This window comes from Spirochaeta cellobiosiphila DSM 17781, from assembly GCF_000426705.1.
In the GTDB taxonomy this organism is placed as follows: Bacteria; Spirochaetota; Spirochaetia; order DSM-17781; family DSM-17781; genus Spirochaeta_E; species Spirochaeta_E cellobiosiphila.
In genome coordinates this window covers 56,876-172,218 of the sequence record NZ_KE384556.1, presented here as the reverse complement: position 1 = coordinate 172,218, position 115,343 = coordinate 56,876, and the positions used below count along the sequence as shown (strand labels likewise).

Below are 115,343 nucleotides of genomic sequence, written 5' to 3'. Positions count from 1 at the left end.
CTTAAATTATAAAGACGCCCTATCCAATATTGGAAACAAAGGGGTTACCAGAAGTTATCCTCATACTCCGGGGATTGATGCTTCCGGGGTCGTTGTCTCTTCAAACAATAATGATGCTTTTAAATCAGGAGATCAGGTTATTGTTACAGGTTATGATTTGGGTATGAATTGTCCAGGAGGTTTTGGGGAATACATTCAAGTTCCCGCCCATTGGGCTGTGCCTTTACCTGAAGGTATGTCCTTAGAGGATGCTATGGCTTGGGGGACTGCTGGTTTAACAGCTGCTATGGCCGTGAATAAGGTTATCAGTGTTATTCCTCCTACTTTAGGTCCGGTTGTGGTAACAGGCTCTACAGGAGGCGTGGGATCCGTAGCCATCAGATTGCTAAAGAAATTGGGATATGAAGTACATGCTGTAACTGGTAAAACCGATCAAGATTCTTTTCTTCATAGTCTGGGTGCTACCTCTATAGTAAAACGCCAGGAATGGGAATCTTCTCCTTCAAGGGTGTTGAATAAAAGTATTTATGCAGGAGCTATTGATACGTTAGGTGGTCCTGTATTAGAGAATATCCTTACTTCCATCAAAGCACAGGGGGCTGTCTCCTTATGCGGTAATGCTTCCTCTGGTGACCTTCATACCAGTGTTTATCCCTTTATATTAAGGGGTGTGTCCTTATTCGGTATCGATTCACAAAATTGTCCTGATGAGCTTAGACGCTATCTTTGGACAAAAATGGCCGATGAATGGCGCCTTGAAGATAGGGATGGTTCTTATCGTATTATTGAGCCAACCCAATTAGGAGAGGAACTAGATCGTATGATCAAAGGAAATTCCTTGGGACGAAGTGTCCTTAAGTGGTAATTGATAAGCTGAGATTATGATCTCAGCTTTTTTTATTTGGAGGTGCTATGATTAAGTTTGCTGTAATTGGTGAGTATCAGGATGATAATCAGACCCATATCCTACTCGAAAAATCACTGGAAGAGATGTCTTCCTCTTTGGGAAAAACAGCCCAGATTGATTGGATTGATACAAAATTACTTGATGAAGAAGGTTCTTCCATACTTTTGCCCTACCATGGTATTTGGAGTGCTCCTGGTAGTCCCTTTCATAGTCTGGAAGGCGCTATCAGTGGTATTCGTTATGCCCGGGAAAACCTTATTCCTCATTTAGGTACCTGTGCTGGTTTCCAGCATTCTGTTATAGAGATAGCCAGGAACTTACTAGGTTATACTGAAGCTCAACACGAAGAATATGATCATGAATCCTCTGTGTTATTCATTAGCAAGTTACAATGTTCCTTAAAAGGTAAGACCATGACTGTCCATATTAAAAAAGGAAGTCAGGCTTTTGCTCTCTATGGGAAGGCCCTAGCCGATGAAGACTATTATTGTAACTTTGGAATAAACCCTGATTTCAGACCTCGGTTGAATCATCCTGATGTCTTAATAAGCGGTGTCGATGATGATAATGAGATCCGAATACTGGAATTGGGAGATCATCCTTTTTTTATATCCACTTTATTTGTCCCCCAATCGAGATGGACACTGGAACATCCCCATCCCCTAATAAAAGGTTTTGTCGAAGCAGCCAGTGTCATGGCAGAGTAAGGACTACTTACGATCAATCGCCTTTTGATTGAACCTTTCATCTTCCTTAAGGAGAGTCTGGTAATCAGACTCTCTCACTAGTCGTCCCTGATCAAACAATAGAATTTTATGAGTCTGAGCCAGGGTTTTGACATTATGGGCTATCATAATAATAGTCATACCTGTTTCTGATTGATATTCCAATAAACGGGACATGATTGATTCTTCTGTCTTGGCATCCAGGGCTGAGGTACATTCATCCATAAGAAGGATTTGGGGATTAAGGTAGATGGCCCGGGCTATGCCTATTCTCTGTCGTTCTCCTCCTGAAAGGGAGTAGCCTTTTTCTCCTAGTATGGTATCTCTGCCTCTTGGTAGTTTTTCTATAACAGGTGTTAGATTGGCTATATGGCAGGCTTTATCAAAGAGAAGGGGATCGAAATTCCTCCCCATGGTTACATTTTCCACTAAGGATATGGCAAACAATTCTGTTTCCTGTAGGACAATGGATATATTTTTGGTTAGTTCTTCCTGTTTTATCTGTGTTAGATCTAACGCATCATAATGGATCTGACCTTGATTAGGATGATATAAACCGAGTAGAAGCTTAAAGATGGTTGATTTTCCAGATCCTGATTCTCCAGCCATTCCAATAATCTGTCCTTGATTAATCCCGAAGGTGATATCCTTGAGGATTGTTTTGTCTTGATAGGCAAATTGGACTTTGTTGAATTGGATAGATTCAAGCTTAGGGGGGAAATGTTCCTCTCCTGTCTTTAAAGTGTTTTCCGTCCAGAAGATATTCATCATTCGTCCCAGGTTAGACTTTTGTTCTATCATCAGTTGAAATTGGTTGGTAAAGCGAGTGGCTCCTTCCCTCAGGCGGGCAAAATACATGGTGTAGGTCGTAACCAAGCCAATGGATAAACGCTGATTGATCACGAGATAACCTACGAAGAATAGGAACATTCCCCAACTAATGGCATTATGCCATTGAACGGCCTGCCATTTGATTACTCCTAATCGTACCCGATCCTGGGAAAACTTCTGAGTCAGCTGTTCTTTATCGTTGATTTGTTTTGATAATTCCTGTCCAGCCCCTAAAGCTTTTACTGAGGTTATATTACTGGCCCCTTCAACAAAACGGCCTGAGGCGTTTTCCATTGCTTTGTTAATGGTATCACTGAGTAAGGATATTTTTCGATCAAAATAGAGTTCTGTCATTACGAGGACAACAAAGTAGTAGATAAAGAATATTGCAAATATGGGGCTTAGTAAGACACAGGTGACCAGGACAATGAGGAATGAGCTGAATGTGGGGAATATCACATTCATGAGATCGATAACCCATTGCCGGATAGCTTCACTTCCTGTGATGAGACGCTGGGCTTTATTCCCTGTTGACTCCTGTTGATGCCAGGATAGGCTAAAGTCTACTAATTTTTGAAAGCCCCAGGTCTTGGCTCGATACCGGGCGTTGACACTAATGATTTCGATCTGCTTTTTACACTCTAATCTTATAAAGGCGAATATCCCCGTAGCAATAGCCAGGAATAGGGCATAGTATATTAAGGGATTCATGGAATCACCCTGGTGATAGTTTGTTAAGAAATTAACTACACGTCCAATAATGTAAGGGGGCAGGGATTCACTCAAGAGTACAATGTTGAGAATAATGGCAAAGGTTATGAACTTTTTCCTGTCTCCGTAGAAAAAATACCATATGGCTCTGGGCAAGTCTTTGAAGCGAAAATCCATGGCAGCTATCTCCTTAGCGGGCATTATAGCCTTTGCTTTTTAATTACGCAAATTTATAGAACAGTTGATTTTCTTTATTTGTGTATGTATTTTTTTTCCATAAAATAAACTTCTTACAGGGAGTAAGGATATGTTGCAAGATCAACTAACTATTAAAGCTCAAGAAGCCTTATCACAAGCAGGATCAATAGCTCAGGAAAATCATCAATCTTCTGTTGATCCTGAACACTTGTTATTAGCCTTATTAAAACAAAAGGAAGGGATCATTCCTCCTTTGATGGCCAAATTGGGAGCTAATAAAAGTCTTCTTGAGGAGGAAGTTCTTAAATCTATTCATCAGAAGCCTACCGTTCATGGTGACTCTATTAATATTCATACCTCAGAAGCTATTCATAAGGTTTTACGTTTAGCGGAAAAGGAATCTTCTTCTCTTAAGGATGAATACATATCTACAGAACATCTATTCATCGGCTTGATGGAAGTCTCTGAAGGCATTAAAAATCTCCTCAAACTCAATGGTATCACCAGAGATACGGTGATGCAGGGATTACAACAGGTGAGAGGTAATCAGCGGGTTGTGGATCAGAACCCTGAGAATAAATACCAGGTATTGGATAAGTACTGTCGGGACCTTACGGCTTTAGCCAGGAGGGAAAAGCTTGATCCGGTTATTGGTCGGGATGAAGAAATTCGTCGTGTCGTTCAAGTTCTGTCACGGAGAACCAAGAATAATCCTGTCCTTATTGGAGAGCCTGGTGTCGGAAAGACCGCCATTGTGGAAGGTCTAGCCCGAAGGATCGTCGCTGGTGATGTTCCAGAATCCTTGCGCAGTAAAAAAGTTCTCGCTCTGGATATGGGTGCTCTTATTGCAGGGGCCAAGTTCCGGGGGGAATTCGAAGAAAGGCTTAAGGCTGTCATTCATGAAGTGACAGAATCTGATGGATCCATCATTCTTTTCATTGATGAACTTCACACCATGGTGGGGGCAGGAGCTGCAGAAGGGTCAACTGATGCCTCTAACTTGCTAAAACCGGCTCTAGCCAGAGGGGAGATCCATACTATCGGGGCAACCACTCTTGATGAGTATCGTCAGTATATTGAAAAGGATCCTGCTTTAGAAAGGCGTTTTCAACAGGTCTATACACCTGAACCAAGCGTTGAAGATACGATTACCATCCTGAGAGGGTTAAGCGAACGTTATGAAGTTCACCACGGGGTTCGTATTAAAGATGAAGCTCTTGTTGCGGCAGCCACTTTATCTGACCGCTACATTACAAACAGGTTTTTGCCGGATAAGGCTATTGATTTAATGGATGAAGCAGCCAGTCGTATTAAAATGGAGATCGAAAGCCAGCCTGTGGCCCTGGATAAGCTGGAAAGAAAGATCCTTCAATTAGGAATTGAAAAACAGGCTTTATCCCGTGAGGACGATCCAGCTAGCAAGGAACGTTTGGAAAATGTGAATAAGGAACTATCTGAAATCAACCATGAAAGGGATGCCCTTCGTCTGAAATGGGACAATGAAAGAGGTGTTATTCAGGAGATTCAGAACCTAAAGCAAAACCTGGAAACCTTAAGAGCTGATGAGTCCAGATATGAAAGAGACGGGAATCTTCAAAAAGCAGCTGAGGTGAAACATGGTTTGCTTCCTCAAGCTATAAAGGCTTTGGAGGATAAGTCTGTCCAGCTGGAAAAACTTCAGAATGAAGGTTCTCTTCTACGGGAAGAAGTTGGGGAAGAGGATATAGCCAATGTGGTGAGTACCTGGACAGGTATCCCTGTTAATAAAATGATGTCCAGTGAAAAACAAAAACTCCTGGAACTGGAAGATATCTTATCCCGGAGAGTTGTGGGACAAGAAGAAGCCATTGTGGCTTTGTCCGATACTATTAGACGGAATAAAGCAGGTTTATCAGATATTGATAAGCCCTTAGGGTCTTTCCTTTTCCTCGGGCCGACAGGTGTGGGTAAAACAGAACTGGCCAAAACTTTGGCTGATTTTCTTTTTAACGATGAGAAATCCCTTACTAGAATCGATATGTCTGAATATATGGAGAAACATGCTGTGAGCCGCTTAATTGGTGCTCCTCCCGGATATGTGGGCTATGAACAGGGGGGCCAGTTAACAGAAGCGGTACGGCGAAGACCATACAGCGTTATTCTCTTTGATGAGGTTGAAAAAGCTCATCCGGAAGTCTTTAACACTTTGTTGCAGTTATTAGATGAAGGGCGCCTGACAGATGGTCAGGGCAGAAAGGTCGACTTTAGAAACACTATTGTCATCTTAACATCCAATATTGGTTCTGATTTGATTCTGGGCTCAGAAGATATGGATGCCATTCAAGGGGCTCTTGATGATAGACTGAGAGCTCACTTTAGACCTGAGTTTCTGAACCGTCTGGATGATGTTCTTACCTTTAAACGTTTAGATGAAAGCCATCTTGTAGGCATTGTTGATATTCAACTTGATCGCCTGAAGAAGCGCTTGATGGAAAGGCGTTTATCCTTACAGGTATCCAAGGCGGCTAAAGCGTATCTTGCTAAAGCTGGATATGATCCTGCCTTTGGGGCCAGACCCTTAAAAAGAACCATTCAGAATTATATTCAGAACCCTCTTGCCAAGAGAATCCTGGCTGGTGAGTTTGTTGAAGGGGACACCATTATTATTGATGTAAAGGGGGATGACCTGGACTTTAAAAAAAAAGGACTGACTTAAAAGAAATTGCATCCTTTAACGAGGCGTGATAGTATAATAGTAGTTTTTTCAGTTAGAATAACTACTATTAAATTTCATAAAATAATATATCAAGTATGTTTGAAATACTCTTTGAAGGATGTGTTATGTCAGTTAAAGCGAAGTTATACGCTTTGATCTCCAGTGTCTTGGTAACTCTTTTAATAACAGGACTTATTATATTCGCTTTGAGATCTCCTCTAACGGCTATTACTGAGGAGGAGGAAGTCATAAATGAATTACAGGATCAGCTTAATGAACTAGATTCTGTATTGATCAACTTTGCCTTTCAACCTTTCAGAAAGCAAACAGTCGTTTGGAACGAAACAAAAGACCAGGTTCGTGATGCCTTTGGTGGTTTAAAAACACTGAAGGTTCTCCCCTCATTAAATGATGAGATTGGTAATATTCTGAAGAACTCCCAGGCTCTTCTAATAATTATAGAAAGTAAAATTACAAGTATTGATAGAGATTTGGCTTCTGTCCAAACACAGACAGCTAAAGTCTTCTCCTCATCAACTGAGTTTTCGGTTATGGAGATGTTCTTACAGTCCACTAATCATAAAGATAATAGTGATTATGCTGTATTGATGTTTAATATCCGAACCTTAATGACGAATATTGAAATCGCTTCCGATGCTATAGATGCCTCTATTAATACCTTCGACAAGCAGCATATGATCATTATTGATAAGGTTAATAGTGTTGTAAACCGGGCTAATTGGATTGCCGTCATCATTGTTCTTATTGGTGCATTAGCCAGTCTCTTTATTTCCTCCTTGATGGCGAATCACCTGGTTAAGAGTATTCATACTCTTGGTTTCTCCCTCAATGAAATAGCCAAGGGGGATTTTACCCTCAATGTAAAGGTTAATGCCAAAGGGGAATTCCTGGAATTGGCTCAGAATATGAATGATCTTCAGGGAAAGTTCCGTACGTCTCTTGGGAAGATTAAGGATGTATCCACTTCCAATATTGAAGTAAAGACTGACCTTTTGACCTTGGCAGAAGAAACCTCAACCGCTTCTGTTCAGATCTCAGCTAATGCAGAATCTATTAAGAAGCAAGTGAGCAATTTGTCTCAGGAAATGTCTAATACCAAGGAATCTACTCATACCATCCAGAAAAGGGTTGGTGAACTAAATGATCAGATTCATGATCAGATTGCTATGGTTGAGGAATCCTCTTCCGCCATTAACCAAATGATTTCTTCTATTAAGACCGTATCCGAACAAACTGCTACCAATAGTAGTACCGCAGATGAACTGGTTAAGGTAACAACAGCAGGGGGGGAGAAGCTTCAGAATACCATGAATAATATTGGTCAAGTGGCTAATTTTGTTACAGAGATCAAGAAGATGGTTTCCATTATTAATGGAATATCTGCCCAGACGAATCTCTTAGCAATGAATGCGGCGATAGAAGCTGCTCATGCCGGGGATGCTGGACGGGGTTTTAGTGTTGTCGCTGATGAGATTCGTAAGTTGGCTGAGGCTGCTGGTAAAAACTCTAAAGAAATTGGTTCTTCCCTTAAGGGCATTACTGACGCCATCATGCAGGCTGAAGAAGCCGGTCATATTACGCAGGATTCTTTTAAGGAAATTGAAAGTAGAATTGGTCAAGTCACTGATTCCTTTAAGCAAATAGATTTAAGTATGAGTGAACTATCCTCTGGTAGTTCTGAAATCCTGGTCTCTATGAATAGCTTAAGTCAGATATCTCATTCTGTTCGACAGGGGGCTTCTGACATCAACGATAATACTGGTAATGTTAACTCAGTGATTGATAAGACGGCCTCTGTAACTATGGAAGTCGTCGGTGCCATACAGGAAATATCCGGTGGTATTGATGAGATCTCTTCTTCGGTTCAACACATTAATACTATTAGTCAGCGTATGGGTGATCTTAGTGATGAGTTGGATAGAGAAGTAAGGGTCTTTAAAACTGACATGGATGTTATAGAAGAAACTACTTCCGATGAGGATGTTCCGGTAGATACGGAAGTCGCGTTCGAAGAAGAGTAAAAAAAAAAGGATGGGCTGTTGCCATGGGCAACAGCCTTTTTTTATTTACAGTACATGAATCGCTTGTGCCATACTATGACTGAAATCACCAATTTGTTCCAGGTGACGGATGATCTCCATATAGAAGAGCTCTCCCTTGAGGCTGCCCCCTTGTTTGATCTTCTGTCTGGCTGTTTTTGTTAGTTTCTTTCTTGTCATATTAATACTTTCTTCAAGTTCTTCTGCTTTCGTCAGTTCTTGATGGGAGCCATTCTGCTTAAGTAGTTGTGTGTTGAGATCAAGAAAATCTTTAACCATCATACTGTAGTTTGTGATTTCTTTATCTGCTCCTTTATGAAAGTCCCAGTTCTTACGGGGTCTGTTCTGTAATATCTTATGGGATTGGGAACAGCCATGTGCAATACGATGTAATTCGTTGACAGAGGTGACTAAGGCACTTAACTGGAGTCCCTGGGCTTCGCTAAGATCACCAAGAGAACAATCAATAAGGTATTGGGTTAGTTCTTCCTGCATTTGAATTGTTAAGTTATCCAGTTCTTCCATCTTCGTAGCATTCTTAGTAATGAGTTTATCATCATTGCCTATGGAGTCTTGAAATAATCCCATCATATCACTGACAACTTGGGACATTTTTCCTACTTCTGACTGGGCATTAATAAGATTGGATGTGCTGTTTTCCATAATATTCTTGGGAATCGTAGGAATCTTGTAAGGTCCTGTGCTTTCCTTTTCTTCCATAGGAATTAAATAGGTAACTGCCTTTTCTATCTGAGGAATGAACCATACGAGTAAGAATGAGTTAGTGATATTGAACAGAGAATGGAAGGCTGATAAATGGAAAGGCATACTTGCCGTGTCGTTCGCAGCTCCGGGTATAAGGTAGTCCACTAAGGCCAAAGCCGGTTTCATTAATATGATCATCCAAATAACCCCGATTATGTTGAATATCAAGTGAGCACGAGCGGTCCGCTTGGCGTGAACATTCATCTCTAATGAGGCTAAATAGGCTGTAATGGTTGTTCCAATGTTTTCACCCAGGACAATAGACGCTGCAATGGGGAAGGGGATCCATCCATTAAAGGCAAAGGTTAAGGTAATGGTCATTGCCGCGGAAGAAGATTGTACGGCTATGGTCAATAATGTTCCTATAAAGATAAACAGTAAGGTTGAACCAAAACCAAATCCTGTTAAGTGCTGGACAAATTCAAAGGCTGCTGTGTTATCCTTAATACCGGATACAGCATCCTTCATTTCTTCCAATCCAAGGAAAAGCAGTCCAAAGCCGAGTAGTATTCCAGATATATCCTTTAATCGTTCCCTTTTACTGAAACGTAGGGGAAGACTAAACGCTATAGCTGGCAGGGCAAAGCTGGAAATCTTAATCTTGAATCCTAGAAAGGACACAATCCAGGATGTTAATGTGGTCCCTATATTGGCTCCCATTATAACCCCGATAGATTGCTTGAGGGATATTAATCCTGCATTAACCAAGCTAACGAGCATTACCGTTGTAGCTGATGAGGATTGAATAACGGCTGTGGTTAATAAACCGGTCAAGATAGCAAAGAAAGGATTGCCTGTCATGGCATTTAGGAGCTTGTGGAAACCATCTCCAGCGGATTTCTGGATACTGTCACTCATGATCTTCATTCCAATAAAGAAGATCCCTAAGCCTCCCACCATGTTAAGTAAGGCTGGTATCATGAATTAAACCTCTTCGTGTTTATTAGAAAATTAACAAAAACCTAACACAAAAAAAGGGGCCTTGAAAATCCTTAAGTGCCTATATTTGTGCATTATTGACAGCTTATTGAAGCAAAGGATACTCTAAGCCTCTAGATTAAACCCTAATGGGAGGAAAAAATGGCTAAGTTATGGGCTAAAAACTATCAAGTGAACTCTGTGTTAGAAGATTTTACAACAGGAAGAGACTATCTTTTAGACCGGCAGATGGTTAGTGCCGATTGCCTTGCCTCCATTGCTCATGGTGCTGGTCTTCATAAGATTGGTGTTTTGTCTGCAGAAGACTTTGGCAAATTGAAGACTGAGCTAATCCATATTATTCAACTGTGGCAGAAGGGAGAATTCTCTGTAGAAAAGCAACATGAAGATTGTCACACCTCTATTGAAAACTATTTAACAAAACAACTTGGGGACGCAGGTAAAAAAATCCATACCGGTCGATCCCGTAATGATCAGGTTGTGACAATGATGAGAGTCTATGGACGATCACAGATCCTTAATATAAGACAGATGTTGAATGACCTAACGACAAGTCTTTTAAGTTTTGCTCAATCACATAAGGATGTCCCCATGCCCGGTCGAACCCATATGCAGATTGCTATGCCCAGTTCTGTTGGTTTGTGGGCTGCTGCTTTTGCTGAGGAATTGGCTGATCTAAGTGACTTATTAAGTCATGCTTATAATATCTGGAATCAAAATCCTCTGGGGGCGGCCGCCAGTTATGGTGTTCCTTTAGATCTGGACCGTTATTTTACTGGATCTCTTTTGGGCTTTCCAAAAGTTCAAAACAATGTTCTTTATGTGATAAACTCACGGGGGAAGCTGGAAACAATGATTTTGGATATCCTTGATCAGATAGGCTTAACCCTTAGCAAAGTCGCTCAGGACCTCATTCTTTTTAGTCTTCCTGAATTTGGGTACTTCACTCTTCCTGATGAATTATGCACAGGATCCTCTATCATGCCTCAGAAAAAGAATCCCGATGGGCTTGAGTTAATGAGAGGTAAATCCGCATCCCTAGGGGGCTATTCTCAACAGGTTAAGAATGTGCTCCGCTCTCTTCCCTCTGGATATAATAGAGATTCCCAAGAAACGAAGGAACCTTTCCTTCTTGGACTGGACACTTCATATTCTATGCTTGCGATTACAAAATTAACTTTTGATAAGCTCGTAGTAAATGAGGAGGCTTTAAAAGCGGCTTTTTCACCAGAAATCTATGCTACTGATGCTGCTCTAAAGCTAGTAGCTCAAGGCGTTAGTTTTAGAGACGCTTATAAAGAGGTAGGGATGAATCTTGATAAATACAAGGAAGGTGATCCTATAGAGAGTCTAAATAATAGAACCTATGATGGGACTGCTGGCAAATTGAATCTGGATCCCTGTAGCAAACATGTAGAAGAAATGGATAAACTCATAGACCAGCAGATAAGGGATTTATCACAGGCCTATGAAGCTTTAACCAATCTTAGTGTTGATCCTTTGACTTTGACTTTGATTGAAGAATAGCAAAAAAAACCATCATCACTACTGTCAGGAGATAAGGGAGTGCCAGTAATAGTCCTGGACTAACTTTTACCTGCCCTTGAAGAAAATGGGATAGCAGCTCTGTGCTGGCAAAGACTACACCCCCTAGGAAGACGCCTAGGGGATTTTTGTATCCCAGATAGATAACGACTAAGGCAATCCAACCCCTTCCTGATACCATCCCAGGAACATAGGCGGATTGTCTGAGTGCCAGCAGAATACCTCCTCCTGCACTGAGAACTCCTGAGATAATCATGGCCCCCCGGATATAGACATTGGCTTTTACTTTACGGGATTGGAGTAGCTGTTCATTGATCCCGGCTCCTCTTAACCTAAGACCGGGTACTGTGTAATAGAGAAAATAGTGGGCAAGGGGTAGTGAAAGTATGGTAAGGAATTGTAAGACTAGGATAAGCATTGATAGTTCCCCTTCCACTCCTTCGAATCGTATGACTCCCTTAGTACTAAATACGAGGGAGGATATAAGGGCTGTGATACCCGGTATGATTAAGTTGAAGGCTAAGCCCACAACAAAGACATCCGCTTTTCCTTTGTAGCTAATGATATATTGTAAGTAGGCAATAAATGCTGCTGATACTAGGGCCAATGACAAAGACAGTACCAGAGAATGGGTAAAGTGAAAGATGATCACAGAGGCAAAAGCTCCCCAAACCATATAACCCTCGAGAGCAATGTTTAAACATCCTGCCAGTTCTGTGAATAAGCCCCCGATTGCGGCCAGTAAATAGGGGGATAATATATTGAGAATAGTTTTAAGCATGTTTCTTTCTTAATCCTTTAAGGTTAGGATAATATTGAAGCGTTACCAAAAGAAGTACTAAGCCTTGTAGAATAGAACCAAGTTCATAGGGGAAATCCGAATGGATTGTGGCTGCTTGGGACGCACTTTCCAGATAAGCCATGAGAAAAGCCGCTGGTAGTATGGCTATTGGATTTTTTCTTGCGATCAAGGCAACTGCTATCCCATTCCAGCCTACCCCTCCGGAGAAACTCTGTATCATCTTACCATGGTACCCTGCGACCCATATCCCACCGGCTAAGCTATGGAAGGCTCCGCTAATGGCCAAGGGCATAAAAGTGAATAGCTTTATTCTTATTCCCCCATAATAGGCAAAATTCCGATTAGCACCTGTTAAACGCAGACGATAGCCAGATAAGGTGGCGTAGAGAAAATAGGTCAATCCCGCTAATAGCAATAGACTCACAAAGATTGATGTATTCAGGCTGCTAGGGGGGAGTAATGCTGTGAAACGATGAGTATCGCTCACTGATTTAGAGGCAATCAAATAGCTGTCAGGATCCTTCAGGTAGGGGCTTCCCAGAAGAATGTCCACAATAGAAAAAACACTACTACTTATGAGGAACGTTGTGATTAACTCATCTACATCCCATTTGATTTTGAGGAATCCTGATAAACCAGCTAATAAGAAGCCAGACACAATGGTAAGAAATAAGCTTAAAGTAAATCCAATAAAACCATCAGGGAAGAAGAAGGAAGCGGCCACAAACACAAGGCCACCTAAATATACCTGACCTTCTCCTCCTAAGTTGAATACGCCTCCCTGGAAGGCTATAAAAGCTCCCATCCCTGTTAACAATAAAAGATTTGTCTTACCGAGAAGATTGCCAAAGGAGTAGGAAGATTGAAAAGGTCCTGTAAAAAAGTATTCCCATCCCTTAATCGGATCTGATGAAAATATAAGCAGGAGCAAGCCTGCACAGATCAGAGTGACCGAGATGGTTATGACTAAATTGCTGATTTTGCCAGTTGTGTTCATAACTACTCTCCCATACCCAAAAAGGCTTTCCCCAATGATTCAGGAGTCCATTCTCGGGGAGGGCGTGGTTCTGCCATCTGTCCATTAAAGAGGACCCCTACTTTATCACCCAGGGTCAGGGCCTCTTGGTAATCGGTTGTCAACAAAAGGATTGCTGTTCCCTTTTCCTGGATCTTACGTACTTCACTATAGACATCCTTTTTGCTTGCCAAATCTAATCCCCAGGTTGGTTCTGACAAGATGAGAAGTTTGGGGTTCCATTCTAGTTCCCGGCCTAAGATTACCTTTTGAAGATTGCCTCCTGATAATCTGCGCATTTTCTGACTGGCCTTCCCCTTAATGCTGAACTGTTCGATTATGTCTTTGACAAATTGAAAAGCGCGATGAAACTCAAACCATCCTTTTTTAAAAAAACGGGGGCTTCGTAGCAGGATTAGATTCTCTGCAATATTATTATCCAGACTGGCTCCTCTCATGAGGCGGTCAGAGGGAACATAAGAAACCCCCAACTGTCTTAGATCTGCCGGTTCTGCCTTTGTAATACTTTCATTTAGGAGGAGTATGTCCCCATTTAGTACTTCTGTCATGCCTGCTGCTGTATCCTCCAGACAGGATAACCCGTTCTCTCTTATTCCTGTTATAGCCAGAATTTCTCCGTTATGAATATTTAATTCGAAATCCTCAAGAACGTTTCGACCATCCCCTTTTACTTTGACATGATTCATTTTGTAGACAAGCCATTCCGGTTTGGGAGCCAGGGATTCTTCATAGATAAATTCATTAGAACCGAATAATTTACTACCTATATCATTGGGAGATATATCCTCTTTGTTATAGATACCTTCCAAACGTCCTCTGATTAAGAGGGCTATCCTATCACTAAGTTTATGTATTTCTTCCATTTTATGGGAAATAAACAGAAGCGTTTTTCCTTCACTTTGTAATTGCTTCATGAGAACAAAAAGTTGTTCCGATTCTATTTTACTCAACCCTGCTGTCGGTTCATCCAAAAACAATATATCTGCATCTCTATAAAGGGCAGATAATATGCCTAATAAGGGAAAAAGGTTTGAACTAAGATCTTTCCCTTTGGAGTGAAGATCAAAAGGGAGATGGTATGTCTCCATGAGGGCTTTTAGTTTAACCTCAGCCGTATGTCGGTTAAGAACCAGCTTTGTACCTTCGGTTCCTAACATAATATTATCCAGTAAACTGAATTGGGGAATGATAAGAGGCATTTGGGGAACGTAGTAGAGTCGGCTATCCTTAGCTATCTTTACATTCCCTTCGTCCGGGGCTATCCAACCAGCTCCTATCTTCATGAGAGTTGATTTTCCAGCACCATTTTCCCCGACTAATCCAAGGATCTCTCCCTTATTAAGGAAGAGATTAATATTTTGACAGGCTTTGACCCCTGTCTCTTGAAAGGATTTTGACACATTGTCAAATTGTAGAATCAAAGAATAACTCCTAAAGTTTTGGCATGGAAAGAGTTAATTCTCCCTTCTTTAGTCTGTCCATTAACTGACTCTGGGCTTGCTGGATCTCTGGTGATACTTGTTTTATGTAATTTTTATTATCACTGATAAAATCAATATAACCTTCTTTCACACCAACAGTTATGGCTTTATTGTATTCTAGAGTTCCTTCTAGCGCTTTTTTTGTCCATTCATAGGCTGCTTTATCCGCTAAAAGCAAACCTGATCCAACAATATGGGAATCAATACTATACCCATCTGTATTGTACCAAAGAACATATTTGCCCCTTTCTTTGGCTGCAGCTACAACTCCCTGATTGGCTCCTCCCGCAATGGTAAGGATCACATCCACCCCTGAGTCAAACATACTATTGGCTAATTCTGTCGCTTTGCCCGCATCATACCAGTTACCCACAACACGGATATCCACTTCAGTTCCTTCACCAAGGGCTAATACTCCCTGTTTAAATCCGGGAATGATCGCACCATTCATAACAGGATATTCTTGACCTACAATAAGTCCGATTTTCTGATCGGGATTAGCCAAAGGCATTTGACCCTGTGTGATCTGCCTGGCCAGGTGGCCTAAAAGGAAGGCTAATTCTCTGTCATTAAACCGCATGGTTGCCATATTAGGCTGATTCTCTCTATACCCATCCCAAATAACAAACTTTTGATCGGGATAACTCTTTTGGGCTTCCGCACACAGTTCGGGAAGGGAGGGATTGGAAGTGAAAATGATATCATACTCTTTGCTGGCAGCCAGAGCTGTTACCTGACTCAACCATTCTCCCTGGTTATAACCACCTTCAATAGTTTTGACACTAACATTATCAAATTCTGATGCGGCCTTCCTTACCCCTTTATCCATCATTTCATAGGTAGGGCTACCGGCTAAGACTCCCGGGACAAATACTGCTAGAGACAGCTTCCCATCTCCAGCTGCTTCCTGTTTATTCCCGCAGGACATAAATAGGAAAGTGCTTACTGCCATTAATATAAGTAAAGTGCTTTTTTTCACTTGAGAACTCCTTCTCTAAATATATTACTAATTTTCCTAATCTTTTAAAACATTTTTCCTATCCCTGTCAAAGACCGTCATTGACCCCCTTGTTGCCCTTATGATATGTTCTGCGATAGTTAAATCTTTATTAATTCATCTATTAAGGAAGGATAATGAGTATTTCCACATCCTCTTCTCTTGGGATTTTGCCCTGCCCAGGTGGTGAAAGATTTGCCGAGGAGATTATCGCTCATCTAAAAACCATATACTTAAGAAAATTTGATAAAAAGGCTACTTTACTTGCTAAACGTTATAGTGTTCCAAAAGAAGATATCATTAAGCAAACTAACTTACAGAATGATATAGCCACAACTAAAATGCATTTGCCTGGTCCGATTGATGAATATCGATCTCCTTCTTTTCGAATACCTGCTAACTTTACAAGATTTGCTAATGGAGAGTTTAAGGCTGAAATCCTATCAACTGTACGGGGGGTCGACCTTTTCATTGTTCAGGATATGGAAAATCATTATCCCTTGACCTTTCATGGTTCAGAGGATCAACAGCTTTTAAGCGTAAATGATCACTTTATGATTCTGCTGGTAACCATTGATGCGGCTCTTCAAGCCGGAGCTTCTTCTGTTACAGTGGTTATCCCCTCCTATCCTTATGCAAGACAACATAAGAAAAAAGGGCGGGAAGGATTAACCGCTAGTCGTTTAGGTAAGATTATTGAAAATTCTGGAGTAGAGAGAATTATTACTCTGGATATTCACTCAAAAGAGATAGACCATACTTTTGATCTTCTCCATCTGGAAAATCTTCATGCTTCCTATCAAATCCTTCGTAAACTTAGTCAAATGATTGATCTTAAAGAAGATGATCTGGTTATTGTATCACCAGATACTGGTGCTGTTGACCGTAATAAGTTTTATGCTGGAAGTCTAAAAAAGCCTATGGCTATGCTTTACAAAGAGAGAGATTATTCCAAACTAACAAGCTCTGCCCGGGATTCCAATATAACCACAACAAGGTTATTGGGTGAAGTCGACGGCAAAAACGTCTTTATGGCTGATGATATGCTAGGCACAGGGGGAACCTTGATTAAAGCTATGGAATATCTGAAATCCCATGGTGCCAAAGATATCATTTGCGGTATTTCTCTACCATTCTTTACCGGTAGTGCTATTGAGGTTTTTGATAAAGCCTATGAGCAGGGACTCTTTAAAGCCATCATTGGAACAAACGCTGTTTATCATGACGAGGTATTATTAAACCGACCCTGGTTTATTAGTGCTAATGTATCGAATTTGTTTGCCCGTGCTATTAGTAGAACACATCATAACAGGAGTCTGTCTCCCTTATTGGACAATCGTAGGATTATACGTAAGCTCTTAAGTAAAGAGGAATAGATGTCTCCAAAATTAGACCGGAAATTAGTTCTTTGTATCGATGTAGGTACATCAGCCCTCAAAGGAGGGCTGATTGATTCTCGTGGGGACTTATTTAGTAAAAACACCATATCCTACAAAGATTGGGGAACCCCTGATTATGATAATTGGAATCCTCAAATATGGATTGATGCTTTACGAGATGCTGTAGCTAGCCTGGGTGGTTATGATTCTATTGCTGCAGTGTCCATTAGTTCTCATGGCCCCAGCCTTGTCCCCATTGATAAGGACGGTCGCCCAACCTATAACGCTATGTTGTGGTTGGATCAACGTAATAGCTTTAGAGAAGGGGGTACGTCCTACTTTTTACCTAAAGCCGCGTGGTTAAGGGACAATCATCCAGAAGTCTATGATAAAACATCCAGTTTCCTATCTGTAGCAGAATATATCTCCTATTATCTAACTGGTGAAAAGACAACGATTACCAGTCATGATGAATTTACTCCCTATATATGGAAGGAAGAGGACATCTCTTTGTATGACCTTGATCCTCGGAAGTTTCCCCCTTTTGTGAAGATGGGGGATATCATAGGGACCGTACAAAAAGAACCGGGTTTTACAACCGGTTTACCCCAGGGGGTTCCTGTGGTCGCATCAGGTTCTGATTTTCTGGCCTCCCTTTTAGGTACAGGGGCCGTTAGTCCCGGACGTGTCTGTGATCGGGCCGGTTCCAGTGAAGGTATTAATCTATGTGCCGGGGAAAAACATGATCATCCTCATCTGAGACAGTTGCCCCATGTTATTGAAGGATATCAAAACCTATCTGGGATCTTAAGTTCTACAGGTCGCCTTTTTGAATGGTATCGACGTCTATCAGGTTTGGAAAACAGCTCCTACCGCCAAATGCTAATGGGGATCGAAAAAACAGAAGCCGCTACAGGGAAGCCCTTGTTTATTCCCACCCTTAACTGTAAAGGGGCCATGGACTTTCATGAAGGTGTTTTTTGGGGATTAGAGCCGGAACAGGATAAACATCATTTAGGTAGAGCCGTTGTTGAAGCTATTGGATATTCTATCAAGTCCGTTTTACATGATTTTGAATCCATTGGATACAAGGTAGAGGAATTGAGGGTCTCTGGCGGTCAGGCAAAGAATGTTATGTGGAATCAAATAAAATCTGATATTATTGGGAAAAGAATCCTTGTTCCTGAGATAGAAGACGCAGAACTATTAGGGAATGCCTGTTGTGCTATGGTAGCTCAGGGAGAATACCCTAATCTGAAAGAAGCTAGTGAGGCCTTAGTTAAAGTTAAGGCTGTATATACTCCTCGTTGGAACTACCATGATAGATATAAAGAGGGATATGAACATTACCTCCAGGTAAGCAAACAATTAAAACAGGACTTTGCTAGATCAAAGAAGTAGTTTTACCAGGTTCTACTCTGATTATCCGTCCTCCCTTATTTATCCATAAGTCGAGGGCATTAGGGTTCTCAACAAAGGAACCATCAACAGCAAAACGTAGATTGTCCAGAGCTTTTAAATAATCCACCACCATAATATTGGTGGCATACCAGATGTCTTTCTGATTATAAACAATCTCACAGAAATCTCTTAAAATGCCCCAGGCTTTGTCCTTCTCAAAATCTACACTATGTCCATAAACACTTAACATATAGAGGTACTGGGGTTTATTGAGTGCTATAAAGTCCTGTGCATGTTGTATGAGCCCATGTCTATGATCACAGGTAAACTGCCATTGATAATAGTCCTTGGGCATAAGGAAGTTTTCCGTACATCCTGTAACACGACCATAAGCTATCCCCAAATGGGGGAGTAGACTTTTTATCTGATCATTAAAACCATCCACATTGGGATAGGCCAAGCCTCTAACCGTCCTGCCCAAGATTTGTTCAATGTTTTCTCTATCATCCAGTATTTGACGGACGATCTGTTCCTTTGGTAAACGGGTCAATGTAGGATGGGTTAAGCTATGAACCGCTAATTCATGTCCTTCATAGGTAGATAGAATATCTTCCTTGGCAATTCTTAAGCCATAACCTTCATCTTGTCCCCACAATCCTGAATTGATGTTGAAGGTACACTTAATATTGTATTTGTTGATTATTTCCAGAAAAGGTTTGTCATAAATCTTTCCATCATCATAACTTAAAGTTAAAACCTTCGTTTTTCCATTAGGAAAACAATAAGTGATGTTCTGCATTGTAGCTTCCTTATTAAGTATTTTTCAGGCTCTCTACCGTTCTAAAAGTAGATGACAATGCCTAACATCCCTTGATTGCCTAAACCAAGATCCAGGAGCCAACCTTCGTCTTCCTTAGTTGTTTTGGTATTGTTATCGGTTGTTGTTTTTTTGGTTGGCCATTCAAATATCATAGCTAACTGATACTCTGCAAACAGAGATACATTATCCAGTACTGTAAGCTCTCCACCTAGAATAGGCCCAAAAGTCACCTTGTCCATAATGTCTTCTGTCCAGTTGGTACTATCTGTTTGGATCTTTTCACTACTGTGATCATAGCATAGACCAAATCCTGTGTAGGGAGAGACACGTCCTTCCTTGAAGTGCCATTCAAAAGTCGTTCCTAAGCCCCAACCTTGTTCACTGATTCCTGGATCATTGTCTGTTGAATAATCGAGGAGAAGATGAGCAGATGTCCTTAGGGCCATGTTTTCATATAGCCACTTGATTCCCAGACCACCTTCATAACCTTCCAGATCTAAGGATATGTCAGATGTGCTAAACAAAAAGCCTGTTTCAATTTTGCTTGTATCAATAGCGGCTAAGGGCCATATAAATAATAGACTAAGGGTTAACGTAACTAAATATTTTTTATTCATAGTTTTACCTCGAGTATTAATGTAGCACAGTCGATAGGGAAAATTAAACAAATTTATTAAAAACCAATACGTCTTGAGTCCTTCTATTTCCTATTCTAGAATAGCTTGGATAGTAATTAGTTTAAGGAGCTGAATGGATGAATAATTTTCAATACTACGCACCCACTGAAGTTGTGTTTGGCAAAGATACAGAAAAACATGTTGGGGAATCAATAAAAAAATATGGTGGAACAAAGGTGCTTGTTCTCTACGGCGGAGGAAGTGTTGTCCGTTCTGGTTTACTAGGGAAGATAAAAGCATCTCTTGACTCTTCGGACCTCTCTTATTGTGAGTTGGGTGGGGTTGTTCCTAATCCCGTTCTCTCAAAGGTTTATGAAGGCATTGAGCTCTGTAAAGATCAAGGTGTTGACTATCTCCTTGCCATAGGAGGAGGGAGTGTCTTTGATACGGCCAAAGCTATTGGGTATGGAGTGACTAACGAAGGTGATGTCTGGGATTTTTATGCTAAAAAGAGAACACCTCAAGGTTGCCTTCCTATTGGAGGAGTCTTAACCATTGCTGCAGCAGGAAGTGAGATGAGTAATTCTTCTGTTATTACCAAGGAAGAAGGACAATTAAAGAGAGGATGTAACTCCGATTATAGCCGTTGCCAATTTGTGATAATGAATCCTGAACTGACCTATACGGTCCCCCCTTATCAGACGTCAGCTGGAACTGTGGATATAATGATGCATACCTTGGAAAGGTATTTTTCCCCTGGTTTGTCCATGGATATTACGGATAGGATAGCAGAGGGTCTCTTAAAAACTGTTATTCATTATGGAAAAGCACTTATTGACAATCCCCAGGATTATAATGCCAGGGCAGAAATCTTATGGGCCTCCAGTTTATCCCATAACGGATTAACAGGATGTGGTGTCTCTGGAGACTGGGCCTGTCATCAACTGGAACATGAATTAAGTGGTATGTTCGGCGTGACCCATGGAGCTGGATTAGCTGCCATCTGGAGTAGTTGGGCCCGTTATGTTTATAAGGAAAACCCTCAACGTTTTGTTCAGTTAGGTACGAATGTATTTGGTTTGCCCCTTAATTTATCTAATCCTGAAGCTGGCGCTCTTGATGCAATAAAGGCTATGGAAGACTTTTTCCATTCCATTAATATGCCCATCAGTATAAAAGAAATGGATATAGAAATACGAGATGATCAAATCAAGGAACTAACTCAAAAATGCAGCTTTGATAAGACCCGAACAATTGGAACTTTTAAAGTATTGCAAACACAGGATATGGAAGCTATCTATAGATTGGCTTCCCAATAGTTAATGATAGACTCATATGAGGTCGTGGTGGACATAACATTTAAGTCAACAAATATGGAATCGCTAAATAGGGAGTATCAGCAATTAGCTGCTTTAATTCAAGAGCAATTTCTAGACCAGATAAAGGAAGCCCAACAGAAGAATGATAGCGCTCTTGTTGAAAGGCTTAGTCGTCAACTACAGGACAATATCGAAAAATTATCCACGACTTTTCAGTCAAAGCATAAAGCTCTTTATAGTGAAATCCTTATTTATCAAAAGGATTTATGTTCTCTGAATTTGGATCGAGTTGTGTATGAGGGGGATAGAGATTATTTGCTTGGTTTTGAACAAGATCCGGACTTGGGATTGGCCTTGCGCCAAAAGGAAGACGTAATTATCTCCTTACAACCAAATAAGAAGAGATTAGAAGTAAGTGTGAGATTAACTTCGGAATCCTCCCCGGATATATATAAAATAGGGGAGAAGTGTAGGGATATCCTCGGCTTTAAAAGGGATATAGAGTTATATGTCTACGAGGACGAAAAAATGCGAGCTTTTTCCTATCTTCTGAAGGACAATAATGTACATATCTTTCTCTCTTCTGGTCTATTGGAAAAGCTTAATCATGCGGAACTAACAAATGTTATAGGACATGAATTAGGACATGCCCTATTCTCCCACCATAATTATCCTACTGAATACTTGATGGAAATTGGTATTGATTATTTATCCTCTTTCCAAAGGATGAAGCTATATTCCTGGAGAAGAAGTGCAGAAATAAGTGCTGATCGTATAGGTTTGTTATGCTGCCAAAACTTGAAGGCCGCATTTAGTAGTTTTCAGAAACTGTACCCAGATGCTATAAGAGCTTCCAGGAGCTTTAACATAAGGGATATCTCTCCGCTGATAGGTGATAATACATCCAATGAAGAATATTGGTATTATACTCACCCCCTGATTCCCATAAGAATCAAAGCTCTGGATTTGTATGAAAAGAGTCAAGTATATAGGCAATTGTCAGGGCAGAAGGGCGGGAGCCTCTCTAGAGATGATATGGAGAAGGATATAAAACAAATGCTATCTCTAATGGATCCCCCCTTATTAGCTGATGAGTCTGAATTTCCCGATCTTATTCAAAAGTATACCTTTCTAGCAGGATATATCCTATTAAGAACTTCTCATAGAAGGGAAGACTTCAAGCTTCAGTCTCTAAAATCATTAACAAGCGAAGAAGTATTTACCTCCACCCTTAAAGCTTTTGGAGACAAAGATAAAGAAATCATCGAAGCAGAATTAAGAAGTTTGTCTTCCACTATGAATATTATATTGTCACCTGTACAAAAGAGAAACCTTCTTCTTGAATTGCTGCCTATTTGCTCCGTGGAGGATGAAATAGATAGAAAAGTCATAAAAATGTTATATGATTTATCCTATATGCTTCAGATAGACTCTGAGTTTATTGATCGGGTCTTAGCGGATGAGGCTAAGATTTAGTAAGTTTTCTTTGCCAAAGGAACTGTTAATGCTGTGCTATTTGCTTGTGTTAACAGTTCTTTTTTTATGAAAATCCTCTTGATTTACTGTGTTATGTGAACTTTAATGAATAATTCCAGATCATATTAAAGGACTGATATTCATGGCAACAATCAAAGACATAGCACAAAAGGCAGGAGTTTCTGTTAGCACCGTATCCTATGTTATCAGTGGTGCCAGACCTATATCTGATAAAGTAAAGATCAAAGTGAGAGCGGCCATGAAAGAGCTGGGTTACATGCCCAATCCTATGGCCAGAGGACTGGCAGGGAAGAAAACCAGAATATTAGCATTAATCATGAATCCTCCAGAACGGGGTATGGGGATGACTGAAATGGAATTGATTACCAAAGCTGCTGAGGCGGCTCGGGAGATGAATTACCACCTTGTTCTCTTATCTGAGAATTTTGAAGACATCAGTCAGCTTGAAGAAATCATTGATCAAAGGTTATTTGATGGTTTTATCCTTTTTGAAATCTACGAAAATGATAAAAGGGTGGAATTATTTCAACATAAGAGCATCCCCTACATTCTGATTGGGCAATGCGAAAAAGCCCAGCCAAAGAATGTTGTCGATATAGATTTTGAGAAAATGTCCATCGATTGTCTGGAGTATCTAGCTAAGGGTAAGTTCCACAATATACTCTTTATCAATCAGTCTCAGGCTGTGGCTGATATTGGATATGGACCGTCTGTCAAGGTTCCTTATTATCTAAAAAAATATGCTCAACCCAAAGGTATGAGTTTTAGTGAACGACATGCTCATTCAAACAAAAATGATGGATACCAGGTATTTAAAGAAGCCTATCAGTTGAATCCTCAAATAGATATCGTTCTTATTATGAATGACAAAGCCATTCCCGGGGTCATAAAAGCCATGAACGAACTGAGCTTACATATCCCCCATGATATATCCTTGATCACTCTTCTGAGTTCTCAACAAGTGACAGAATTATTTAATCCTTCCCTAACCTGTATGGAAATCCCCAGTAGGGCTCTAGGTTATATAGGCATTAAACATCTCATTCAAATGATTGAAGGAAAAGAAATTATAGATAAGCCTATCCTTGTCCCTTCCTCTATTAAGCTCCAAGAAAGCACTCCTGTTATCAATTAACATTAATTGTTGACAGATTTTGAAAGAGGGTTTTATTCTTAATTGAAACGTTTCGATGATTCGAGGCGAAATTAATACAGTGAGGGTATATGTATGGCTAAAACAAGATTCACTGTCCTAATGTTTCTCTGCATTTCTTTAGGTTTTTCCCTATACGCTAATGGTTCCCAGGAAAGCAGTAATAGCTTTCAGGTGTGGCACTATGAATCAGAAACAGGAGCTATGGGTAAAGCATGGGCAGAGGCGATGCGACAGTTCGAAGAAACACATCCTGGTGTAACGCTGGATTTTGAAGAAAAAGGTTTTGAACAAATCAGACAAACAGCAGGAATGGTTCTTAATTCAAAAGAAGCACCTACTATATTGGAATATAACAAAGGTAATGCCACCGCTGGACTTTTATCCAGTCAAGGATTGCTAACGGACTTGTCCTCTGTAGCCCAAGAAAGGGGATGGGATGATATTCTTGGCTCCAGTTTGGCATTAACTAGCCGTTATTCTGATGGGGTCATGGGTTCTGGTAATCTGTATGGCGTTACCAATTATGGGGAATATGTCATGGTCTACTACAACAAGGACATGTTCAAGAAACAAGGGGTGAAAGTTCCTAAGACTTTAGCTGAGTTTGAAGCAGTGATGGATAAGTTTGCCGCTTCCGGGATTACTCCTTTAGCCACTGCTGGTGCCGAATATCCTGCTCAACAAGTATTCTATGAATTGGTCCTGAGCCAAGCCAATACAAAATGGCTTCGTTCTTATCAGCTTTATGAAGGGGATGTTAATTTTAAAGGTAAAGAGTTCACCTATGGCGCTAATAAGATGGTGGAATGGATGGACAAGGGGTATATGAGTCCTGATGCTGTAAGTATGAAAGCAGAAGACATGGGCTTAGCTTTTGAAGGAGGAACCAATCCTATCATGATTAGTGGTAGTTGGTGGTTCGGTCGGTTTATGGAAGAAATCACCGACTTTGATTGGGGAGTCTTTATCTTTCCCGGTAATCAATTTCACCCAGGTTCCGGTGGTAATCTCTGGATTGTTCCCGAAGGAGCCAGTAACAAAGAACTAGCCTATGATTTTATTGACATTACCTTACAACAGGATGTTCAGACTCTATTAGGAAATGCTGGTGGTATTCCCATTAATGCAGATCTTACCCAAATCAAAGATCCTAAAATTAAGGAATTAATAGCAGGCTTTAACGCCATCATTGACAAAGATGGATTGGCTTTTTATCCCGATTGGCCTGTGCCAGGTTACTATGACACCCTTGTAGCGGAAGTTCAGAACTTGATGAGTCAAGACAAGTCTGTCGATGAAGTTCTCTCAAGCTTATCAGAAGCTTACTATAATCGTTAATTCATTTAATCCTTCCCTTTGAATGAAAGGGGAAGGATTCTGTACTAAGGAATATTATGCCAACAAAAGACATTAACCGTGGATATTATTATTTTCTCATACCTGGTCTTATCTTATTCCTTTTAATCATAGGAATTCCCTTTCTCATGAATATAGGAATAAGTCTAACCAAGTGGAATGGAATTGGAAAAATGGAGTGGGTCGGTTTAAGCAATTATAAAGCCGTCTTAACTGATAAAATATTTTGGGCTTCTTTTAGGAATAACGTGGCTATGATATTTTCTGTCGTTGTTGTTCCCACTTTGGGAGGCCTTATGTTAGCTGTACTCTTATTTGATTATGTGAGTGTCAAAATAAGCCATAGCTTAACAAGTGTACTAAGAGCAGGATACTATCTTCCCCAGATATTACCTGTAGCTATTGCCGGTGTGGTATGGGGATGGATCTTGAATCCAAATTATGGAGCCTTAAATTGGCTTCTCGATAATGGTGGTCTTTCTCAGTTTACTCACAATTGGTTAGGGGAGAAAGCAACCGCCCTTCCCAGTGTCATGATGATTATGATCTGGTTTCAATTGGGCTATCCTTTAGTTATCTTCATGTCTGCTATGCAGAGGGTAGATCCGCAAATCCTGGAAGCTGCCTTGATTGATGGAGCCAATTGGTTTCAGCGTTTTAAGATTATTATGGTTTTGATCTTTCCAGAGATAAGTGTGGTCGTCCTTACGACAACTATCCATGCTTTAAAGATTTTTGCTCAGATCTTCGTATTAACAAGAGGTGGTCCAGGACATGCCACCTTAGTTCCTTCTTATTTTGCTTATCAGAACTTCTTTGAAAAAGCCAAAGTTGGATATGGTTCAGCCATATCTACTGTTATGACTACTTTGATATTACTCCTGACTTTAGTGTTTATCAGAATACAGTTCAAGCAGGAAAAGGAGAGTGGAGTATGAACCAGGTCAGCTTAATGGGAACTATCTCTAAACTAACGAAGTTAGTGACTGTTCTCTTTTTACTTCTTCTCTTATTTGTGATGCTCTTTCCTTTTTTAATAGTGATCATTAATTCGATCAAAACACCCGCAGAATATGCCGCCAATGGTCCAATGGCTTTGCCTCACGAGATCTACTTTGGTAGTATAATTGCCTTTTGGCAGAGGGTTAGTTTTCATGAAAAGTTGTGGAATAGTTTGGTTATTAGCCTCTCGGTGGCTGTGTTTGCTGTGCTTATCTCCATGTTGAATGCCTTTGCTTTGGGAATTGGAAAAGTTAAAGGGCGATACTTTTTCTTAATCTTTTTTATCATAGCTAATACATTGCCCCATGAATCTTTGGTTTATCCTTTATATTATCTGACTAAGGGTATAGGACTCTATGATACCAAAACAGCTGTTATCATCATCTTTACGGCTATACAAGCTGCTTTTGGAACCTTCCTTTTGACCAATGTATTTCATTCTTTTCCCACTTCCTTAGTAGAAGCCGCATTGGTTGACGGGGCTAGCAAGCCTAAAATACTCTTCAGTATCGTGGCCCCTATCTCAGCACCCAGCTTGTCTGTGTTGTTCACTTTTTTCTTTATATGGACATGGAATGAGTTCTTTCTCCCCTTGATATTACTCATATCCAACAGCAATCAAACGGTCCCTATTGCTATATCACTTACCCAGGGCCAACACAATATGGATGTTACAACTGCCAGTGCTTCTGCCCTGTTGGGAATGTTACCCTGTCTCATTTTCTTTATTTTCTTTCAAAGGACATTGAGCCGTGGAATCACCGCAGGAAGCATCAAATAAAGCATTGCAAAAGGAGTATGTATGAAATTTACTGAGGGCCAATGGCTCATTAAAAGTGAGTACAACACATTACGGTTGGCTACTGTCTTTGATAGCCAATTTGATGGTTCTAAATATTCTCTTTATGTCTCATCAAAACCAATAGAGACAAGAGCTAATACCATAGATCAAGGATCATTAACCTTCGAAATAGAAGCTCCTATTCCTGAAGTGTTTAAGATACGTATATATCATCATAAAGGAACTAGTGATTCAAAGGTTCACTTCACCCTAAATACAGAAGAGAAGGGTTTATTGGAATGTCTGCCTGGTGAACATGTGGATGTTCTTAAAAACGGTAAGGCAGAAATCCATATTAATAAGGATGATGTGGACTTATCTTTTTATTACGATGGACAGTATCTCACTGGTTCGAAAAGTAATTATAGCTATTATCATGTGAATAGGGAAAACACACCCTTTATGGTTCATCAATTGGGTTTAACTGTCGGAGAATCCATATATGGTTTAGGTGAACGTTTCACTCCTTTTGTCAAGAATGGACAAGTGGTTGATATGTGGAATGAAGATGGGGGTACCAGTTCTCAAATATCTTACAAGAACATACCTTTCTATCTGTCCAGCCGTAAATATGGAATATTCGTGAATGAACCGGGCCTTGTCTCTTTTGAGGTCGGTTCCGAGAATGTACAACGAGTTCAATTTTCGAAGGAAGGGGAGAGCCTTGAATATTACTATATGCCTGGAAAGGATTTAAAAGCCGTACTTAGCCGTTATACCTCCTTAACCGGTAAACCTCCTGTGCCTCCTTTCTGGTCTTTTGGACTTTGGCTGTCCACTTCCTTCACTACTAACTATGATGAAGCTACGGTAATGGGCTATATCGATCGAATGGAAAAGGAAAATATCCCCTTATCTGTCTTTCACTTTGACTGTTACTGGATGCAGGAATTCCAGTGGACGGACTTCATCTGGGATAAAAGGACCTTTCCTGATCCAAAGGGTATGCTAGGTCGTATTCGAGATAGAGGTATACATACCTGTGTTTGGATCAATCCCTATATTGCTCAAAAGTCCCGACTCTTCGATGAAGCAGCCCAGTTAGGCTATCTTTTAAAAAAGCCTAAGGGAGATGTGTGGCAATGGGATCGTTGGCAAGCGGGTATGGGCATAGTAGATTTCACTAATCCTAAGGCCGTTGAATGGTATCAAAAGTATCTAGGGGAATTAATAGATATGGGTGTGGATACCTTTAAGACAGACTTTGGGGAACGTATCCCCACGGATGTGGAATACTTCAATGGGGCTGATCCTCAATTGATGCATAACTATTATCCCTACCTTTATAATAAAGCTGTTTATGATTTGATTGTGAGTAAGAAGGGCGCCGAGGAAGCGATGGTTTTTGCCCGCTCTGCCACAGTGGGAGGACAGAGCTTTCCTGTTCACTGGGGAGGTGATTGTTGGGCTACCTATGAATCCATGTCAGAAAGCTTGCGAGGAGGATTATCTCTTTGCCTAAGTGGCTTCGGCTATTGGAGCCATGATATTGGCGGATTTGAAGAAACAGCAACTCCTGATCTGTATAAGAGGTGGTGTGCCTTTGGTATGTTATCCTCCCATAGCCGTTTACATGGTAGTACTTCCGTAAGAGTTCCGTGGGCCTTTGATGAAGAAGCCTGTCGAGTTCTTAGCTTTTTTACCCATCTGAAGTTAGCTTTGATGCCCTATCTCTACGGCCAAGCCTGGAATACTTCCTTGCACGGTCATCCTATGATGAGAGCTATGGTCTTAGAATATCCTGATGATCCCTTATGTCATAATCTAGATAGGCAATACTTCCTTGGGGAAAATCTCCTTGTAGCTCCAATTTTTAATGCAGAAGGAAAGGGGTCTGTGTATCTACCACAAGGACGCTGGACGAATTACCTTACAGGTGAAGTTGTAGAAGGCCCTGTCTACAGACAGGAAGTTCATGACTACTTTAGCCTTCCCTTATATGTAAGAGAAAACAGCATCATTCCTACTTTCTCTTCTGATGACACAACTGAATATGATCCCAATGAAGCTATCACTTGGAATGTGTATGAATTGGAAACAGAGGGGGAAGCTCATATTAGGAGTACAGCAGGAGAGAGTCTTCTCAGTCTGTCTGTGAAAAAAGAAGGTTCAACCTTGGTCGTAAGTAGTCCAGGAAGCTTAAAGAAGGGAGATATTTTGCTTCACAATATCAAATCTGTGCACAATAAGGATTTGGATACGGAGCTAACGCCTAAAGGATTGCTTATTAAAAATGCCTTAGAGATTAAGGATTTCACTATAAAACTATAGTCATAATCAGTGTTTTGTACTGGTGAAATAGAAATTAGAAGGCCCTTCTAAACTAATTAGAAGGCTCTTCCAAAAAAGTTAGAAGGCCCTTCTAAAGTTGTTAGATGGGCTTTCTAATATGTTTTTCTAGTGTTAAGAATTGTTTAATGTGCCTACAAAATTAGGATTTTATACCATTTGAATGGGTAAGATTTTATTTAGCAGAAAGAAAAAGCCCAGAGTAAATGTATATGTCTAGACTTTTATTTTCTATAAGATTAGAAGCTATCCGTGGGATTACCATTATAGTTAATGGTTCCATTGGTATTTCGATTAGGAAATGTAGATCCATTTTGTATTTGTACTGCATTTAGCATTAATGCAGCATTTTGACTTGCTATAATTTCTTCTATAATCTTTGTACTTAATAGTAATAGGCTTATTAGGTTTGGCTCTGCATCAATATTTGTTTGAGTTGAATAGTTATTCGTTGTAACGTTATCAATTCCATTGGATAATACTTCTTTTGCAAATATTAATTCATCATTTTTATTAAATATATATTTTGTGTAACTTGTTACGTACTTACTCATTATACTAGCTTTTGTAACACCCGATACGTCTAAACTTAGGTTGGGATATTCAGCAATATTAACATCACAAATATACATAGGTAATATTCTACTATAAGATGATTTGTTTTCTTTTTTAATGGTAATCTTGGAGGTAATCCCTTCTGTTGATTTTATATTGATAATAATACTATTCCCTTCAATAGTAGGAATTAGTTTATATAGTTCTACTTGATCTGTTGAGTACAATAGTAACCCATTAAAATTGTTATTGGGGTTTTCGATAATGCTATAGTAACCAATTGTCGTACCTGAAGTTTCATATATCCTTAACAGATCATCCTTTTCAAAAGCAACTTTATCGATATCGATAGCAATAAGGTCATTGTATATATCATTAAGTCTTTTATTTGCCCATGTACTAGGTTTCGTTGTCGATATTGTTGAGTCCAATGTAATCGTAGTGATACTAAAACAACTTGATAATAGTAAAGCTGTTAAAGATATTAAAAAAAGTTTTATTTTCATTTATCTTTCCTAATTTTAATTTGAAGCAACGTTTTAATTAAATCTTTTTACACTATCAATATGCTTCTTATTGATTGGTATCTAAAAATTACTTTTAAAGAAATAGTGTTATAAAACCTTTTTTGAGTAAAAAGCCCAGAGTAAAAATATACTGTCTGGACTTTTGTTTAAATAAGTAGTTAATCAGAAGTTATCGAAGGGATTACCGTTATTATTTATAGACCCATCATTGTTGAATGCAGGATTTGAGGTATTGGGTGAGTTATATGGGGCTGAAACTCCTGACCCCATACCTGTCGTTATATCACTTATTAAATTAGTGCTGATTAAAAGTAAACTTACTATTTCTGGATCATTGGTAATATGGGATTGAATAGAATAGCTATTATTTACAATGTCATTAACACTTTTAAGCAATACCTCTTTAGCAAATAATAAGTCTCCTTCATTAGTAAACACATATTTCGTATTTCCTGTTACATCTAAAGATCCAAAGCTAGTATTTACCACATTCGATGCACTTAATTCTAAATTAGGATATCCCTCTAGGGAAACTTGGCATATATAGTTAATAATGACCTTTCCAAAGGATGGCTTAACATCACTTTTTACGGACATCTTTGATACAATTCCTTCTGATGAGCGAATATTAATAATTATACTAGTTCCTTGTATAGTAGGTATTAACTTGAAAATTTCTACTTGGTCTTTGTTGTAGAGGATAGCCCCATCGTAGTCATTATTAGGATTCTCAATTTTCTTGTAATATCCGAGAGTAGTCCCTAATTCGTCATAAATCCTTAATAACTCGTCCTCTTCAAAAGCAACATCATCCCATTTAATACTAATAAGATCACTGTAAGTGTCAGCTAATTCTTTGGTATTTACTACTTTACCATTGGCAGAAGAGGAAGAGATTCCTGTGGAAGGTATAAGTAGGCTCGCACAACTTGATAACAATATAACTGCCGTTATAGCTAGCATATAAAGTTTGAACTGCATTTTGTCTTTCCTTATGATATTTTGATGGCATATATTAGTTAAATACTTTTACATAATCAACATAGTTGCCTTGTCTATCTATAACAATTCCCTAAAGCTATTGATCCTCGGTTCCTCGTACTCTGTATAAATGTTTCTATAATCATAGAGGAGTGTGCCCATTTCTATGGCTTTGGTGCCTTCCTGGTATTTGTCCATTTTATCCCCAACCATAAGGCAATCCTTTGGTTCTAAAGGTTCCTCATATCCACGATTATCTCGGAAGGGGAGAGTCTGTTCCCATGGGGTGATAAGCTCTTGCACAAGGGAGGCCCGGGGGATTTTAAATCCTACCAGCTCTTTAAGAGCTGATAGCAGGTTATCTTATGATACGGTCCTTTTCTTCTTCAGGAGAACCTCCTAGGCAGTAGAGACTTGTATGGCCTCTATCAAAGAAAACAGCTTTGTAGTGGGAGACATTAATATCCAGGTTCCTAGCTAATTATTATCAAAGTGACTTAAATATTTACTCAGAGAACGGGACATTTCCTTGGCAAAGTCTGACATATATTTGCGCTTACAAAATGCTTTCATGTATTCATCAAAGTCACTTTCTTCTCCCTTCCACTGGGTAAACATTTGTCTTAACTTATCAGAGCTTAAGGGTTTATAGGTATTTTTCTGTACAATAAACTCCTTATCAACTCTTTTTGGTTTTTGTCTTTTTTTCTGTGTCTCTGTTGGTTCCCCATACACTAACATAGCAGCTGGGACCACAAAAGGATCCAGGTTAAGTAGTTCTACTAATTTTTCCTGTTGTTCATAGATATCTCCTATATAACAAGATCCTATACCAAGAGATTCTGCGGCAACGACTGTATTCTGTGCGGCAATGTTGGCATCGGAAAAGGCTAATAAGAGATCTCCATATCCGGGATTACGGCACTCCGCACCGGCTTCTTTGTAAGAATCAAGCCAGCGTCTACAGTCTGCAAGAAAGACTAAGACATATGGGGCTTTTGCAATAAAGGCCTGGTTGTCACAAAGGGTGGCTAATTCTTCCTTAATCGTTGGGTCTTCGATTTCTAATATGGTGTAGAGAAGCTGGTTCCCTGCAGTGGGAGCTTGAAGGGCGCTATTGATGATGGCGTCTTTTTCTTTTTCTTCTAACTGTCTATCTGTATAGACTCTTGTGGATTTTCTATTAAAAAGGGATTGGATAATGGGATTCAAACTTTACTCCTTGTTATGACCTTTAACAATAATTAGAAGGTATAAAATATACCTCAATTAAAGAGATGATGAGGTATATTGTAGGTTAATCGCATTGTTAAGGGAAGGTAATGAAACTAGTCTTTACTCCTCATGGTGTTAGCATTGAAGAGCAGCTCTTGGCTTTTAACAGTCCTATCAACGAATGGGAAATGGTCTTGGGACCTTGTGATCGATATTATTCTGAGGACCTTATCATGATTTGGGATCAATTAGGTATCTCCTGTCTGGTTCATGATGAAAATCCTTCCAAATGTTATCAGTTAAGTGTAAAACTATCAGAGGAACAAGTTGTTGATATTGATCCCATGTTCAGCTTTGATGGAATAGTCCAAATCCATGACCATATAATTGATTTCTTGGACAAAGACAGTTCCCTGGCTCTATTTGAGATTTTTGATAGTAAAGGGGGGCATTTTTATAATTCCATTGATTTAGGAGAGTATTCGTTAGTTCTTGTGGTGGATGAGTGGAAAATAGAGTCTTTAATCTATTACAAGAGAAAAAAAGATACCAACCAAGCATAGAAATGTATTCACTGATGAAATAAATATATCGCAAGGAAGCTTTATTAAGTTATCCATTCTGTGGTGCCTTTGTTTTTAGTTATGTAGTTTGGCAGTAACCTTTCTTGCTGTATTGATATTTCTAATGGTCATATATTTATACAGCTTATGGGATACCAGTTTATTCAGATGGCTTTTGTTATAGTTGTCCCTTTGGACATTCCAATAGAGGGCTCCCGGAGTGTATCTAAGGTTAATATAGTCCTTTTTAATGGGAAGTTGATTGAGAATCTCCTTGTCATCATATTCAGGGAAGAGATAGGCTATATCTGTTTTCTGGACTTTGTCATTAGTCCATTCTGTGGGAATAACATCTATGATTTGATCCATTTCTGTTGAAGATTTGATTAATGTTGGTATGGGGAAATTATAATGCAGAGCAAAAGCCTCAGTAAGGATTGCTTGTATCTGCCCTATTGATTCTGTTGGGGAAGTAAAAAGGATATTCCCTGAATTAATGTAACTACTAACTTCAGTGAAATGGAGAGAGGTGAAGAGTTCTTTTAACTCTTTCATATCCACTTTGTGATTTCCTCCCACATTTATTCCTCTTAGGAGGGCAATGTATCTCATGGCTTTATTATAATATAAGGATAGATAATATGTCACGTTCAGAAAGACTTATGCAAATATTAGAACAACTTAGATTACAGCCTTATGGTCTTAGAGCTCAGGATCTGGCTTCTTCTATGAATGTAAGTTTGCGTTCCATATATAGAGATGTGGCTACTCTTCAAGCACAGGGCGTTCCTATTGAAGGGGAAGCTGGTATTGGATATGTACTTAGAAGTGGTTACTTCCTTCCTCCTTTAACTTTTACCACAGATGAGATCGAATCCTTAGTCCTGGGAATTCGCTGGGTCCTGGAACATGGTGACAGTTCCCTTAAGGAAGGAGCGCAATCTTCTCTGGCTCGTATTAAATCTGTATTACCGGAACATTTACAGAAACAAATAGCCGCATCTACACTTTTGATTCCTTCTGAAGAAAAACCTCTTATCAATGACCATTTGATGTTAAGACTACGTCAAATCATTCAAAAGGAAAGGAAGCTTAATATCCTATATAGGGATTTGAAGGATCAAGAATCCCAACGTTGCATTTGGCCTTTCGCTATCGCTTATTTTCGGAATGCTTATATCCTCATGGCTTGGTGTGAAGAGCGTGCTGACTATAGGCACTTTCGTATTGATCGCATTCAATCTCTGGGGTACTTAGGAGAAAAATATCCTAAAACCAAAGCTGATCTTTTGAGAACTTGGCAAGAGAAGATAGGAATAGATGTAAATAAATACAAATTGTTTTAAGTCTACTGACAGAAACTGTCACTTCTTATTTGTAGGATATCCATAAATTCAGATTAAGGAGATCCTATGTTTACTGTTGAATCTATCGTCTTATATGTAAATGATATAAACGCATCAAAAAAGTTTTATGAACAAATTTTAGAAGGGGAAGGTCTTGTCCTGTCCCCAACCTTTGTTTCTTTTAACCTTAGTAATTTGAGCCTCGAATTAAAAGAGAAGGGTAGCAACATCCCTGAAGTGACTGTTACTGGCGGAGGTGCTGAAATCTGTATTAAGCTGGCTAATATTGAAGAATTAGAACAAGTCTATAAGAATTGGCTGGCCAGTGGTATTTCTATGCTTCAGAATATTACAGATGTTGTCTATGGCCTAACTTTTACGGCATCCGATCTTGACGAACATAGAATCCGTGTCTTTGTTGAAAAATGATATCAAAACATGGGGGAGGGGTAACTCTTCCCTTTAACATTCCAGTTTTGTTAGGAGGTTTCTATACTCCTGTTCATCTTTATCCTCCTTTAGAAAATGGCTGAACTTAATAAGTTTGTTAGCCCAATAGATGCCCACTTCTTTAGAGGATTTGATCAGATACTTTAGAATAGATTCTTCCACAGGTGGAAAAAAATCCCGATCTTGTTTGTATTTGTCTTCTAAGGCTGTTGAGAGATAAGGGGCTACTTGTTTTTCCACTTGAGTTATGAGGTCCTGAATCACTTGTTGTGCATTGGATCCATCTTTTTCTACCCACCATATATCTGTTCGCTTTCTCTCAGCTCTATTGGGGAGGGAAGCACGTTCGCCTGTTTGATCAATGCCGCAGGATAGGAACATTCCTCCCTCACTGGGCCATCTTCTGGGAAGCTTAATTCGGCCATCTCTATCGAGCTCATCACTATCATATAAAAAGCTATAGTAGGGCTCCACATGACAATAAAAGGAGGAAGAGGGCCATCCTGTTGATTGAGAAAAGGTCTTTCCCACGGTTTTGATTTGGAAACGGTAGATCAGTTTGTCATCCCATTTGTAGCTGTTTTTTACAGTTAATCTTTCAAAACCAAGGTTTTTTAGTACAGGATAAAGGTCTTTCTTAATTAATTTATTAAGTTCTTTCATCAGCTTTTACCTCGTAATTTTATTCTAGCATACAGTTCTTTCTTATCCTATAGTTGTAAAACCTTGTATAAAAGTTGGTGTTACTTAAATTTTTGAGGAGACAAAGTTGGAAGATAAACGTAATATTTTAAGAGAGGATAAACCATTTTCCTATAACATAATAAAGGATCAGAAAGCACAAGTCTTCTATAAGGGAAAGCTTGTGATGACCATCAAATCTGAAGAAGTGAACAAGTTGTTAGTTCTGAAAAATAAGGCTGATGAGTATCAGATTCAGCTCTTTCTTGCGAAAATTACCGGGCAATTTAAGCATGGAAACGAGAGATAAAGGAATCTAATGTTAATTATCTTGACAATGTTGATAAAGTAAATCATATTTCATGACATTATTAGGAGGTTGTTAGTGATATTTAATTATTCAATCACATGGGTAGTTCTGTTTGTCCTACTGCTTGTAGGGATATTCTTTACCAAAAAATCATTACATCTTAAGTTTTCTATACGAGTATTTGCGGCATTAATTCTTGGGGGAGCCTTAGGATTAGGTTTGTTTTTTTTCAGCAATGAAGCTGTAGTAGATAGTACGAGAAGATGGTTTTCTCTTGTTGGATATGGTTATGTTGACTTATTAAAGATGCTTATTGTTCCTCTTGTCCCAGCGAGCATTATTGGTGGGTTACTTAAGCTTAAGGACCAGCAAGAGCTCAAAAGTTTAGGTGGACGGACTATTGGATACTTCCTAACGACTGCGACCATTGCTAGTATTCTGGGTATTATAGTAGGAACTCTTTTTCATTTAGGTGTGGGGGTGTCTACAGATCAACTTCCATCACGGGAAAGTAATACTGTTGTGAACTTGTTCACACAATTTAGAGGATTTATTCCTGCCAGCCCTGTTAAAGCTGCTGCTGATTTGAATATGATACCACTTGTTGTTTTTGCATTGTTTATCGGTGTTGCAGGAGTTATTGAAAGTGGAAAGGATAAGGATAAAGTAGAGCCTTTTAGAAAGTTTTTAGAATCTTACTTGACCATTATTATCCGTGTCACAAAAATGGTTATTGCCTTGACTCCCTATGGAGTAATTGGTCTTATGGCTTATTGGATGTCCTATACTGGTTTAGGTGCTTTGGCAGACCTGGGCTTCTTTGTTATTGCTATAATTGTGGCTTGCGCCATCCATGTCTTTGTTGTGTATAGTTCCTTTCTTTTCTTTGGCGCTAAGGTTAATCCTTTGAAGTTCTTTAAGGCCGCAACTCCTGCCATGATGTTAGCCTTTACATCACGGTCTAGTTTAGGAACTCTGACATTAACTGTTGATACTATGAAGAATCGCTTAAAAGTGTCACCCGGTATTGCTAACTTTGTAGGTCCTATTGGTGCTGTTATGAATATGGATGCCTGTGGAGGTATCTTTCCTGCCATGGTGTCTATCTTTGCAGCCAATGCATTCAATATTGATTTGACTATTGTTCAATATGTTCTCATTGTTGTTGTCTCCATTATTGCCAGTGTGGGAAGTGCTGGTGTTCCTATGGGTGCTACTGCTTTTACCATTGTGACTTTGACCACTGTTGGCTTGCCTGTTGAAGCTATCGGCCTTGTTGCGGGTGTTGACTTCCTCGTTGATATGTTCCGAACGGCTACTAATGTCACAGGGGATATGGTTATTTCTGTATTAGTTGGTAACAAGTTGGGTGAGTTTGATAGGAAGAGTTTTAATGAACAGGAATTAGAATCAGCCTAATCCAGAAGAGGGAGAGCTTTTTATTAGCTCTCCTTTTTATTTAAAATATAAAAAGTTATCATGCAGCACAGGAACATCATTAAACTAGTTGTTTTAACAACCAGACTTCCTGTAATGCCAATATCCTGCCTATTTTGTATAGATTCCAGAATCCTTATCACCCAATTAAAGCTTTACAAACCATGCGTTTCATATTATATAAATAATTAGACGTGTCTAATTATTTTGAGGTTATTAGGAGAATGTATGTTTGAATCTATACTTGCTCTGGTTATATTTCTTCTTCTAGTCCTTCTGGGTGTTCTGTTTTTCAGACATGAGAAGGGTTGGTTCTGGCAATTAAGAAAGGGTTTAGCCTTGAATGATAGGGTTCGTATGGAAGATGCCCTTAAGTATTTTGCCAATTGTGAACTTGAAGGAGATATCTCCAGTATAAAAGGTACGGCTGCTGTTTTGAATGTTTCCGAGGCGGAAGCGGGACGTATTGTTACAAAGCTTATCAATCAACAGCTTTTGATGATGGATAATTCCCAATTTAAATTAAGTCCTGATGGTTTGTCCTACGGCTTGCGTATGATTCGAGCCCATCGTTTGTATGAAACATATATGGCTGAGTATTCGGGCTATAAGGAATCAGAATGGCATGAAAAGGCAGATTTTGCTGAGCATAAACTAACTGAAAAAGATATCGAAACTATAGAAAAGGAACTTAACTATCCTATACTGGACCCTCATGGTGATCCTATTCCGAATGCTCGGGGAACAATGAAGAGCTATGATAATGTTCTATCAATGAACGATTTATCTAATGGACAGGTCGGTGTAATTGTGCATTTGGAGGATGAACCAAAGGAAGTGTACAGCCAATTGACTGCTGAGGGCCTTTACCCTGGTTTAGAAGTTCATATCATCGATAAAGATAGTCGCAAGATCAAATTCTGGGCTGGTGATGATGAGCATATACTATCCCCTATATTGGCATCTAATGTTCATCTCAGTAATGTTTGTGATATCCAGGATAGGGAAAAAAAGAAGAAAATCCCTACAAAGGACTTAGCGTCCTATGCTCAGGGAGCATTCTGTAAAATCATAGGTATATCTCCTAAAATTAGTGGTACAGATAGAAGACGGTTGATGGATTTGGGTTTTTTGCCAGGTACAGTTGTTGAGAAAGAACTAGTTAGTTCCTCAGGAGATCCGATGGCTTTTCGGATAAGAGGAACACTGATTGCCATTCGGAAAAACCAGGCTGAACAGATTATGGCTAGTGATTATGAAGAAGAACCTAAAAAGGAGGTTATCCTATGAGTTCTAAAGAGAAAATTATCCCCGGGACACCCGATGCTTGTGCTTCTTGTCCAGCCTATTCCTCTGAAGGATTAAAACGTTTAGGCGTCAAGATGGATGAAAGTGATTATGTTGTCGCTTTAGCAGGGAATCCCAATACTGGAAAAAGTACTGTTTTTAATTCTCTAACCGGGTTACGCCAGCATACTGGTAACTGGCCTGGTAAGACTGTAAGTCGAGCTGAGGGGGCTTTTAGCCTTGATGGTGCTAAATATAAGATTGTAGATTTGCCTGGAACATACTCTTTATTGGCAACAAGTCTTGATGAGGAGATTGCTAGAGATTTTATCTTATTCGGGAAACCTGATGTAACTATAGTCGTAGTGGATGCAACAAGGTTGGAAAGAAATTTAAACCTTGTTCTTCAAGTTCAGGAGATTACCAATCATGTTATAGTCGCCTGTAACTTAATGGATGAAGCTAAGCGTCATGGTTTAGTTGTTGATACAAGAAGTTTGGCAAGAGATCTTGGTGTCCCGGTTATTCCCATGTCAGCTCGTAAAAATGAAGGTGTTCCCGAGTTATTGAGTACCATAGCACAAATGGCCAAAGGTCAAATAGAATCAAAACCTTTTAGAGTTAAATATGAGACGCCCCAGATCAAACATGCTATTGATGAGGTGACGGAACAAATACATAAGGATTATCCTGATATTCCCAATCCCCGTTGGGTTGCTGTTAGGGTATTAGATGGGGATGCCAAAATCATTGAAGCTCTCCGTTCCGGTGAGTTAGGTGATCTAAACAGGGGGGATACTTCAGACCGAAGTCACCAAATACAAGTGATAGGACATCAGTAATGAGTAGTGATAATTTTCAGGCTCTATTAGATAAAGCAGATAATCTTCGTTGGGAATTGGGTAATAATTTCCATGAGAAGGTAAGTGAAGAATTGTATCGTAATGCGACAAAAATTGCGGACAAAGCCGTAACTCGTCCTGATGAAAAACCTCGTTTTTACATTGATAGGACAGTCGATAAGATCATAACCAGCCGGGTTTGGGGTTTCCCCATTATGATATTAATGTTAGCGGCTGTCTTTTGGTTAACCATCAGCGGGGCCAATGTCCCTTCTGGTTTATTGGCGAATCTCTTTTTGGATAAAATCCATCCTGCATTAAAGAGTCTGGCACAGATAATAGGAATGCCCTGGTGGTTAAGTGGATTTTTGATTGATGGTGTGTATATGGCAACCGCTTGGGTCATAAGTGTCATGCTTCCCCCAATGGCTATATTTTTTCCTCTTTTTACTTTATTAGAGGATTTAGGCTATCTTCCCAGAGTGGCTTTTAATCTTGATTCCATGTTTAGTAAAGCTGGTGGACACGGTAAACAAGCTTTAAGTATGACCATGGGATTCGGTTGTAATGCTGCAGGTGTTGTCGCTACCAGAGTGATTGATAGCCCAAGAGAAAGGTTAATCGCTATTATTACTAATAACTTCGCACTTTGTAATGGTCGATGGCCCACACAAATATTAATCGCATCCTTATTTATCGGGGCTATGGTTCCTCCCTTATGGGCAGGGGTTGTGTCTGCTGGTGCTGTTGTTGCTGTAGCTCTTTTAGGGGTCTTCCTGACTTTTTTAGTTTCCCTGTTTCTCTCAAAAACAGTCTTAAGAGGTGAGAAATCGACTTTTAGTCTTGAGCTTCCACCTTATCGTCCACCACGGATTTGGCAAACCTTATATACTTCTATCATCGATAGAACCATTATTGTCCTTTGGAGGGCCATTGTTTTTGCCGCTCCTGCGGGTGCTGCTATTTGGCTGGTGTCTAATATTCATATTGGTGGAGAAAGCATTGCTTTACATTTGATTAATTTTCTTAATCCTCTGGGATTAGTTCTTGGACTTAATGGAGTGATTCTTCTCGCTTATATTGTGGCTATTCCGGCTAATGAAATTGTGATCCCAACGGTATTGATGTTAACAGTTCTTGTCACTGGCGTTAATGGGGTTGGTGCTGGTGCTGGTGTCATGTTTGAATTAGATTCTCAAAATACTATGATGAGTTTGTTCCAAGCAGGAGGATGGACATTGCTAACCGCTATAAACTTAATGTTGTTTAGTTTAATTCATAATCCCTGTAGTACAACGATCTACACAATATACAAGGAAACAAAGAGTAAGAAGTGGACTGCATTAGCAGCTTTATTGCCTTTAGCTATGGGTTTTGTTGTTACCTTTGTTGTCGCACAGGTATGGAGACTTATAGTTTAATGTGTTCTGAAATCCTTGATTTTTCTATATTAGAAGGGAGTGAGGACAGAGAGCCTCACTTCCGGGTTCGTGACCAGAAAAAAATTAGTTCTGCTATGGAAGAGTATCTTCTTTTGATTTTTGATCTCAGTGATCAAACCTCAGGACGTATCATGAGAGTGAGTACCAAGCATATTGCAGACAAGATGAATGTCAAACAATCCTCTGTCACCTCCATGTTAAAAAAGATGGCAGAAGTAGATCCTCCTTTGGTTGAGTATCAGAAACACCAAGGTGTGATATTAACGACAGCAGGAAGAAGGGAAGCTTTACAGGCTCTTAGGAATCATCGACTTTTAGAGTTATTCTTACATGACATCATGGGCTTTGCCTGGGATGAAGTTCATGATGAAGCTCTACGGCTTCAACATGCTATATCGCCTCACTTCACCAATAAGATGGCTGAGCTTCTCGATCATCCACAGTTTGATCCTCATGGGGCCCCTATTCCCGATGAAGATTTATATCTTCCTCCTCAACATAATATTCGTCTTCTCCAAATGAAGCCAAATCAATTATTACGGATAACAAGCGTTCCTGATGATAATCCTCTATTGCTACGTCATTTAGATGAGGCTGGTTTACGTCCCGGTTCTGTGTGTCAGATTGCTCAAATTAATGAAGACTCTAAAACTATAGAGTGCATTATCGGACAGGAACATGAGGCCAAACACGTTCTTCTTGATTGGAATCAAGGTTTGTCAATTACAGTTGAATTGGCTTTTACCTGATTGACTGATAATTCAGTTTTTTATGTAGTCCTTAGTATTTAATACTTGAGTGTGCTAAAGTTAAGTTCATTATGAAAGGGAAAAAATATAAAGTCCGATATGTTATTGTTCCTTTACTGCTAATAGGTGTTTTTTTTATCATCTATAAGGGGTTTATCTATTCTAATTATTATGTATCTACCTTAATCCCCATTGATAAAGAACGTTCCCTTGTCTTGGTAACCCAAGAATGGAGTAGAAGAACTGATAAAAAATTTATTGCTCTTAACCATATAGATAAGGGCATTATATGGAAATACAACGTTGATAGTTTCGGTTCTCTATTAGCCAATAGTTTTCTCTATGAAAAATCTTTTCGGCGAGATGTAATGATTAAGAACAATCAAATCAGTGTAATGCTTCCTAAGGACAAAATGGAAATCTTTAAGTTTGATTTATCTACTGGTGATTTGATTGATAAGATTTCCATTCCCTTACCGAGGAATAAGACAATGTCCTGGGTGTTTTTACATGATAAACAGAATATTTACGCCCGATCCAGGAATGAAGAGGGCCATCCTTGTATAACTGCCATTGATTTTGATACTTTACAAATCCTTTGGCAAGGCATTTTAATCTCTGATATTGATAGATCCCTTTATGAAAAGCAATTGCCCTTTCAAAACGATCATTGGATTGTTTTTCATAGCAGGGAGGATCAAAACATAGAACTAACTGCTATTAAGAAGGATGATGGCTCCTGCCTAAACTTCTCTATAGATGATGTTGGTGTTCTTAAGGATGATCTATACTATTATCCAAGAAATAATACTTCTGGAAATATTGTTCTTAATGCTCTTGATTTAAGAACTGGACAAATATCAACCAAATATGATCTACCTTTACTTGAGTCTCTACACAAGAAAGCGGTGACACCAGAATCATCAATATTCTTATATAAGGAAAGTTTACTATATCCTTGGGTAGATGATAGCCGCATGTATTTAAAAGCCCTGGATATAAACACAGGAGCAAAGAAATGGGAGCTTCCCTTACCTGCTCATTATTATTGGTTGACCCCCAGTATCTCTCGATACTATAAAAGTAGTCCTCTCGTCGGGGGCTCTCCTTATTTTAGAACACCTTACGTTCCTTTTGTTCTTAGGGAATCTTCTTCTCAAAGTTTTACAGAAGATAATGATAGGTTGAAACATCTTGTGATTAATTTGGATAAAGGTGAAATCGCGTGGCAAAGTAAGGGGGTTTATCTTCCCCGTAATGAAGTAATCAATGAAGTGAGTGAATTAAATCACTTTCGCTATCCCTATTATTATATGTACCTGTATGTTCCTGGTAATCGATATGAGGAGTCCCATTCTATTATGGGAATTGATGGGAATACTGGTGAAATACTTTCCTGGGTTCGGCTAGCTCGAGGACATGAGAATAGCAATGAATATCTATATTTTCCACAACAAATAAAAACCTATGCTCTTAGTTCGAAAGCTTCTTCTATTATCCCACTAAGTAGAAATGTTTTTTTTGATATTACAACAGGATATCTGGAAGGTAAGGATAAGAAAAGTTTTTCAGTGGAAGATATAAGGAAGGATATGTTTAATGATTTCGGTTTATAAAATCAAATTACACTTCTTAGGGTGTATCATTATTTTACTTCTTGCTCATCCTCTATATGGTGATGATACCTTCCGGGAAATAAAATTGGAAGATAATTCTATTATTCGCTGGATGACTAATCCCAATAGAGATCATAATAAAATAAGTGTCCAGCGGATTAATAATAATGAGATCCTTTGGCAGAATGTTCTTTTAGATTCAACACCTTATCTAGATAACGTGGCTGTTCCCATATCAGCTTATGAAGCAAAGAATGGAATAGTTTGTTTTCCCATTACGAATCCAGTAGACAGTCATGGAGAGTTAGCTAGACAGCAGGTTGCTTTAAATATTGAAGATGGAGTTTTATTATGGGAAACTTCTCTTCCTGTGGGGGTGACACAAGACTATTTCTATTCCATAAGTGATACTTCCCATATTTATATTCATAATAAACAGGCATATGATGAGACCGTTCCTTCTTTGTATTGTCTAGATAGAAAAGATGGCCGTATCCTATGGTCAGAATATAGTCCTCCTCAGGTTGCTTTAGTCTTACAAAATGACGAATACCTATTGTTACATAATGGACAGTTACAGTCTTTTTATGTTTATTCCAAGTCTGATGGAGCTATGTGGCAGGAGAATTGTTCTTCTCCAGTTTTTATCCATGATGATCATTTGATATGGCTCTACTTTAATAATGATCATATTGAGATTAACCAATCCTCTTGGGCAGGTGAAAAAAAGATTCTATTTCAATTATCTAACACAGTAAGTTATCATTTGAGTCCTTATATAAAGAGTTCAACCTTTTTTTTTACTGAAGAATACTACCAATCGCTTCTATATCCTACTTTGTTAACAAAGGATTCTATTGTTATTCCCATGGTTAATGAAAGAGATAAAAATTGTCTGAATGCCTATTCACTGGAAGGAGAATTACTTTGGACTTACACTTTAGGAGAAAAGGAAAGTTTTAACTGGTCGAGAATTTATAATCGTCCATTCCTTCCTTTTCCATATAATATACCCAATTCCCTTATTAAAGCTTATCCTTATGCTTCGACTTTCTATCAATCGATTTCCAGGTATCATCCCCTTCTATTGGGAGATCGATTAATTATGTTGGACCTAGGTTCTGGTAAAGCTTTGTGGAGTCAAGAATCCAAGAGGTCTTCTGACTATTATGTAGATACTATCAGCATGAAGGATAACTATTATATCTTAATTGAAAGAGGTCTATTGAATGAAAAGCAACCAAACTACCTTTTAAAAGTAGAATCTGGAATAGTTAAGGAATTTTATGAATACGGTGATCTTAATTCCACAGATATTGGAAGGGGGCGTACACCAATTCATTATTTAGTTGAAGGCCATGATGAGTTCATTAATTGGTCTACCATAGATCAAGCAATAGCTACTATGTTAATTTCAAATTATGGATTTCCGATTCAAGCCTTCCGTGCAGAGACAATGGATTAATATTGAGCATATAGGGATAGTTCTACTAGTCAGTTAATCCTATAAGGTTATATCATGAGTTATATTGTAATATAGGAGGTCATGTTAATGAGTGATAGGGATACTTATTTGCAATTATACAAAGAAGGACCTTTTCGCCTTAGACAGTTACTGGCGTCCATACCTGAAGAAGCTATGATATACCAGCCAGGACCGGATCGATGGAGTATTCAGGAGATTGCCATTCATGCTGTTGATGCAGATCTTAATGGATACCTTCGCTTTCGTAAAACAGTAGCAGAACCTGGTGCTACCATTCCTGTTTATGATGAAACTGTGTGGGGTCTGAGATTGGATTATATGAATACAGACTTAGATACAGCTCTTAATCTGATGGATACTTACCGCAAATATTTACTTGATTTCTTAAATAAAAGGAAAGAGGAAGATTGGGATAAATATGTCATCCATCCTGAAGTTGGCAAAATGACTCTTGATATTGTTCTTAAGACGTATGCCCTTCATTTGTTTGGTCATATAAAACATATTGAACGTACATTTAATGCATGGAAACGGTTTCAGATTGGTCAAACCATTGATATCTCTAAAAGCTTTTGGGAACCGATCACGGATAAAGACATCGTTATATAAAAAAACAGCCGGATACGTCCGGCTGTTCCTTACTGTTTAACCAATATTGATTAATATCTGTAGTTGTTGTTTCTTGGTCGATCGTTCTTTTCACGAGCAAGGTTAACAACCAATTTTCTGTCCATCCATTCTGCTTCATTAAGCTCTTGGATTGCTTTTTCAGCTTCTTCTTGCTGAGCCATTTCTACGAAACCAAAACCTTTTGATCGGTATGTTTCTCGGTCTGTGATAATCTTAACGTTTTCAACATCACCATATTGGGCAAATAATTCGCCTAAATCATCCTCAACTACTTTAAAATTCATGTTACCAACATATAACTTTGTAGACATTGCTACTCCTTCTTACCGGTATTCCCGGGATAAAATTTTTGTTTAATAAACAAAGTAATACCTTAGACCATATACGCTGATGATTAGTAATTGGGACAATTAAAAACGACAAGGATACTGGAAAAATAATACTTAACTCTATAAACACAATCCGAACTATATACTACTTGCGTATTAAGTTAAAGGGCTAATTACCCTATTAATAGATATTTAATAAAAAATATATGTTATACTTAGTGTCATGAAACAAATAGCATTATTGTTATTGGCTCCCTTTATTTTTGTGTTGACTACCTGTGGTGTTTGGATAAGTAGGCCAAGTATTTTTCATGAAGTCCTCTTTATTGGTACTGCGGAAGCGGGGTTTCGTGAGGTAGCGGATGTTAATATAAGTCCTGAAGAAGCATATGAATTGGCTAAACCTCATATAGGTTTAACTTATGATATACGCAACCAGGTGCGTCAATATCCCGCTGATAAAGGTATCTTTAGGGATTATCTTTTAAAAAGTGGTAGATACTACTATATTTGTCGCGATAACTATCCTTATAAAACTTATTATGCCTATTTGCGACATGCTATAGTGGTTGATAGCAAGACAGGGGATGTAACCCTGCCTTCTCAAAAGTAATTAGGAGTCTTCTTCTATAGCTAGACTGTTGAGCATGTCAAATACAAAGTCTACATCAAGAATATGATAACATTGACTTTCTCGTGGCTTGATAAGAGGGTAAGCCACGGTAATAATTAATTTTTCTGTATATTCTGAGAAATACAAGTCAGATACATATACTTTGTTTGTGTCTCTAACAGACTCAAACCACGGACGTTTATCAAAACTCTTAGACTTGAGAGGTTTGAATTTTAGTCTCTCTCCTTTATTGGTATAATAATCGGTGACACGTAATCCTTGATGATCAACTACTGTTGTCAATTGAATAGTTCCTTCAATTTTAATAAATTCTTCGATCAAATCATCCCAGTCGGTAATATCTGCTTGTTCTAGTACATGACAAAGATTAGCACTGATGTTACAAGCCACACTTTGAGCTGTGGCTATCTCCTTATTAAGATTAGATTGGTAATAGTTTGGCAAATAGCGTTTAACTTTTGTCTTTAGTTCTTTTGAAGAGATGCTCGTTGTTCTACCATTTTCAAATTGTTCTACCACCCAAGCATTAATAAGACGAACACAAGGATGATTCTTGGATATAGGCTTTAGTTCCCCTTTTAGAATGAGAGGACTATTTTCATTAATCCAACGAGCTATACCAGCAACCCCTGACTTATCTGTTACGACTGTCGTAATGGGGCGATTTAGAATGCTTTTTGTATCAAAAATGTTGTAGATTTGTTCATTCTTGATTAAGCCATCTGCATGAATACCTGCTCTTGTTGTATTAAAGTCTTTACCAACAAAGGGCATATTATCAGGGATAGGGTATTTGATTACATCTTGGTAATACTCGCTTAATTCCTTAAGGATATGCAAATCCATCCCATCTGAATTTCCTTTCAGTCCCCAATATTCGACCAAAGCAGCTTCCAAGGGGGGATTCCCTGTCCTTTCACCAATACCAAAAAGACTGGCATTGAGGGAGGATACTCCATATAACCAGGCAGAACTGGCATTGGCATGAACTTTGTGAAAATCATTATGTCCATGCCATTCCAAGGACGTAGAGGGAATACCAACTTCATGAGTTAATAAATGAATCATCTTGGGAATGGATCTAGGTAGTGCTACACCAGGCCAAGCTAATCCAAATCCCATTGTGTCGCAAAGGCGGATTTTGACAGGTCCTTTTACTTCTTCTGACAATTTCTTTAATTCTTCTGCAAAAGGTAATACAAAGCCATAAAAGTCCGCTCTTGTAATATCCTCAAAATGACAGCGAGGGGTAATCTCATTGTCTAAAGCGTTTTTGACAACTTTAAGATAACTTTCCATTGTTTTTTTGCGATTAGATTTGAGTTTCATATAAATGTGATAATCTGAAACGGAAGTAAGAATCCCTGTCTCTTTTAATTCAAATTGCTTTACAAGTTGGAGGTCTTCTTCGACGGCTCTGATCCAACCGGTTATCTCAGGAAAAGGAAGATCAAGGTTAAGACACTTTTCTACAGCTTTCTTATCTTTTTTGGAGTATAGAAAAAATTCAGTCTGGCGTATAATCCCCTGTGGCCCCCCTAAACGGCTCAACAATTTGAATATATGTTCAATTTGTGCAGGTGTATAAGGTTCTTTTGCCTGTTGGCCATCTCTAAAAGTTGTATCTGTAATCCATATCTCTTGAGGTAGATTCATGGGGACCATGATGTTATCAAAAACTATTTTGGGAACAGACGTATAAGAAAATTGGTCAGAGTAGTAATTCGGACTTAATGACTCATTAGTCCCTCTACTGTCTAATATCATAGGAATCATCCTCCTCTTGCAAACCATTAGATTATTAGTAAAAATTATTTATTCCTACTTAAAATCCTTAAATGAGTCAATGATTCCTTGTTAATAATGAGCATAAATATACACGTTAAGAGTAAGTATTTTACGGAATAGAGAAATAATATTCTATAATTACAATTATTGTGTAATATGTATGCAGATTATGATTGGTTGTAATAAAACCTGCTTATTGATATTAACATTGTCATATTTACTTATTTCCGATCTAAGATGTTATCAGAATGTAGAAATAAAATAAAAACCACCCTTTTTGGGTGATGTAAAATATCCATGATAAAGCAAAAATAAATCCATAGAGATACCAAAACATATTTTTATTAAGTAGGAGAGAAAGTAAATGAAAATGAAAGTATCATCTTTGATCTTATTTTTACTATTTGTAGTAGGATGTGATATGGGTTTGGAAGTCAAAGAAGATTCAACAGAATCTGATTATTCAAACTCAAGAGTATCAGATAACAGAGGATTATCTGATTATTATTTTAATTACTATGGAATTGTTGAAAAACAGAAGAACAGAGCCTTAGATAAGTCCAGTAGTCAAAATAATGTATATGGAAATAGTGATTATCATAAAGGTTCTAATCAACAATGGTTAATCATGCCAGTATCTATTGGTAGTAATTTAAATTATATAGTGTCAAGAAGTAACTCTGGTGTCCTAGATGTTCATCATAGTAACAACCTTTATGCTTATGACAATGTTACCTTGAATAATAATCAAGAATTTAGACTTATTAAAGGTTCTGGTAATCTGTATCATATTGAATCACCATGCCGCAATAATAAAGTATTTGATCTTTGTAATTCCAGTGGGAATAAGAATCCATTTAATAAACCGTCTAGGAAGAAAAATAACTTATATATGGGTAATTATTCAGGGAATGATAACCAGCAATTTAGAGTGGAAAAACTATATACTTTATCTGCGATGAACGGATTTAAGTTAGATGAAACTCATCCTGAATCTTTATTCAAAATTGAACAACCACCAGTCCGACTATCAAATATATCTGTTCATCTAGACCATTATTTAAATACTACCTTAGTGGGAGAAGGTTTAATACCTTATGTACTTATAGATGATCCTCTATATTCAAAAAATCAACAATTAAGAGAAACTCCTTACTATGTGTTAAAGAGAAAACAAGCCTGGTATAAACGTTTTGATTATACATTTAATCCTTACTCTTCCGTAGTTACACAAGAGTATAAAATAGAAAAAGGTGTACATAACTCTACTTCCATAACTACTCAGAAAACTATTTCAACCGGTTGGAGTGTTACAGGTGAAGCAGAATACACAAGTAATAATACTAAGAATACTTATGGTCAAAGTTTTAGTAGTAACACATCAACAGATATTACACTTGTAAATACATACTCTAAGGATCAAATCAGAACGTATACAAAAAAAGTCGATTTCACAGGAACTACAGAAGAGGTAAGACTTGTAATCTATCAACTTGTTGATATTTATTCCCTAGATCGATTAGATGGCTCGCATTTGATAGATGCATGGACGGTTAATTATGATGGTTATGTTAGCCAAAGCTATTTTGCACAAGATGCAATTGATCTAGATACCACAGCAAAAGGAATTAAAATTTCTAGTAAGTGAGTTTTAGAATTAGTTTTTGGTATCTCTTGTTTAAATGTATTACCATTTTTAATCTTAGTTTAGTCGTTGCCATTAAATAACAAAGCATAAGAACAAAAAATCTATTTGTATTTGACAATCAATATACCGAACGGTATATTGATTGTATGGATAATCGGGATAAGATAAAGCAGGTTGCCACAAAGCTATTCAGTCGACGAAGCTATGAGAATGTAGGTATTCAACAGATAGTTGATGAATGTGGCATCTCAAAGCCTACTCTATATTACTATTTTTCTAGTAAAAAGGGTCTTATGGAAGCCATTCTAAAAGAAGAGTTTACCCCGTTTTTAGAAGGTCTGGCTGATATCACACAGTATGCAGGTGATGTAATGGGTACCCTAAGAGCCACTGTGCTTAGTTATCAAAATTTCTCAACAAATGATCCTTATTTATATTATCTCTACAAAAGCATGTCAGCGATGCCTGAACAAAGTGACTCATATTTATTAGTAAAATCATTTTCTGATAGGGAATCAGATATCGCCAGGCAACTATTTGCTGATATTGCAAAAGATCATGGAAACATAGGTAATAGATCTGTTATTTATGGATCTACGTTCTTAGGAATGGTTGAAACTTATATTAAGTTGATACATTCATCATTTGAGTACACTGAGGAAGATTTACTTTATCGTGTTTTGCATCAATTTCTTCATGGTATATATTCTTAATTTTTTTAATTTATTTGTATACCTACCGGTAGGTATTAAGGAGGAGCATAATGGCAATTAATTGGAATAGTAAAACGTTTTATCACCTTTATCCTTTAGGTTTTTGTAGCAGTCTTAACAGGAACGCTTATTCTGAGCTAGAGGCAAAACCCTTGAAAAAAGTTGAATCGTGGCTTAGTCATCTGGAGAATATTGGTATTGAGGCCTTATACCTCGGTCCGGTTTTTCACTCTACCTATCATGGTTATGACACTATTGACTGGTATACAATCGATCCTCGTTTAGGTTCTAATGAGGAATTTAGAGAATTATGTCAGCATATAAAGGCTAAAGGAATAAATATCATATTGGATGGTGTCTTTAATCATGTAGGTAAAGAGTTCTGGGCCTTTAAAGATTTGATATCCAATGGAAAAGAGTCCCAATATGTTGATTGGTTCGCTGGTATTGATTTTAATAAAACAGGCCCAGATGGAGAACCTTTTGCTTATGAAGGTTGGGAAGGTCACCATAGTCTTGTTAAACTCAATTTAAACAACCAAGACTTGCGAAATCATATCTTTGGTGCAGTAAAACAATGGATAGAACTATTTGATATAGATGGGATTCGATTTGATGTTGCCTATTCTCTTGATAGAGCTTTTTTAAAGGATTTAAAAAGTTTTATCCGTGTAATGCGGGAGGATTTTTATTTTCTATATGAAGTGATTCATGGTGATTATGGGCAATATATTGACCAAAGTAATTATGAATCTGTTACTAACTACGAATGCTTTAAGGGTATATATTCCTCCCATAATGATCGCAATCTCTTTGAAATTGCCCATTCTTTAGGTCGCCAGTTTGGTTCAGAAGGTATTTATAAGGGGAAGACCTTGTATAATTTTGTGGATAATCATGATGTGAATCGCATCGCCAGTCTTGTTAAGAAGCCACAATGGATTCATACCTCTTATATCATTTTATTCACTATGCCAGGGGTCCCCTCTCTATATTACGGAAGTGAGTGGGGGATACCTGGAAAAAGAACAGACACCAGTGATATAGCACTACGTCCTACAAAGGAAGAAATTGAAAAGCAATTTAGGGATGAACATATACTAAATACAGTAAAAAGATTAATAACTATTAGAAAGCATCATCCCGCATTACAAATAGGTACGTACAAGTCTATTCATATTGAATCCACAGTTTTAGCTTTTACGAGAGTAACAAAAGAAGAACGCATTTTAGTATTGATCAATATAGATGACAACGTGAAGACTATCAACTTACCTGTCAAAGGTTCTAACTACTTCATAGATCTGTTAAATACAGGTGACAGCTTTCACTCTGATGGTTATAACGTAAGTGTCACACTATACCCAACATGGGGAAGGATTCTCAAATACTAATGATCATCCCTTTTGTCTACTTTTCAATAATGAAGTATTACTTGAAGTATCGCATTGACAACATTACTCATTAATTTGTTTAATGCTATCCAATTGTATCCCTTGTATATAGATGGCTACAAGAATATAATCTGTCAACTGATATAATCATGGAGTTTAATATGGCAACTATTCTACCAGATATATCCCGAACTTTTTCAGAATTTCTATTATTACCTAATTTGACGAAAAAGATACACGTTGGGGAAAATGTATCTTTGAAGACACCAATGGTAAAACACAAGAAAAATGAAGAGTCGGAGTTATATCTAAACATTCCCCTCACATCAGCTGTTATGCAATCTGTTTCAGATGACAGCATGGGTATTGCACTGGCAAAAGAAGGGGGAATCTCCTTTATATATAGCTCCCAAGCTGTAGAAACCCAAGCTGAAATGATTAGGAAAGTAAAGCAGTATAAAGCTGGTTTTGTTACATCTGATTCTAATCTTGGACCTGATAATTCTCTATCAGACATCATTGAATTAAGTCAAAGAACGGGACATCACACTGTGGTTATCACAGAAGACGGGACTTCTAAGGGTAAGTTATGTGGAATTGTTACTAGACGTGATTATAACATTCACAAAACCTCGATGGACACTAAAGCAAAAGATATCATGACTCCTTTCTCCAAATTAGTTGTAGGTAAGGTTGGTATAAGTTTAACTGATGCCAATACCATGATTTGGGACAATAAATTAAACTCTCTACCCATCGTTGATGAAGACGATCGTCTTGTGTTCTTAGTCTTCCGAAAGGATTACGAAGATCACCATAAGAACAAACTTGAAAACATTGATGATGATAAACGTTTACGTGTTGGAGCAGGGATCAACACTCATGATTATAAAGAACGTGTTCCCGCAGTTGTAGAAGCAGGCGCGGATATTCTTTGTATTGACTCTTCCGATGGATTTAGCGAATACCAAGGGGATACTATCCAATTCATTCGTGAAAAATATGGGGATTCTGTCAAAATTGGTGCTGGGAATGTTGTAGATGCTACTGGTTTCTATTACCTAGCGGAAGCTGGTGCTGATTTTGTTAAAGTTGGTGTAGGAGGAGGATCCATTTGTATCACCCGTGAGCAAAAGGGTATCGGTAGGGGACAAGCTTCTGCTTTGATCGACGTAGTAGCTGCTCGTGATGCGTATTGTGAACGAACTGGTATCTATATTCCTATCTGTTCTGATGGAGGGATCACCTACGATTATCAAATGACTATGGCCTTAGCTATGGGGGCCGATTTCTTAATGCTAGGTCGATATTTTGCCCGCTTTGATGAGAGTCCCACTGAGACTGTTAATATTAATGGACGTATTTATAAAGAATACTGGGGCGAAGGATCTTCTCGTGCTAGAAATTGGCAACGCTATGACCAATCAGTATCTTCACGATTAGTGTTTGAAGAAGGGGTAGACGCTTATGTCCCTTATGCTGGTAAGCTCGAAGATAATCTTATGATTACTTTAAAGAAGATAACATCAACCATGTGTAATTGTGGATCCTTAACACTTAAAGAATTCACACAAAACGCAAGATTGACTCTTGTTTCTTCTACTTCCATTATGGAAGGGGGCTCTCACGATGTAATCCCCAAGAATAATAAGGATTCTGCGAACTAATCTTATCCATAACCTAATGAAAGGCTTTTGCCTTCATTAGGGCTTATACAAAAAGTCTGTATAGTTAAGAGTGAACTGTTCATATAAACTATCCATAAGTTCTATTTCTACAGGGTCGACCACTATTATTATGGCCGTATCACCTCCTGTGGTTCCTTTGACTAGAAAACCTAGATCCTGATAGTAACTTCTAACTTGATTTATATAAGAAATGGATGTTTCAGTAATAGATTCATACCCGTCCTTGAAATGAATAAGGATAATGTGAAGAGCCTTGTCATTCTTAACAAATGACATATTCTGATAGGACGTATATTTGTTCTGTTTTAAACTTTTATCATTGGGTTCTTCTATCACTTCTGTTAATTGATAACCATAACTTGTCATTACTTTCTTAACGTTCTTAAGTGTATAATCACTATTTACTCTGTGACAGCTTCCTAGTAATCCTAGACTAATAAAGAGTAGGGATCTTAACATTTTCCTCATGGTTTTTATCCTTGGTTATTCTTTCTCTCTTGTGCTATCCTATAAAAGTATACTGACCTATTGGTTAAAAACAATACAGAGAGTGTGATATGGCTGATAAAAAGTTTAAATTAAAATATATCCTGCTTATTTTAACCCCTCTAGTTATCATAGGAGTTTTTCTGTTCTATAACTATGTTTACACTAGCTATGAATCTTATGTATACATCCCTTTAGACGAGAACCAATCCATAACAATAACTACCCTAAATTGGAAAAAAAGAGAGAGTAAAAAGTATATTACCCTAACAGATGTTCATAAGGGGATTCTATGGAAATACCAAATTGATAGAAGTTATGAATTTCCTAGTACAACATTTATATATGAGATGTCTTACAGACGTGATGTCATGGTAAAAGGTAATGAAATAAGCTTCATGATGGAACAGGATGATATGGTCCTGTATAAATTCAACCTGAGAACAGGTGAGTTGATAGATCAAATTGCCTTTCCCTCACCCCAGCGGTCTATAATACCATGGGCCTTTCTTCAAGATGATAATAACTTGTATTGTCGTACAGTAAATGAAAAGGGACAGCCCTGTGTTAAAGCTATTCGTTTTGATGATTTTGAAGTGCTATGGGAGGCTACCTTAGAAGATCTTCAAGATAAAATGTGGGTTGGTGACCAGATTCCTTATCAAAATGCTGAATGGATAATTCTTCATGGTGGTGACCCTAAGCATCCTAATATCCACGTTATTAGCAAATCTACAGGACAATACCATCACTATACGGAATTAGAAATTGGTGTATTAAAATCAGATTTCTATTATTATTGTTACTCCTTAGATGAGGCAACTGTAGGATTATTTGAGCTCAACCTTACCACTGGTGAGAGTCACAAACTATACACTTTAGGGGATAAGGACTCTGGAAAATCCCCCTTAACTAATGAAAGGTCCGAATCTAAATCCCTTATTTGGTTGTATCAGGATTCCCTTGTTTATCCTTATATAAAGGATGACCAAGCCCATGTTCGGTCCCTGGTTCTGGATTCAGGTGAAGAAAACTGGGACATTTCCTTTCCTCCCTTTTATTACCCATTGACTTTAGCTTCTTCACGCCATCATCGTAGTGCTCCAGAATACGCTTTTACTCCCTATATTCAGGTTCCTCATATGATTTTTATCCTTACGGAATACGGTCCTGATGCTCCGGAAAGCCAATATACCAATACCATACATACTATGGTGAATATGGATAAAGGACAAATAGAGTGGACCAGCAATCCTGTTTTAACATATCGTTATAATCTCGAAGATGAATTGGAAAAGTGGAATCATTTTCAATATCCTTATTATTATCTTTATCTAGATATTCCTAACAATAAATATGATTATTCTCCCTCCGTTCTTACCATTAATGGTCTCACAGGAGAAATCTTAACTTGGTCCCGTTTTGGTTATAAGGAAAAAGGACAGAAGAACTATCTCTACTATTTTAAAATAGCAGAGGATTATCCTTTACGCAGAGAATCTGCTTCCCTTATTCCTTTAGGACCAACCGCCTTTTATGATAGTAAGACGGGAAGGATCTATGGAAAAAATAAACGCAAATATTTCAGTGAAGATGTACGTGATAAACAAGGAGCTGTGTATGGCCTCTAAGATAATGATGTGCTTTGCCATACTTCTTATTAATCTCTTTCCTGTTTATGCTTCTGATGCCTTCTATCGAGTGACCACAGGAGATGATGAGTACGTTGAGTGGAGTGAACCCTATGATTATGATTCGAATGATAGATTTCTGAGAATAAGCTTATATCGTAATTCTCAAAAAGTCTGGAGCACTGATTTCATGGATTTAAAGGCGGATTTAGAAGCTGTATCTCTTCCTCTCACGGCCTATATTGTAACAGATCAGATAATCACTTTTCCTGTAACATTCCTAATGGATAAGGAAGGTGACCTAGCACGACAACAAATAAGTATAAAAAAAAGTGATGGATCTCTCCTTTGGTCAATGGATTTACCTGTCGGTATTGGACAGGAATATTATTATTCTAATTATGATGGGAAGCATCTATACATCCACAATCAGCATCCCTTTGAAAGAGACCTCTTCCCAGTAACCTGTATAGATATGGAGTCTGGGAATAAGTTATGGGATAGTATAGGGCCTTATGAAGCAGCTCTTCCTTTAGATACTGAGGACTATTTCATTTTACACAATAGTAAGTTACAGCGCTTTTATGTTTATGATAAATCAGATGGTGCTTACTGGACTCAAAGGTGTAATTCTCCTGTTTTTATCTATGAGGATAAAATGATTTGGTTAGAATTAGAGGGAGGCACTTTAAATATATGTAGGGCCAGTGAACCAGGGAAAAAAGAGGTCCTCTTTACTGTCACATCAACTTCAAAGGAACAGATAATACGCTATAACCCAGGAACCACTCATATTTCTATGACTCGTATTCCTTATGGTGATTCCCTCTTAGTTCCCTGTCTTATGTACAAAGATAAACTAATCATTCCCTTTAGAAACTCTCAAGGTCAGGAATCTTTAAAAGCTTTTAATCTAAAGGGCCAAGTTCAATGGTCTTTAGCCCTACCTACAGGATATAAACTGGACTACCACTCCTTTTATGGTAAGGATACTATCCTTGGACCCTATAATATTCCTAGGGATTTTCTTAAGGCCTATCCGAAGCATGCGCCCCAATATCAAAGCCATAATCCTATCCAGCCTTTCCTTATAACTGTTGGTTATCCCTATTATTCTGATGTGATGCTCACAGATTTGGATAAAGGTTCAATTCTCTGGTTTCAAAGAGGAGGAGACGAATCTCCCTATGTGGTCGGTGTCTTAAAAGATCTGGATAGGAATTACTATTTCTTAGAACAAACAAATCAAGAAGATGATGAATATAATTATGTGCTACGTGGATCAGAAGGATTCCTAACAGAATATGTTCGTTATGTGGCAGATACTTTTGACATGGATGACATCGGAGTCTCCCCCTATCATCGGGTTATACAAAGTCATACGGAGTTAATGAATTGGAAAGCTCTCGATGAGGATATTATACAATCCTTAATTGCAGAAGCTGGCCTGCCTCTAAAGGCGTTTACGGTTAACAATGGTACAGCGGAGTGAGAAAATACTTCCTTTATTCTATCCCCTTTATCCTTATTCTTGCTATCATTGGGGTTATCTATAGTCAGTATTTTTATGCTAGCTATTATTATAGTAATGTTATTCCTGTTGATGACAAACATTCCCTTGTCTTGATAGAGCAGTCTTGGCAACAAAGAGATTCACAAAACTTCCTAGCCTATAATGATATAGATAAAGGCATTATATGGAAGTTCAAAGTAGACTCCTTAAGTCTCATGTCTTCTTCTCAATGGATGTATGAAAAAAACATCCGTCGTGATGTTATGGTAAAAAATGGTCAAATAAGCATCCTACTACAGCAAGAAAAACAAGAATTATATAAGTTTGATATCAATACGGGACAGCTTTTGGGCCAAGTATCCTTAGATTCCCCAACAAATGAAGATGAGATATATTACTGGATGTGTCTCCACGATGGGCAGAATATCTATTGTAGAACTATTAATGCGGAAGGGGAGCCGAGCCTCGCTGCCATAGATTTTGATAGCTTTCAAATATTATGGTATGTCCCTCTAAAGGGGGGTAGCGCTCCTTATCAAAATGATAAATGGATCATATCCCATGAAAAATCGTATCCCCATAATTATCTTAGAGTGATATCCAAAGTTGAGGGGACTTCTCTCCTTATTCCTCATTCTGGAAGGGGATTTCTTAAGGATGACTACTATTACTATCCCGACTTTCTTCAGAATAACGAGATATGGTTATCCAGGATTGATTTGAATAATAGTCATAAGGAAAGTCTCATTGATATTAGTGACTTATCTATTCCTGATACGGATATATCTATGTCAGCGGTCATAGCCAATTATAAAGATAATCTTATTTACTACGCCTTACATGATGGTGTGCAAATTATTATCTCTTATAATTTGAAAGATAATCACTGGAATTGGTTTTCAGATCTACCTACTGGTTATAGAATATTCAATAATGATAAATCCGACTATTGGTTGAGTTCTCCTGAATTGACAGGATGGCCCATAATACAAACTCCTTTCTATATAATAGGCGTGGAAAATATAAATGATCAATCTTCCTACAAATATATTGCTGTGAATATGGATAGTAAGGGCAGTATTCATTGGGAAAGCACTTACCCTATAAATAGAATAAGTAGGACTAATAACTTTAAGTCTCCTAACTATTATCTTTATATTCCTATAGCAGGGGACTCTCGCTACGATAATCTATCTATTATGGCCGTTAATGGATTCAGTGGTGACATAAACTCATGGATTCGCCTAGGTAGATACTATAAAGGAAGACCTCAATATTTAGAGGATGTAATGCTGACTCATTACTATGCCCATCGTAAAGATAATCCTAAGGTAATCGTTCTTGATAAAGATGCTTTCTACAATATTGATAGAGGAAAGATCGACGGGCGCCATAAAAACTTATTCTTTGTGGAAGATATCAAATATTAAGAGAAGCGTTAACTAATGGGATGATCCTTCTTTAATTGCAGTAAGTCCCATAGATTACCATATAAATCTTTAAAAACTGCCACCAAACCATAATCGGCTTCCTTAGGTGGGCGAACAAATTCTATACCCCTTGTAAGCATTTCTTCATAATCTCTCCAGAAATCATCCGTATTGAGAAAGAGAAAGACTCTTCCCCCAGATTGGGCTCCAATGTAATCCTCTTGCTCTGGTTTGGAAGCCCGGGCTAGCAAAATGGTTGTTCCTGTTGATCCTGGGGGAGATATAATAACCCAACGCTTGTCTTGCTCAGGTTGGTAAGTATCTTCCAAAAGCGTAAAGTGGAGTTTTTGAGTGTAAAACTCAATAGCTTCATCGTAATCCCTAACAACGAGGGCTATGTGGACAATGTCTTGTTTCATATTTCTACTCTCATGTTATTCCTTTTAGGACAATTATGTCTATAATCTCACTAAATGAATAGATTGAGATTTTTTATTTAGGAATTGAGAATCCTATTTATTATGCTCACATAGGCAAAAGATATATTTTGATATAAATCACTGTTCTTTATAGAGATATTCTATTTTAGTAATCCGTATTAACGAAAGATACTACCCCTGAGAATAATATTATTTACTTAGTAATAATTACTAACTGAATTTGACGTATCTCATAAGTTTCTTATTTTGAATTCATCGAAGAATTAGGAGTGAATATGAAAATAAGGAATCAATTATCCATTGTAATCGCAGGTGAAGCCGGCCAAGGGATCCAATCCATTGAGAATATTCTTACTAAGATCTTCAAGCAAGCCGGTTTTCATATTTTTGCGACAAAAGAGTACATGTCACGTGTTCGAGGAGGTACTAACTCCATCCAAATACGTGTTTCTGAAAGTCCGGTTGATGCGCCAGTAGACCGCATCGATATTTGTATCCCCTTAAGTCGTGCTGCTTATGAGCATGTAGAGGATACATTAAGTCCAGATAGTATGGTAATCGGTAACGGGGAAGCCCTCGAGTTGCCCCATATTATATCTGTACCATTCGATGAGATCGCCCAAAAAGTGGGCAATCGCCTTTATACTAATACAGTAGCCGCAGGTGTCGTATCCGCCCTTATGGGGATAGACCAAAAACTATTGAATAATTACATAACAGAACGATTTGCCAAGCGCAGTGAGAAGATTGCTGATGGTAACCTAAAAGCTGCCACCGAGGGATATAAAGCCGGAGAAGCTATTCGTCAGGAAGGTAAGATGCCCTTCAAAATAGACCTTGCTCCTTCAGATCTATCAGGTCATATCATGATCAATGGATCCCAGGCTGTTGCCTTGGGTGCTATAGCTGGGGGTGTGAATAGTGCCTTCTCCTATCCCATGACACCCGGTACAGGAGCCTTTACCACCTTAGCGGGATTAGCGGAGAAAGCCAAGATTGCCGTTGAACAAGCAGAAGATGAAATCGCCGCCATCAACATGGCCATAGGTAATTGGTATGCAGGGGGACGTGCCTTTGTAAGCACCTCAGGAGGAGGATTTGCTCTTATGACAGAAGGCATCAGTCTGTCAGGAATCACAGAAGTTCCGGTGGTAGTTCACATAGCCCAACGTCCTGGTCCAGGAACAGGACTACCCACTAGAACAGAACAGGGTGATTTAAATCTCGCTCTTCATGCCGGGCATGGGTATTTCCCTAAAGCAATTTATGCTCCTGGTACATTAGAGCAAGCCTACGAGTTAAGTGCCAAAGCTTTCCATACAGCCGATAAATTTCAAAGTCCTGTTATTATCCTCACAGATCAATACTTAGTTGATGCGTATGGTAATGTGCCACGATTCAAAACTGATGAACTTCCTTATGCAGATAATATCATTGTCGAAGCAGATGAAGACTACAAAAGATACAAATTAACAGAGTCAGGAATCTCCCCGAGAAGTGTTCCGGGATATGGCCCAGGAAGGGTAACAGCAGACTCTGACGAACATGATGAGACCGGTCGAATCACGGAAGACTTAGATGGTATCAGTATGGAGATGAAGCATAAAAGGGCTAAAAAGATTGAAGCCCTTAAGAAAGATGCCCTGTCTCCTGATCTCTATGGATCGAAAGAGGCGAATACCCTGTTCCTCTGTTGGGGTTCTACAGTAGGACCTGTAAAAGAAGCTTGGGAAGAGTTGGATGATGATTCTGCTGCGGTTATGCATTTCTCTCAAGTCTATCCACTTCCTTCAAACTTGGGAGAACAACTTCAATCCTTTAGTAAGCTTGTCTTCGTTGAGAACAACCAAGAGGGAAGCTTTGCTAACTTGGTTCGATTAGAAACCGGTGCAGATAGCTCTCACAGAATTCAGAAGTACAACGGTCTGATGTTCACCACAGAAGAATTAGTTAAAAGCATGAAGGAGGAATTAGATGGATAAAAACTATTGGAATAGAGACGGAGAAACAGCTTGGTGCCCCGGATGTGGTAACTTTGGAATTAGAGATATGGTAATGGATGCCTATTCAGATCTGAACTTAAGTAAGGATAAGGTCATTATGGTATCCGGTGTAGGCCAAGCGGCTAAGGCCCCTCAATACTACGATGTGAATTATTTTAATGGTCTTCATGGTCGGGCATTACCTGCTGCTTTGGGTATCCATACGGCAAACCCTGAAATGAAAATCATTGTACAAAGTGGTGATGGTGACATTTATGGTGAGGGGGGGAATCACTTCCTTCATGCCATAAGACGTAATCCTGATATGACTCTCTTGGTCCATGACAACATGATCTATGGTTTGACCAAAGGACAAGCGGCTCCCACTACACAAAAGGGAATGGTAACTTCTGTTCAAACTCAAGGAGTCTTCCTTGAACCTATTAATCCGGTGGCCATGGCGATCACCATGGGTGCTACCTTTGTGGCTCGTGGATCTATTAGTGACAAGAAAGGCACAACAGAATTGATCAAAAGAGGGATAGAGCATAAAGGCCTAGCTATCATTGATATCTTTCAGAACTGTGTTTCCTTTAATAAACAAAATACCTTTGCTTGGTATAAAAACAATAGTGAAGCCATTCCTGTTAGTCATGATCCTAGTGATAAAATGAAGGCTCTGGAGTTGGCCATGAGAACGGAACCTTGGCTTTTAGGATTATTTTATCAGGAAGAAGGTTCCACCTTTGCAGAGCATTTAGCCACAAGAGATGAGATTCATCCTGCTTTGTATCAACAAAAGAGAAGTACAGAAACTTTAAATAAGATATTTGATGATTATAGGTAGTTTAATAGATAATAGAGAGGATGGTGTGAGCCATCCTCTTTTATAAGTCCGGAAGACTAATTTCATTTGTTTGGCAATCCTCGCACCCATGGACAATGGCATTGAAAACCCTTCTTTGGCTAATTGAATAGGGTAACTTTGAATTAAGTCATGACAAACTAATACTCTTAAGTAAATTGTTAAAATAATCATAATTATTGATGAACAAATCTTCAAAACTAAATAAATTTAGCTCTAATAATGTATTATTTTGAAGGAAGAACATATGGAATACCAGTGTATATCTACCTGTGTTACTATCATATATTTTATACTGCAGAACTGTCCTATCGTTATATTCTTGTAAGCTAATTGACTGTGGATGTATGTACTGTGATTGAGCAAACATTAGTTTGAGATAGGCTACCTGCAGACTAATATGATCTAAATCATTTGGTTTTCCATAGGACTGGACAGTAAGTGCTGCATCATGTTCTGTATTAATAGGTAAAAGGAAATAATCCCCTTGCTGTTTCCAGTTTTTATCAAGAATAACTTTAATACTTCCAAAGTCAACCTCAATCTCTTCCGCTTCCTCAATTACTGTTTTTGGTACTGAGGCGGTAGGTGGTAGTGTCGTAAAGGTTTCAAAGTCATCATATCCTGATTTACTTGGACTACTCATACCTATAAGTACCACTTTTGCTTCTTTTGGTAATGTCTGAGTAATTTCATGCAATTGAAAAACAGGGACCCAGTACTTATAACGAAGCTCTTGTTTGTATTCTACATCTTGGGCAGTACGAGTTTGTGTCAAAGTTAAATCTTGGGGGTAGGGGGATTTGTCTAAACGATCTGAATTGTTTAGTAGATTGGAAAATAATTCGGTTGCTTCCCCAGTTAAGTTTATAGAAGTATCCCCTTCAATAAAAATAAAGTTAGTAATGGAAACCTTTTTCTCTGTGATCTTAACGGTAACATTGATAAGATAGTTTTCTTCGGTTTCGTATTTATAATATCTAATAAGGTAATGAGTCTCGTCGAGATATTTAAATCCTACCAATCTAGGTTGATCACCTCTGGTATCGTAGTAGAGGACATAATCATCTTTGACAGGTTTAAATATATCACTTTCAAATACATTTTCTGAATTACTAGGCTCACTATAAGCTAAAGAACTTATAAGGCATAAGATTGTAACAATAATTAATTTCTTCATATATTTTTACTCCATGCGAATACTAATGTCTAATGTAGGATGAAAGCAAGTAGTTTTTCTCCTCAAATAACTTGCTTTGACTTTCCGGTCAATAGTACACTATTCCCATGATAAGCTATAAAGTGAAAGTAAAAAAAAGTGTTAGTGCTGTAGGAAGCTCCCTCTATTATGATAAAGAAGAGGAAGATCTTTATTTTTCAATAATGCTAGAACCTAATACGATTAGGCTGTGTCGTTACAATGTAATAAATGAAAATGCTACATTAATCAGTGGATTAAAAGGTGTTCTGTTATCAGCTATTCAAAATGAGAGCCGTCTTTATCTTTTGCACAGTTATGGGCTAGCTATCTTCAATAAAACAACAAATAAGATGGAAGCTAATATCAAAAAGAAGATTGGAAAAAATAACTATATGCTTCAACGGATTACTGATAATTATCTGGGTATAACCTCTATCTTTTCCCAGTCAATTAAGCTGTTTAATATAGTAAGTAAAGAAATCGATAGGTCAATTTATTTTCCACGGGTGGACCTTTGTAAGAAAATGGATACTCGTTATAGGTTCTATTCCTTTTGGTCTGGTAATGTGGGGCTTTATGATAGTAGCTTAAAAAAAATCGAATCTGATGAACTTCCTACTGCAAAAGATCCTTTCGTAAAGGATAGCATCATATATGTCTTGCTCGGGCGGCGTAGTAATGATAACTCATCAACACCTTCACAATGCTATAGGATTAAGAGTTTACATATTTTGTGTGCTTTAGACTCCTACACATTAAAGATTGTACAGCAAAAAGAGATCCCTTTTTTAGAAAGGCTTATCGATATAGATAAACTTCGAAATCAGATTATTGGCGTAACTCACAAGGGTATTGCTTATATTGATTTGGAGACCTTCGATGTTATTCAGGAAGTTCCTCTTGATTATATAGATTATGAATTGGATTCGATGGCTTATATGGGACAGGGTAAGGTCGCTATACTGCCTTTTAATATGAGTTTTGAGGATACCGCAATAGAGTTTCATGTTATAAGTGATGTCTGAGTCATATGTACTGTGGCTAATGGGATCATTTTAGTTCAGTCTCCCATTCTTTTAATAAACATAATCTTCCTTAAAGGAGTTTAAGGGGGGGGTATTTAATTGCCGTAATCCAAGCTCCTTTGTAAAACGAACAAGTACTTCTTCGTACCCTTTCATTTGCTTTTCCGTGGATAGGTAGGAAGGAGCTCTATTCTCATTAAGAGCTTGAATATATTTACCTATACGATTACTCGTACTATCCGCATTGTCCTTTGTGAGGTATATCTGAAATAACTGGCCCAATGCTTCTGACATCATATTTGATTCCCCATTTAGTTCCAGAAAGAAGAGTTTCATTACCAATATAGAATGCAAAAAATCTAAGTTCTGAGATATTTTTTGCTGGTAGCTTTTTACCTTTTCGGCCATCGAATGGGGCAATCGTATTCAAGGAAGCTCCTTTTGTTTTAGATGACAAGACATCTTGATCTAAGGTTATGCGTTTTTGATGACCAGCACAGTATCACATTCCCGACCTGAACAATCCGGTTCAAATAAAAACTCTTCTGAAGGAAAGACGATTTTAATCCATGGAGAATAGGTTCCTTGACGTGGATTATACCATGCATATTCCTTTTCTTCTTTTATAGAAGTTGTGTCCAATAAAAGAGGTGATCCTGTCGGTATATAAATTACAATTGTGGAAAAGTCTTGTAATTGACGACATAGGATGTAATCAGGTCCCGGTGGATTGTCACTTAGTATAAGAGATTGGTTTAATATTAATTCATTCCAGGGTAAGGACTCGAAGAAGCTCCTCAGATGCTTCATTTGAGTGGCTCCTGGTAATTGTAATGCTTTCTTCCAATGTGTTTTTGCTTTAATGACAGGTTCTTTCTCTTTATCATACATTTGCCATACATCATTGCATCCATAGGTATAACCAGCGCAGCCAGCCATGATTGACCACCAACCAGAGACTCTGGCATCATGTTCATCTAACCAAATACTTTGATCTTCCTTTGACTCCCAAAATTTATGAGGTATATTTTCATACCTGCCTTCTCCATTAATGATTGGCCTTGTTTCATCATTTTTTAGGGCACGATATACATAGTCAAATTCCTTAATATCCCTATCATGACCACTTTGAAACATATCAAAATCCAACCAGCTTTCATTAAAATGATCACTCGCTATATGAGTTCCTAAAGGATGAAAAGTCATCATATGTACTTTATCTACAGCTTTGATTCCTTTTGCCATAGAATCAAATATCGTATATTCGGTCTTGTTTGAAGGGATTCTGTCTCCTCCCATTATCCAGATGATATTATCCTGATCCTTGTATCTATTGCCTATCGTCATTCCATACTGATAAGCGTTATGAGTTGTAAACAGCAGTGGCCCTCGTCCCCATTCCAAGAGGATTACTTTGTCTCCCCATGTTGGTAGTAGGGCCACATACATATCTCTGGCTTCAGCTTCTTTCAATACAAAATCAACTAATTCAAAGTATTTTTCATTGAGTAGGGTAGGATCATTATTTTTTAGAGGATACTCTCCATAATGGTTCGGAACATTAATACCATCCTGTTCTGCCAATACAACAGTTTGAATCACATTGTATCCTTTCTCTTTACGATCATTGAGATACAATATGATTTCTTGTTTGCTGCCTCTATGTATTAGTTCCCAAGCAGTATCTCCTAGCCAAAAGAAAGGAGAGTCATCCTCTGTTATAAAATGTCCTTTTGTTTTGCGTAGTGGTAAAATATTAGGCTCCTTATTATAGGAACATTATATTCTGGTACCGTGAGAACGCAATCATTAAATCATTGAACTCCAATCCAAATACTATTGGAGCCAAAGTATTGATCCAAGTCATAACTAAACCATCTACCATTTAGTACATTATGAATAAGTCTTTGTTTGTTTTCTGATGAAACGGACTGGTCCTCTTCCATCTCTTTAATAATCTTGGTAATGGAATCTTTCTGAGCCTCCATCTTTATAATAGACTCTGTTGAATCAGCGTTAAGTAATAAAGAATATCCCTCATCAATGTCTTCCCATTTGTTCCATTGGACAAGGGTTGAGTTATTCGGATTTCCGTTTTTCATAAAATTAGATACATAATTTGTAAGTTTTTGACTGAGATCTTTGGCTCCAGGATTGTCAAACGCATCAGAATACATACCGGAGAATCCTGAAGCTTCTTGAGCTAGAAAGGGTATCCAAATACCGTGAAAAGATCCAAAGACTTTTGCCATTTCCTGACCAACTAGATTGGCATCTGTTCCATACTCTATAGTGGTTGTATAGATAGGTGCCTGATAATTATCAAACATTTTCTCTGCTGATGTTTGTGCATTGAATAGCTTATAGAGTTTTCCTCCATAGTTATTGACAAATAGGTATTCCAAGCCACTTTCTGTCCTGTTGATGATATCTTCTGTTGTTATTTTCTGATTAAAATAAGGATCAAATCTGGCAAATAGGGAAAACTCAGTCACTCCAGTTAACATTATGAGAGGAACAGAATTGTATTCCTCAGTATTAAATCCTTCTTTCGGGATTACATACCCATCATTATATAAATGAGGGAACACTGACATTCTGATACTGGCATTACTCATGAGTGGCGCGAGACGATCTGCCGATAGACTATACAAATATTCTGATACCTCAGGGGACTTTGATAATAGCCAGGAAGAAGCTTCTTCTGTGCTTTTTTTGACTCCATCTTCAAGCACCAAAGGAGCTAGGGCTTTTGCAATGACTTTACTGCTTTTCGTCGCATCAGCTATGGTCATACCCCCGCTTATAGATATGGCTTTTTGGAATTTACCCTTTGCCAAAGGACTGATTAATAAGGCCATCACGTCACGTCCACCAGCTGAAAACCCAGATAGGGTAATATTGTCAGGATTTCCACCAAAAAACTCAATATTGTTGTGCACCCAGTCAAGGGACCTGATCATATCTAATATGGCATAGTTTCCTGAATCTTCCCCAGGGTCACCAGTCTGTAGGGCTGGTAGATTATTGAAACCTAATAAACCCAAACGGTAGTTAATGGAGACAACAATGGAATGACTCTTGGTGGCAAAATACTGTCCATTGAACTCACCGCTTGTTCCTGTTTGATTATTGCCTCCGTGTATATAGAAAAAGACAGGGAGATTCTGTTCATCATTGTTTGGCCTATAAATATCAAGATTCAAGGCATCCTCTTGTCCTATAATTTGACCCCATAAATACTGTATTCCTACTGGTGCTTCTTCTGTTACCTCTAGAATTCCTTCCCATTTATCAGGAGATTGAGGTGCTTTCCATCTTGAAGCTTTTCCGTAGGGAATCCCTTTGTAGATTAGCGTCTGTCCATCCTCTGAGACGGTTCCTTTGACTTTCCCGTATATTGTGTTCTGTATAACCCCTTGTTGATAGGAATTCTTTTTCGCTGTGGGTATTGTTTGACAGGCAACCAAGAATACCATAGTTAGGAAAAATAACATTGAGAGTATAAGTTTATTTTTCATCTGCTGCTCCTAGCTTATGTTAATAAAAACCATGATAAAATGGTTTTTGGCTTAAGCCCATAAACTATTGGTTGATTTGGTACAACTATTAGTGGCTTGTTGCATCAGTGACCATAGTTTTGACAGTTTTATTCTTGGAAGTCTTCATCGATCCCTTTTATATCATAAGCATCAGCTTGATCTAGCCGACTATTAAAACCGTTACCTTCTATCTCACACTGAGCAGGCCATATATAAAATAGGTTTTTGAAGATAACAGGTTCTTTGTCTAAGTTTGGGTAGGTTGATTTACCTGTACTTTTATTTGATCATCACTTTCTTCTCTTATCCAAAGACATAAAAGATTTAACCTTTCATTATTCCACCACCTAAGGAGATCCATTGCGTGATACGATATTGATGCTATAAGAGTTTTGCTAGAGGAAGGTAAATAGTCTTATTCAACACTTACCTAGGTCAAATCCTCATTTGGTTAGGACGCTTGGCCTCATTTGCTTACAATGGTTTGACCCATTTGCTTACAATGATTTGACTCATTTGCTTACAATGATTTGACTCATTTGCTTACAATGATTTGACTCATTTGCTTACAATGATTTGACTCATTTGCTTACAATGATTTGACTCATTTGCTTACAATGATTTGACTCATTTGCTTACTGCGTTTCATTGGTTTGCCATAAGCAAAATCATCAAAAACAATACTTAGTTCTGGAAAGATGCCTATAAAAGCTTATTTCTCTAGATGCGTAAGTAGTATATAATAGCTTTATGAATCAATTTGATAGCAAATCCCATACATGGGATCAAGAACAGTATCATGTGAATCGGGCGCGTATCATTGCAGAAGATCTTAAGTCCCATGTACAATTGACTTATGGTTATACGGCTATGGACTTCGGATGTGGGACGGGGTTATTAGGATTTCACTTTCTAAAGGATGCTGGGAATTTTACTTTTGTTGATACTTCCCAAGGTATGATCGACAAGGTGAAGAATAAATTAGATTCCGAGTCAGCTCACAAAGTTCATTGCCATTGTGGTGATTTGGATGATGAAGAGAGGACGGATTATGATCTTATTATGTCGTTATTGGCTTTTCATCATGTTGAAGATTATAAGTCTGTAATTCACTCTTTGGTTCAGAAGTTACAATCCAAGGGCTATTTTTGTCTAGCAGATCTAGTTACGGAAGATGGTTCCTTCCATGGTGATGTTGTTGTTCCCCATTTGGGTTTTGATCCAGAAGTTATTGCTTCTCTCCTGGAACAGGAAGGATTAGAAAGGATCTCCTTAACCTATCCCTTTACGAATACGAAGGATAGTGGGGGACAGATCAAGGAATACCCTGTGTTTCTTCTTATTTATCAAAAGCCTTAGGCGCGGGCCATCATGTCGTGGAGTCCTCCTCCATTCTCTACCTGACTAAATCCCATTTGCATAAGGACTCTTTGCCCGTAGGAAGACCTCGCTCCGGAAGCACAGTAAAGGATAATATGTCTATCTTTATCCCCGAGTTCAGAAGCTCGGCTTTGTAGCTCATCAAGGGGAATGCTCACAGCTCCAGGGTAGGCTCCCATGGCATATTCACCTGGGGTTCGAACGTCTACTACTAAAGGTCCTTCCTGAGTAATTTCTTCTTTCTCAACTTCTGATTCTTCTGTTTGTTCAGAAGGGTTGATCTCTTTTTTAGGAAGAGAGAATAATCCTACCTGTAAGTGCTCAAAGGCTTTAACCCTTTGCTGTCTTTCCAGGGATAGGTATCCTCCTGATAAGTTCACTACCTTGCCATAACCTGCTCCGTGTAACATTCGTAGGGCTACATGTCCCTTTTGTCCATCCTCACTGATGAGGAGTATGGCTTGATCCTTAGGGATCTGATCCATATTCTGTCGGATCATGTTCTGACTAAGGTTATTACTTCCTTCTAAATGGGCTTTATTAAAACTAATAGGATCCCGTAAATCAATAACAGCAGCTTCCTGTCCTATAAGATAATCCTCCACATCTTTAGCTAATAAAGAAGGACTGAATCCTGTATTCTTATTAACCGCTGTGAAGGCTGCCATATTAACGGGTCCATTGGGACTGTTAAAGGGTGGGGCATACGCTAGGTCTAGTTCTTCTAAGTCCTCAATACTTAGGTTCCCGGCAATAGCTGTAGCAATAACATCCAACCGTTTATCAATTCCCACATAACCTGCACTCTGAGCTCCCAAAACTTTTCCTGTTTTCTTGTCATAGATCAACATGAGAGTGACTTTTTGGGATCCGGGATAGTAAGCTGTGTAACTTGCTTTGTGAACGACTACAGCATCCGCCTCGTAACCAGCGTCTTTGGCTTGAGTAAGGGACAATCCTGTGGATCCCGCTGACGCATCAAAGAGCTTAACAATAGAGGATCCCATGGCTCCCTTATAGCTTTTTTGCCTGCCAAGGGCATTCTCTGCGGCAATTCTTCCCTGTCTATTCGCGGGACCAGCCAAGGGAATCCTAATCTTTTTATCATGTAATCGATGGGATATTTCATTAATATCCCCTGCGGCATAGATATCAGAATCACTAGTTTGAAGATATTCGTTGACCCATAGTCCTCCTGATTCCCCAATGGTTAAGCCCGCTTCCTGGGCTAATCCTAAGGTAGGTCTCACACCTATAGAAAGGAGAACCATGTCAGCTTCGATCTTTGATTTATCATCCAAGATAACTTGATGATCTTTTATTTCGCTGAGGCCTTTATTTACATGAATATCTACACCATAACTTAACAGTTCCTCTGTAAGGAATCCTGATATTTCTGATTCTAGATTAATCATAATTTGAGGTGCCTTTTCCACAAGGCTGACCTTCATTCCCCTATTGCTTAAGGCTTCTACCATTTCCAGACCAATAAATCCCCCGCCAACAACAACTGCTGTCTGAGGATCTTTTTGGGCAATGAAGCTATCAATATGATCCATATCTTCAAGGGTCCATAGTTTAAATACATGGTCTTTTTCCACACCCGGTAGGGGAGGCGTTACAGGTTTTCCTCCTTGGGCCAAAATGAGCTTGTCATAGGAATAATCTGTTTGTTCGCCCTTCTTCTTATTAAATGTAGTTACTGTATGGGCTTCTTTGTTGATCTTGATTGCCTCAGTTCCTGTATGGACCTTGACTTGGTATTGATCATCAAAAGTCTCTGGACTGGCCAGGATGAGGGAAGATCTATTCGGGATTTCTCCCCCTAGATAATAAGGGAGTCCGCAGTTGGCGAAGGACACATCTTCTCCTGCTTCTAATATGGTAATATCCGCCTGATTATCCAAGCGTCGAGCTCTAGCGGCGGCCGTAGCTCCAGCAGCGACTCCACCAATGATTAATATGCGTTTCATACCCGCTTCTCCTAACAAAATTATATAATTACTATATTAATAAAAATATATATAGTCAAGAAAATGAGGGTAAAAAAAAAGACCAGCCTTTCTGTAAGACTGGTCTGACTAGGGAAGGTTATTTACGTCCATCCCCTTGTCCCGCTCCTACCTTTGTAGGAATTTCAATCCATGATCCGCATTTAGGACATCGCCCTTTGGTAAAATCCTTATCTGCTTTGATCCGTAAGGCCGTTCGGCACTTCTTACATTTAAAAGTCTTATACATATATTCCTCCTCGAAATTAATTCCAAATTGTTGTTACTATGAAGACAACACAAATAAACCCCTTAACCTTGTAGGTAAGCATGGGTCTGTGACAAAAACGATATGATAACGTTAAAACACATCAACAGTGATAAGTCGTTGCGGTGGGGGTTGTAGAATAGCCCTTAAGGCTCTTAAAAGATATCTAATCATAAGTAACATTTAGAACACTATATAATTAAGTGATAAAGTTCAAGGGAATTGTTACCATATTCCTTGATTTCTTTGATATATAAGTAAAATACCCCCTTTTTCTGTTATTTATATTGTTAGTCTACAAAATATTCCCCTTGTTTTAGAAAAAATGTTAGTGATAGGGAGAGCCTCATAGTCTAAAATGGGAATGTACAATTTAAATAACAGGATAAAGACGTGAATAAGATAAAAACACATACACTCATAAGCCTATTCTTTATTGTTCTTCTTAGTATGGGCTGTCAGAAAGAAACGGCACCAGTAGAAGAAATAACAACTCCTGTCGTGACAGAAGAAAAACCAGCACCAAAGCCAAAGGAGGAAGAAATTGTGAAAAAAGTTGAAACAAATAAAAAATTCAATCCCTTACCTTCCTCAGATTTCGACTGGAATATAATTGACACATCAGGAAGAATTAAAGCAGCAGAAGCTCATGCCCAGTATTTGGACGACGAGTTCAGCTTTCTCCCTTTGCCAGTAGGACCTGATAGTGAAGAAACTGCTGTAGTAGGTAGTCAATTGGGTCAATTCTATCCTCATGTGGACAGCTCAAATGGTGTTGATACGAGTAGTTTAAGAAAGGGAATACCTCTTCCCCTGGGAACAATAATTCCCATTTTAGGAAGGGTGAATAATCCTGACGACACTTATTATGGAATGTATGTTTATGAGGATGATTATAACTATTTTTATCTAACCAAATATGAAGATCAAGAAGGCATTATCTGGGGGGCGGATTTAGCAGGTCTTAACCAAAGTCCCCAGCACAATCAGATAACAGCCCAAATGTATCAGAATAAGAATCACTATGATCAGTTTCCCCAGTTTATAGGATCTTATCTTCTCAATGATGAAGAAAAATCCTATCTCCTCGAGAACAAGATGCTTATACAAAAGGTAAAAGACTCAGAGTACTCCCTTAGTCTACAAAGACCAGATGATATGCTTTCCTTATATATACAAGAGGCACGGGATAAACAAGCGCCTATCTTTATAAGTACGGATTTAATAGCTCAAGGACTTCATTTATTCTTTGATAAGTTCCTCCAATACACCGAGGAAAATCAAATGGCCCCTAGACTTACAGAATTAAATAAGGCCTATCTAAAGACTCTTGAAACAGACTATTCCTCTCCAACCCAGGAAGATAGTCTTTATGGGGACGCTTACCAGGGGGTGCTTACTTATTTTCAAGTGGCGGATTGTCTTATGGCCTTAGCTCCTAAAGTGGAAATCAGTGATGATTACCGACGGACCGTAACTTATGCGGAAGTAGATCAAGACGCCGTGATTAGCTCGTATCCCCAAGCCGTTAGGGAAGAAGTTAAGCTCATTATGGAAGCTAATCAGGCTGTGTTGTCACCCAACTTTAATTATGAAGAAGACTACACCCAATACAAACCTCGGGGACATTATACTAAGAATGGTATTCTTAGTGCTTACTTTAGATGCATGATGTGGTATGGCAGGTTACATTTCTATATGTCTGCAGGTAATCCTCCTGATTCTAGTCTTATTGAAATTAGTACTCAAAAACTCCCTATGGTAGCTTTGATCAATGATATGACTGTTAGTCGGCCTTCTTTATTTGAAGAATGGAAGGCTCTTTTTGATCCTATCACCGATTTGATTGGTGCTAGTGATGATCTATCCTTTTATGATGTATCACCTTTCTTTGAGGGATTGGCCATTGATAATCTTCAGACATGGATTGACTCTGTAGATCAGGTTCGATCTGCGGTTGATTTGGCAGGGACAACTTTACGTAAGCCTCTTATCTCAGGTAACAGTGTATTTGATGCTCCCTCGGATAACCTTAATCCGCCCCTGGGATGGCGTTTGTTTGGTCAACGTTTCACTTGGGATTCCTATGTCCATGAAAAGGTCTCCCCCCCTCGATTAATGAGTCGAGATATTGTCAGAGGATTGGATATTATGAAAGCCTTTGGATCTGATACGGCGGATCGTTTATTAATGGCCAGTGATTACCCAGAAATGGAGGGATTGGAGAACAAACTTGACGAATTAGAGGCTGAGTTTTATTCAAAATCGGATGACTTTTGGTCCTCTAACTACTATAACAGCACTTTAAATATGATACGAACTCAAGCACGTTTTGATTCTTCAATGGGATTTTATTTTACCCAAAGTCCCCTCTATGGGGTAAAGGCTATGTTATCTTCCCATGGTACATGGGCGGCTCTTCGTCACGATACGATTCTTTATGTGAAGCAAGTTTATGCCGAGCGTGCCGGTGATGGAGATTATGAACCTACCTTTAGGATTGAGAAGATTCCCCATCCTATTCATTATATTGAACCTAACATCCCTTTTTACAAGGGGGCTCTTGAAGCCATTAGAGGTATTTATGAATCGGGTAGTAAATATGGTTTTCTTGATGAGAACTATGTGAAGAAGATCAAAGACTGGAATACCTTGCTTACAAGAATCACTAAAATCGTTCAATTAGAGTATAAAGATGAGTCTGTTTCTGATGAAGATGTTCTTTGGATTAGAACGATTCCCCAACAACTAATGCCCTTAGTAACTCCTCCAGATTCGGGATATGCCTCCTATTTGGATGATCCAACTAAGCTTAGAGGGGCTATTATAGCGGATGTTTTCACCAACTCTGAGTTGGGAGTCGCGCTGGAAGTTGGTACGGGAATTCCCTATCGCCTTTTGGTTGCTCTTGATGATGGACAAGGAGGCATGAGAATTGCCACTGGATATACCTTTAGCTACTATGAATTCCTAGTTCCTCAAAATAAGAGAATGACCAATGAAGAATGGCGGGCTATTGTGTATCCCTTTGGAAATGATTTAAGTCAATATGAACCTTTCTGGATACAAGGTGTGCCAGAGGATCCTAGAAAGTAAAATGAAAAGTTTACTAGCTATATTACCTCTCCTTCTGCTTTTCATGGGATGTTATCCCGAAGGCGATCCCGTATGGGATGTAAAAGGGGAGGTTTATCCCGATGTGGGACCCCAATATCAGGAAGATGTCATGAATGAAGAAGACTTTCCCCTAGGTGGCACGGTCAGTCATCACTTGCTAGCGGGCCAATTAATCGAGGATTGGTTTGCAGAACTAAAACACCATAGGCAGGTGCGAACCTTTTTTATTCTTAGTCCTCGCCATTGGGATATGGGGACAGGCGACTATTCTATAAGCGATGGGAGTTGGCAAACTTTACTAGGTCGTGTGGATTCTGATCAGGATTTAGTCAGAGCCCTGTCAACGGAATTAGAGTGTGAAGTCGATAGAAGTGCCTTCGTTATAGAACATGGAATAAGGATCTTCATGCCTTTTATTAAGAAGTACTTCCCAAATGCTAGGGTGGTCGCTATCGATTATAAAGGTGAGCCCCCTGTTAATACACCTATTGCGGCCAAGTTATGGTCTAGCTTATCACCTTATTTTCAAGGTGTAGGTATTCAGGATAACTTCCTTCTTATATCCACAGACTACTCTCATCATGCTGATCCCGAATACACTGCCTTTAAAGATGGTCGATCCCGACGTTTTTTAAGTAATCCTGGTCTGAAGACTTGGAACTTTGTTGGTTGTGATAATCGACCAGGGATATATGTTCTAGCAGAGCTAGCAGAAAGCTTAAATAAACCGAACATATCTGTAATGTATCATAGTAATTCTTACCTATTATCTGGCCAGGACAGGGATGATATTACAAGTTACTTTTTTACTTACCTTCTGGAATCATCAACCGGTCTTCGCCCATAAACCGTAGAGGCTTTGGAAAATATAACTCCCTCATGCTTCCAGGTATGAGGGTCTCCTGTCGCCTTTCGACTCAATGTTTGTAGGAATTGCCGTCTTGAAAGATCTCTTTCAACGGCAAGGGATGCCTGTAATAGGGTTCTGTTCCCCTGGAAATCCATAAGTAAGGTATCAACACCAGGAATAAAGTCCATAGGATTGTCCATTTTGTTAAAATTAGAGAATAGGGATATTTCTATATCTATATCAGGCAGTTCGGATTTTGTAATAGGGGCATAGCGAGGATCTGTTAAAGCTGCTTCATAGGTGGCTGACCGAAGGGCTCCCTCTATATCTGTAATTCCTTGATAATACGATATACAACCTCTATCTTCTCTTCCTTTAATGAAACGGACTGCGAGGCCTTGACCGTTTGTCTTGTCAAAAGCGGGGGGAGGGGGCTTTTGATAGTATCCATCCTTTTGTTCTGTATATATTTCCTTTATATAGCTCTGAGATTTCCTTATCCATTTATGTAGTTTTGTATCTGATGGTTTAAGTGATAATTCTCTATAAAGGAGCTTGATAGTCTGATTTAGAGAAGGATCGTATGAGGTAATATCTAAATGAGCGAATTCTTCCCAGGTAGATTGAGGGGCTTCATTCCATAACTCCAACCCGGGAGCGAAGTAATAGCCATAATCAGTATTTAGAGAACGCTGATTCCATTGGTACCAGCTTGTGAGTTCTTCCTGACTTTCTGCTGTCCTCTGTTCATCTCCGCCATCAAGGATAATAGGATGTTTTTGCTGTCGAAAATGATGAAGACTTTGATTGAACCAATACCATCCCTTTTGGGGATTCCTCTGATAAGCGGCTGATAAGGATAGTGTCGTGTATTCCGGATCCATTTCCTCTATGAAGTCAAGCATTTCTGATAGAAACTTATCTGGATCATCACCGGGATCGATGGTCAATATATCGAGATCCAGGGTGATAACTATAGGTTTTTTAATAGAGGACTTGATCTCCATAAGTTGTGGCCAGTCGACTATATGAACCTTATTTTCTTTTGTTTGACTGATTCCTAAGGGATCAGGTGAAATTTTACGTAGTAGCCAGGCTTTACGAGCATTAAAGTTCGGCTTTTGGAGATTCCTCCCTGATACCCAATAGATCTCTTTAACGTAATCCTGTTCTACTAGCCCCCCCAGCCAGTTATAACTTGTGGGAGTCTCCTTACCAGGCCCGGGGCCCATATCATGGTGATAATCTAATTGAATGACAGTGATTGGATTACGATGGGAAAGGTTTTCCTTAAGATAAGTGTAGGAGTCTCCGTGTCTATCACTAATGAATACGGGGCTTTGATTCTGTCCACAGCACACTAAAAGAAATGTTGATATAAAGACACCCATTATTAACTTCATAATATCCTATAATGTAACAGCTTATATTGATTTCAGGAAGATTGCCTTAAAGGGTACATTAACTTATGCCATTCCAATGTTCATCTTTTCAACCCAATAAAGGTAAATACTTTACCTCCAGTACAGGTCTGATCTCCACTATATTAAAATTATAAAGGAGGCAGGGAGAATGAATGAATATATTGTCGAATTAGAATATAAGTCTTATAGGGGAAAGGCTAGTTGGGACCGTTATAGCAAGAAGTATCATGGAGACATTGTGGGTGTCCGTGAATTTATCCCTTTTGTCAGCTCTACAAGAGTTGATTTAGAATCGGTGTTTGAAATAACCATTGAGAACTATATTAATAGCAATTTATATTAATGCTTTGGATTAGTCTTTTCCATATAATTTAAATGCATCTCTCTATGCTGTCTATATTTCCATATATTCTTAACCTTGTATAAGCCAGTATTAAAAAGCAATAAATGTACACTCATCCTTCTTGACAGATTCGCCCCTCCTGACTATTGTAAGGCTTTACTGGCAATGGAATTAGAAAAAATTGTATGGAGGAACTTTAGTACAATGGTTAGTAAGCAGACTAAAATCGTCGCTACAGTCAGCGATCTTGATTGTGCTGTTGAACACGTTACAGCCCTATATGAAGCGGGAATGAACGTGGTACGTCTTAACACAGCACACCAGACTCATGAAGGATCACTTGAGGTTATAAATAATGTAAGGGCCGTATCAAAAAATATAGCTTTACTCCTCGACACAAAAGGCCCAGAGGTACGTACAGCGGGTTTTGAAGATCCTATTGAGGTCGCTGAAGGAGAAGAAATTCTCATCACTAAGGATGCTCCTCAAGGTAAAGGTTTTCAAACAAATTATGATGGATTTGTAGATGATGTAACTGTTGGTTGTCAGATATTAATTGACGATGGTGAAACAGCTCTTGAAGTAGTTGCCAAGAAACCAGGAGTATTAACTGCTAAGGTTCTTAACTCAGGTAAGATTAAGAAGAAGAAGAGTATCAACGTTCCTGACGTTCACCTTGAACTTCCTTCTATCACTGAAAAAGATAAGAATTATATCAAATTTGCAGCAGAACACGATCTAGATTTTATCGCACACTCTTTTGTTCGAAATGCTCAGGATGTAAAAGATGTTCAGTCTCTTCTTGATGAGTATGGTTCTAGTGCAAAAATCGTAGCTAAGATTGAAAACCGTGAAGGTGTTGAAAATCTTGATGAGATCCTGGATCACGCCTACGCTATTATGGTAGCCCGTGGTGACCTTGGTATTGAAATCCCAGCAGAGGAAGTACCTTTTATTCAGAAGCAAATGATCGCTAAATGTATTGAACGAGGTAAGCCCGTTATTACAGCAACTCAAATGCTTCACACTATGATCGAAAACCCAAGACCAACAAGAGCTGAAGTATCAGATGTAGCTAATGCTATTTTTGATGGAACTGATGCTATTATGTTATCTGGGGAAACAGCTTATGGTAAATATCCATTAGAAGCTGTCAAAACTATGACACGTATTGCTCAGATGGTAGAAAGCCAGAAGCCAAAGATGCGTGATAGAGACGTATTTACTGGTAAGAATCCTATTAGAAATTACATGACTGAGGCAGCTATCAAAGCTAGTCTTCATCTTCCTGTTAAGGCCATGGTTGTGGACACGCAAACAGGTCGAACAGCTAGAATTATAGCCACATACCGATCAAACATTCCTGCATTTGTTAAATGTCATGATGCAGAAGTTGTTAGATTGCTTAGTCTTTCTTATGGTATTTTCCCTGAATATATGCCTTTACCAAATAGTACTGATGAATTAGTTACAAAGGCTCTTAAATCTTCAGTAGAATCTGGTGATCTTAAGGACGACGATGTAGTTGTTGTTCTAGCTGGAACTCCTGGACGATCAGAAGCTTCTAACTTCCTTGAAATCAATACTGTAGAAATGGTACTTAAAGGACGAGCTTAATAATTTGACTTGAATCTTATTAAAAAACCGCTCTTAAGAGGGGCGGTTTTTTTTATTGTAACTTGACCCATCTGTTAGGCTTCTTAAAATATATAATATATGAAGGCATTATTTCTTTTTTTTATACTCCCCCTAACCCTGTTTGCAGAGGACATCTCTTTAAATAATGCCTATTTGGATTTATCCTCTTATGCGTGGGTAGAAGGAGATAAGGTTTCCTTGAGCGGGGATTGGCAGTTCTATCCTAGTCAATTTATTACCTCTCCCACTTATGGCATAAATGGATATATCCAAGAGCTTCCGGGACCGCTAAATATTATAGATAATGGTGTTTCTTCCCCTTTTGGGTATGGAACCTATATGAGTGTTATTGATATAGGGGATAAACCAAGAGATTTTTATCTCATAGTTCCTATGATTAAAACTGCAGCAAAGATCTATGTGAATGGTGTCTTAAAATTTTCCTCTGGTAATCCTGGTCCTTCTTCTGAGACTAGTTTAGCGCAATTGAATCAAGGAGTTATCGACTTAACCAATTTGTGGGGACCTATTAGAATAGCCATTCAAATATCGAACTATGATATCGATCCTGGTGGTCTTCATCATCCTATCAAGCTGATACTCAAAAATAATTATTTGAAGAAGGTAAGTTTGGATCAGCATCTTGATATGTTGATGATTGGAATATTCTTATCTTTACTAATACAACAGTTTATATCATTTTTTATCACAAGACAGGTGGCTAATATTCATACTGGATTGTTGGGCTTGGTTCTTATCTCAAGGACATATTTCTCTATTTTCATTGAGTTTATTAATCAGGTCACCTCTTTAAGTATAGGTCAGATAGAGCGCATCAATACTTTGATATTGATTTTGGGATCCAATTTGGGATACCGAATTACAAAGGATTGGTTCCCAAAAGAATCAAACAAGGTTATTCAATGGATAGTGGACATTTTATCTGTTATTCTCTCTTTGATTATCATCTTTGCTCCATTATCAATGGTTACAAAGTCTTTGTTAGTATTCCAGATATTCATTGTTTTTGTGGCTGTATTGGTTGCTGTAATTGCTTTTCTGGCCTTAAAACATAAAAGACGTAATTCTTATTGGTATTCCATTATATATTTTGCTCTTATTGCATTAGTGATTAATGATATATTATATAGTTATGAAATCATTCATACTGGCTATTATGTTGGTTATGGTTTGATTGTTTTGATCCTTGTTCAGTTTGTAATGGTAATTCATAAAGAGCGGCAGAACTTATTTAAGATAAGGTCTTATCGAGATCAATTGGAGGGAGCCAACCTTAAACTACGACATATGAATGACAATCTGGAACGCCTGGTTTTTGTTCGAACGAGATCTTTGGAAACGGAACTCAAAATCAGAGAAGAGGAAGCTTTTAAGGATTCTTTGACTGGTGTCTGGAATCGTAGAGGCTTTGAAAAACTGGCAACTCGTGCTGAGGATATATATGCTCATTCTCAGATATCTTATTCGATAGTACTAATTGATTTGGACTTTTTTAAGCAACTTAATGATACCTATGGTCATAAAGCTGGTGATGAAGCTCTGCAATTTATAACTAATCATTTTCTTAAGCATATCCGCCCTGATGATTTATTTGTACGTTGGGGGGGGGAAGAATTTTTGTTACTATATGATAGTTGTACCTTAAATAATGCCTATCAGGCGGTTGAATTGATTCGGAAGGATCTAGATAATTCCAAGTTCATTCATAACGGTAAGAGAATAATAATGAGCTTTACAGCAGGTATAGCTGAACGAAAAGAAGCCATGTCTTTAGAATCCTGTTTGCAATTAGCTGATGATAGGCTGTATAAAGGTAAGGGTTCTGGACGTAATAAAACAGTAATTGACTAAAGGAATATATATGGACTCAATGAATCAAAAACAAAATATAGCAATTTTATGGGATATTGAAAATGTAACACCTAGTGCGGACAGTTTGTTCGTTGAAGGTTTAATAGAATATGCCGAATCATTAGGTAAAATAGCCTATTGCCGAGCCTATGCGGATTGGACAAAAAAGACAATAGATAAGATTAGTATGGTTCTAGCAGAAAACTCTTTTGAGTTGATTCATGTGCCAAGATCCAGAAAGAACTCTTCAGATATAAGCCTTATCACTGGTGCCATTGAGCTTTTGTATCAGTACCCTCATATCACTAGGTATATTCTTATTACCGGTGATAGTGATTTCCGTTCTTTGCTTTTAACCTTTAGAAAGCAGGGTCGTGAGACTTTTATAATTTGTGATGCTAAGACTGCAAGTGAGGATTTGTTGTCATTAGCTGATGATTTTAAAGATTTTCGTGATCTGCTTCCTACAGAAAAGGAAGATCCACATCCTGTTGTTGAAGAGGATCCTGCTGATCCTGAGGCGGATCGCTTTTTTGCCTATGGTCTATTAATGGAAGCGGTAGACGACATGATTCGAAGAGGTAAGAAGACAGGGTTGGGTGCTGTAAAGGTGCGCATGAGAATTTTGAATAAAACCTTTGATGAAGGTTTATATGGGTTCGATAGTTGGAGCGAATTTATAGCGCAAGCTGTCGAGTCTGGTTATATTGAACTAGAGAGAGATGATAAGACGACATTGATTAAACCTGCAGGGGAAGGACTTCAGCAAAGTGACGAAGGTATTCATGTTGCTTTGCGCACTCTTATTGAAGTATTAAGTCATCTTGATGGTAAAATCCCCCACTCTTATCACTCTTTTGGCAAGGTAAATGATCGGCTAAAAGAGAAGAATATTATATATAATCAGATGGGTTTTAAGAAGCTGAAAGATTTTATTCAGGCTGCAGAGATGCGGGGCTTGGTAGAAACCAAGAATGATCATCTTAAGTATTATGTTAAAAGGCTATAAGAGAACGAATTAGTGGTGAAAGCTCTTTTATACTTTTTGCTCGTTTAGCTGCTAAAACTATTTCAGTATTGGCGGACCAATGGGGGCATAAGTAGTATAGGTGAGCTTTAACCATATTCACAGTCTTACCTGGATCTGGATAGAAATTTCTATAATTCTCCATAAGGTTCATGATAAACTCGTATAGCTTTTCCGGGGTCCTTGAATATTTATTATCCAGAATTTCTAGAGCCAGATCAGGATTCTTAAGGAGTCCTCTCCCTATCATCCAGGTATGGACCTTGGGAAACCTCTCTTTTAGATGGACATAATCATTTCGTGTATAGATATCACCGTTGTAACTAATATCTCCTTTATAGTTCTTGTACGCCCATTCAAAAAGTTCCAAGTGAGGAGATCCTGAATAGCGTTGGATACCAAAACGGGGATGGATAATCAATAATGTTATTGGATAATCGTTAAATACATTTATTAGAGGTTCTAGTTCTTCTTCTGACTCCCAACCTAATCTGATTTTTACCTCTAGATCTCCCCCTTTGTGTTTGTAAAAATCATCGAGTATGGTTCGTATTTCATCAGGGTAGGGTAGTAGTCCGCTCCCTCTATATTTGTTGGCTACTTTGGGAAAGGGACAGCCTAAGTTCCAATTAAGAAGGGGGAAACCTAAATCTTTAAGAATTTGGGATAGTTGGGCCATCATAGTCCCTTTTCGACTTAGAATCTGAGGACAGCTATCTGTAGGAGTTGCCTCTTGTCCTAAAGTTCTCTTGATTGTTCCTTCTTTAAAGCCGCCTTTGTCGCTTAGAACAAAGAATGGAGCAACTGCCCTAGTCACCCCTTTGTAGTGTTGATAATATGTCTTGCGATAGACGAGATCCGTTATTCCTTTTATAGGCGCTAGAAGGATTTTATCCATGTTTTTTCTTGGGCCTTAGAGCAATGTAGGCTGCACTTAATATGAAAGCTGCCGCCACATATAAGTTCCATGTGGGGATTTCATCAAAAAACAAAAAACCATATACACTGGCAAATACTACTTGGGATAGGTTGGCTAAGGTAACAATTTGGGGGCGAATCTTAGTCATTGAATAATTGAATATGGAATGTCCCATGACCGTTGGAATTAATCCTAACAGTAAAGCATTTAGCCAATTATAGTCATTCATCAAATCTAGTGGGGCTCTCTGTATTATTGCTCCTAACATGGCTATGATAGCAGCTGTAAAGTATAGAGGGACTAGGTATCCCCAAAGTGGAATTCCTTTTCCCCATTTATTAGCCAAGGCCAGGTATAGAGTAAATAAAAGCATTGATATAAGGCTTACAGCATCACCTTGAAGGTAGTCTTTTGATAGGCTAAAATCTTGACCAATAAGTATATAAACACCTATGAGTGCCCATATTGTAGCAATAAATTCCAATCTGGTTATTCTTTGTCTAGCTAGTATAAATATGATTGCTGGCATAGCCAGGGGGCTAAGATTAACGATTAGAGTAGAATTGGCTGCTGGAATTAAACGAGCTGAAAATATCCATGTCATAAAATGCAGACTTAGAAGTATACCTGGAATGATGGCCTTTTTTATCCAGCCAAATACTTCTTCCTTCTTGTGTTTTTTAACTTCATTTATAAAGAGGGGGCTTAATGCTAATACTGCTATAAAAAGTCTTAAACTACTTAGCCATAATGGTGACATAGTTGAGAACTTGATCATAATAATAGAACTTGAAGCAGCGGCTATTCCCAGGGTAAGTATTAAGTAAATCATGGCGACACTATGTCTGTTTTTTAGAGGCAGGTCAATAAAAGGAGTTAAAAAAAAACCGGCCATAATGACCGGTCTCTTTATTAATAAATGACAGGATTTAACCTATAGCGTCTTTACCTTTTTCTCCACTTCGGATTCGGATACATTCATCAAGAGTTGTTACAAAGATTTTTCCATCTCCGATTTCCCCAGTTCTGGCTCCTTTTATGATCGCTTCAATTGTTGTGTCAACAAATTCGTCGTTAACAGCAATTTCAATGCGGACTTTCTTTAGAAGGTTAACCTCAACGTCTACACCACGATAAGATTCTTGATAGCCTTTCTGTTGGCCAGCGCCCATGGCATTGGTAACGGAAATCTTGAAAATATCCTTGGCGTATAGTTCCTGCTTAACATCAGTTAGCTTGTGTGGTTGAATATAAGCCGTAATTAATTTCATTCGTTAACTCCTTCTTTTTATAGGTTCGTAAAGATCTGGAAACCATGGTATGCTTCTGATCCGTGTTCCTCAATATCAAGACCTTGAAGTTCTTCTTTTTCAGATACTCGAAGTCCGATAACCAATTTGATCACAAAGAATAGAGCCAGTGCTGATAAGAATACGAATACAAATACACTGACAACTCCAATTAGCTGTACTCCAAGCTGACCAACGCCTCCACCATAGAATAATCCAGTGATAGGGTTCTCTCCTCCTTTTGTACCATCAGCAAAAAGACCAACAGCTATTGTACCCCAAGCACCACATACACCGTGAACGGATACGGCACCAACGGGATCATCAATATGAAGGATTTTATCGAAGAACTCTACAGACAGAACAACTAACACACCAGCAATAGCACCTACAATAATAGCTCCAATAGGATTAATAACCCAAGTACCAGCTGTGATACCTACAAGACCAGCTAGGGCTCCGTTAAGCGTCATAGAAGGATCAGGCTTACCACCAATAATCCATATTGTAATCATAGCAAGAATGGCACCTGCAGAAGCGGCTAGAGTTGTTGTCATTGCTACATGTGCAATGTCAGTGTCAGTTCCGCTTAATGTAGATCCTGCGTTAAAACCATACCAACCAAACCAGAGTATGAATACACCGAGTGAAGCTAGAGGCAGGTTGTGACCCTGGATCGCTTTTACAGTGATTTTACCATCTACTTTTACATACTTACCAATTCTGGGCCCTAACATAATTGCACCAGCTAGAGCTGCCCAACCGCCAGTTGAGTGTACGATTGTAGATCCTGCAAAGTCATGGAAATCTAATCCATATAAGAACCCTTCTCCCCAAGTCCAATGTCCTACTACAGGATAAATAACAGCGGAGACTACAACAGAGTAGAGAAGATAGGAAGTGAATTTAGTTCTTTCAGCCATAGCACCAGAAACAATAGTAGCTGCTGTCGCTGCAAACACTACCTGGAACATCCAATCTCGGAATATAGCACTCATATCATATACTTCTGGATTGTAAGCCATAAAGAATCCTAGGAACCCATCTTCGCCAGCATAGGCATTTCCATACATAATCGCCCAACCGACTGCGAAATATGCTATAGCACCAACGCTGAAGTCCATAAGATTCTTCATAATAATATTACCAGCATTCTTAGCCCGTGTCAGACCTGTTTCAACCATGGCAAAACCAGCTTGCATTAAGAATACAAGGGCAGCAGCAATGATGAGCCAAATCATATCAAAGGCAGCAGAGAACGATGCCAGCTGATCAGCTACTGTCTCATCTGCAAATGCAACACCAGTTGCCATGCAAAGAGCCAGTAAGATGAAAATAATTTTTTTCATTGTAAAGCCTCCTAAGCTTATTATTGTATTTTTTCTTTGCTGTTCAATTGAATGCAGGTATCATGCCAAGTCTGCTTTATCCTTAGGGTATATCTGTATTGAAATATCTAAAGTGTTCTTTGATAAGGAAATATTGTTTTTATAGTTTTTATTAATTATGAAAATTTGCTTTTTTGTGAATATTCGTAATTGTTTACTTTTCTGTAGAAAAACATCCAAAAGGTTGGATACTATATAAATAGTACAAAAATGTAGTTAATTGTTAGACGTTGCATAGGGTAAAATTATAAAGAAGCCCTATCGCAACTAGTTTGATAGGGCCTGTTTTCAATACATATAATGGCAACTACTTATAGTAGGAGGGATCAATACCGTGTTTCTTAACTCGTAATCCCATGATTCTTTCTGTTATCCCTAAAGCACGAGCAGATTTTGCCATATTGCCTCGTGAGGTTTTTAAGCTATCCAGAATAATCTCCCTTTCCATATTGTCCAGGGTTTCCGCTAGCGTTCCTGAAAAACTTGTACCTGTGGATTCTGCAGATTGTAAACTAGGAGGTAAATGGTGAGCGTGAATGACTTCATCAGAACTCATGAGGACCGCTCTCTCTATACAATTTTCAAGTTCTCGAACATTTCCTGGCCAGTGGTAGCTGGTTAAAAGATCAATTGCAGAAGTAGATATTCTTCTTATCGCCTTATGATTTTTAGAAGCATATTTCTCAACAAAGTAATCCGTCAATAACATTATATCTGTTCTTCTGTCACGTAATGGTGGAATATGTATGGGGAAGACATTCAATCTGTAATATAAGTCTTCTCTGAAGTCATGGGTAATCATAGCTTCTTCCAAGTTTCGATTGGTAGCAGCAATAATGCGAACATTGGTTCTGATAGTTTTGTTACCACCTACACGTTCAAATTCCTGTTCTTGAAGAACGCGAAGTAGTTTTACTTGAGTCATTGGGGCAAGATCTCCGATTTCATCTAGGAAAATAGTACCGCCATCGGCCATTTCGAATCTACCTTTTCTTGTATTTATAGCTCCTGTGAAAGCCCCTTTTTCATGCCCGAACAACTCACTTTCAATAACTGTTTCCGGTAGTGCGGCACAGTTAACCTTTATGAAAGGTCCCTGAGCTCTATAACTATTATAATGTATGGCGTGGGCTACTAATTCTTTACCTGTTCCAGATTCCCCTCTGATTAATACCGTTGCTTCTGATTTGCATACTTGAGCTATGAGGTCAAAGACTGCCTGCATAGTTGGGCTTGAACCTATTATATTAGCTGGCCGAAACTTTTCCTGTAACTCATGTTTCAGTCTAGAATTTTCTTCCATTAGTTTTTGTCTTTCTTCTTGAAGGCTTTGCCTTATTTTAACAGCTTGAGCTATCATACTGGCTACAATAGAAAAAAGTTGTACGTATCTGTCAAGATGACCTTCTTCCTCATAAGGTCGATCAGCGCTGAAGGCTCCGATGGTCTCATTACCGATTTTTACGGGAACGCATATGAAAGAAATATCTCTTTTCCTCATTCCTTTGCGGGCTCCTGTTTTGTTGAGGAAAGCCGGTTCATCACTTATCCTGGGTACTACTACAGATTGGCCTGTCTGCACAACTTTACCTGTAATGCCTTCACCAAGTTGATAACGTCCTTTTTCTTGTTGACTATTACTCAGTCCGTAAGCTTCTTCAATAAAGATCTCACCTGTTTGTCTATTTAATAAGGTGATTGTGCCTCGTAGTATTTGTAGGTGTTCAGCAAGTGATTGAAGTATGGGATTTATACTTTGTTTTAAATCAATTGAACGATCGAGGATTTGGCTGATTTCAAAGAGTATTGATAGCTCTTGGACTCGTGAATCCAGTGATTGTCCCTGTGGCTTGTCATGCATGATTCACCTCATTTTAGTCAAAATTAGTGGTATCATACACAAATGTAGGACGTAGTGCAATAAAAAACGAAAAAAGACTAGTAATCTTCTGATGTTTTTCTTATTATAAGGTGATATTGGAATGGAATTCTCCTCGTATAATGCGATTGTATAATAATGCCCGATTTTTGGGAAAGTCTATTGACAAAAGAATGTGGCTTTGCTATTTTCATCGAGCAACTTTGATTAAGCCCTTGTAGCTCAGTTGGTAGAGCACCACCATGGTAAGGTGGGGGTCACCGGTTCAAATCCGGTCGAGGGCTCGTGATTTTTACCCTTATTGGCACAAATTGTAAGGCGCCACAAATTCGAGGGTGGAACTTCGTTTAGGGAGTATGAGAGATGGCAAAAGGAAAAAAAGGCGCAGTAGAGCTAATTTCTTTAACTTGTTCTGAGTGTGGAAGACGTAACTACACTACGAGTAAGAACAGACGAAACATTCAGGGTAAGATGGAATTTAACAAGTACTGCAAGTGGGATAAGAAGCACACTACCCACAAAGAATCTAAGATTAAGTAAATTACATACAGGCCAGTAGCTCCAATTGGCAGAGCGTCGGTCTCCAAAACCGAATGTTGTAGGTTCGAACCCTACCTGGCCTGTATTTTCTATTTATATCATGGGGAGCCGATAGGTCATGAAAAAGATTAAAGCCTTTATTGAAGAATCAATCAATGAAATGAAGAAGGTTGTTTGGCCTGGGAAAGAAAGTGTTATGTCATCAATACGCGTAGTATTTGTGTCAACTGTTCTTTTCGCCATTTTTTTTGGTGTAGTAGATTACCTCCTAATGAACGGTCTTTATTTGATATTCTAAGAAGGGGACATTATGGCCAAAGGTTGGTATGTTCTTCATACATATTCAGGGTATGAGAACAAGATAGAAAAGTACATTCGAATGCTCATGGAGGACGGGTCCCTAGGTGGGGCCGTTTTTGATATTAAGGTTCCTTCTGAGGAAGTTGTAGAAGTTAAAGATGGTAAGAAAAGAACAGTGAATCGTAAATTCTTACCTGGATACATTTTGTTAGAAATGGACCTTCCAAATCTTGGGTGGAAATCTGTTGTATCACACATCAGAAAGATTAATGGAGTTACTGGCTTCGTTGGTGCTACTGGTACTAATGTGAAGCCTCAACCCATAAGTCAAGATGAGGCTAGGACTATTTTGATGAAAACTGGTGAAATAAAAGCTGATAAAGCTTACCGTTCGACCCAGACCTATGCTATTGGTGAGCAAGTTCGGGTTGTTGACGGACCTTTTGAATCTTTCACTGGTTCTGTAGAAGAAGTTAATCTTGAGAAGGCTAAATTACGTGTGATGGTCGGTATATTTGGTCGATCAACACCTGTAGAAGTGGATTTTTCTCAGGTTGAAAAGATTTAATATTCCCACGGTAAGTGGGAGCCATTATTAGAGAATGGCGATATTACCACATTTTGGAGAATAGGGAATGGCTAAGAAAAAGGTTACTGCAATTATTAAATTGCAAGTTCCTGCAGGTAAAGCAACCCCAGCACCCCCAGTAGGTCCTGCTTTAGGTCCTCATGGTGTAAGTGCTCCTCAGTTTGTTCAACAGTTTAATGATGCAACAAAAAACTTTGAAGCTGGTTTGACTATACCTGTAGTAATCTCGGTTTATAGTGACCGAAGTTTTACTTTTATCACAAAAACTCCACCTGCTGCTGTACTTATTAAGAAAGCTTGTAAGATACAGTCTGGTTCTGCAGAACCTCATAAGGTGAAGGTTGCAACTCTTAAAAAGGATGATCTTAAGTCTATCGCAGAACTTAAGATGCCTGACTTAAATGCTAACGACATTGAAATGGCAATGAATATTATTGCTGGTACTGCTCGTAGTATGGGTGTAGAGGTGGAGAAGTAAGATGAAGCGTGGAAAGAAATATCAGGAAGCCCTGAAAAAGTACGATCGAGTTAAGTTGTACACTATGGATGAGGCTGTCAGCAAAGTAAAAGAAATGGCTTTTGCTAAGTTTGATGAAGCCGTTGAAGTAAGTGTTAACTTAAATCTTAAGAAATCTCACACCATTCGAGACACTTTAGTTCTTCCTAATCAGTTTGCTGAAGGAAAGAAAATTCTTGTCTTTGCAAAGGGTGATAAAGCTCAGGAAGCTAAAGATGCTGGTGCTGCCTTTGTTGGTGACAGTGATCTTATCGATAAGATTAAAGGTGGCTGGTTAGATTTTGATGTTGCAGTTGCAACACCCGATATGATGAAAGATGTAGGTCGATTAGGGCCGATTCTTGGTCGAAGAGGGTTAATGCCTAATCCCAAAACTCAAACAGTGACTACTGATGTTAAAGGGGCTATTGCTCAACTTCAACAAGGTCGAGTTGAGTTTCGAGCTGACAAGGGTGGGATTGTCCACTTATTAATTGGTAAAGTCTCAATGGATGCTGAAAAGATTGTTGAAAATGTTCGAACTTTTGTAACAGAGCTCGAAAAAAGACGTCCAACAGATCTTAAAGGTGATTACATTAAGACTATCGCTCTATCTTCCACTATGGGACCTGGTGTTAAGGTTCAAGTGAAGGATAACTAAGGCCTGGTGAGGAGAAAGAAATGAGTGAGAAGAAGATACAACCCAAAAAAGTTGAAGCTGTAGCAGCTTTAAAAGAAAGTTTTGGTAGAGTAAATGATTTTTTCTTTACAGATTATCGAGGCTTAACAGTAGAGCAAATAACTGAGTTAAGAACCAAGTTACGTGGTCTTAATGCGGAGTATAAGGTTGTAAAAAACAACTTTGCTAAAATTGCTTTTCGTGAAATGGAAGGTGAGGATGTTGATGAGTATTTAGTAGGACCAACAGCTGTTGCTCTTGCTTTAGATGAATCAGGACCTGTAGCTAAGGCTCTATTAGAGTTTGCTGAAGAAAATCCTATAGCTGTAAAAGGTGGTTTGATTGCTGGTGGTTCTTATGACCATAAGCAAGTTGAAGCTTATTCCAAGCTTCCAACAAGAATTGAACTTATCCAAAAACTTATGGGTACAATGAATGCTCCTGCACAAAACATGGTTTATGTGCTTAATGGGGTAACTACAAAGCTTGTTAGAACTTTACAAGCTGTGGCTGATCAAAAGGCTGCTAACTAAATTAAAATAAACAGCGTTAGTCTTCATTTTATGAGCCATGCTATCGCTGTATATATTATATTATATTAAGGAGAAGGTAATATGGCACTTTCAACTGATGAAATTTTAGAAGCAATCGCGGGAATGACTGTTCTCGAAGTATCTGAGCTTGTTAAAGCAATGGAAGAAAAATTTGGAGTAACTGCAGCTGCTCCTGTAGCTGTTGCAGCTGCTGGTGGTGCAGCTCCTGCTGCTGCTGCAGAAGAACAGACTGAGTTTGATGTTATTCTTAAGTCTGCTGATGCAAGTAAGAAAATTCCTGTAATCAAAGAAGTTCGAGCTATCACTGGTCTTGGACTAAAAGAAGCTAAAGAACTTGTTGAAGCAGGTGGAAAGGCTGTTAAAGAAGCCGTTTCTAAAGAAGAAGCAGAAGAGATTAAAGGAAAACTTGAAGCTGCAGGCGCTGCTGTTGAAGTTAAATAATCTCTTTATTAGAGAACTAATTTTATTTTCTCATTTTACCACCGGAAGCAATGAATTCCGGTGGTTATTCTTTGTCAGGGGGGTGTGGAATGTTTAAGCGGGACAAGGCAATAGAGCGTACATACATGGGTGTTGAGTACGAAGAAGTTATGGAATTGCCTAACCTGGTTGATATTCAGCTAGCTTCATACGAGAAGTTTTTGCAAAGGGAAGTTCTGTCTAAAGGGTTAACGCCTAATGAGCAGGGCCTAGAAGATGTGTTCCAATCTGTTTTCCCTATCGAAAGTCCAAGTGGAGACCTAGTTCTTGAATACGCAGGTTATACTTTGGATGAGGAAGCGAAAAAGCTTTCTGAAGCTGAGTGTAAACAGAAAGGACTTACTTATGCTGTGCCTATTAAGGCTCAAATTAATCTGATTTTTCAAAGTACAGGTGAGATACGTCAAAAGAGTATCTATATGGGAGATATCCCACTTATGACTGAAAGGGGTACCTTTATAATTAATGGTGCTGAACGTGTTGTTGTAAGTCAAATTCATAGATCACCTGGTGTCGTTTTCTCAGATGAAAAGGGTGTTTATTCCTCTCGAATAATACCTTATAGAGGTTCATGGTTAGAGTTCGAAATTGATCAGAAGAAAGAACTTGTTTATGCAAAAATTGATAGGAAAAAAAGAATCTTAGGTACTCTTTTCTTAAGAGCCTTAGGTTATGATTCCCGTGAAAAACTCATTGATGTTTTCTACAAGAAAGAAAAAGTTGTCATAGCTGGTGATAAGGCTAAAGACGAAGGCCTTGTAAACAAATATTTAGCAAGGGCTGTTTTCGTCGGCGAAGGTGAGGAATCTCGTAAGTTATACAAAGCTGGAGATAAAATTCATCCCCATGATCTAGATGAGCTTTTGCATAGTAATGTAAATGAAGTAGAAATAATTGATTTTAATCATCCTGAATCACTTCATTCTGCTATGATTCTCAATTGTTTTGAACGTGAAGAAACTAAATATACAAAAGATAGTTCTGAACAGGATGAACCAACTAAAGAAGATGCTCTTAGTGCGGTTTATGCAGTTCTAATGCCTGGTGAACCTATAACTGTAGAGAGTGCTGAGAAGGATTTGAATTCTATGTTCTTTACTTCTCGGCGTTACGATTTAGGTCGAGTTGGGCGATACAAATTAAATAAAAAATTCGGTTTTGATATCGATACAGATACTCATGTCCTCACAAAGGATGATGTGACTGCTACTATGGGATTCCTAATTAAAGTCTATAGTGGTGAAGCAAATGTTGATGATATTGATCACCTAGGAAATAGACGTGTTCGATCTGTAGGCGAGTTACTAGCAAACAGCTTGAAAACAGCCTTTTCCCGAATGGAGAGAATTTCCAAAGAAAGAATGTCTTTAAAAGAGGCAGAAACTCTTAAGCCTCAGGATTTGATCTCTATTAAACCAATTGTTGCTGCTATTAAAGAGTTTTTTGGGTCTTCTCAATTATCTCAGTTTATGGATCAGGTTAATCCCTTGTCTGAACTGACACACAAAAGACGTCTTAATGCGTTAGGACCTGGTGGTTTATCCAGAGATCGAGCAGGTTTTGAAGTTCGTGACGTCCACTATACCCATTATGGTCGTATGTGTCCTATTGAAACACCTGAAGGTCCAAACATCGGTTTGATTGTTTCTCTCGCAGGTTACACAAGAGTCAATGATTATGGTTTTCTTGAAACTCCTTATCGAAAGGTTGTCAATGGTAAAGCTACTAAGGAAGTCGAATACTTATCTGCTATGGATGAGGAAAAGTATTACATTGCCCAGGCTAATGCCAAAATCAATAAAGAAGGCGAGTTCTTAGAAAATCTTGTGTCAGTGCACAGGACTGGTGACTATACAACGAAACCGGCAGAAGATATTCAGTACATGGATGTAAGTCCTAAACAGATTATATCAGTATCTTCCTCATTGATTCCCTTTTTAGAGCATGATGATGCTAACCGGGCATTGATGGGATCAAATATGCAACGTCAGGCTGTTCCCTTGCTATTCCCTGAACCACCTCGAGTAGGGACAGGTATGGAAGCTAAAGCAGCCTATGATTCTGGAGTTCTTGTTAAGTCAAAGAGAGCCGGTGTTGTTGAATACGTATCTGCTACGAAATGTATAGTTAAGCCAGATGATGCAAAAGATGAATGGGATAGAGATGAGTATATTTTTCAAAAATTCCAACGAACTAACCAGGATACCTGTCTAAATCAGCGACCTGTTGTTAAGTTGGGTCAGAAAGTCGCTGCTAAACAAGTATTGGCAGATGGTCCAGCTACTTATGGTGGTGAGCTTGCTTTAGGGAGAAACTTACTTGTAGGTTTTGTTCCCTGGAATGGATATAATTATGAAGATGCCATATTAATCTCTGAAAATGTTGTAAAGAATGATGTTTTTACTTCAATTCATATAAAAGAGTATGTGACTGAAGTAAGAGAGACTAAATTAGGACCAGAGAAATTAACAAGAGATATTCCTAATACTGGTGAAAAAGCTCTTGATAACTTAGATGAAGAAGGAATTGTGAGGGTTGGGGCAAAAGTCAACTCTGGTGCAATTTTGGTGGGAAAAGTTACTCCCAAGTCTGAAACTGAGACTACGCCTGAGTTTAAACTACTTAACTCAATCTTTGGTGAAAAAGCCAAGGAAGTTAGAGATACTTCTTTAAGAGCTCCTCATGGTCTTGATGGTACTGTAATAGATATACAACGTTTAAGAAGAAGTGAAGGAGATGATTTATCTCCCGGTGTTGATGAACAGGTTAAAGTTCTTATTGCTACTAAGCGAAAGCTTAGAGAAGGGGACAAAATGGCCGGTCGGCATGGTAATAAAGGGGTTGTAGCCAGGGTTCTTCCTCAGGAAGATATGCCTTATATGGCAGATGGTACATCCTTGGATATATGTTTGAACCCTCTTGGTGTTCCTTCTCGTATGAACCTTGGTCAGATTATGGAATCAGAATTAGGTTTGGCAGGATGGGCACTGGATGAATGGTATTCAACACCCGTATTCCAGTCATCAACTAATGAAATGATTGAAAACAAGTTGGAATCAGCAGGATTTGATAAAACTTCCAAAGTTACTCTTTATGATGGAAAAACAGGTGTTTCTTTTGTTAATCCTGTAACCGTTGGTGTAATGTATGTTCTTAAGTTGCACCACTTAGTTGACGACAAAATGCATGCCAGATCTACTGGTCCTTATTCCCTGGTGACACAACAGCCCTTAGGTGGTAAGGCTCAATTTGGTGGTCAACGACTTGGAGAAATGGAAGTGTGGGCACTGGAAGCTTATGGTGCTGCAAATACCCTTCAGGAATTGTTGACAATTAAGTCAGATGATATGACTGGGCGTGCTAAGATTTATGAGGCCATTGTTAAGGGCGAAAATGCTGCAACAGTTGGTATTCCAGAATCTTTCAATGTTTTGGTACAAGAATTAAGAGGTTTGGCATTGGATGTTGCCATATATGACTCGAAAGACAGACAGATTCCTTTAACTGAAAGGGACGAGGAGCTGATAAGTCGTCAAGGAAGCCATTTCTAGGAGGCTGTATGAGAGATATTCAAGACTTTGATAGTATAATGATAAAACTAGCTTCCCCTGACCAGATAAGAGCTTGGTCATACGGGGAAGTTAAAAAGCCAGAGACCATCAATTATAGAACACTTCGGCCAGAAAAGGACGGATTATTCTGTGAGAGAATCTTTGGTACCACAAAAGAGTGGGAATGTTATTGTGGTAAGTTTAAGTCTATCCGATACAAAGGTGTTATTTGTGACCGTTGTGGTGTTGAAGTAACGCACTTTAAGGTAAGACGTGAACGAATGGGACACATCGAATTAGCATCCCCTGTATCACATATATGGTATTACCGTTCTGTTCCTTCTAGAATGGGGTTATTACTTGATCTTACAATTGCAGCTCTTCGATCGATACTGTATTACGAAAAGTATATTGTAATTGAGCCAGGTGATACTGATCTTAAAAAAATGGAATTACTCACAGAAGAGGAGTTCTGGGAAGCTAAAGAACGTTTTGGTATGTCTTTTACTGCAGGTATTGGTGCCGAAGCTGTTAGAACCCTTTTGGAAAACTTAGACCTTGATGCCTTAAGTGCAGAATTAAGAGCTAAGATGATAGAAAAAGGTGCAAAAGCTGACAAGAGACTCCTTAAACGAATAGAAATAGTTGAAAACTTTCGTGATTCTGGTAATCAACCAGAGTGGATGATATTGGATGTCATTCCCGTTATTCCACCAGATTTGCGACCTATGGTACAATTAGACGGTGGTAGATTTGCAACTTCTGACCTCAATGATCTATATAGAAGAGTAATAAACAGAAATAATCGTCTTAAAAGATTAATGGCTTTAAATGCACCTGATATCATTATCCGTAATGAAAAACGTATGCTCCAAGAAGCTGTTGATGCTCTTTTTGATAACTCAAAGAAGAAAAAAGTTGTTAAAGGTGCTTCTAATAGACCTCTTAAGTCACTATCTGACATGCTTAAAGGTAAGCAAGGACGATTTAGACAGAATTTATTAGGTAAGCGTGTAGATTATTCTGGACGTTCTGTAATTGTAGTAGGACCAGAGCTCAAGATACATCAATGTGGTTTACCTTCAAAAATGGCTTTAGAATTATACAAGCCTTTTATTATGAAGAAGCTCGTAGAGAAAGCTGTTGTTTATAATATCAAAAAAGCGAAAACTTTAGTCGAACATGAAACTGCAGAAGTATGGTCAGTCCTTGATGAAGTTGTAAAAGAACATCCTGTAATGTTAAACCGTGCACCTACATTGCATAGGCTGGGTATTCAGGCCTTTGAACCTGTCCTTGTTGAGGGTAAGGCTATCAAACTTCATCCCCTAGTTTGTCATGCTTATAATGCTGACTTTGATGGGGACCAGATGGCTGTTCACGTTCCTTTAACTCAGGGTGCACAAATTGAGTGTTGGACACTGATGTTGTCTGCAAATAACTTGTTAGACCCTGCCAATGGAAAGCCAATAGTATTCCCTTCTCAGGACATGGTTCTTGGTATCTACTATTTAACAAAAGACAAAAAGAACGGGAAAGGTGCTGGTAGATATTTTACTGGTGTCGATGAAATTCAAATGGCCATAGAAGCTGAATCTTTAGAGTATGCTTCTGTTATTAGGTATAAGTTAGGCTCAGAAGTTATTGAAACAACTCCTGGAAGAGTCATCCTAAATGAAGCAATGCCTAGTGAGATTGAGTATGTAAATTATACATTAGGTGATAAAGAACTGAAGAAGGTTATTGCCAAAGTCTATGCTCAACATGGTTCCTATGTGACTGTTGAAATGCTAGATGCTGTAAAAAATACAGGATTTAAGTATGCAACTGTTTTTGGTGCTACGATTTCCATGGGTGATATTGTTATTCCTGATGAAAAGAAAGACCTTATTGGAAGTGCAAATGCTGAAGTTGAGAGAATTCAGTATCAGTATCTACAAGGTCATATTACACAGGATGAAAGATATAACCGTGTTGTCGAAGTTTGGTCTAAGACAAATGAAGATTTAACGAATCAAATGATGGCTACTCTTGAAAAGGACAAAGACGGTTTTAATAACGTTTATATGATGGCTAATTCTGGAGCTCGTGGATCACGTAACCAGATAAGACAGCTAGCAGGAATGAGAGGTTTGATGGCTAAACCTTCAGGTGATATTATTGAACTTCCTATTCGGTCCAACTTTAAAGAAGGTCTATCTGTAATTGAATTCTTCATTTCGACCAATGGTGCACGTAAAGGTCTTGCTGATACAGCCCTTAAGACGGCGGATGCAGGTTATTTAACAAGGCGTCTTGTTGATATTGCGCAAGATGTTGTTGTTAATGAAGAAGATTGTGGGACTATTAATGGTATACAAACATCAGCTATCAAAGATGGTGAAGATATCGTTGAATCTTTAGCTGATAGAATCCAGGGCCGTTACACTCTGGAACGTGTTAAGCACCCTATAACAGACGAAGTGATTATTGATGTAAATGAACAGATCACAGATGAAATTGCTATTCAATTGGAAGAGATAGGTGTTGAATCTGTCCGTATAAGAACAGTGTTAACCTGTGAGTCCAAGCATGGTGTGTGTCAGAAGTGTTATGGTCGTAACCTAGCTTCTAATCGAACTGTTGATATTGGTGAAGCTGTAGGTATTATTGCTGCGCAATCTATTGGTCAACCAGGTACACAGTTAACTATGAGAACTTTCCATATTGGTGGTGTTGCAACAAAGGGGTCTGAAGAAAATAGAATCGCTTTGAAGTATTCTGTCTTGGTAAAGGAAATAATTGGTTCCATTGTTACTCAGGAGTCTGGTGATAGGATTTATACAAGAAAAGGTTTCGTTAATGTATCACGTATATTAAGAACTTTTGATCTAGAAGGTAAGGAAGAAGTCCTTGTAGAAGATGGTCAAAAGGTTATTCGTGGTGAAGCTTTATATAAAATAAACGGTGAAGAAGTATTAGCAGAAGATATCGGATTCGTTCATCTTCGTAAGAATCAGCTGTTAATGGTAGCCCAGGAGCAAAAGATTGAAGTACGTAATGGTTCTGTTATTCTTGTCGATGTAAATGATATATTAGAGCCTGGTGAGTCCATTGCAACTTTTGACCCATTCTCAGAACCAATCATTGCCGAGGTTTCTGGTATTACACGATATGAAGATATTATATTGGGTACTACCTTAAGAACAGAAGTAAATGAAGATACAGGACGTTCAGAGAAACGGATAACAGATTATACTTTAGAGTCTTTACAACCTCGAATTTTAATTGAAGATGCAGAGGGTAATGTTTTAACTTCCTACTATTTGCCTGGAGGCGCTTTTGTTCGGGTAGAAGACGGTGTCGAGATTAAGGCTGGTAAGGTTCTAGCTCGAATGTTAAAAGAATCAGTAAAAACTCAGGATATTACTGGTGGTCTTCCTCGTGTTGGTGAGCTATTTGAAGCACGTAAGCCAAAGAATCAAGCTGTTTTAGCACGTATAAGTGGTATCGTCAGATTTGAAGGAATTGTGAAGGCAAAGCGAGTTGTCATGGTAGAAGATCCTTATGGCAATAAGTTGAAACACCTTGTACCTATGGGTAAACATTTACTTGTTCGTGATGGAGACCCTGTTGAAGCTGGTGAGCCTTTATGTGATGGTAATACAGATCCCCACGATATTTTAGAGATATTAGGTGAAAATGCCCTACAAAAGTATTTAGTAAATGAAGTACAGGAAGTTTATCGACTTCAGGGTGTACAGATTAACGATAAACACATCGGTGTCATAATACGTCAGATGATGCGAAAAGTTGAGATCATCGAAGTTGGTGATACAAACTTTATCTATGGACAGCAAGTTGATAAATATCAGTTTAATTTCCAGAATGATAAGGTTAAGAAGAATGGTGGACAACCTGCTATGGCAAAACCATTACTTCTGGGAATAACTAGAGCTTCTCTGAATATTGATAGTTGGATATCAGCAGCTTCCTTTCAGGAAACTACAAGAGTTCTAACTAATGCTGCCATCGCAGGAGATATGGATGCTCTACGTGGGTTGAAAGAAAATGTTGTTATCGGACATCTGATTCCTGCTGGTACTGGTATGAAAAAATATCGTAAGATCAAACTGTTTGATGACCAAAGAGAAGATCTTGATGCTCACGTACAAGAGATTCTTCGAGCTAAGGCAGAAGCCGTTGCTAACGAAGAAGGTGAATATGATGATCATGATGACGTTGATGTGGAAGCATTACCTGAATCTGTAGAATAAAATAGTATCAAGCCCCGTCAAAAGGGGCTTGAATTTGTTTTTGTGCTATGTTAATTTTTATTTCGTTTGAATTTAATGATAATTAGGCCCTTAGGGAATCGCCTCGAGGTATTGAGGTATAACATGCTGGGTTCTCTACTGTGTCAGTAAATATAGGAGTGAGCAGATAATGCCAACTATTAACCAATTAGTTCGCCAAGGTAGAAAGCGAACTATTAAAAAGACAATGTCACGTGCACTTGATGCCTGTCCTCAGAAAAGAGGTGTATGTACACGTGTTATGACAGTAACTCCTAAGAAGCCTAACTCTGCTCTTCGAAAAGTAGCTCGTGTAAGGTTGACTAATGGAATCGAAGTTACTGCTTACATCCCAGGTATTGGGCACAATTTACAAGAACACTCAGTAGTAATTATTCGTGGTGGAAGAGTTAAAGATCTTCCTGGTGTGAGATATCACATCGTTCGTGGAGCAAAAGATACTTTTGGTGTTCAGGATCGAAAGCAAGGTCGATCTAAATATGGTGCTAAGAGACCTAAGGCGTAAGGAGATTTAGATGTCACGAAGAAGAGTTGCTGCTAAACGTCCAGTAAGCCCAGATCCTCAATTCGGATCTACGGTCCTTACAAAATTCGTAAGAAGAATGATGGTTGATGGTAAAAAATCAACAGCTGCAAAAATCGTATATAGTACAATTGATAGAATTGGCGCTAAGGCTGATACTCAAGGTATTGAGGTCTTTAATAAGGCTATTGAGAATGTTAAGCCTATGGTAGAAGTTAAGTCACGAAGAGTTGGCGGTTCTACTTATCAAGTTCCGGTAGAAGTAAGAGAAAGCAGAAGAGAAGCTTTGGCTATGAGATGGATTATTGCGGCTGCCAGAAGCAGAAGTGGTAAATCTATGGCTGAGAAGTTATCTGCTGAGCTTTTAGACGCTTTTAATTCTACTGGTGCAGCATTCAAGAAGAAAGAAGATACTCATAGAATGGCGGAAGCTAACAAAGCATTTAGTCATTATAGATGGTAATTTTTACAAATTATTTATAAGGGTATTGCTTAATTAGGAGGGAGTGTGATATATTCCCTCCGATCATCCCAGTCAAGCCTGAACTATTAGGCCGCTGAATTAGGGATTAGTGTTCTTTGTGTGAGTCGAATTATATAAGTATTTATTTTTTGACTAAAACTTGTCTCTTTAAATCCATTTACTTGGGTTTTATCCGCACATAAGAATCACTTAAAATTGGTAGGTAGGCATGGTGAGGTGTCCTGTATGGAAATAGCCATCACTCATGACCTAATAATATTGAGAAATCATATTTTAAATTAAGCCAAGGAGGAAGTGATGGCTAAGGAAAAATTCGCAAGAACGAAGCCACACATCAACGTAGGAACTATTGGTCACGTTGACCATGGTAAGACAACTCTTACTGCTGCCATTTCTGCATACTGTTCAGTTGCACAGGGTGGTAAAAAAGTTAACTACGATGATATCGACAATGCGCCAGAAGAGCGACAACGTGGTATCACCATTAATACTCGACATATTGAGTATGAAACAGAAACTAGACACTATGCTCACGTAGACTGCCCAGGACACGCGGACTATGTTAAGAACATGATTACTGGTGCTGCTCAGATGGATGGTGCTATTCTTTTAGTAGCAGCTGACTCTGGACCAGAACCACAAACAAGAGAGCACATCTTACTTGCAAATCAGGTTGGTGTACCTTCAATACTTGTTTTCTTAAACAAGATGGACTTAGCTGATCCTGAATTGGTTGAGCTTGTTGAAATGGAATTAAGAGATCTTCTTTCAAGCTACGGTTTTGATGGAGATAATATTCCAATGATCAAAGGTTCTGCTTTCCAAGCAATGGAAAATATTACTGATGCAGAAAAGACTGCACCTATCAAAGAACTTTTAGACACAATGGATACTTACTTTCCCATTCCTGAAAGAGCTGTAGATAAGCCTTTCTTGATGCCTATTGAAGACGTTTTCTCAATTCAAGGTCGAGGTACTGTTGTAACTGGACGTATTGAAGGCGGAATCGTTAAGGTTGGTGAAGAAGTAGAAATCGTTGGTATTAAAGATACTAAGAAGACTACTTGTACTGGTGTTGAAATGTTCAACAAACTTCTTGATGAAGGTCAAGCCGGTGATAACATTGGTGCGCTTCTTCGAGGTGTTGACAAGAAAGAAGTTGAAAGAGGACAGGTTCTTGCAAAACCAGGAACAATTACTCCTCATACTAAGTTCAAGGCAACAATTTATTGTTTGACCAAAGATGAAGGTGGACGACATAATCCATTCTTCTCTGGTTATAGACCTCAGTTCTACTTCAGAACAACAGATATTACTGGTACAGTAACTCTTCCTGAAGATAAACAAATGGTTATGCCTGGTGACAACACTGAGCTTACAGTAGAACTTATTCACCCAGTTGCGATGGATAAGGGTCTTCGATTTGCTATCCGAGAAGGTGGACGAACAGTCGCCTCTGGACAGGTAATCGAGATAATCGAGTAAGTATTGATAACAATGGGGCCTCGCTCCTAGGCGAGGCTTTTTTTTGGGAGTTATGATGAGTAGCGAAAGAATTCGAGTCAGACTCAGAGGTTTTGACGTAGAGTTAATCGATCAAAGTGCTAGAAGTATTGTTCAAACAGTACAGAAGGCAGGTACTAAGGTTAGTGGACCTATTCCATTGCCTACTAAGATTAACAAGTATACCGTACTGCGGTCTCCTCACGTTAACAAGAAGAGTAGGGAGCAGTTTGAGATGCGAACGCATAAAAGGCTCATCGACATTCTTGAACCGACCTCTGCGGTAATGGATGCATTGATGCAGTTAGAGTTACCTGCTGGTGTTGATGTAGAGATCAAGCAGTAGTTGGTTATTAGACTAAGAATTGGGGTATAAGATGATAGGGCTGATCGGCAAGAAAGTAGGAATGACTCAGGTGTTCGATGAGCAGGGCGTCCTAACGCCAGTAACAGTTATTAAGGTTGAACCTAATACAGTTATCGAAGAGCGGAACACCGAAAAGCACGGCTATAATTCTATAGTTCTTGGTACTGTTGATAAAAAAGAAAGCCGAATTACTAAGCCGTTCGCAGGACAATTTACTGAAGGTGTTAAACCTAAGAAATGTCTTGTAGAAATGAAGGATTTTGAAAAGGAATGCAAAGTGGGTGACATTTTTGGTGTCGAACTACTTGAAGACTTATCTTTTGTAGACATAACAGGTCAAAGTAAAGGTAAGGGTTTCCAGGGTGTTATGAAGAGACACGGATTTAGTGGTGGTAGAGCCACTCACGGTTCGAAGTTTCACAGAGCCAACGGTTCAACCGGTATGGCTGCAACCCCTTCAAAAACCATCAAAGGTCTGAAAATGGCCGGTAGAATGGGTGGTGACAAAAAGACAGTACAGAATTTGAGAGTCGTTGCTGTTGATACAGAAAGCCAGGTTCTCCTTGTAAAGGGAGCTGTTCCTGGAAATAAAGACGGATTTGTAGTCGTTAAAAAGGCTAAGAAGAAATAGAGGAATATTATGGACAAAGCAGTCTATTCAGTAGATGGAAAAGAACTCCGTAAGATTCAGTTAGATGACACTGTGTTCGCACGGGAAGTCTCTGAAGGTTCCATCTATCATGCAATTCGAAACGAACTAGCTAACCTTCGTGTTGGTACTGCTTCTACCAAAAACCGTAGTGAGGTTAATGGTAGTGGTGCAAAACCATGGAGACAAAAGGGTACTGGTCGTGCTCGAGCCGGACATAAAAGATCCCCTCTTTGGAGAGGTGGTGGTGTTGTGTTTGGACCTAAGCCACGGGATTATAGCTATAGCTTACCAAAAAAAGTCAAAAGATTGGCGTTGAAGTCAATATTGAGTTTAAAGGCAGCTGGTGAGGATTTTAAAGTAATAGAAGATTTTACTATTGAAAGTGGTAAAACAAAGGATCTTGTAAAGATTCTGACTAATTTAGCTCCTCAGGAAAAAGCTATTGTTATCCTTAAAGAGGATGACGCCATGATTAGAAGAGCTGGTAGAAACCTTCCTTGGGTGAAGTTCTTGTCATATAACAGATTGAGAGCACATGATTTGTTTTATTCAAAGAATGTAATTGTGCAAGAAGGTGCAGCCTTAAATCTCAATGAATTCTACGGTGAAGGTAAATAGGGGGGCGACATGAGAGCTGAACAAGTTATTATTGCACCGGTATTAACCGAAAAAACCAATTCATTGAGAGAAGGTGAAGCTAAGAAATATGTTTTCAAAGTAGATCCTAGGGCTAACAAGGTTGATGTTATCTCCGCTATCAGTGAAGTATTTAAAGTTACTGTAAAGTGCTGCAACATTATTAATGTAAAGGCAAAAGCAAAATCAGTAGCTTCAAAATCTGGTCATAGAAGAGGCACAGGTGCCGGAAAGTCTTGGAAAAAGGCTATCGTCACTATTAAAGCCGGTGACAAGATTGATATCTTTGAAGGCGCCTAGGAGCGAAGGGGTTATAGATGGGAATTAAATCATACAAACCAAATACACCTGGCCTTCGTTTCAAGACATCTCTTACTTTTGATGATATCACTAGACGTGGTTCTGAGAAGTCATTGACTTCTGGTAAGGGAAAGAACGCTGGAAGAGGCGCTGGTGGAAGAATCAGTGTACGTCGCCGAGGCGGTGGACACAAAAAGAAATATAGAGCAATTGACTTTAGAAGAAACAAGTTTTCTGTTCCTGGTAAAGTCGCTCATATTGAATACGATCCAAATAGAAGTGCAAATATTGCATTAATCCATTATCTTGATGGTGAAAAAAGATACATTATAGCTCCAAAAGGCTTAAATGTTGGTAGCACGATCCAAGCTGGTCCTGATGCACCTATTGAAATTGGAAACTCACTTCCTTTGGAGAATATTCCTGTTGGACGTGTTATTCACAATATTGAACTTCAACTTGGTAAGGGTGGACAGTTAGTTCGTTCTGCTGGAACTAGTGCTATGATAGCTGCTAAAGACGGTGACTATGTTACTGTTAAGTTGCCTTCTGGTGAAATGAGAATGGTTTTCAAAAAATGTTCCGCAACAATAGGTTCAATTGGAAATGAAGACCATATGAATGTTTCACTTGGTAAAGCAGGTAGAAGCCGATGGTTAGGTAAACGTCCTAAAGTTCGAGGGGTTGTAATGAACCCAGTTGATCACCCACATGGTGGTGGTGAAGGTAAAACTTCTGGTGGTCGACATCCGGTTACACCTTGGGGTATCTCAACCAAGGGTAAGAAGACAAGAAAGAAATTTAAACCTTCTAACAAGTTTATTGTTTCAAGAAGGAAATAGGAGTAGCGTGTGTCTAGATCTGTAAAGAAAGGTCCTTTTATCGCTAAGAGTCTCTACAAAAAAGTTGTAGAAATGACAAAGGCCGGCTCCAAAAAAATGATCAAGACATATTCCAGGACTTCAACAATCATCCCTGAAATGGTTGGTTTAACCATTTCTGTGTATAACGGAAAAACTTGGGTTCCTGTTTATGTTACTGAAAACCTCGTTGGTCACAAGTTAGGAGAATTTGCTCCAACTAGATTCTTCAGAGGGCACGCTGGTTCGGATAAAAAAGGCAAGAGATAGGTTAGGGTATGGAAGCTAATAAGGGATACAGAGCAGTTGCAAAGAGATTGCCAATGTCAGCATTTAAGGTAAGACCCATTGCTGATAATGTACGCACTAAGCCATATACAGAAGCTATCGCTTTGCTGGAAAGCATGCCAAACAAAAGTGCAAAGCTTTTAAGGAAGGTTATCCAGTCAGCGGCAGCCAACGCATTATATACAAATAAGCAACTTGATGAAGAGATGCTTATTGTAAAAGAGCTTATGGTTGATGAAGGGCCAAGTCAAAAAAGAATTTGGCCACGATCAAGAGGACGGGCAGACAGGCTTATTAAAAGAAGCTGTCATATCTCTGTTGTAGTAGAAGAAATTTCAAAGGCGGGAGAGTAAGATGGGTCAGAAAGTACATCCTTATGGTCTTAGATTAGGTATTAACAAAACCTGGAAATCCCGTTGGTATGTTTCTCCTCGTGAGTATGCAGATACTCTTCATGAAGATTTAAATCTTCGTAAAGCGTTGATGAACACTTCTGAGGCTCGAAGCGCAGAAATTGGTAATGTAGAAATTGTACGACAACCTCAAAGGGTAACTATTGTTGTACACACTGCAAGACCAGGTGTTATTATTGGAGCAAAAGGTGCTAATATTGAAAAAATTAGTACTAAGCTTCAGAAGTTAACTGATAAAAAAGTTCAACTTAAGATAAAAGAAATTAAGAAGCCTGAAGCTGATGCTCAAGTAATTGCATTAAATGTGGCAAGACAACTTAAGTCTAAAGGTTCTTTTAGAAGAGCTCTTAAGATGGCCACACAAAACGCAGTACGAGGTGGAGTTCAAGGTATCAAGATCAAAGTTTCTGGACGCTTAGGCGGAGCGGAAATGGCTCGAGAAATGGAAATGAAAGAAGGCCGAGTCCCTCTTCATACTTTTAGAGCTGATATTGATTATGGATTTGCTGAAGCTGATACAACATTTGGTAAGATCGGTTGTAAGGTATGGGTCTTTAAGGGAGAAATCCTATCTAAAGATACTAAAGAAGATGCCGGTCTATTGGTTAAGAAAACCAAAGAACGGTCTGCAAGGAGCTAGAGATGTTAAGTCCTAAAAAGATAAAATATCGAAAGCAACAACGTGGAGTCTTAGACGGTAACGCACAGAGAGGAAACAAAGTATCCTTTGGTGAGTTCGGTTTGATGAGTTTAGAGAACAAATGGATCACTAACCGTCAAATAGAGGCAGCCCGTATTGCTATGACAAGGCATATCAAAAGGGGTGGTAAGGTTTGGATTCGAATCTTCCCTGATGTTCCTTATACAAAGAAACCTGCTGAAACCCGAATGGGAAAAGGTAAGGGAAATCCAGAGAAGTGGGTTGCTGTAGTTAAACCAGGTACTATGATGTTTGAAATGTCAGGTGTTCCTGAGGAACTTGCAGCAGAAGCGATGAAATTGGCGAGTGCTAAGCTCCCCATTAAGACTAAATTCGTAACACGAAGAGAGTTGGGATAAGATTATGAAAAATTCTTACAAAGAATTAACCTTAGATGAAGCCAAAGCAAAGTATGAAGAAATAAATAAAAAATACTTTGACCTTCGTATGAACATGGTAGTAGGACACGTTGAGAATCCTTTAGAGAAAAGATCTCTACGTAGGAATCTAGCGCGATTGAATACCATAATTCGAGAATACGAACTTGGTCTTCGTAAGGCATAGGAGAAGACAGTGGCTATAAAAATTGAAAAAAAGCAATTTGTTGGTCAGGTTGTAAGTGATAAGATGGAGAAAACCATTACAGTTACGGTTACAACCAAAGCTCTTCATCCTCTTTACAAGAAATACGTGACTCGTAGCAAAAAATATAAGACTCATGATGAAAATAATGAGGCTCATATTGGTGATACTGTACGAATCATTGAGTCTCGTCCAATGAGTAAAGATAAGCGATGGCGACTTGTAGAAGTTGTTGAGCGAGCTAAGTAGTCGGGTAAAGGAGTTTAGATATGGTACAAATGCAAACCTACCTGAACGTCGCCGACAACAGTGGTGCAAAACGGGTACAGGTAATTAAAGTTCTTGGCGGTTCTCATAGAACATTTGCTTCAATAGGCGATATCGTCGTTGTTGCCGTAAAGGACGCCTTACCTAATGCACCTATTAAGAAAGGGGATGTTCAAAAAGCCGTAGTTGTACGGACGAGCAAAGAAATCAGAAGGCCTGACGGAACATATATACGTTTTGATGATAACGCTTGTGTTATTATTGATGCGCATAACGCACCACGTGGTAAGCGTATTTTTGGGCCGGTCGCCAGAGAGCTACGAGAAGTTGGATTCATGAAGATTGTATCCTTAGCTCCCGAGGTTCTCTAGGAGGAAGGAAAGATGGCTGTTAAGACCAAATTGAAAAAGAACGATATGGTTAAGGTTCTTTCCGGTAAAGACAAAGGTAAAACTGGAAAGATCTTAAAGATCGACAGAGAAAAAGAACGTGTTGTTGTCGAAGGCATTAATGTAGTCAAGAAGACAGTTAAGCCTAAATCTGCCCAAGAAAAGGGTGGTATAATCGAGATAGAAGCGGCGCTTCATATATCCAATGTTGCTTTAATGACTAAAAAGGGTGAACCCACTCGAATTGGTTTTAAAACAGAAAAGGGTAAGAAGGTTCGTTTTAGTAAGAAGACGGGGGATGTACTGTAATGGCAAGTGTTCCACGATTGAAAATGAAATATCAGGATTCAGTTGCTGGTGAGTTGAAAGAACAATTCAGCTACAAGTCTGTTATGCAGATTCCTCGAGTCGAGAAAGTTGTAGTTAGTGCTGGTGTTGGTGAAGCGATTCAGAATAAGAAGCTATTAGATTCAATTACTTCTGAAATCTCACTAATAACTGGTCAAAAGGCTATGAAAACTAAAGCTCGAAAATCTGTAGCGGCGTTTAAAGTAAGACAAGGTCAGGAAATTGGTGCAAAAGTAACTCTACGAGGTACTATCATGTGGGAATTCCTTGATCGTCTAATTAATGTAGCTCTACCTCGAGTTAAAGACTTTCGTGGTGTAAATAATAAAGCGTTTGATGGTCATGGAAATTACTCCTTGGGTATCACAGAACAAATTATTTTCCCAGAAATCGATTATGACAAGATTGAGAAGGTAAGCGGCTTAAATGTTGCTGTAATCACAACTGCTAAGACAGATCAAGAAGCTAAGGAATTATTAGCTAAACTTGGTATGCCTTTTAAGAAATAGGAGACGAAAATGGCAAAAACTTCCATGATCGTAAAGGCTTTACGAAAGCCTAAATACTCCACTCGAAAGGTCAATAGATGCCGCGTTTGTGGACGACCTCGAGGTTATATGAGAAAGTTTCAGATGTGCAGGATCTGTTTCAGAAAGCTTGCGAGCGAGGGGCTGATTCCTGGCGTAACAAAATCAAGCTGGTAGGAGTACGAAGATGGCAGTATCAGATCCAGTAGCGGATATGCTGACAAAAATTCGGAATGCGGTTTCTGCAACTCATGAGAAGGTTGATATTACTCCTTCCAAGATTAAGATGGAAATCGTAAAGATTCTGAAAAATGAAGGTTATGTAAAGAACTTCAAAAAAATCACTTCAGAAGACAAAGATGTTATTCGAGTGTTTTTGAAGTATGATGTAAAAGAAAATCCAGTGATCCACGGAATTGAAAGATTATCAACTCCAGGAAGACGGGTTTACTCAGGTTATAAAAAAATGCCTAGAGTATTAAACGGATTTGGAACTCTAATTATTTCCACATCGGAAGGGGTTACAACCGGTAAGAAAGCTGCAGAGAAGAAGATGGGCGGTGAGCTTATCTGTTCTGTATGGTAAGAGGGGACTAGAATGTCACGAATTGGTAAAAAACCTATTGAGCTACCTCAGGGTGTAAAGGTTACCTTCGGGGACAACCTTTTTACTGTAGAAGGTCCCAAAGGAAAGCTTTCCCAGGATTACAAACCACATGTTACTTTCGCTCAAGAAGGTAACGTTGTAACTGTAAATCGAGTTGATGATAGTAAACCTTCTCGAAGTTATCATGGTTTGTATAGAAACCTTTTGGCAAACATGGTCGAAGGTGTATCTAAAGGTTTTACTAAGAATTTAGTAATAAACGGAGTTGGATACAGAGCAGAGACTAAAGGTAATATTGTAACATTTAACCTTGGGTACTCTACTCAAATTGAATATGTTGTTCCTGAAGGTGTTGAGGTCAAGATCGACAGTAATACGAAAGTTGCTGTTCTCGGAATTGATAAACAGAAGGTTGGACAAGTTGCTGCTGAAATCAGAGGACTTAGACCACCAGAACCTTACAAAGGTAAGGGTATCAAGTACGAAGAAGAACACATTCGTAGAAAAGTCGGTAAGTCCGGTGTTAAGTAGGTAGAGTAGTATGAAGAAACTTGTTGAGAAAAATAAGCGAAGAGCGAAGCGAAAGCTTCGAATCAGAGGCAGACTCTCTGGAACTGCTGACAGACCAAGACTTAGTGTATTTAAGAGTAATAAACACATTAGTGCTCAGGTTATAAATGATATTGATGGTGTAACCATTGTATCTGCGTCCTCCTATGAAAAAGATGCAAAAATTGCTCATAACGTAGAAGGGGCGACAGCTTTAGGAGAGTTAATCGGAAAAAGACTCTTAGAGAAAAAAATATCTAATGTAGTCTTTGATCGAAATGGTTTTTTGTACCACGGTTTAGTTAAAGCCGTAGCCGATGGTGCTCGAAAAGCTGGGATCGAATTCTAGGAGGTTTTAGAGTGGATCAGAACAAAGATAATGAATTTGTTGAAAAATTGATTCGCCTAAACCGTGTAGCTAAGGTTGTGAAAGGTGGACGTAGGTTCAGCTTTTCAGCCTTAATGGTTGTAGGTGATGGTAACGGTAGAGTTGGTTATGGATTTGGTAAAGCTAATGACGTAACTGAAGCTATTCGAAAATCAGTAGATAAGGCAAAGTCAAGTATGATTAATGTTCCTATCTATAAGAATACAATTCCTCATATTGTTAATGGGGAGTTTAAGAGTGCTAACGTGCTTCTTAAACCTGCGGCACCTGGTACAGGAATTATCGCTGGTGGTGCCGTTCGTGCTGTTATGGAAGCTGCTGGTATCAATGATATCCTCAGTAAATCCCTTGGTTCTGGTAACAATATGAATATTATTAAGGCAACTTTTGATGGTCTTAGTAGTCTTCTTTTAGCTAGAAATGTTGCTTCCAATCGAGGAAGAAGCATTAAGGACATGTGGGGGTAACCAATGGCTAAAGCGAAAGTAAAGAAGGTACGAGTAAGATTGGTTCGTTCGATAATTGGTCGTATTAAAACTCAAAAGAGAACTGTAAAAGCTCTCGGATTGGGTAAGATTGGATCTGTTGTTGAAAAAGAAGTTAATCCTGCAATACAGGGTATGATAAATTCTATTTCTCACCTTGTAGAAGTCGAGGAGATCGTATAATATGGCACAATTCGAGATTCGAGCACCTAAGGGTGCTACGAAAAAGAAAAAAATCGTAGGTCGAGGTCGGGCAACAGGTGTTGGTAAGACTTCCGGTCGAGGTAGTAATGGCCAGAATGCAAGATCAGGTGGTAAAGTACGACCTGGTTTTGAGGGTGGTCAGATGCCTTTATATAGACGACTTGCTCGGAGAGGTTTCTCAAATGCGAGATTCAAGAAAGAGTATGTTGTTATAAATCTCATAGATCTGCAAAACAGATTTAAGAGTGGAGATAAAGTTAATCTTGATACACTTAAGAAGGTTGGACTAATTAAAAATAGTGTGACTGATGTTAAGTTGTTGGGTAACGGCGAAATCAAGAAAAAGCTAACTGTTGAATTGGATAGAATTTCAACTTCAGCAAAAGAAGCTATTCTTGCCGCAGGCGGAACTGTCTCCGAAAAAACAGAAAAGGAATAATGGATAGGTAAATGGCAAACAATCCTCTAGTCGACATCTTTAAGATTAAAGACCTCAGATCCAGAGTACTCTTTACACTTGGGGTCTTGATTGTTTTTAGAATTGGGGGGACACTTCCCATTCCCGGGATTAATCCCACAGCTCTGAAGAACTATTTTGATACGCACCAAGGGTCAGGGTTAGGAATTGCAGATTATATGGATTTCTTTGCTGGTGGAGCGTTTAAGAATTTTTCGATATTTATGCTGGGGATAATGCCATATATATCAACGTCTATTATTATGCAGCTTATGATGCTTGCTTTCCCCTCCTTGAGAAAAATCTCTGAAGAGGATGGGGGACGCAAGAAAGTCCAAAGATATACGCGGTACGGTACAATTGTAGTAGCTTTGATACAATCTTATGCCGCTGCCGTGTATGCTAATAGCATTCCTGATATATTAACAATAGGTAGAACGGAATACACAATAATAGCAATGTTGACAGTAACAACTGGAACAGTGTTCTTGATGTGGTTAGGGGAACAGATTAACCAACGCGGGATAGGTAATGGAATATCATTATTAATTTTCGCAGGTATAGTTGCTCGAATGCCAAATGGAATTTATGTTCTTATCAGAGCAATTCGAGAAAATCGTTTGAACCTTGTTTTTGTTCTACTAGTTTTTGTTATGTTTATCGGTGTTATAGCACTGGTAATATATGAGCAGCAGGGACAGAGAAAGATTCCTGTGAATTATGCTAAAAGGATAGTTGGTAGAAAGATGTATGGGGGACAAAACACCTATATACCTTTCAAAATAAATCCTTCTGGTGTAATTCCTGTTATTTTTGCTTCATCTGTAATGACATTTCCATTACAGATCGCTAATAACTTAGGAGTCCAGTATAAATGGTTAAGGACTGTTTACACTTGGTTACAACCTGGTGGAATTACGTATATGGTCATTTATACATTATTGATTATCTTTTTCGCTTATTTTTATACTCAGGTTAGTTTGAATCCATTAGAGATTGCTAAGCAAATTCGTGAGAATGGTGGAACAATACCAGGTATTAGAAGTGAAAAGATAGAGGAATACCTGACAAGAATCCTTAACAGGATAATTCTTCCTGGATCATTGTTTTTGGCTTTTATAGCAATTGTACCTTCTATCGTGCAAAGTGTATTTGGGTTTCCAACTCAAGTAGCCTATTTAATGGGTGGTACTTCGTTGTTGATTATGGTTGGCGTAGACCTAGATACAATGAGTCAAATAGAGGGACATTTACGAATGCATCATCATGATGGTTTGACAAAAAAAGGTAAGTTGAGATCCAGGAATCTCTAAGGGAGAAATAGTATGAAGGTACGTGTTAGTGTAAAGCCGATTTGTGATAAGTGTAAAATTATTCGTCGACGTGGAGTTGTTAGAATAATTTGCGAAAATCCAAAGCACAAACAAAGACAGAAGTAAGGGGGCATTCTAGATGGCTCGTATTGCTGGTATTGATTTACCAAACAAACCGCTGGAAATTGCGTTAACCTATATTTATGGTATAGGACGGACTTCAGCAAAGAAAATTTGTGAAGCAACAAAATTGGATCCTATGTCAAGAACAAAGGATCTTACTAATGATCAAGTCAATGATTTACGAAAGATCATTGAAAATGATTATACTGTAGAAGGTCGTCTTCGATCTGAAGTAGCACTAAATATTAAGAGATTAATGGATATTGGTTGCTATAGAGGACTACGACACAGAAGAGGATTACCATTACGAGGGCAGAGAACTAAAACTAATGCCAGAACTCGTAAGGGTAAAAAGAAAACTGTTGCTAACAAAAAGAAATAAGATGGAGGTTTTTTCCATTGGCTAAGGTTAAGAAGAAAAAAGACAAAAAGACGGTTGTTGAAGGACAAGTTTTTATTCAAGCTACCTTCAATAATACAATTGTTACCGTCGCTGATATGAAAGGAAATGCAATTTCCTGGGCAAGTGCTGGATCTTTAGGATTCAAGGGAGCTAAGAAGTCTACTCCTTATGCCGCACAGACTACAGCCGAAGCTGCAGCTACAAGAGCGAAAGATTTCGGTCTTAGAGACGTTCATGTTTATGTGAAAGGACCAGGTGTAGGACGAGAGTCTGCTATCCGATCATTAGGTGCTTTAGGTCTTAGAGTGAAAAGCATCAGGGATATAACACCTATTCCACATAATGGTTGTCGACCTCGTAAGAGTCGAAGAGTATAAAAGTAAGGCAGAGGAGTATAAATGGCGCGTAAAAACCTTTTAAAAGGATTCAAACGACCTAAAGGACTAACTTTCGAACATGGTGAGTTGAATTCCAATTATGGTAAGTTCATAGCTTATCCTTTCGAAAGGGGATACGGTACAACAATAGGGAATTCTTTAAGAAGAATTCTACTGTCTTCCATACAAGGGTATGCTGTTTCTGCAATTCATGTGACTAGTTACGATTCTGAAGGTACACCACATGTTATTTCATCTGAATTCGAAGCTATACCTGATGTTGTAGAGGATACACCTCAAATAATTTCAAACTTGAAGCATTTGCAGATTGCTCTTGGTGAAGATGAAGAGCAAAAGACAATTGTGATTGAAAAAAAAGGTGCTGGAGCTATTTTAGGTTCAGACTTAGAGAAAGATGGTGTTACTGTTGTATCTAAAGATTTAGTTATTGCAACACTTATGGAAGATGCTCATGTACAAATGGAGATTCAAGTTGATTTAGGACGTGGATATGTTCCTTCTGAATTGAACGAAAAGTACATAGATATTATTGGTACGATCCCGATGGACGCCATTTTCTCTCCTGTTAAACGGGTAAAATATCAAGTTGAGGATACTCGAGTTGGACAACGTGCTGACTACGATAAGTTAACTTTAGAGATCTTTACTGATGGAACTATTGCTCCTGAAGATGCTTTGGCTGAAGCAGCCAAAATTGCTAAGGAGCATTTTACAATCTTTATTAATTTTGATGAAGATGAAATCATGGGTGATGAAGAAGTTGATGAGGAACAGGAAGCTCTTGATGCCTTGTTAAGTACACCTGTTGAGGAATTGGAACTTACAGTTAGATCAAGTAATTGTCTTAAGAATGCTAAGATTGAAACTATTGGTGATCTGATCAAGAAAACTGAAGATGAGATCGCCAAAACAAGAAACTTCGGTAAAAAGTCTCTTGAAGAGATTAAAATGAAGTTAAAAGAAAGAGGTTTAAGTCTTGGTATAACTGACGAGAGCGTCCTCAAAAACTCATTGAAACTCGGAAAAAAGGAATAGATCAATGAATCACAGGAAAGGTTTTAACCGTCTTGGGAGAAAGGCAAGCCACAGGAAGGCATTAAAGCGAAATATGGTCATGTCTCTTTTTAAGAATGAAAGAATAAAGACTACTCAGGCGAAAGCTAAAGAAGTTAGACGTGACGCTGAAAAAATGATCACTAGAGCAAAAGTTGATAGTGTTCATAATAGAAGAATTGTAGCAAAAAGAATAACTGATAAAGCAATTCTTGCAAAATTATTTACAGATATTGCTCCTAGGTTTACAGAAAGACCAGGGGGTTATACTAGAATCCTTAAACTAGGACAACGTCAGGGAGATGCTGCAGAAGTGGTAATTCTTGAGCTTGTTGAACGAAAAGTTAAGGAAGAAGCATAAAGAGCTGCCTACGGGCAGCTTTTTTTTTGCTTATTTAGATTTTTTACCGATAATTATAATAATTATTGAGTAGGTGATAACTTGTCTTCAAGTCTTAAGATTTCAATATCTTTATTTAGTTCTATAATAATACTCTCTTTCGCAGCTCTATTTTTTAATGAGAGTATTTTCAACTATGTAGAATCACAATTCTATAATCAGAAGGTTATAAATGACTACAATAAAAGATTAGATCAGTTTGAAGTCATACTTGATCAGTATTTTTCAGAAAAGTCCAAATCTTTTCAGGAATATCTAAAAGACGATTGGGTTGTTAATACTTTTGATACTCAACAAAAAAGATTAGATATAAATAGATCTTTTACTTTAAGTCAATCATTCAAAGATCTAGTTGATGGTGTTTCTTATATAAGAATTATAGATAAAGATGGGGAATCTATACATTTTTCAACAGTCAATTCTGACTTACTTCGTGAAACAGCTTATGACCGCATATATAAAAAGTGGGAAGCTATCGAACCTAGTCTATCCAGTAAGGATGTGATGTCTGATCCAGAAGAAAGCTATCACATCAGCACTGATGAAAATAAGCAATTAATATTGTTCTGTTATCCAATAATCGATAGTTTGGATATTTATAAAGGTACTGCCGTATTGGGTGTCTCTATACGCGATCTACAAACATATATAGTTCAAAGTAATAGTGCTATAGGATCAATTTACCTCAAGTTGACAAATAATAATAAATTTATTCTGGGACTTACCAGGAAATATGATCATAAATTGGAAGAAACACTAAATACAGTGATGAATACCTCTACTGAAATAACCCCAATTGGTATTACTGATGAAGGTAATGAATTTTTAGCTGTATCAAGAAAAAATAGCATATATATATTTAATAGTGATAAGTTGTTATTACCTGAAATTGACAAAATCATATTAGTTCTATCCTCTTTTTTAGTATTAATAGTCTTATTTTTCTGGTTATTGAGTCTAATCCCAACCCCATTGAGTAAAGCTAGAAAACAGATAAAGATGTTTCAAATTAACGCTATTAAAGATTTTATTAATTCAAGAGAAGGTGACCCATTAGTTTGGAAGAAAAAATTTGCAAGAAAAGAAGTAGTTATAAAAAAGAATTTAAATAAAAGTCTTGGACATATAAAAAGAAAAGATAGAGAAGAGATAAATGAACTAATTGATAGTAGTATTACAGAGATTGTTGACGTATTAACACATAAATATAGTCAAGACTCAAACCTGGATTTAGTAAAGATTGAAGAACTACTAAAAAGCCTACTAAATCAAAATAATAAGAACAATGGAATTGTGTCCCCGGTTAATGCACAAACTGAAGAACTAGATGAAGTCGAAGAACTAGATGAAGTCGAAGAACTAGATGAAGTCGAAGAGTTAGATGAAGTCGAAGAGTTAGATGAAGTCAAAGAGTTAGATGAAGTCGAAGAGTTAGATGAAGTTGAAGAGTTAGATGAAGT

At 38.5% G+C, this 115,343-nt stretch carries 114 protein-coding genes and 2 tRNA genes (1 of these 116 cut by a window edge); 86 read left to right on the top strand and 30 right to left on the bottom strand.

Annotation, left to right across the window (positions count from 1 at the left end):
* Both K345_RS0113435 and K345_RS0113430 read left to right on the top strand, forming a co-directional pair.
* On the top strand, positions 1-865 hold the 3' portion of the coding sequence (locus K345_RS0113435) for a YhdH/YhfP family quinone oxidoreductase (protein WP_028974605.1). 128 nt of this gene lie to the left of the window's left edge; only the last 865 of its 993 coding nucleotides appear in the window; the start codon falls outside the window, past its left edge; the stop codon is at positions 863-865.
* Between the two features lie 47 nt (positions 866-912).
* Positions 913-1,614 (top strand): CTP synthase C-terminal region-related (seleno)protein, encoded by a 702-nt coding sequence (locus K345_RS0113430; protein ID WP_028974604.1) that lies wholly within the window; start codon positions 913-915, stop codon positions 1,612-1,614.
* Positions 1,615-1,617: 3 nt separating this feature from the next.
* Here the strand turns inward: K345_RS0113430 and K345_RS21085 are convergent, their stop codons facing one another.
* The gene (locus K345_RS21085; RefSeq protein WP_053228304.1) at positions 1,618-3,351 is read right to left on the bottom strand and encodes an ABC transporter ATP-binding protein; all 1,734 of its coding nucleotides are present in this window, start codon (positions 3,349-3,351) and stop codon (positions 1,618-1,620) included.
* A 130-nt stretch (positions 3,352-3,481) separates the two neighbouring features.
* Here K345_RS21085 and clpB point away from each other — a divergent pair, with 130 nt between their 5' ends.
* Together clpB and K345_RS0113415 are read left to right on the top strand one after the other, a co-directional pair.
* Positions 3,482-6,067, top strand: coding sequence for an ATP-dependent chaperone ClpB (gene clpB / locus K345_RS0113420; RefSeq protein ID WP_028974603.1), 2,586 nt, complete (start codon positions 3,482-3,484; stop codon positions 6,065-6,067).
* A 125-nt stretch (positions 6,068-6,192) separates the two neighbouring features.
* Positions 6,193-8,109, top strand: a complete 1,917-nt coding sequence (locus K345_RS0113415; protein WP_028974602.1) for a methyl-accepting chemotaxis protein — start codon at positions 6,193-6,195, stop codon at positions 8,107-8,109.
* Between the two features lie 45 nt (positions 8,110-8,154).
* Here K345_RS0113415 and K345_RS0113410 read toward each other — a convergent pair whose 3' ends face one another.
* Positions 8,155-9,813 carry a Na/Pi cotransporter family protein gene (locus K345_RS0113410; protein ID WP_028974601.1) on the bottom strand — a complete coding sequence of 553 codons (1,659 nt, stop codon included), beginning with the start codon at positions 9,811-9,813 and terminating at the stop codon, positions 8,155-8,157.
* Between the two features lie 159 nt (positions 9,814-9,972).
* Here K345_RS0113410 and argH point away from each other — a divergent pair, with 159 nt between their 5' ends.
* Positions 9,973-11,358 carry an argininosuccinate lyase gene (argH, locus tag K345_RS0113405; RefSeq protein ID WP_028974600.1) on the top strand — a complete coding sequence of 462 codons (1,386 nt, stop codon included), beginning with the start codon at positions 9,973-9,975 and terminating at the stop codon, positions 11,356-11,358.
* Here the strand turns inward: argH and K345_RS0113400 are convergent.
* From K345_RS0113400 to K345_RS0113385, 4 genes are read right to left on the bottom strand one after another with little or no spacing between them, the layout of a single operon-like run.
* Positions 11,318-12,157: an ABC transporter permease subunit gene (locus tag K345_RS0113400; RefSeq protein WP_028974599.1), complete on the bottom strand. Its 840-nt coding sequence runs from the start codon at positions 12,155-12,157 to the stop codon at positions 11,318-11,320. The two genes, argH and K345_RS0113400, sit on opposite strands and share 41 nt — an antisense overlap.
* Positions 12,150-13,175 carry an ABC transporter permease gene (locus tag K345_RS0113395; protein ID WP_028974598.1) on the bottom strand — a complete coding sequence of 342 codons (1,026 nt, stop codon included), beginning with the start codon at positions 13,173-13,175 and terminating at the stop codon, positions 12,150-12,152. Before K345_RS0113395 ends, K345_RS0113400 begins: the two co-directional genes overlap by 8 nt.
* 2 nt (positions 13,176-13,177) lie before the next feature.
* Positions 13,178-14,635, bottom strand: a complete 1,458-nt coding sequence (locus tag K345_RS0113390; RefSeq protein WP_028974597.1) for an ATP-binding cassette domain-containing protein — start codon at positions 14,633-14,635, stop codon at positions 13,178-13,180.
* A 10-nt stretch (positions 14,636-14,645) separates the two neighbouring features.
* Positions 14,646-15,674 (bottom strand): BMP family ABC transporter substrate-binding protein, encoded by a 1,029-nt coding sequence (locus tag K345_RS0113385; protein WP_028974596.1) that lies wholly within the window; start codon positions 15,672-15,674, stop codon positions 14,646-14,648.
* A gap of 155 nt (positions 15,675-15,829) precedes the next feature.
* Here K345_RS0113385 and prs point away from each other — a divergent pair, with 155 nt between their 5' ends.
* Entirely contained in the window at positions 15,830-17,068 is a 1,239-nt protein-coding gene (gene prs, locus K345_RS0113380) for a ribose-phosphate diphosphokinase (RefSeq protein WP_028974595.1), read from the top strand.
* Positions 17,069-18,472: a xylulokinase gene (locus K345_RS21080; protein WP_053228303.1), complete on the top strand. Its 1,404-nt coding sequence runs from the start codon at positions 17,069-17,071 to the stop codon at positions 18,470-18,472.
* Here K345_RS21080 and K345_RS0113370 read toward each other — a convergent pair.
* Positions 18,456-19,271, bottom strand: coding sequence for a polysaccharide deacetylase family protein (locus K345_RS0113370; protein WP_028974594.1), 816 nt, complete (start codon positions 19,269-19,271; stop codon positions 18,456-18,458). The genes K345_RS21080 and K345_RS0113370 overlap by 17 nt on opposite strands.
* 41 nt (positions 19,272-19,312) lie before the next feature.
* The gene (locus K345_RS0113365) at positions 19,313-19,909 is read right to left on the bottom strand and encodes an outer membrane beta-barrel protein (protein WP_028974593.1); all 597 of its coding nucleotides are present in this window, start codon (positions 19,907-19,909) and stop codon (positions 19,313-19,315) included.
* Between the two features lie 137 nt (positions 19,910-20,046).
* Between K345_RS0113365 and K345_RS0113360 the strand changes: the two genes are divergently transcribed.
* From K345_RS0113360 to yicI, 7 genes are all read left to right on the top strand, one after another.
* On the top strand, positions 20,047-21,228 hold the full coding sequence (locus tag K345_RS0113360; RefSeq protein ID WP_028974592.1) for an iron-containing alcohol dehydrogenase: 1,182 nt from the start codon (positions 20,047-20,049) through the stop codon (positions 21,226-21,228).
* Between the two features lie 27 nt (positions 21,229-21,255).
* On the top strand, positions 21,256-22,704 hold the full coding sequence (locus tag K345_RS0113355; protein ID WP_028974591.1) for a M48 family metallopeptidase: 1,449 nt from the start codon (positions 21,256-21,258) through the stop codon (positions 22,702-22,704).
* 142 nt (positions 22,705-22,846) lie between these two features.
* The gene (locus K345_RS0113350; RefSeq protein WP_028974590.1) at positions 22,847-23,860 is read left to right on the top strand and encodes a LacI family DNA-binding transcriptional regulator; all 1,014 of its coding nucleotides are present in this window, start codon (positions 22,847-22,849) and stop codon (positions 23,858-23,860) included.
* A gap of 93 nt (positions 23,861-23,953) precedes the next feature.
* Positions 23,954-25,219, top strand: a complete 1,266-nt coding sequence (locus K345_RS21075; RefSeq protein WP_037572443.1) for an ABC transporter substrate-binding protein — start codon at positions 23,954-23,956, stop codon at positions 25,217-25,219.
* A gap of 56 nt (positions 25,220-25,275) precedes the next feature.
* A complete protein-coding gene (locus K345_RS0113340; RefSeq protein ID WP_028974589.1) occupies positions 25,276-26,175 on the top strand; it encodes a carbohydrate ABC transporter permease in 900 nt (299 codons plus the stop codon).
* Entirely contained in the window at positions 26,172-27,020 is an 849-nt protein-coding gene (locus tag K345_RS0113335; protein WP_028974588.1) for a carbohydrate ABC transporter permease, read from the top strand. Before K345_RS0113340 ends, K345_RS0113335 begins: the two co-directional genes overlap by 4 nt.
* A 21-nt stretch (positions 27,021-27,041) precedes the next feature.
* Positions 27,042-29,351, top strand: coding sequence for an alpha-xylosidase (gene yicI / locus K345_RS0113330; protein WP_028974587.1), 2,310 nt, complete (start codon positions 27,042-27,044; stop codon positions 29,349-29,351).
* 257 nt (positions 29,352-29,608) lie between these two features.
* Here the strand turns inward: yicI and K345_RS0113325 are convergent, their stop codons facing one another.
* The 4 genes from K345_RS0113325 to K345_RS0113310 all read right to left on the bottom strand — a co-directional run bounded on the left by K345_RS0113325 (position 29,609) and on the right by K345_RS0113310 (position 32,644).
* Positions 29,609-30,430, bottom strand: coding sequence for a hypothetical protein (locus K345_RS0113325; RefSeq protein WP_028974586.1), 822 nt, complete (start codon positions 30,428-30,430; stop codon positions 29,609-29,611).
* A gap of 183 nt (positions 30,431-30,613) precedes the next feature.
* Entirely contained in the window at positions 30,614-31,432 is an 819-nt protein-coding gene (locus K345_RS0113320) for a hypothetical protein (protein WP_028974585.1), read from the bottom strand.
* Positions 31,433-31,510: 78 nt separating this feature from the next.
* The gene (locus K345_RS23675; RefSeq protein WP_281169326.1) at positions 31,511-31,645 is read right to left on the bottom strand and encodes a hypothetical protein; all 135 of its coding nucleotides are present in this window, start codon (positions 31,643-31,645) and stop codon (positions 31,511-31,513) included.
* Positions 31,646-31,909: 264 nt separating this feature from the next.
* Positions 31,910-32,644 carry a nitroreductase family protein gene (locus tag K345_RS0113310; protein WP_028974583.1) on the bottom strand — a complete coding sequence of 245 codons (735 nt, stop codon included), beginning with the start codon at positions 32,642-32,644 and terminating at the stop codon, positions 31,910-31,912.
* Between the two features lie 110 nt (positions 32,645-32,754).
* Here K345_RS0113310 and K345_RS0113305 point away from each other — a divergent pair, with 110 nt between their 5' ends.
* Positions 32,755-33,210, top strand: a complete 456-nt coding sequence (locus K345_RS0113305; protein ID WP_028974582.1) for a DUF7738 domain-containing protein — start codon at positions 32,755-32,757, stop codon at positions 33,208-33,210.
* A 75-nt stretch (positions 33,211-33,285) separates the two neighbouring features.
* Here K345_RS0113305 and K345_RS0113300 read toward each other — a convergent pair whose 3' ends face one another.
* Positions 33,286-33,822 carry a DUF1697 domain-containing protein gene (locus tag K345_RS0113300; RefSeq protein ID WP_028974581.1) on the bottom strand — a complete coding sequence of 179 codons (537 nt, stop codon included), beginning with the start codon at positions 33,820-33,822 and terminating at the stop codon, positions 33,286-33,288.
* A 29-nt stretch (positions 33,823-33,851) separates the two neighbouring features.
* On the opposite strand from K345_RS0113300, the gene K345_RS0113295 reads away from it, so the two are divergent.
* Positions 33,852-34,556 (top strand): helix-turn-helix transcriptional regulator, encoded by a 705-nt coding sequence (locus K345_RS0113295; protein ID WP_028974580.1) that lies wholly within the window; start codon positions 33,852-33,854, stop codon positions 34,554-34,556.
* Positions 34,557-34,622: 66 nt separating this feature from the next.
* A complete protein-coding gene (locus K345_RS0113290; RefSeq protein WP_028974579.1) occupies positions 34,623-34,985 on the top strand; it encodes a VOC family protein in 363 nt (120 codons plus the stop codon).
* A 33-nt stretch (positions 34,986-35,018) separates the two neighbouring features.
* Here the strand turns inward: K345_RS0113290 and K345_RS0113285 are convergent, their stop codons facing one another.
* Complete coding sequence (locus K345_RS0113285; RefSeq protein ID WP_028974578.1) at positions 35,019-35,669, bottom strand: hypothetical protein; 651 nt, start codon at positions 35,667-35,669, stop codon at positions 35,019-35,021.
* A 106-nt stretch (positions 35,670-35,775) separates the two neighbouring features.
* Here K345_RS0113285 and K345_RS0113280 point away from each other — a divergent pair, with 106 nt between their 5' ends.
* From K345_RS0113280 to K345_RS0113240, 9 genes are all read left to right on the top strand, one after another.
* Positions 35,776-35,997 (top strand): hypothetical protein, encoded by a 222-nt coding sequence (locus K345_RS0113280; RefSeq protein WP_037572440.1) that lies wholly within the window; start codon positions 35,776-35,778, stop codon positions 35,995-35,997.
* A gap of 75 nt (positions 35,998-36,072) precedes the next feature.
* Positions 36,073-37,416: a dicarboxylate/amino acid:cation symporter gene (locus tag K345_RS0113275; RefSeq protein ID WP_245584628.1), complete on the top strand. Its 1,344-nt coding sequence runs from the start codon at positions 36,073-36,075 to the stop codon at positions 37,414-37,416.
* A 246-nt stretch (positions 37,417-37,662) separates the two neighbouring features.
* Positions 37,663-38,724 carry a metal-dependent transcriptional regulator gene (locus K345_RS0113270; protein ID WP_028974575.1) on the top strand — a complete coding sequence of 354 codons (1,062 nt, stop codon included), beginning with the start codon at positions 37,663-37,665 and terminating at the stop codon, positions 38,722-38,724.
* The gene (locus K345_RS21070) at positions 38,721-39,563 is read left to right on the top strand and encodes a FeoB small GTPase domain-containing protein (RefSeq protein ID WP_053228302.1); all 843 of its coding nucleotides are present in this window, start codon (positions 38,721-38,723) and stop codon (positions 39,561-39,563) included. The genes K345_RS0113270 and K345_RS21070 overlap by 4 nt, the downstream gene beginning before the upstream one ends.
* Positions 39,563-40,984 carry a nucleoside recognition domain-containing protein gene (locus K345_RS0113260; protein WP_028974574.1) on the top strand — a complete coding sequence of 474 codons (1,422 nt, stop codon included), beginning with the start codon at positions 39,563-39,565 and terminating at the stop codon, positions 40,982-40,984. The genes K345_RS21070 and K345_RS0113260 overlap by 1 nt, the downstream gene beginning before the upstream one ends.
* Complete coding sequence (locus K345_RS21065; RefSeq protein WP_053228301.1) at positions 40,984-41,754, top strand: metal-dependent transcriptional regulator; 771 nt, start codon at positions 40,984-40,986, stop codon at positions 41,752-41,754. The genes K345_RS0113260 and K345_RS21065 overlap by 1 nt, the downstream gene beginning before the upstream one ends.
* 71 nt (positions 41,755-41,825) lie before the next feature.
* Positions 41,826-43,370 carry a PQQ-binding-like beta-propeller repeat protein gene (locus K345_RS0113250; RefSeq protein ID WP_028974573.1) on the top strand — a complete coding sequence of 515 codons (1,545 nt, stop codon included), beginning with the start codon at positions 41,826-41,828 and terminating at the stop codon, positions 43,368-43,370.
* Positions 43,354-44,835 (top strand): PQQ-binding-like beta-propeller repeat protein, encoded by a 1,482-nt coding sequence (locus tag K345_RS0113245; RefSeq protein WP_028974572.1) that lies wholly within the window; start codon positions 43,354-43,356, stop codon positions 44,833-44,835. The genes K345_RS0113250 and K345_RS0113245 overlap by 17 nt, the downstream gene beginning before the upstream one ends.
* Positions 44,836-44,922: 87 nt before the next feature.
* Positions 44,923-45,465, top strand: a complete 543-nt coding sequence (locus tag K345_RS0113240; protein ID WP_028974571.1) for a DinB family protein — start codon at positions 44,923-44,925, stop codon at positions 45,463-45,465.
* Positions 45,466-45,515: 50 nt separating this feature from the next.
* Here the strand turns inward: K345_RS0113240 and K345_RS0113235 are convergent, their stop codons facing one another.
* Positions 45,516-45,797, bottom strand: coding sequence for an RNA recognition motif domain-containing protein (locus K345_RS0113235; protein WP_028974570.1), 282 nt, complete (start codon positions 45,795-45,797; stop codon positions 45,516-45,518).
* Positions 45,798-46,038: 241 nt separating this feature from the next.
* On the opposite strand from K345_RS0113235, the gene K345_RS0113230 reads away from it, so the two are divergent.
* Entirely contained in the window at positions 46,039-46,428 is a 390-nt protein-coding gene (locus K345_RS0113230; RefSeq protein ID WP_028974569.1) for a hypothetical protein, read from the top strand.
* Here the strand turns inward: K345_RS0113230 and K345_RS21060 are convergent, their stop codons facing one another.
* Complete coding sequence (locus K345_RS21060) at positions 46,429-48,216, bottom strand: triose-phosphate isomerase (protein WP_169714818.1); 1,788 nt, start codon at positions 48,214-48,216, stop codon at positions 46,429-46,431.
* A 385-nt stretch (positions 48,217-48,601) separates the two neighbouring features.
* On the opposite strand from K345_RS21060, the gene K345_RS0113220 reads away from it, so the two are divergent.
* From K345_RS0113220 to K345_RS0113205, 4 genes are all read left to right on the top strand, one after another.
* Entirely contained in the window at positions 48,602-49,885 is a 1,284-nt protein-coding gene (locus K345_RS0113220; protein ID WP_028974568.1) for an RICIN domain-containing protein, read from the top strand.
* 146 nt (positions 49,886-50,031) lie between these two features.
* Positions 50,032-50,598, top strand: coding sequence for a TetR/AcrR family transcriptional regulator (locus K345_RS0113215; protein WP_028974567.1), 567 nt, complete (start codon positions 50,032-50,034; stop codon positions 50,596-50,598).
* Positions 50,599-50,648: 50 nt separating this feature from the next.
* Complete coding sequence (locus K345_RS0113210; protein ID WP_028974566.1) at positions 50,649-51,992, top strand: alpha-amylase family glycosyl hydrolase; 1,344 nt, start codon at positions 50,649-50,651, stop codon at positions 51,990-51,992.
* 161 nt (positions 51,993-52,153) lie between these two features.
* On the top strand, positions 52,154-53,659 hold the full coding sequence (locus K345_RS0113205) for an IMP dehydrogenase (RefSeq protein ID WP_028974565.1): 1,506 nt from the start codon (positions 52,154-52,156) through the stop codon (positions 53,657-53,659).
* A 36-nt stretch (positions 53,660-53,695) separates the two neighbouring features.
* Here the strand turns inward: K345_RS0113205 and K345_RS0113200 are convergent, their stop codons facing one another.
* Complete coding sequence (locus tag K345_RS0113200) at positions 53,696-54,148, bottom strand: hypothetical protein (protein WP_028974564.1); 453 nt, start codon at positions 54,146-54,148, stop codon at positions 53,696-53,698.
* 89 nt (positions 54,149-54,237) lie between these two features.
* On the opposite strand from K345_RS0113200, the gene K345_RS0113195 reads away from it, so the two are divergent.
* The 3 genes from K345_RS0113195 to K345_RS0113185 are packed head-to-tail and all read left to right on the top strand — an operon-like array spanning position 54,238 to position 58,740.
* The gene (locus K345_RS0113195) at positions 54,238-55,797 is read left to right on the top strand and encodes a hypothetical protein (protein WP_028974563.1); all 1,560 of its coding nucleotides are present in this window, start codon (positions 54,238-54,240) and stop codon (positions 55,795-55,797) included.
* Positions 55,787-57,289 carry a hypothetical protein gene (locus tag K345_RS0113190; RefSeq protein WP_028974562.1) on the top strand — a complete coding sequence of 501 codons (1,503 nt, stop codon included), beginning with the start codon at positions 55,787-55,789 and terminating at the stop codon, positions 57,287-57,289. The genes K345_RS0113195 and K345_RS0113190 overlap by 11 nt, the downstream gene beginning before the upstream one ends.
* On the top strand, positions 57,286-58,740 hold the full coding sequence (locus K345_RS0113185) for a hypothetical protein (protein WP_028974561.1): 1,455 nt from the start codon (positions 57,286-57,288) through the stop codon (positions 58,738-58,740). The genes K345_RS0113190 and K345_RS0113185 overlap by 4 nt, the downstream gene beginning before the upstream one ends.
* Before the next feature lie 8 nt (positions 58,741-58,748).
* Here K345_RS0113185 and K345_RS0113180 read toward each other — a convergent pair whose 3' ends face one another.
* Positions 58,749-59,159, bottom strand: a complete 411-nt coding sequence (locus K345_RS0113180) for a VOC family protein (protein WP_028974560.1) — start codon at positions 59,157-59,159, stop codon at positions 58,749-58,751.
* Between the two features lie 296 nt (positions 59,160-59,455).
* On the opposite strand from K345_RS0113180, the gene K345_RS0113175 reads away from it, so the two are divergent.
* Complete coding sequence (locus tag K345_RS0113175) at positions 59,456-61,162, top strand: 2-oxoacid:acceptor oxidoreductase subunit alpha (RefSeq protein ID WP_028974559.1); 1,707 nt, start codon at positions 59,456-59,458, stop codon at positions 61,160-61,162.
* Positions 61,155-62,009: a thiamine pyrophosphate-dependent enzyme gene (locus K345_RS0113170; RefSeq protein WP_028974558.1), complete on the top strand. Its 855-nt coding sequence runs from the start codon at positions 61,155-61,157 to the stop codon at positions 62,007-62,009. Before K345_RS0113175 ends, K345_RS0113170 begins: the two co-directional genes overlap by 8 nt.
* A gap of 148 nt (positions 62,010-62,157) precedes the next feature.
* Here the strand turns inward: K345_RS0113170 and K345_RS0113165 are convergent, their stop codons facing one another.
* Positions 62,158-63,207 carry a DUF7955 domain-containing protein gene (locus tag K345_RS0113165; protein ID WP_028974557.1) on the bottom strand — a complete coding sequence of 350 codons (1,050 nt, stop codon included), beginning with the start codon at positions 63,205-63,207 and terminating at the stop codon, positions 62,158-62,160.
* A gap of 107 nt (positions 63,208-63,314) precedes the next feature.
* On the opposite strand from K345_RS0113165, the gene K345_RS0113160 reads away from it, so the two are divergent.
* Positions 63,315-64,253, top strand: a complete 939-nt coding sequence (locus K345_RS0113160; RefSeq protein WP_028974556.1) for a hypothetical protein — start codon at positions 63,315-63,317, stop codon at positions 64,251-64,253.
* A gap of 51 nt (positions 64,254-64,304) precedes the next feature.
* Here K345_RS0113160 and K345_RS0113155 read toward each other — a convergent pair whose 3' ends face one another.
* The 3 genes from K345_RS0113155 to K345_RS0113145 all read right to left on the bottom strand — a co-directional run bounded on the left by K345_RS0113155 (position 64,305) and on the right by K345_RS0113145 (position 67,774).
* The gene (locus tag K345_RS0113155; RefSeq protein WP_211227892.1) at positions 64,305-64,673 is read right to left on the bottom strand and encodes a hypothetical protein; all 369 of its coding nucleotides are present in this window, start codon (positions 64,671-64,673) and stop codon (positions 64,305-64,307) included.
* A gap of 54 nt (positions 64,674-64,727) precedes the next feature.
* Positions 64,728-65,975, bottom strand: a complete 1,248-nt coding sequence (locus K345_RS21055; protein ID WP_245584633.1) for a glycoside hydrolase family 140 protein — start codon at positions 65,973-65,975, stop codon at positions 64,728-64,730.
* A gap of 92 nt (positions 65,976-66,067) precedes the next feature.
* Entirely contained in the window at positions 66,068-67,774 is a 1,707-nt protein-coding gene (locus K345_RS0113145; protein ID WP_083963768.1) for a carboxylesterase family protein, read from the bottom strand.
* Between the two features lie 771 nt (positions 67,775-68,545).
* Between K345_RS0113145 and K345_RS0113140 the strand changes: the two genes are divergently transcribed.
* Positions 68,546-69,154: a class I SAM-dependent DNA methyltransferase gene (locus tag K345_RS0113140; protein WP_028974553.1), complete on the top strand. Its 609-nt coding sequence runs from the start codon at positions 68,546-68,548 to the stop codon at positions 69,152-69,154.
* Here K345_RS0113140 and K345_RS0113135 read toward each other — a convergent pair.
* Positions 69,151-71,148: an FAD-dependent oxidoreductase gene (locus K345_RS0113135; RefSeq protein WP_028974552.1), complete on the bottom strand. Its 1,998-nt coding sequence runs from the start codon at positions 71,146-71,148 to the stop codon at positions 69,151-69,153. The two genes, K345_RS0113140 and K345_RS0113135, sit on opposite strands and share 4 nt — an antisense overlap.
* A gap of 118 nt (positions 71,149-71,266) precedes the next feature.
* Positions 71,267-71,416 (bottom strand): hypothetical protein, encoded by a 150-nt coding sequence (locus K345_RS23160; RefSeq protein ID WP_156888403.1) that lies wholly within the window; start codon positions 71,414-71,416, stop codon positions 71,267-71,269.
* Between the two features lie 411 nt (positions 71,417-71,827).
* Here K345_RS23160 and K345_RS21050 point away from each other — a divergent pair, with 411 nt between their 5' ends.
* Together K345_RS21050 and amrB are read left to right on the top strand one after the other, a co-directional pair.
* Complete coding sequence (locus tag K345_RS21050) at positions 71,828-74,530, top strand: DUF3160 domain-containing protein (RefSeq protein ID WP_053228298.1); 2,703 nt, start codon at positions 71,828-71,830, stop codon at positions 74,528-74,530.
* A gap of 1 nt (position 74,531) precedes the next feature.
* Positions 74,532-75,398, top strand: a complete 867-nt coding sequence (gene amrB / locus K345_RS21045) for an AmmeMemoRadiSam system protein B (RefSeq protein ID WP_053228297.1) — start codon at positions 74,532-74,534, stop codon at positions 75,396-75,398.
* Here amrB and K345_RS0113115 read toward each other — a convergent pair.
* Positions 75,362-76,804, bottom strand: coding sequence for an AMMECR1 domain-containing protein (locus K345_RS0113115; RefSeq protein ID WP_028974551.1), 1,443 nt, complete (start codon positions 76,802-76,804; stop codon positions 75,362-75,364). The two genes, amrB and K345_RS0113115, sit on opposite strands and share 37 nt — an antisense overlap.
* 169 nt (positions 76,805-76,973) lie before the next feature.
* Here K345_RS0113115 and K345_RS0113110 point away from each other — a divergent pair, with 169 nt between their 5' ends.
* The 4 genes from K345_RS0113110 to K345_RS21040 all read left to right on the top strand — a co-directional run bounded on the left by K345_RS0113110 (position 76,974) and on the right by K345_RS21040 (position 81,687).
* Entirely contained in the window at positions 76,974-77,168 is a 195-nt protein-coding gene (locus tag K345_RS0113110) for a hypothetical protein (RefSeq protein ID WP_028974550.1), read from the top strand.
* Positions 77,169-77,372: 204 nt separating this feature from the next.
* Positions 77,373-78,785: a pyruvate kinase gene (gene pyk, locus K345_RS0113100; RefSeq protein WP_028974549.1), complete on the top strand. Its 1,413-nt coding sequence runs from the start codon at positions 77,373-77,375 to the stop codon at positions 78,783-78,785.
* Positions 78,786-78,884: 99 nt separating this feature from the next.
* On the top strand, positions 78,885-80,678 hold the full coding sequence (locus tag K345_RS0113095; protein WP_028974548.1) for a sensor domain-containing diguanylate cyclase: 1,794 nt from the start codon (positions 78,885-78,887) through the stop codon (positions 80,676-80,678).
* A 10-nt stretch (positions 80,679-80,688) separates the two neighbouring features.
* Positions 80,689-81,687: an NYN domain-containing protein gene (locus K345_RS21040; RefSeq protein ID WP_053228296.1), complete on the top strand. Its 999-nt coding sequence runs from the start codon at positions 80,689-80,691 to the stop codon at positions 81,685-81,687.
* Here K345_RS21040 and K345_RS21035 read toward each other — a convergent pair.
* From K345_RS21035 to nifA, 5 genes are all read right to left on the bottom strand, one after another.
* Positions 81,674-82,603, bottom strand: coding sequence for a tRNA-dihydrouridine synthase family protein (locus K345_RS21035; RefSeq protein WP_053228295.1), 930 nt, complete (start codon positions 82,601-82,603; stop codon positions 81,674-81,676). The genes K345_RS21040 and K345_RS21035 overlap by 14 nt on opposite strands.
* Complete coding sequence (locus tag K345_RS0113080) at positions 82,596-83,456, bottom strand: DMT family transporter (protein WP_211227891.1); 861 nt, start codon at positions 83,454-83,456, stop codon at positions 82,596-82,598. The genes K345_RS21035 and K345_RS0113080 overlap by 8 nt, the downstream gene beginning before the upstream one ends.
* A 97-nt stretch (positions 83,457-83,553) precedes the next feature.
* Positions 83,554-83,895, bottom strand: a complete 342-nt coding sequence (locus K345_RS0113075) for a P-II family nitrogen regulator (protein WP_028974546.1) — start codon at positions 83,893-83,895, stop codon at positions 83,554-83,556.
* Positions 83,896-83,912: 17 nt separating this feature from the next.
* Positions 83,913-85,262 (bottom strand): ammonium transporter, encoded by a 1,350-nt coding sequence (locus tag K345_RS0113070; RefSeq protein ID WP_028974545.1) that lies wholly within the window; start codon positions 85,260-85,262, stop codon positions 83,913-83,915.
* A gap of 346 nt (positions 85,263-85,608) precedes the next feature.
* Complete coding sequence (nifA, locus tag K345_RS0113060) at positions 85,609-87,162, bottom strand: nif-specific transcriptional activator NifA (RefSeq protein ID WP_037572423.1); 1,554 nt, start codon at positions 87,160-87,162, stop codon at positions 85,609-85,611.
* A 229-nt stretch (positions 87,163-87,391) separates the two neighbouring features.
* Here nifA and K345_RS0113055 point away from each other — a divergent pair.
* The 42 genes from K345_RS0113055 to K345_RS23500 form a co-directional block, all read left to right on the top strand.
* Positions 87,392-87,464 (top strand) — tRNA-Thr (locus K345_RS0113055).
* 79 nt (positions 87,465-87,543) lie between these two features.
* On the top strand, positions 87,544-87,720 hold the full coding sequence (gene rpmG, locus K345_RS0113050) for a 50S ribosomal protein L33 (RefSeq protein WP_028974543.1): 177 nt from the start codon (positions 87,544-87,546) through the stop codon (positions 87,718-87,720).
* 9 nt (positions 87,721-87,729) lie between these two features.
* Positions 87,730-87,803: transfer RNA gene (locus K345_RS0113045), tRNA-Trp, on the top strand.
* A gap of 35 nt (positions 87,804-87,838) precedes the next feature.
* A complete protein-coding gene (secE, locus tag K345_RS0113040; protein ID WP_028974542.1) occupies positions 87,839-88,018 on the top strand; it encodes a preprotein translocase subunit SecE in 180 nt (59 codons plus the stop codon).
* A 12-nt stretch (positions 88,019-88,030) separates the two neighbouring features.
* Complete coding sequence (gene nusG, locus K345_RS0113035) at positions 88,031-88,588, top strand: transcription termination/antitermination protein NusG (protein WP_028974541.1); 558 nt, start codon at positions 88,031-88,033, stop codon at positions 88,586-88,588.
* A 67-nt stretch (positions 88,589-88,655) separates the two neighbouring features.
* A complete protein-coding gene (gene rplK / locus K345_RS0113030; protein ID WP_028974540.1) occupies positions 88,656-89,087 on the top strand; it encodes a 50S ribosomal protein L11 in 432 nt (143 codons plus the stop codon).
* Position 89,088: 1 nt separating this feature from the next.
* Positions 89,089-89,766 (top strand): 50S ribosomal protein L1, encoded by a 678-nt coding sequence (gene rplA, locus K345_RS0113025; protein WP_028974539.1) that lies wholly within the window; start codon positions 89,089-89,091, stop codon positions 89,764-89,766.
* A 20-nt stretch (positions 89,767-89,786) separates the two neighbouring features.
* A complete protein-coding gene (rplJ, locus tag K345_RS0113020) occupies positions 89,787-90,317 on the top strand; it encodes a 50S ribosomal protein L10 (RefSeq protein WP_028974538.1) in 531 nt (176 codons plus the stop codon).
* A gap of 81 nt (positions 90,318-90,398) precedes the next feature.
* The gene (gene rplL / locus K345_RS0113015) at positions 90,399-90,779 is read left to right on the top strand and encodes a 50S ribosomal protein L7/L12 (RefSeq protein ID WP_028974537.1); all 381 of its coding nucleotides are present in this window, start codon (positions 90,399-90,401) and stop codon (positions 90,777-90,779) included.
* Between the two features lie 89 nt (positions 90,780-90,868).
* Positions 90,869-94,369 carry a DNA-directed RNA polymerase subunit beta gene (rpoB, locus tag K345_RS0113010; RefSeq protein WP_028974536.1) on the top strand — a complete coding sequence of 1,167 codons (3,501 nt, stop codon included), beginning with the start codon at positions 90,869-90,871 and terminating at the stop codon, positions 94,367-94,369.
* Positions 94,370-94,377: 8 nt separating this feature from the next.
* The gene (gene rpoC, locus K345_RS0113005) at positions 94,378-98,625 is read left to right on the top strand and encodes a DNA-directed RNA polymerase subunit beta' (protein WP_028974535.1); all 4,248 of its coding nucleotides are present in this window, start codon (positions 94,378-94,380) and stop codon (positions 98,623-98,625) included.
* Between the two features lie 169 nt (positions 98,626-98,794).
* Positions 98,795-99,169, top strand: coding sequence for a 30S ribosomal protein S12 (gene rpsL / locus K345_RS0113000; RefSeq protein WP_028974534.1), 375 nt, complete (start codon positions 98,795-98,797; stop codon positions 99,167-99,169).
* Positions 99,170-99,179: 10 nt separating this feature from the next.
* Complete coding sequence (rpsG, locus tag K345_RS0112995) at positions 99,180-99,650, top strand: 30S ribosomal protein S7 (protein ID WP_028974533.1); 471 nt, start codon at positions 99,180-99,182, stop codon at positions 99,648-99,650.
* 318 nt (positions 99,651-99,968) lie between these two features.
* The gene (gene tuf / locus K345_RS0112990) at positions 99,969-101,156 is read left to right on the top strand and encodes an elongation factor Tu (protein ID WP_028974532.1); all 1,188 of its coding nucleotides are present in this window, start codon (positions 99,969-99,971) and stop codon (positions 101,154-101,156) included.
* A 55-nt stretch (positions 101,157-101,211) separates the two neighbouring features.
* Positions 101,212-101,520 (top strand): 30S ribosomal protein S10, encoded by a 309-nt coding sequence (gene rpsJ, locus K345_RS0112985; protein ID WP_028974531.1) that lies wholly within the window; start codon positions 101,212-101,214, stop codon positions 101,518-101,520.
* Positions 101,521-101,551: 31 nt separating this feature from the next.
* On the top strand, positions 101,552-102,172 hold the full coding sequence (gene rplC, locus K345_RS0112980) for a 50S ribosomal protein L3 (RefSeq protein ID WP_028974530.1): 621 nt from the start codon (positions 101,552-101,554) through the stop codon (positions 102,170-102,172).
* 9 nt (positions 102,173-102,181) lie between these two features.
* Positions 102,182-102,811, top strand: coding sequence for a 50S ribosomal protein L4 (gene rplD, locus K345_RS0112975; RefSeq protein ID WP_028974529.1), 630 nt, complete (start codon positions 102,182-102,184; stop codon positions 102,809-102,811).
* A gap of 9 nt (positions 102,812-102,820) precedes the next feature.
* Complete coding sequence (rplW, locus tag K345_RS0112970; protein WP_028974528.1) at positions 102,821-103,129, top strand: 50S ribosomal protein L23; 309 nt, start codon at positions 102,821-102,823, stop codon at positions 103,127-103,129.
* Positions 103,130-103,146: 17 nt separating this feature from the next.
* Positions 103,147-103,971: a 50S ribosomal protein L2 gene (gene rplB, locus K345_RS0112965; protein ID WP_028974527.1), complete on the top strand. Its 825-nt coding sequence runs from the start codon at positions 103,147-103,149 to the stop codon at positions 103,969-103,971.
* Between the two features lie 9 nt (positions 103,972-103,980).
* Positions 103,981-104,259: a 30S ribosomal protein S19 gene (gene rpsS / locus K345_RS0112960; protein ID WP_028974526.1), complete on the top strand. Its 279-nt coding sequence runs from the start codon at positions 103,981-103,983 to the stop codon at positions 104,257-104,259.
* Between the two features lie 8 nt (positions 104,260-104,267).
* Positions 104,268-104,630, top strand: a complete 363-nt coding sequence (gene rplV / locus K345_RS0112955) for a 50S ribosomal protein L22 (RefSeq protein ID WP_028974525.1) — start codon at positions 104,268-104,270, stop codon at positions 104,628-104,630.
* 1 nt (position 104,631) lies between these two features.
* Positions 104,632-105,330 (top strand): 30S ribosomal protein S3, encoded by a 699-nt coding sequence (gene rpsC, locus K345_RS0112950; RefSeq protein ID WP_028974524.1) that lies wholly within the window; start codon positions 104,632-104,634, stop codon positions 105,328-105,330.
* A 2-nt stretch (positions 105,331-105,332) separates the two neighbouring features.
* Positions 105,333-105,749 (top strand): 50S ribosomal protein L16, encoded by a 417-nt coding sequence (rplP, locus tag K345_RS0112945; protein WP_028974523.1) that lies wholly within the window; start codon positions 105,333-105,335, stop codon positions 105,747-105,749.
* 4 nt (positions 105,750-105,753) lie between these two features.
* Positions 105,754-105,954, top strand: coding sequence for a 50S ribosomal protein L29 (gene rpmC, locus K345_RS0112940; protein ID WP_028974522.1), 201 nt, complete (start codon positions 105,754-105,756; stop codon positions 105,952-105,954).
* A gap of 15 nt (positions 105,955-105,969) precedes the next feature.
* Positions 105,970-106,221 carry a 30S ribosomal protein S17 gene (gene rpsQ / locus K345_RS0112935; RefSeq protein WP_028974521.1) on the top strand — a complete coding sequence of 84 codons (252 nt, stop codon included), beginning with the start codon at positions 105,970-105,972 and terminating at the stop codon, positions 106,219-106,221.
* A 20-nt stretch (positions 106,222-106,241) separates the two neighbouring features.
* Positions 106,242-106,610, top strand: a complete 369-nt coding sequence (gene rplN, locus K345_RS0112930) for a 50S ribosomal protein L14 (RefSeq protein ID WP_028974520.1) — start codon at positions 106,242-106,244, stop codon at positions 106,608-106,610.
* Between the two features lie 12 nt (positions 106,611-106,622).
* Positions 106,623-106,937, top strand: a complete 315-nt coding sequence (rplX, locus tag K345_RS0112925) for a 50S ribosomal protein L24 (protein WP_028974519.1) — start codon at positions 106,623-106,625, stop codon at positions 106,935-106,937.
* Positions 106,937-107,485, top strand: a complete 549-nt coding sequence (rplE, locus tag K345_RS0112920; RefSeq protein ID WP_028974518.1) for a 50S ribosomal protein L5 — start codon at positions 106,937-106,939, stop codon at positions 107,483-107,485. Before rplX ends, rplE begins: the two co-directional genes overlap by 1 nt.
* Positions 107,486-107,494: 9 nt before the next feature.
* On the top strand, positions 107,495-107,680 hold the full coding sequence (locus K345_RS22945; RefSeq protein ID WP_083963766.1) for a type Z 30S ribosomal protein S14: 186 nt from the start codon (positions 107,495-107,497) through the stop codon (positions 107,678-107,680).
* 10 nt (positions 107,681-107,690) lie between these two features.
* Positions 107,691-108,089 carry a 30S ribosomal protein S8 gene (rpsH, locus tag K345_RS0112915; RefSeq protein ID WP_028974517.1) on the top strand — a complete coding sequence of 133 codons (399 nt, stop codon included), beginning with the start codon at positions 107,691-107,693 and terminating at the stop codon, positions 108,087-108,089.
* A gap of 12 nt (positions 108,090-108,101) precedes the next feature.
* Complete coding sequence (gene rplF, locus K345_RS0112910; protein WP_028974516.1) at positions 108,102-108,641, top strand: 50S ribosomal protein L6; 540 nt, start codon at positions 108,102-108,104, stop codon at positions 108,639-108,641.
* Between the two features lie 10 nt (positions 108,642-108,651).
* A complete protein-coding gene (gene rplR / locus K345_RS0112905; protein ID WP_028974515.1) occupies positions 108,652-109,008 on the top strand; it encodes a 50S ribosomal protein L18 in 357 nt (118 codons plus the stop codon).
* Positions 109,009-109,019: 11 nt separating this feature from the next.
* Positions 109,020-109,514 (top strand): 30S ribosomal protein S5, encoded by a 495-nt coding sequence (gene rpsE / locus K345_RS0112900; protein ID WP_028974514.1) that lies wholly within the window; start codon positions 109,020-109,022, stop codon positions 109,512-109,514.
* A 3-nt stretch (positions 109,515-109,517) separates the two neighbouring features.
* Positions 109,518-109,715, top strand: a complete 198-nt coding sequence (gene rpmD, locus K345_RS0112895) for a 50S ribosomal protein L30 (RefSeq protein WP_028974513.1) — start codon at positions 109,518-109,520, stop codon at positions 109,713-109,715.
* 1 nt (position 109,716) lies between these two features.
* Positions 109,717-110,175 (top strand): 50S ribosomal protein L15, encoded by a 459-nt coding sequence (rplO, locus tag K345_RS0112890; protein WP_028974512.1) that lies wholly within the window; start codon positions 109,717-109,719, stop codon positions 110,173-110,175.
* Positions 110,176-110,186: 11 nt separating this feature from the next.
* On the top strand, positions 110,187-111,506 hold the full coding sequence (gene secY, locus K345_RS0112885; protein WP_028974511.1) for a preprotein translocase subunit SecY: 1,320 nt from the start codon (positions 110,187-110,189) through the stop codon (positions 111,504-111,506).
* Between the two features lie 12 nt (positions 111,507-111,518).
* Positions 111,519-111,632: a 50S ribosomal protein L36 gene (gene rpmJ, locus K345_RS22940; protein WP_083963765.1), complete on the top strand. Its 114-nt coding sequence runs from the start codon at positions 111,519-111,521 to the stop codon at positions 111,630-111,632.
* Positions 111,633-111,645: 13 nt separating this feature from the next.
* On the top strand, positions 111,646-112,011 hold the full coding sequence (rpsM, locus tag K345_RS0112880; RefSeq protein ID WP_028974510.1) for a 30S ribosomal protein S13: 366 nt from the start codon (positions 111,646-111,648) through the stop codon (positions 112,009-112,011).
* Positions 112,012-112,028: 17 nt separating this feature from the next.
* On the top strand, positions 112,029-112,409 hold the full coding sequence (rpsK, locus tag K345_RS0112875; protein WP_028974509.1) for a 30S ribosomal protein S11: 381 nt from the start codon (positions 112,029-112,031) through the stop codon (positions 112,407-112,409).
* A 21-nt stretch (positions 112,410-112,430) separates the two neighbouring features.
* On the top strand, positions 112,431-113,465 hold the full coding sequence (locus tag K345_RS0112870) for a DNA-directed RNA polymerase subunit alpha (RefSeq protein ID WP_028974508.1): 1,035 nt from the start codon (positions 112,431-112,433) through the stop codon (positions 113,463-113,465).
* A 4-nt stretch (positions 113,466-113,469) separates the two neighbouring features.
* Positions 113,470-113,844 carry a 50S ribosomal protein L17 gene (gene rplQ / locus K345_RS21030; protein WP_053228293.1) on the top strand — a complete coding sequence of 125 codons (375 nt, stop codon included), beginning with the start codon at positions 113,470-113,472 and terminating at the stop codon, positions 113,842-113,844.
* 81 nt (positions 113,845-113,925) lie between these two features.
* A partial coding sequence (locus K345_RS23500; RefSeq protein WP_037572417.1) for a hypothetical protein occupies positions 113,926-115,343 on the top strand: 1,418 nt, incomplete at its 3' end.

Bases quoted from the DNA above. Each gene is read 5' to 3' on its own strand.
- K345_RS0113430 (WP_028974604.1), top strand. From the start codon at position 913: ATGATTAAGTTTGCTGTAATTGGTGAGTATCAGGATGATAATCAGACC.
- K345_RS21085 (WP_053228304.1), bottom strand. From the start codon at position 3,351: ATGGATTTTCGCTTCAAAGACTTGCCCAGAGCCATATGGTATTTTTTC.
- clpB (WP_028974603.1), top strand. From the start codon at position 3,482: ATGTTGCAAGATCAACTAACTATTAAAGCTCAAGAAGCCTTATCACAA.
- K345_RS0113415 (WP_028974602.1), top strand. From the start codon at position 6,193: ATGTCAGTTAAAGCGAAGTTATACGCTTTGATCTCCAGTGTCTTGGTA.
- K345_RS0113410 (WP_028974601.1), bottom strand. From the start codon at position 9,813: ATGATACCAGCCTTACTTAACATGGTGGGAGGCTTAGGGATCTTCTTT.
- argH (WP_028974600.1), top strand. From the start codon at position 9,973: ATGGCTAAGTTATGGGCTAAAAACTATCAAGTGAACTCTGTGTTAGAA.
- K345_RS0113400 (WP_028974599.1), bottom strand. From the start codon at position 12,157: ATGCTTAAAACTATTCTCAATATATTATCCCCCTATTTACTGGCCGCA.
- K345_RS0113395 (WP_028974598.1), bottom strand. From the start codon at position 13,175: ATGAACACAACTGGCAAAATCAGCAATTTAGTCATAACCATCTCGGTC.
- prs (WP_028974595.1), top strand. From the start codon at position 15,830: ATGAGTATTTCCACATCCTCTTCTCTTGGGATTTTGCCCTGCCCAGGT.
- K345_RS21080 (WP_053228303.1), top strand. From the start codon at position 17,069: ATGTCTCCAAAATTAGACCGGAAATTAGTTCTTTGTATCGATGTAGGT.
- K345_RS0113370 (WP_028974594.1), bottom strand. From the start codon at position 19,271: ATGCAGAACATCACTTATTGTTTTCCTAATGGAAAAACGAAGGTTTTA.
- K345_RS0113365 (WP_028974593.1), bottom strand. From the start codon at position 19,909: ATGAATAAAAAATATTTAGTTACGTTAACCCTTAGTCTATTATTTATA.
- K345_RS0113360 (WP_028974592.1), top strand. From the start codon at position 20,047: ATGAATAATTTTCAATACTACGCACCCACTGAAGTTGTGTTTGGCAAA.
- K345_RS0113350 (WP_028974590.1), top strand. From the start codon at position 22,847: ATGGCAACAATCAAAGACATAGCACAAAAGGCAGGAGTTTCTGTTAGC.
- K345_RS21075 (WP_037572443.1), top strand. From the start codon at position 23,954: ATGGCTAAAACAAGATTCACTGTCCTAATGTTTCTCTGCATTTCTTTA.
- K345_RS0113340 (WP_028974589.1), top strand. From the start codon at position 25,276: ATGCCAACAAAAGACATTAACCGTGGATATTATTATTTTCTCATACCT.
- K345_RS0113335 (WP_028974588.1), top strand. From the start codon at position 26,172: ATGAACCAGGTCAGCTTAATGGGAACTATCTCTAAACTAACGAAGTTA.
- yicI (WP_028974587.1), top strand. From the start codon at position 27,042: ATGAAATTTACTGAGGGCCAATGGCTCATTAAAAGTGAGTACAACACA.
- K345_RS0113325 (WP_028974586.1), bottom strand. From the start codon at position 30,430: ATGAAAATAAAACTTTTTTTAATATCTTTAACAGCTTTACTATTATCA.
- K345_RS0113320 (WP_028974585.1), bottom strand. From the start codon at position 31,432: ATGCAGTTCAAACTTTATATGCTAGCTATAACGGCAGTTATATTGTTA.
- K345_RS23675 (WP_281169326.1), bottom strand. From the start codon at position 31,645: ATGGTTGGGGATAAAATGGACAAATACCAGGAAGGCACCAAAGCCATA.
- K345_RS0113305 (WP_028974582.1), top strand. From the start codon at position 32,755: ATGAAACTAGTCTTTACTCCTCATGGTGTTAGCATTGAAGAGCAGCTC.
- K345_RS0113300 (WP_028974581.1), bottom strand. From the start codon at position 33,822: ATGAGATACATTGCCCTCCTAAGAGGAATAAATGTGGGAGGAAATCAC.
- K345_RS0113295 (WP_028974580.1), top strand. From the start codon at position 33,852: ATGTCACGTTCAGAAAGACTTATGCAAATATTAGAACAACTTAGATTA.
- K345_RS0113290 (WP_028974579.1), top strand. From the start codon at position 34,623: ATGTTTACTGTTGAATCTATCGTCTTATATGTAAATGATATAAACGCA.
- K345_RS0113285 (WP_028974578.1), bottom strand. From the start codon at position 35,669: ATGAAAGAACTTAATAAATTAATTAAGAAAGACCTTTATCCTGTACTA.
- K345_RS0113270 (WP_028974575.1), top strand. From the start codon at position 37,663: ATGTTTGAATCTATACTTGCTCTGGTTATATTTCTTCTTCTAGTCCTT.
- K345_RS21070 (WP_053228302.1), top strand. From the start codon at position 38,721: ATGAGTTCTAAAGAGAAAATTATCCCCGGGACACCCGATGCTTGTGCT.
- K345_RS0113260 (WP_028974574.1), top strand. From the start codon at position 39,563: ATGAGTAGTGATAATTTTCAGGCTCTATTAGATAAAGCAGATAATCTT.
- K345_RS21065 (WP_053228301.1), top strand. From the start codon at position 40,984: ATGTGTTCTGAAATCCTTGATTTTTCTATATTAGAAGGGAGTGAGGAC.
- K345_RS0113250 (WP_028974573.1), top strand. From the start codon at position 41,826: ATGAAAGGGAAAAAATATAAAGTCCGATATGTTATTGTTCCTTTACTG.
- K345_RS0113245 (WP_028974572.1), top strand. From the start codon at position 43,354: ATGATTTCGGTTTATAAAATCAAATTACACTTCTTAGGGTGTATCATT.
- K345_RS0113240 (WP_028974571.1), top strand. From the start codon at position 44,923: ATGAGTGATAGGGATACTTATTTGCAATTATACAAAGAAGGACCTTTT.
- K345_RS0113235 (WP_028974570.1), bottom strand. From the start codon at position 45,797: ATGTCTACAAAGTTATATGTTGGTAACATGAATTTTAAAGTAGTTGAG.
- K345_RS0113230 (WP_028974569.1), top strand. From the start codon at position 46,039: ATGAAACAAATAGCATTATTGTTATTGGCTCCCTTTATTTTTGTGTTG.
- K345_RS21060 (WP_169714818.1), bottom strand. From the start codon at position 48,216: ATGATATTAGACAGTAGAGGGACTAATGAGTCATTAAGTCCGAATTAC.
- K345_RS0113220 (WP_028974568.1), top strand. From the start codon at position 48,602: ATGAAAATGAAAGTATCATCTTTGATCTTATTTTTACTATTTGTAGTA.
- K345_RS0113215 (WP_028974567.1), top strand. From the start codon at position 50,032: ATGGATAATCGGGATAAGATAAAGCAGGTTGCCACAAAGCTATTCAGT.
- K345_RS0113210 (WP_028974566.1), top strand. From the start codon at position 50,649: ATGGCAATTAATTGGAATAGTAAAACGTTTTATCACCTTTATCCTTTA.
- K345_RS0113205 (WP_028974565.1), top strand. From the start codon at position 52,154: ATGGCAACTATTCTACCAGATATATCCCGAACTTTTTCAGAATTTCTA.
- K345_RS0113200 (WP_028974564.1), bottom strand. From the start codon at position 54,148: ATGAGGAAAATGTTAAGATCCCTACTCTTTATTAGTCTAGGATTACTA.
- K345_RS0113195 (WP_028974563.1), top strand. From the start codon at position 54,238: ATGGCTGATAAAAAGTTTAAATTAAAATATATCCTGCTTATTTTAACC.
- K345_RS0113190 (WP_028974562.1), top strand. From the start codon at position 55,787: ATGGCCTCTAAGATAATGATGTGCTTTGCCATACTTCTTATTAATCTC.
- K345_RS0113180 (WP_028974560.1), bottom strand. From the start codon at position 59,159: ATGAAACAAGACATTGTCCACATAGCCCTCGTTGTTAGGGATTACGAT.
- K345_RS0113175 (WP_028974559.1), top strand. From the start codon at position 59,456: ATGAAAATAAGGAATCAATTATCCATTGTAATCGCAGGTGAAGCCGGC.
- K345_RS0113170 (WP_028974558.1), top strand. From the start codon at position 61,155: ATGGATAAAAACTATTGGAATAGAGACGGAGAAACAGCTTGGTGCCCC.
- K345_RS0113165 (WP_028974557.1), bottom strand. From the start codon at position 63,207: ATGAAGAAATTAATTATTGTTACAATCTTATGCCTTATAAGTTCTTTA.
- K345_RS0113160 (WP_028974556.1), top strand. From the start codon at position 63,315: ATGATAAGCTATAAAGTGAAAGTAAAAAAAAGTGTTAGTGCTGTAGGA.
- K345_RS0113145 (WP_083963768.1), bottom strand. From the start codon at position 67,774: ATGAAAAATAAACTTATACTCTCAATGTTATTTTTCCTAACTATGGTA.
- K345_RS0113140 (WP_028974553.1), top strand. From the start codon at position 68,546: ATGAATCAATTTGATAGCAAATCCCATACATGGGATCAAGAACAGTAT.
- K345_RS0113135 (WP_028974552.1), bottom strand. From the start codon at position 71,148: ATGAAACGCATATTAATCATTGGTGGAGTCGCTGCTGGAGCTACGGCC.
- K345_RS23160 (WP_156888403.1), bottom strand. From the start codon at position 71,416: ATGTATAAGACTTTTAAATGTAAGAAGTGCCGAACGGCCTTACGGATC.
- amrB (WP_053228297.1), top strand. From the start codon at position 74,532: ATGAAAAGTTTACTAGCTATATTACCTCTCCTTCTGCTTTTCATGGGA.
- K345_RS0113115 (WP_028974551.1), bottom strand. From the start codon at position 76,804: ATGAAGTTAATAATGGGTGTCTTTATATCAACATTTCTTTTAGTGTGC.
- K345_RS0113110 (WP_028974550.1), top strand. From the start codon at position 76,974: ATGAATGAATATATTGTCGAATTAGAATATAAGTCTTATAGGGGAAAG.
- pyk (WP_028974549.1), top strand. From the start codon at position 77,373: ATGGTTAGTAAGCAGACTAAAATCGTCGCTACAGTCAGCGATCTTGAT.
- K345_RS0113095 (WP_028974548.1), top strand. From the start codon at position 78,885: ATGAAGGCATTATTTCTTTTTTTTATACTCCCCCTAACCCTGTTTGCA.
- K345_RS21040 (WP_053228296.1), top strand. From the start codon at position 80,689: ATGGACTCAATGAATCAAAAACAAAATATAGCAATTTTATGGGATATT.
- K345_RS21035 (WP_053228295.1), bottom strand. From the start codon at position 82,603: ATGGATAAAATCCTTCTAGCGCCTATAAAAGGAATAACGGATCTCGTC.
- K345_RS0113080 (WP_211227891.1), bottom strand. From the start codon at position 83,456: ATGATTTACTTAATACTTACCCTGGGAATAGCCGCTGCTTCAAGTTCT.
- K345_RS0113075 (WP_028974546.1), bottom strand. From the start codon at position 83,895: ATGAAATTAATTACGGCTTATATTCAACCACACAAGCTAACTGATGTT.
- K345_RS0113070 (WP_028974545.1), bottom strand. From the start codon at position 85,262: ATGAAAAAAATTATTTTCATCTTACTGGCTCTTTGCATGGCAACTGGT.
- nifA (WP_037572423.1), bottom strand. From the start codon at position 87,162: ATGCATGACAAGCCACAGGGACAATCACTGGATTCACGAGTCCAAGAG.
- rpmG (WP_028974543.1), top strand. From the start codon at position 87,544: ATGGCAAAAGGAAAAAAAGGCGCAGTAGAGCTAATTTCTTTAACTTGT.
- secE (WP_028974542.1), top strand. From the start codon at position 87,839: ATGAAAAAGATTAAAGCCTTTATTGAAGAATCAATCAATGAAATGAAG.
- nusG (WP_028974541.1), top strand. From the start codon at position 88,031: ATGGCCAAAGGTTGGTATGTTCTTCATACATATTCAGGGTATGAGAAC.
- rplK (WP_028974540.1), top strand. From the start codon at position 88,656: ATGGCTAAGAAAAAGGTTACTGCAATTATTAAATTGCAAGTTCCTGCA.
- rplA (WP_028974539.1), top strand. From the start codon at position 89,089: ATGAAGCGTGGAAAGAAATATCAGGAAGCCCTGAAAAAGTACGATCGA.
- rplJ (WP_028974538.1), top strand. From the start codon at position 89,787: ATGAGTGAGAAGAAGATACAACCCAAAAAAGTTGAAGCTGTAGCAGCT.
- rplL (WP_028974537.1), top strand. From the start codon at position 90,399: ATGGCACTTTCAACTGATGAAATTTTAGAAGCAATCGCGGGAATGACT.
- rpoB (WP_028974536.1), top strand. From the start codon at position 90,869: ATGTTTAAGCGGGACAAGGCAATAGAGCGTACATACATGGGTGTTGAG.
- rpoC (WP_028974535.1), top strand. From the start codon at position 94,378: ATGAGAGATATTCAAGACTTTGATAGTATAATGATAAAACTAGCTTCC.
- rpsL (WP_028974534.1), top strand. From the start codon at position 98,795: ATGCCAACTATTAACCAATTAGTTCGCCAAGGTAGAAAGCGAACTATT.
- rpsG (WP_028974533.1), top strand. From the start codon at position 99,180: ATGTCACGAAGAAGAGTTGCTGCTAAACGTCCAGTAAGCCCAGATCCT.
- tuf (WP_028974532.1), top strand. From the start codon at position 99,969: ATGGCTAAGGAAAAATTCGCAAGAACGAAGCCACACATCAACGTAGGA.
- rpsJ (WP_028974531.1), top strand. From the start codon at position 101,212: ATGAGTAGCGAAAGAATTCGAGTCAGACTCAGAGGTTTTGACGTAGAG.
- rplC (WP_028974530.1), top strand. From the start codon at position 101,552: ATGATAGGGCTGATCGGCAAGAAAGTAGGAATGACTCAGGTGTTCGAT.
- rplD (WP_028974529.1), top strand. From the start codon at position 102,182: ATGGACAAAGCAGTCTATTCAGTAGATGGAAAAGAACTCCGTAAGATT.
- rplW (WP_028974528.1), top strand. From the start codon at position 102,821: ATGAGAGCTGAACAAGTTATTATTGCACCGGTATTAACCGAAAAAACC.
- rplB (WP_028974527.1), top strand. From the start codon at position 103,147: ATGGGAATTAAATCATACAAACCAAATACACCTGGCCTTCGTTTCAAG.
- rplV (WP_028974525.1), top strand. From the start codon at position 104,268: ATGGAAGCTAATAAGGGATACAGAGCAGTTGCAAAGAGATTGCCAATG.
- rpsC (WP_028974524.1), top strand. From the start codon at position 104,632: ATGGGTCAGAAAGTACATCCTTATGGTCTTAGATTAGGTATTAACAAA.
- rplP (WP_028974523.1), top strand. From the start codon at position 105,333: ATGTTAAGTCCTAAAAAGATAAAATATCGAAAGCAACAACGTGGAGTC.
- rpmC (WP_028974522.1), top strand. From the start codon at position 105,754: ATGAAAAATTCTTACAAAGAATTAACCTTAGATGAAGCCAAAGCAAAG.
- rplN (WP_028974520.1), top strand. From the start codon at position 106,242: ATGGTACAAATGCAAACCTACCTGAACGTCGCCGACAACAGTGGTGCA.
- rplX (WP_028974519.1), top strand. From the start codon at position 106,623: ATGGCTGTTAAGACCAAATTGAAAAAGAACGATATGGTTAAGGTTCTT.
- rplE (WP_028974518.1), top strand. From the start codon at position 106,937: ATGGCAAGTGTTCCACGATTGAAAATGAAATATCAGGATTCAGTTGCT.
- K345_RS22945 (WP_083963766.1), top strand. From the start codon at position 107,495: ATGGCAAAAACTTCCATGATCGTAAAGGCTTTACGAAAGCCTAAATAC.
- rpsH (WP_028974517.1), top strand. From the start codon at position 107,691: ATGGCAGTATCAGATCCAGTAGCGGATATGCTGACAAAAATTCGGAAT.
- rplF (WP_028974516.1), top strand. From the start codon at position 108,102: ATGTCACGAATTGGTAAAAAACCTATTGAGCTACCTCAGGGTGTAAAG.
- rplR (WP_028974515.1), top strand. From the start codon at position 108,652: ATGAAGAAACTTGTTGAGAAAAATAAGCGAAGAGCGAAGCGAAAGCTT.
- rpmD (WP_028974513.1), top strand. From the start codon at position 109,518: ATGGCTAAAGCGAAAGTAAAGAAGGTACGAGTAAGATTGGTTCGTTCG.
- rplO (WP_028974512.1), top strand. From the start codon at position 109,717: ATGGCACAATTCGAGATTCGAGCACCTAAGGGTGCTACGAAAAAGAAA.
- secY (WP_028974511.1), top strand. From the start codon at position 110,187: ATGGCAAACAATCCTCTAGTCGACATCTTTAAGATTAAAGACCTCAGA.
- rpmJ (WP_083963765.1), top strand. From the start codon at position 111,519: ATGAAGGTACGTGTTAGTGTAAAGCCGATTTGTGATAAGTGTAAAATT.
- rpsM (WP_028974510.1), top strand. From the start codon at position 111,646: ATGGCTCGTATTGCTGGTATTGATTTACCAAACAAACCGCTGGAAATT.
- K345_RS0112870 (WP_028974508.1), top strand. From the start codon at position 112,431: ATGGCGCGTAAAAACCTTTTAAAAGGATTCAAACGACCTAAAGGACTA.
- rplQ (WP_053228293.1), top strand. From the start codon at position 113,470: ATGAATCACAGGAAAGGTTTTAACCGTCTTGGGAGAAAGGCAAGCCAC.